Below are 115,343 nucleotides of genomic sequence, written 5' to 3' on the forward strand. Positions count from 1 at the left end.
CCGAGGCATTGGTGGAACGCTCGGAGGCGTCGTCGATGGCGGTCCTGCCGGACAGTCGCGGCCCGACGCGCAGATCCACCTGGGCGCTGGTGATCGGCTTCTTGCCCTGGTTGGTCACCGAGCCGGAGACGGTGAGGGTGTCGCCCTTCACCGGGGCGCTCGGGCTGAGTGTGTCGAGCGACACATCGACCGTACGGGGGCCGGATGCCTCCGGCGCGGCATGGGCCGCAGGGGCCGCCGTGCCGGCCAGCAGGCCTGCCAGGAGCGGCGCTCCGGCGATCAGGGAGGCTGTACGCCGCAGCCACCGGCGGGCAGGAGAATGACCCATCCCCTGGAAGTCTGCCGCCTCCGCCACGCGCTCGCCCGTCCCTCGTCATCGTTGGTTGCCGTTGGTGGTTGTCGATTGCTGCGTCCACGCATGGTAACGATGTGTGCTGTGGTGAAGTGCTGGGGACTGCTCCACATGATCAGAAGAATCTCATGCGTCACAGGAAACCCGTGAATCGGCGGCCGGGACCGAAACGGGGACGACCGCGTGAGTCTTGGCACGTAACCTTTTCTGTTGTGCCGAACGCCAATGAAGACAATCCCAGTGCCCTCAGCCAGGTGCAGCGCCGCGCGGTCAGTGAGCTGCTGCGGGTGTCCCCCGTCGCCGACGATCTCGCGCGCCGATTCCAGGAAGCCGGATTCAGTCTTGCCCTGGTCGGCGGCTCGGTCAGGGACGCCCTTCTTGGGCGTCTCGGCAATGACCTGGATTTCGCGACCGACGCCCGGCCCGAGGACGTTCTGAAGATCGTCAGGCCTTGGGCGGACTCGGTATGGGAGGTCGGGATCGCCTTCGGCACGGTCGGCTGTCAGAAGGACGCCCGAGTCGGAGACGCTGATCAGCGCTTCCTGGTCGAGGTGACGACGTACCGCTCGGAGGCGTACGACCGGACGTCACGCAAACCTGAGGTGTCTTACGGCGACTCGATCGAGGAAGACCTCGTGCGCCGTGACTTCACGGTGAACGCGATGGCCGTAGCCCTGCCGCAGAAGGAGTTCATCGATCCCCACGGCGGACTGGAGGACCTCTCGGCCCAAGTGCTGCGTACTCCCGGCACTCCCGAGGAGTCCTTCTCCGACGATCCGCTGCGAATGCTCCGGGCTGCTCGATTCGCCGCACAGCTGGATTTCGAGGTGGCTCCGGAGGTGGTCGCGGCCATGACGGCCATGGCCGACCGCATCGAGATCATCTCCGCCGAGCGAGTACGTGACGAACTGAACAAGCTGATCCTCTCCGCTCGGCCGCGCAAGGGACTGGCGCTGCTCGTGCACACCGGTCTCGCCGAGCGGATGCTCCCAGAGCTTCCTGCGCTGCATCTGGAGAGTGATGAGCACCACCGGCACAAGGATGTGTACGAGCACTCCCTGACCGTCCTGGAACAGGCCATCGACCTGGAGGAGGACGGTCCGGACCTGGTACTGCGGCTGGCCGCGCTGCTGCACGACATCGGCAAGCCCCGGACGCGACGCTTCGAGCAGGACGGCCGGGTCTCCTTCCACCACCACGAGGTGGTGGGCGCGAAGATGACCAAGAAGCGGATGATCGCGCTCAAGTACTCCAACGAGATGGTGAAGGACGTCTCGCGGCTGGTGGAGCTGCACCTGCGCTTTCACGGCTACGGGACGGGTGAGTGGACTGATTCGGCGGTACGGCGCTACGTGCGTGATGCCGGTCCGCTGCTGGAACGGCTCCATAAACTGACCCGCTCGGACTGCACCACACGCAACAAGCGCAAGGCGAACGCGCTCTCCCGGGCGTATGACGGCCTGGAAGCACGCATCGCCCAGCTCCAGGAGCAGGAGGAGCTGGATGCCATCAGGCCGGATCTGGACGGCAACGAGATCATGGAGATCCTGGGCGTCGGTCCCGGGCCGGTGATCGGCAAGGCGTACACCTTCCTGCTGGAGCTGCGGCTGGAGAACGGGCCGATGGAGCGTGACGCGGCCATCGCCGCGCTCAAGGAATGGTGGGCAACGCAGCACTGAGGGGCGCACGGGGTCATGTTTCACGTGAAACATGACCCCGTGCGTGGTCCTCCGGAGGGCGACGTTTCACGTGAAACGTCGCCCTCCGCGCGTGAGGGACGCGGATACGGCTGCGTAGAGCAGAGCGACCATCACTACGAGCGGTACCGACCGGCCGTCCGGCGGCAGCATCAGGGCGGCCGCTCCGGCGGCTCCGACGAAGGCGACGTTGAAGAGAACGTCGTAAAGGGAGAAGACCCGGCCGCGGAAGGCGTCATCGACGCCTGTCTGCACCACGGTGTCTGCGGCGATCTTCGAGCCTTGTGTGACCAACCCCAGAACGAACGCGGCGATCAGTATGGGTACGGGGGTGAAGGGAAGCCCCAGGGCTGGTTCCAGTACGGCCGCTGCCCCCGCGCACAGCGCCATCCATCCGTACGGCCCGAGCCGCCCCACCGCCCAGGGAGTGAGTACGGCGGCGGCGAAGAATCCTGCTCCGGAGATGGCGGCGGCCAGTCCGAGAAGCGCCAGTCCGTCGGATTCCCGCTCCGTCCAGGCGTACCTGCAGAGCATCAGCACCATCACCGTCAGCGCTCCGTAGCAGAAGCGCATCACCGTCATGGCGGCCAGCGCGCCGGCCGCCGCTCGCCGCTGTGCGAGGTGCCGGATCCCATCCGCGAGTCCGCTCGCGGTGGAGGCCAAGGCTGCCCCCAGTCGTAGTTGGTCCAACGCCCGCTCGGGGCCGAGCAGTTCGCGCGCCAGCAGGAGTGAGGTGAAGGCCGCACAGAGATAGAGGACGGCGCCCAGCAGCATCACGGCCGCGTCGGAGTCGGCGGCCGTCAGTCGGACGACGAAGGCGAGCCCACCTCCCGCGGTCGCGGCGAGTGTCCCGGCGGTCGGTGAGAGCGAGTTCGCGAGGACGAGACGGTCGTCGTCGACCACGTGGGGCAGGGCGGCCGAGAGGCCGGCGAGAACGAACCGGTTGACGGCGGTCACGGACAGCGCTGAAACGTAGAAGAGCCAGTCGGGCACGGAAGCGAGGATCAGTAGCGCCGTACAGCTCGCCAGCAGGGCCCGCAGCAGATTCCCGTACAGGAACACCTGGCGGCGCTGCCAGCGGTCCAGAAGCACACCGGCGAACGGACCGATCAGTGAATAGGGCAGCAGCAGTACCGCCATGGCGGAGGCGATCGCGGCGGGCGAGGTCTGTTTCTCGGGGGAGAAGACCACGTACGCGGCGAGCGCGACCTGGAAGACGCCGTCTGCCGCCTGGGAGAGCAGGCGGACCGCGAGCAGCCGGCGGAAATTGCTGAGGCGCAGGAGTACGCGCAGATCACGTACGACAGGCATGTGAGTCAGCGTCACATATGTACCGGTGAAGCACGCGAGAAGGGTCCCCGAACACTGGGGACCCTTCTCGTACGCGCGGGAAAACCGATCTCTGAGTCCCGCGACGGGGCGAACGTCGCCGAGAGAGGTACTGCGACCAACCGGCAAAGACCGGCTGACAGGGCCTAGCGCTCGACCTCACCGGCGATGAACTTCTCGACGTTGTCGCGGGCCTCGTTGTCGAAGTACTGAACCGGCGGCGACTTCATGAAGTACGAGGACGCGGAGAGAATCGGGCCACCGATGCCACGGTCCTTGGCGATCTTCGCGGCGCGCACGGCGTCGATGATGACACCCGCGGAGTTCGGGGAGTCCCAGACCTCGAGCTTGTACTCCAGGTTCAGCGGGACGTCACCGAAGGCGCGGCCCTCGAGACGGACGTACGCCCACTTGCGGTCGTCCAGCCACGCGACAAAGTCCGACGGGCCGATGTGGACGTTGTCGGCCCCCAGGTCGCGGTCGGGGATCTGGGAGGTGACGGCCTGCGTCTTCGAGATCTTCTTGGACTCCAGGCGCTCGCGCTCGAGCATGTTCTTGAAGTCCATGTTCCCGCCGACGTTCAGCTGCATCGTGCGGTCCAGGACGACGCCGCGGTCCTCGAAGAGCTTCGCCATGACGCGGTGTGTGATGGTGGCGCCGACCTGGGACTTGATGTCGTCGCCGACGATCGGGACACCGGCCTCGGTGAACTTGTCCGCCCACTCCTTCGTGCCGGCGATGAAGACCGGGAGGGCGTTGACGAAGGCGACCTTGGCGTCGATGGCGCACTGCGCGTAGTACTTCGCGGCGTCGTCGGACCCCACGGGCAGGTAGCAGACGAGGACGTCCACCTGCTTGTCCTTGAGGGTCTGGACGATGTCCGCCGGAGCCGCGGGGGACTCCTCGATCGTCTGGCGGTAGTACTTGCCCAGACCGTCGAGGGTGTGTCCGCGCTGGACACTGACGCCGGTGGACGGCACGTCACAGATCTTGATGGTGTTGTTCTCACTGGCTCCGATGGCGTCCGCGAGGTCGAGACCGACCTTCTTCGCGTCGACGTCGAAGGCGGCCACGAACTCGATGTCCCGCACGTGGTAATCGCCGAACTGAACATGCATCAGACCCGGGACCTTGCCCGCCGGGTCGGCGTCCTTGTAGTACTCGACGCCCTGCACCAGTGAGGCGGCGCAGTTGCCCACGCCGACGATGGCTACGCGAACCGAACCCATTCCGCTTGCTCCCTGTGTCTCTCAGTGTTCGTGATGAAACCCTGCGGAGGTGCAGGACCTCACTTGGCGGTGTCGGCGGACGGATCCGGCGGTCCGGGACGTTCCGGGGGCGTACCCCCGGGAGACGCGGCATCCCGGTGCCGGGGCAGGCCGTCCGCTTCCCCGGATGTGTCTCCTTGTGCGGCGGGCCCTTCGGGTGCGGACCGTCTCTGATCCCGCCCCGCCCGCTCGCTCTCGATGAGCTCGTTCAGCCAGCGCACCTCGCGCTCCACGGACTCCATTCCATGGCGCTGGAGCTCGAGCGTGTAGTCGTCGAGGCGCTCGCGCGTACGGGCCAGGGAGGCGCGCATCTTCTCCAGACGCTCCTCGAGGCGGCTGCGACGGCCCTCCAGCACACGCATCCGTACCTCGCGCTCCGTCTGTCCGAAGAAGGCGAACCGAGCAGCGAAGTGCTCGTCCTCCCAGGCGTCCGGGCCGGTGTGTGACAGGAGCTCCTCGAAGTGCTCCTTACCTTCCGCCGTCAGCCGATAGACGATCTTGGCTCGGCGCCCCGCGAGCGAAGCGGCGAGCGCGTCCTCGAGAGCGCTGCCCGGCTCTTCGATCAACCAGCCATGGGCGACCAGCGTCTTGAGACACGGGTAGAGCGTCCCGTAGCTGAACGCCCGGAAGATCCCCAGCGAAGTATTGAGCCGTTTCCGCAGCTCATAGCCGTGCATGGGGGACTCGCGGAGCAGGCCGAGAACGGCGAACTCAAGGATGCCCGAGCGCCTGCTCATCCATCGCCTCCTCCGCTGTGAGGGACTCTTCTATCGTGCTGATGTATCGACTCGATACATCAGCACGATAGAACGGAGATACTGATGGGGCAAGGGGGGCCTTGGTGAGCGGCATCACATCGGTAATTCTCAGGAAGCAACTTGCCTGATTTGGGGTGAACTTCAGCTCTAGGTAGGTTTTGGCCGTGCGTAGTCTGTGCGGCATGCAGACCACCGGGAACCCAGCGACGCTCTTGAGCGTCAAGACTGTCGGCTTACCGGCTGCATGCCGGATGAGCCCCAAGGGGGGCGCATCCGTATTCAGTTCGGGGGGACCGGAACTCAACTGCCGCTTCCAGGCGTACGCGCCTGCCCGAGGAGTAGTCGTTCGATGAGCGAGCACCGTCGCAAACCGCCACAGCCGCAGGGTGGCGGGCGTGCCGCGACCAGGCGTGCAGCCCAGCAGCCGTCAGGCCGCCGTGCTGCCCCTTCCCATGAGACAACTGCGGCGTCGGCCTCCGAGCCGCACGAGGACGAGCGCCCTTACAGCAGCCGTGCCGAAGCCAGACGTGCCGCTCAGAAGGGCGGCCGCAGGCGTGGGGCGGACGGCGGAGGCGCCGGCCGCGGCGGATCCGGCGGGGGCCGGCGCGGTGGCGGCGGGGGCCATGACGGTCCCGGCCGCGGCGGACAGCCGTCCAAGAAACGGCTGATCGACTACCCGCGCCACAACAAGCACGGATGGCGGCGCTGGGTGCCGTCCTGGAAGCAGACCACAGGTCTCTGTGTCGCTTTCGTCGGCTCGATTCTCGCCGCCAGCACCATCGCGTACGCCTTGGTGGAAGTACCCAACGACACCCTGGCTTCGAAGGCCGAGAACAACGTCTACTACTGGGACGACAACACCCCGATGGTCTCCACCGGTGGTGGTGCCAACCGGCAGATCCTCCCGATCGAGAACATCCCCGCGGCGATGCAGAACGCGGTGATCTCAGCGGAGAACAAGACCTTCAGGGACGACTCCGGCATCGACCCGATGGGTATCGCCCGGGCCCTCTTCAACATGGCCAAGGGCGGCGACACCCAGGGTGGCTCCACGATCACCCAGCAGTATGTGAAGAACGCGCGCCTGGGGGACCAGAGGCAGACGCTGGACCGTAAGTTCAAAGAGCTGTTCATCTCCATGAAGGTCGGCACCGACGTGGACAAGCCCGAGATCATGGCGGGCTACCTGAACACCTCGTACTACGGGCGTGGCGTGTACGGCATCCAGGCGGCCGCCCGTGCGTACTACAACAAGGACGCGAAGAAGCTGAACCCGAGCGAGTGCGCCTTTCTCGCCGCGGTACTCAAGGGCGCGACCTACTACGACCCGTACGGCGGCACGGACTACATCTCGTCGCGCACACCTGACAAGAACCTCGCGGCGGCCAAGGGCCGCTGGAGCTGGATCCTCGACGAGATGGTGAAGGACGGGCATCTCGACGCCGCCGAGCGTGCCAAGTACACCGAGTTCCCGATGCCCGTGCCTCCAGGGAAGAGCGACGAGCTGAGCGGACAGACCGGTTATCTGGTCGACCTCGCCAAGGCGTACTTCGTCAACAACAACGACAAGGGCGTCAAGGAGGAAAACCTCTCCAAGGGCGGCTACGAGATCCACACGACCTTCAACAAGAAGAAGGTCCAGAGCCTCACCAAGGCGGTCGACAAGGTCTACAAGGCCAATATCGACCCGAAGAAGCGCCCGGACACCGACAAGCACGTCCAGTTCGGTGGTGCCTCCGTCGATCCCTCCTCCGGAAAGATCGTCGCGATCTACGGCGGTTCTGACGCCACCAAGCACTTCACCAACAACGCCGACCAGACGGGTGCCCAGGTCGGATCGACCTTCAAGCCGTTCGTGCTGGCCGCGGCGATGGAGAGCGGTGTGCGCGACCCCAAGCTGCAACGGGTACAGAGCGCCGCCGAGAGAACGCCGGTGTCGCCGGACAAGTCCAAGTACAACGGTAACGACAGACTGAAGATCAAGAACTATGACGGTTCGGTCTGGCAGAACGAGGAAGGCAAGGAGTGGCTCCAGACCAACGACGGCGGCCACTCCTACGGTCAGATCGATCTGCGCTACGCCATGCAGGAATCCGCCAACTCCCCCTTCGTCCAGCTGGGTATGGATGTCGGCATTCCCGAGGTGAGGAACGCGGCCATGAAGGCCGGGCTCCTGGAGAGTTCCCTCGTCGGCGCCGACGTCCCGTCCTTCTCGATCGGTATCTCCGACCCCAGCGCCATCCGGATGGCGGGTGCCTACGCCACGTTCGCCGCCAGTGGTGAGCAGCGCGATCCGTACTCCGTCGACAAGGTGCTGAAGAACGGCGAGACCCTTTACGAGCACGAGGGCAAGGCGAGCACGGCGTTCCCCGCGAAGGTCGCGGACAACGTCACGGACGTACTGAAGACCGTGGTGGAGAAGGGAACCGGCAAGAACGCCCGGCTGGAGGGGCGCGAGGTGGCCGGTAAAACCGGTACCACCGACGGCAACAAGTCCGCCTGGTTCGTGGGCTACACCCCACAGCTGTCGACCGCCATCGACATGTACCGGATGGACGACAACGCGAAGAGCAAGAACCGCAAGTTCCTGGAGATGTTCGGCACCGGTAACCAGAAAAAGATCCACGGCGCCTCGTTCCCCTCCGACATCTGGCACGACTACATGGAGCAGGCGCTCAAGGGCACGAGCCCGGAGAAGTTCCCCAAGCCCGAGCCCATCGGTGAGGCCGTTCTCGGCGGCGGCGCGACTCCGTCCACGTCGCCGAGCAAGTCCGCGTCGGAGTCGGCGCCGGAGTCGCCGAGCACTTCGCCGAGCGAGTCGGCGCCGGCGTCGCCGTCGGCGTCGCCCTCGGCGAGTCCGTCCGAGACCTGCAACAACCCGTTCGGTTGTGGTGACCCCGGCACCGACGGGGGCAATGACAACGGTGGGCCCGGTGGTGGCGGCAGGCCGACCGAGTCGCCGTCCGACGAAGAGACCGACGACGACGGTGGAGGAATCTTCGGTTAGCGCCCGGCCTGGGGCATCCCGTCCCCAGGCCTGACGCGCCCGTCACGAGGGCCGTCGCACCGTACGTACACACTCGTTGTACGCACGGTGCGGCGGCCCTCGTCGCGTTCCCGGCCACGTACGGCAGGATGGTCGGCATGCCGAGCGCAGAAGAGACAACCGTGGACCAGGACCGGTCGGTGGTACCGCCCACGCGGCGGGACGAGATCGCCGCGGCCGGCAGCGAGCTGATCGGCGGCCCGGCCGGGCGCTGGGCCTGGTCCGGCAGCAGTCGGCTCACGCCCGTGCGGGTGGTGGCGCTGGTGGCGATCGGGATGTTCGCGCTGGGCATGGTGCAGAAGATGCCGTGCTACGACTGGGCGTGGTTCCAGGGCGCCAGCTCCCAGTACACGCACGCCTGCTACTCGGACATCCCGCACCTCTTCCTGGGACGCGGCTTCGCCGACAATCTGGTGCCGTACTTCGACCGGCTCAACGGCGACATGGAGTACCTGGAATATCCCGTGCTCACGGGCGTCTTCATGGAGGTCGCCTCCTGGCTCACGCCGGGGGGCTCCACGCAGTTCCGCGAGCAGATGTACTGGATGGTCAACGCGGGGATGCTGATGATCTGCGCCGCGGTCGTCGCGGTCTGTGTCACCCGTACCCACCGGCGCCGCCCCTGGGACGCCCTGCTGGTCGCTCTCGCGCCCGCCTTCGCGCTCACCGCCACCATCAACTGGGATCTGCTGGCCGTGGCGCTCACGGCCGCCTCGATGCTGATGTGGTCACGCGGCCGGTCGCTGGCCTTCGGCATCCTCCTCGGGCTCGCGACCGCCGCAAAGCTCTATCCCGTGCTGCTGCTCGGGCCGCTGCTGCTGCTGTGCTGGCGGGCGGGAAAGCTCAGGGAGTACGGGACGGCCGTGCTGGGCGCGGCCGGTGCCTGGTTGCTGGTGAATCTGCCGGTGATGGTGCTCGCGCCCGAGGGGTGGAAGAAGTTCTACACCTTCAGCCAGGAACGCCAGATCGACTTCGGCTCCTTCTGGCTGATCATCACGCAGCGCACGGGCGAGTCCATCGAGGTCGGCACCGTCAACAACGTGGCGATGCTGCTGATGCTGCTGGCCTGCGCCGGTATCGGGGCGCTGGCCCTGACAGCCCCGCGCCGGCCGCGCTTCGCACAGCTCGCTTTCCTGGTCGTCGCCGCGTTCATCCTCACGAACAAGGTCTATTCGCCGCAGTACGTACTGTGGCTGGTTCCGCTGGCCGCCCTCGCCAGGCCGCGCTGGCGGGACTTCCTGATCTGGCAGGCCTGCGAGGTCATGTACTACCTGGGCATCTGGATGTACCTCGCGTACACGACGAGCGGTGACGACCACAAGGGACTGCCGGCGGAGGGCTATCAGCTCGCCGTCGCCCTGCATCTGCTGGCGACGCTGTATCTGTGCGCGCTGGTCGTGCGGGACATCCTGATGCCGGAGCGGGACGGCGTACGGACGGACGGCTCGGACGATCCGTCGGGCGGCGTGCTGGACGGGGCGGAGGACGTGTTCGTCCTCGGGCAGACGGTCAGTGCCTCCCCGCACGAGACCCAGGAGGCGGAGGGACCACGGGTCAAGTGGGGAACGAAGCCGTCCGAGGCGCCCTGAGCGGCTCGCGGAGCCCCGGACCGCCCCCGGGAGGCCCGGTTGTGCTCCTGGGCGCTCTCCGGGCTCAGGAGCACGTCTGCGGGGCCGCCGTCGTCGTACGTCAGCGGTCGACGATGCGGTCGAACTGTGTTGTCGTGTGCCGCAGGTGGGCCACCAGTTCGTCGCCGACCCGGGGCTCCTCGGCGTCCGCCGGCACGAAGAGAATCGACACCTGCATGTGCGGTGGTTCGGCGAACCAGCGCTGCTTGCCGGCCCAGACGAACGGCGAGAGGTTGCGGTTGACCGTGGCCAGACCGGCCCGGGCGACGCCCTTGGCGCGGGGCGTCAGGCCGTGCAGTGCCTTGGGGGCCTCCAGACCGACGCCGTGCGACGTGCCTCCGGCGACGACCACCAGCCAGCCGTCGGAGGCGGCCTTCTGCTGGCGGTAGCCGAACCGGTCGCCCTTGGCGACCCTGGTGACGTCCAGGACGGAGCCGCGGTACTCGGTCGCGTCGTGATCGCCGAGCCACAGCCGCGTACCGATACGGGCGCGGAAGCGGGTCTGCGGGAACTGCTGCTGCAGCCGGGCCAGTTCCTCGGCGCGCAGATGGCTGACGAACATGGTGTGCAGGGGGAGCCGCGCCGCACGCAGCCGGTCCATCCAGCCGATCACTTCCTCGACCGCGTCGGAGCCGTCCGTACGGTCGAGCGGGAGATGCAGGGCGAAGCCCTCCAGGCGTACGTCTTCAATGGCCGAGTGCAGCTGGCCGAGCTCCTCCTCCTTGACGCCATGGCGCTTCATGGAACTCATGCACTCGATGACGACCCGGGCGCCCACCAGGGCGAACACGCCGTCGACGGACGAGACGGAGCGGATGACGCGGTCGGGCAGCGGAACCGGCTCCTCATTGCGCCGGAAGGGCGTGAGGACAAGCAGGTCGCCGCTGAACCAGTCCTTGATCCGGGCGGCCTCGTAGATCGTGCCGACAGCGAGAATGTCGGAGCCGAAGCGGGTGGTCTCGTCGGCGAGACGCTCGTGACTGAAGCCGTAGCCATTGCCTTTGCAGACCGGGACAAGTCCCGGGAACTGCTCGATGACCGACTTCTGGTGCGCCCGCCAGCGCGCGGTGTCGACGTAGAGGGAGAGCGCCATGCCGGTCCGGAACCTTTCTGGTGGCTGCGGTGTGTGAAGGATATGGGTGGTCTTGAGGATCTCGACGTCCTTATGAAGACATCTGCCGGAGGTTTCCCCGGGAATACTTCCGCACGCGTCCCCCGGAATGTCCGGAGGACGGCCCGTGGCCCGTCATCGTGGTCAGCGCCGCGACATGTAGATGTCGAGCGCCTTGTGGAGCAGTTTGTTGAGCGGGAAGTCCCATTCGCCGATGTACTCGACGGCCTCGCCACCTGTACCGACCTTGAACTGGATCAGGCCGAAGAGGTGATCGGTCTCGTCGAGCGAGTCGGAGATGCCGCGCAGGTCGTAGACGGTGGCGCCCATCGCGTACGCGTCGCGCAGCATCCGCCACTGCATCGCGTTCGAGGGCCGGACCTCGCGCTTGTGGTTGGCGGAGGCTCCGTAGGAGTACCAGACATGGCCGCCGACGATCAGCATCGTCGCCGCCGCGACGTTCTCACCCTCGTGCCGGGCGAAATAAAGACGCATGCGGTTGGGGTCCTCGGTGTTCAGGACGCTCCACATGCGCTGGAAGTACGAGAGCGGGCGCGGCCGGAAATGATCCCGCTCGGCCGTGATCTCGTACAGCCGCTGCCACTCGCCGAGGTCCTCGTAACTGCCCTGGACGACATCGACGCCGGCTTTCTCGGCCTTCTTGATATTGCGCCGCCACAGCTGGTTGAAGCCCTTGAGGACATCGTCCAGAGAGCGGTTGGCAAGCGGCACCTGGAAGACATAGCGCGGCTGTACGTCACCGAAGCCGGCGCCGCCGTCCTCGCCCTGCTGCCAGCCCATCTTGCGCAGCCGGTCCGACACCTCGAAGGCGCGGGGTTCGATCTCCGTGGCCTCGACGTCGCGCAGGCGCTTGACGTCCGGGTCCTGGATGCCGGACTTGATCGCACCCGCGTTCCAGCGGCGGATGACGACCGGCGGCCCCATCTTCACGGAGAAGGCGCCCTGGTGCTTGAGATGCGCCAGCATCGGCGTCATCCACTCGTCCAGATTGGGGGCGTACCAGTTGATCACCGGGCCCTCGGGCAGATACGCCAGATAGCGCTTGATCTTGGGCAGCTGACGGTAGAGCACCAGTCCGGCACCGACGAGCTGGTCGTTCTTGTCGAACCAGCCCAGGTTCTCGGAGCGCCACTCGGTTTTGACGTCAGCCCATGCCGGGACCTGGCAATGACTTGCCGCGGGCAGGCTCTGGATGTATGCCAGATGCTGCTCACGACTGATGGTCCTCAGGGTCAGGCTCATGCGGGGCGCTCCTCGGCAGGTGTGTCCCCATGGATACAGGGGCTCCGGCTCTCGCGCCGAAGCCTACTGCGCCGATGGGGCGCCCCGTTTGGCCGTACGGAAGAGTGTCCGGTCAGCCGATGAGCCCGCCGAACAGACCGCCGTGCGCCATTCCGAGGAAGAAACCGACCGCGGAGGCACCCAGCCCGAGGATGATCAGGAACCGTTCGCGGGTCGTCACGGAGATGAACTGCCCGTACGCGCCCGTCAGGATTCCCACCAGCCCGGACCACGAGCTGAGCAGGTGCAGGTTGTTGAAGAACGCGGAGACGAAGGCGAGAAGGCCCAGTACCAGCGTCACCGCTACCAGCGTGTCCTGGAGCGGATGAGCCTTGCCGTCCGTGGCGAGGAGTGAGGTGGCGGAGTTCGGTCGCATTGCCTGTGCCATCTGGCACCTCCTGGCTTTGCCGGAAGCGGCGCACTGTAGCGCCGCACACACCCGATGTGTACAGATTGCGGCCGAGGGCGGCCGGATTTCAACCCGAAGCCGCAGTGCGAGTAGTCTGTACCGTCTGCACCGGTGTCTGCCCTGGCACGCGATCCCTCGCTCGTCGAGCTGGATTGTCAGCGGCGGCCGATACCGTTGCGTACGCATCACGACCCTCCTGCCACGGAACGACCGTGGCCGCTGAGTCCAAAGGAGGTGGGTTCCACATGCGTCACTACGAAGTGATGGTCATCCTCGACCCCGATCTCGAGGAGCGCGCAGTCTCCCCGCTGATCGAGAACTTCCTCTCCGTCGTCCGTGAGGGCAACGGAAAGGTCGAGAAGGTCGACACCTGGGGCCGTCGTCGTCTCTCTTACGAGATCAAGAAGAAGCCCGAGGGCATCTACTCGGTCATCGACCTCCAGGCCGAGCCTGCGGTCGTCAAGGAGCTCGACCGACAGATGAACCTGAACGAGTCGGTCCTCCGGACCAAGGTCCTCCGTCCCGAGACCCACTGAGCTTCTAGCTCAGAGGTCATCGGGTCCGAGTAGCAGCAAGCAGCCAGAAGCAAATCCCGCCGAGAGGTTCACCCATGGCAGGCGAGACCGTCATCACGGTCGTCGGCAATCTCGTCGACGACCCCGAGCTGCGCTTCACCCCGTCCGGTGCGGCGGTCGCGAAGTTCCGCGTCGCGTCCACTCCCCGCACCTTCGACCGTCAGACCAATGAGTGGAAGGACGGCGAGAGCCTGTTCCTGACCTGCTCGGTCTGGCGTCAGGCGGCGGAGAACGTCGCCGAGTCGCTCCAGCGAGGCATGCGCGTTGTCGTGCAGGGCCGGCTGAAGCAGCGGTCCTACGAGGACCGCGAGGGCGTCAAGCGCACGGTCTACGAGCTGGATGTCGAGGAAGTCGGCCCCAGTCTCAAGAACGCCACGGCCAAGGTCACCAAGACCACCGGCCGCGGTGGCCAGGGTGGTTACGGCGGCGGCCAGCAGGGCGGCGGCAACTGGGGCGGCGGTCCCGGTGGCGGCGGTCCCGCTGGTGGTGGCCAGCAGGGTGGCGGCGGTGCTCCCGCCGACGACCCGTGGGCCACCAGCGCGCCGGCCGGAGGCGGCCAGCAGCCGCAGGGCGGCGGGGGCAATGGCGGCGGCTGGGGCGGAAGCTCCGGCGGCGGCGGTTACTCGGACGAGCCTCCCTTCTAAAGGGCGGGCTCGCACCCCACTTCTTGATCACACAGGAGAAACACCATGGCGAAGCCGCCTGTGCGCAAGCCTAAGAAGAAGGTCTGCGCGTTCTGCAAGGACAAGACCCAGTACGTGGACTACAAGGACACGAACATGCTGCGGAAGTTCATTTCCGACCGTGGCAAGATCCGTGCCCGCCGCGTCACCGGCAACTGCACGCAGCACCAGCGTGACGTCGCCACGGCCGTCAAGAACAGCCGTGAGATGGCGCTGCTGCCCTACACGTCCACCGCGCGATAAGGGGAGGGTGACCGAATCATGAAGATCATCCTCACTCACGAGGTCTCTGGCCTCGGTGCCGCAGGCGACGTCGTCGACGTCAAGGACGGCTACGCTCGCAACTACCTGGTTCCGCGTGGTTTCGCGATCCGCTGGACCAAGGGTGGCGAGAAGGACGTGGCGCAGATCCGCCGCGCCCGCAAGATCCACGAGATCGCGACCATCGAGCAGGCCAACGAGATCAAGGCCCGCCTCGAAGGCGTGAAGGTGCGTCTGGCCGTTCGCTCCGGCGACGCCGGCCGTCTCTTCGGCTCCGTCACCCCGGCTGACCTCGCTTCGGCGATCAAGACCGCCGGTGGTCCGGAGGTCGACAAGCGTCGCATCGAGCTCGGTTCGCCGATCAAGACCCTGGGCTCGCACCAGGTGTCTGTGCGTCTGCACCCCGAGGTTGCCGCGAAGCTCGGCATCGAGGTCGTCGCCGCGTAACCGCTGCGTTCGACAGAGCATGGAGAGGGCCGCATCCTCAGGGATGCGGCCCTCTCGTTGTTTCACGTGAAACGGGCGGGAAGCGGGCGCACGGGGCGTTTCACGTGAAACGGCGGTACGAGCCCTTGCCGTCCCGGTCAGCGGATGGCGCCTGTGACTAGCCAGTGGCCGGAGCGAGTGCGCAGCCAGAGCGTCAGCAGGCGGACCGTCATCATCAGGCCCATCGCCCACCAGAGGGCCGTCAGTCCGCCGCCGAGCATGGGGACGAGCAGGGCGACCGGCGCGAAGACCGCCAGTGTCACCAGCATGGCTCCGGCGAGATACGGACCGTCCCCTGCTCCCATCAGTACGCCGTCCAGTACGTAGACGATCCCCGCGATCGGCTGGGAGACCGCCACGACCAGCAGGGCTGGGAGCAGAGTGTCCTGGACCGTCTGGTCACCCGTGAACAGCGGAATGAAGAGCGGACGGGCCAGCACGATCAGAGTGCCGAGCAGCACACCGGAGACGATCCCCCACAGCACCATGCGTCGGCAGACCTCCCGGGCGCCATGGGTGTCACCGGCCCCGAGGTAGCGGCCGATGATCGCCTGTCCGGCGATGGCAATCGCGTCGAGTGCGAAGGACATCAGACTCCAGAGCGACAGAATGATCTGGTGAGCGGCGACATCGGCGTCACCGAGCCGGGCGGCGACCGCGGTGGCAATCATCAGGACGGCGCGCAGCGAGAGCGTACGGACCAGCAGGGGTACGCCTGCCTGGGCGCTCGCCCGTATCCCGGCGGCATCCGGACGCAGTGACGCGCCGTGCCGGCGTGCTCCTCGCACGACGACGACCAGATAGACGGCGGCCATGGCCCACTGGGCTATGGCCGTACCCCAGGCGGAGCCGGCGATGCCGAGTCCGGCGCCGTAGACAAGGCCGACGTTGAGAACCGCGTTGGCGCCGAACCCGCCGATGGCGACGTACAGCGGCGTCCGGGTGTCCTGGAGCCCGCGCAGTACACCGGTGGCGGCCAGCACGACCAGCATGGCGGGTATGCCGAGGCTGGAGATCCGCAGATAGGTGATGGCGTACGGGGCCGCGGTGTCGGATGCTCCGAACAGGCCGATGAGCCAGGGCGCCGTGGGCAGCGTGACGGCGATGACGGCAGCACCGAGCAGCAGTGCGAGCCAGATGCCGTCCATGCCTTGGCGGATGGCGGCCGGGAGGTCGCCCGCGCCGACTCGGCGGGCGACGGCCGCGGTGGTGGCGTAGGCGAGAAAGACGAAGATGCTCACCGCGGTGGTCAGCAGGGTCGCCGCGATGCCGAGCCCGGCGAGTTGAGAGGTGCCGAGGTGGCCGACGATCGCGCTGTCGACCATCACGAAGAGCGGCTCGGCGACGAGTGCGCCGAAGGCGGGAACGGCGAGCGCGACGATCTCGCGATCGTGGCGTCGCCGCCCTGTTCTGGAAGCCGCGGGAGCCTGTGTCATGCGCTCAACCTAATCTTCCACAGGTAAGTGATGCAATGCCCCTGTGATCCTTACTTTGGTCTCAGGTGAAGGCTCTTCCGCGCACCACTTGTTCCGATCTTGGTACAGGCGGGAAAGTTTTTCTCCCCCACAGTCGGTGGACGAAAAAATGCCTGGTCAGAGCATGTGAGTCGAAGTCGGTATGAGTTTGTCCACAGTGCTGTCCCCCGGTCCGTGCACAGGATCGCCCGGGTTCTCCACAGCATCTGGTCCGTCGTCCACATGGCCTGTGGATAACCAGATTGGCTGACGGTGCCGGCGGGCCTACCGTGGACCGGCGTCCGACGCGCCGGAACCGGAGTCAGGCCTCTCGTTTTGTCAGTGTCGTGCCGTAGAAAGAGTGGCACGGCGAGGTCCGTTGAGCGGACGTGAGGAGGTGGCCGGTGAGCATTCCCGAGCCGTTGGACGACCCCTGGACCGATGCCGGTCCCAGTGACCGTCTGCCGGCCTCTCGACAGCGCCGTAGCGAGGGCCGGGGCCGCGAGGACCAGCAGGAGCGCGGTCGTGACAACGGAGCCTGGGAGGGCGGGTCCTCGGGCTTCGAGCGGGTGCCCCCGCAGGACCTCGACGCCGAACAGTCCGTCCTCGGCGGCATGCTGCTGTCCAAGGACGCCATCGCCGATGTAGTGGAGATCATCAAGGGGCACGACTTCTACCGCCCCGCGCACGAGACCGTCTTCACGGCGATCCTCGACCTCTACGCCAAGGGGGAGCCGGCCGACCCCATCACGGTGGCGGCCGAGCTGACCAAGCGCGGTGAGATCACCCGCGTCGGCGGGGCCTCGTACCTGCACACCCTCGTCCAGTCGGTGCCCACCGCCGCCAACGCGTCGTACTACGCGGAGATCGTTCACGAGCGGGCGGTGCTGCGGCGCCTTGTCGAGGCCGGCACCAAGATCACGCAGATGGGATATGCCGCCGACGGGGACGTGGACGAGATCGTCAACTCGGCCCAGGCCGAGATCTACGCGGTCACCGAACAGCGGACCAGCGAGGACTACCTGCCGCTCGGCGACATCATGGAGGGTGCGCTCGACGAGATCGAGGCGATCGGTTCGCGCAGCGGAGAGATGACCGGTGTGCCGACCGGCTTCACGGACTTCGACTCCCTCACGAACGGCCTGCACCCCGGCCAGATGATTGTCATCGCCGCGCGTCCCGCCATGGGTAAGTCCACGCTCGCCCTGGACTTCGCGCGAGCCGCGTCGATCAAGAACAACCTGCCCAGCGTGATCTTCTCCCTCGAAATGGGCCGCAACGAGATCGCGATGCGTCTGCTGTCGGCGGAGGCGCGGGTGGCGCTGCACCACATGCGCTCGGGCACGATGACGGACGAGGACTGGACGCGGCTGGCCCGCCGTATGCCGGACGTCTCGCAGGCCCCGCTCTACATCGATGATTCGCCGAACCTCTCGATGATGGAGATCCGTGCGAAATGCCGTCGTCTCAAGCAGCGGAACGAACTCAGGCTGGTGATCATCGACTATCTCCAGCTGATGCAGTCCGGCGGTTCGAAGCGTGCCGAGAGCCGTCAGCAGGAGGTCTCGGACATGTCGCGAAACCTCAAGCTCCTGGCCAAGGAACTGGAGCTGCCGGTCATCGCGCTGTCACAGCTGAACCGTGGGCCCGAGCAGCGTACGGACAAGAAGCCGATGGTCTCCGACCTGCGTGAGTCGGGCTCCATCGAGCAGGACGCGGACATGGTGATCCTGCTGCACCGCGAGGACGCGTACGAGAAGGAGTCACCACGTGCGGGCGAGGCCGACCTGATCGTGGCCAAGCACCGTAACGGTCCGACGGCGACGATCACGGTGGCGTTCCAGGGCCACTACTCACGATTCGTCGACATGGCCCAGACCTGAGCCCGCCTTTTTGTGGGATCCCAGATCCCGTGTCCTTTTCCCACCGGCGATGTCCACCGCGTGGCCAATAGGACAGGGGGATGGGATCCATGCCTCGTGATCGAGCAGTTCCCCTCTTTGTGTACAGGACCGCCCCGGTTGTCGTCTGCGCGCATGGCTGGGGCAGGACCCCGGCGATCGGCGGCCGGTGGGGCCGCCTCGGGAAACTCGGGGTTGGTCCGATGGGTACAGCACTGGCTGCGCCGGTACGGCTGAGTGTCCGGCGTGGTGACGAGGCCGTAGTAGAGGATCTGGAGTGGTCATCGGTGCCGCTCGGGCTGCTGCGGGAGGCCCGGCCGTGGCGGACATTCCGCTGGTTCCAGGGGCAGCAGCACTACTCGGGCACGTACTGGTCAGCCACCGTGGGCGACCATGTGATCTACGAGTCGCGGCTGGAGCTGGGGCGGCTGCTGTTCGCCGACTTCGCTCGCGAGGTGCGGCACATCGTCGCCCAGCCTTTCCTGCTCAAGGCCGACGTTGACGGCAAGCTCCGCAAGCACATCCCGGACTATCTGCTGCTGACGGACGACGGTCCGGTGGTCGTGGACGTCAAGCCGCGCCGTCGGCTTCAGAAGCCGGAGGTCGCCTTCACGTTCGCCTGGACCCGGGAGGCTGTCACGTCACGCGGGTGGCAGTACGAGGTGTGGAGCGAGCCGGACCCACATGTGCTGGAGAACGTCCGTTTCCTGGCCGGCTACCGCCGCGGCTGGCTGTTCGACCCTGATCTGATGGCCGCGCTGAGGGCTGCGGATCTGGACGGGATGTCGCTGGGCGACGCCTTCCGGCTGCTGCCGGAGTGCCCCCGGCCGCTGGTGAAATCGGCGGTGCTGCACCTGCTGTGGTCCGGACACGTGACGACTTCGTTGGACCGGCCGCTGAGTGCGGGGCACGTGCTGCGGAGGGCCGCATGAGCGGGGCGGGGACAAAGCTCGGGGTCGGGACGCACTTCCGGCTGGACGGCGAGACGGTCGAGGTCGTGGAATTCGCCAGCCTGGCCACGGGCATGGAAGTCGTCCTCAAGGACGGGCGCGACCGGCTGGCCCGTATCTCGCTGCGTGAGTTGCTCACCTCGGACCGCGCCGAACTGCTCCACGACAGGTCGGGCCCGTCTCCCGCCGACGACGAGGACGTCGCGGCCGTCGTGCTGAACCGGCTGACCACGGAGGAGAAGAAGGAGGTCCTGGAGCGGGCCGGGCATATCCGGGAGATGTTGACGGGCTACCGCTCCGGCAGCGAGGACCTTCCGCGGCCGGATGAGCCCCGTTCCCATTACGCCCCTGGCCTGCCGTTGACAGACCGATATGAGGCCAAGGCCGCGGAACTGGGAGTGACCGAGCGAACGGTGCGCCGGTGGGCACGGGCCTTCCGCGATTTCGGCGAGGCCGGACTGGTGCCGAAGACCACGCAGGCGGACAGCGGGCTGGGCAACGCCGATCCGCGCTGGGTCGAGGCCGCGGAGGAGGTGCTGGCGGAGTACGAGGAGGAGTCGCGCCCCTCGGTGAAGGTGGTGCTGGAAGAAATCGAGGCCCGCGTCAAGACCAAGTTCAAGCTGGTCAAGATTCCGATGCCGCCGCGGACGACGGCCTACCGGTGGATGCAGGAGCTGGAACGTCGCCATCCGACGTTCCGGCTCAGTACCCAACGCAACCGGGACATCGCCGACCGGCCAAGAAAGGTCTACGGCAAGCTACGGCCCACACGGCCGGGCGAGTACGTGCTGATGGACACCACACGGCTGGATGTCTTCGCGCTCGACCCGGTGACGCTTCAGTGGATGCAGGCGGAACTGACCGTCGCGATGGACTGGTACACCCGCTGCATCATCGGTCTGCGGGTGACTCCGGTATCGACGAAGGCCATCGACGCCGCAGCCGTTCTCTATCAGGCATACCGTCCCCAGCCGGTTCCGGAAAGCTGGCCCAGGGAGGCCGCCTGGCCCGAGCATGGCATTCCGCGAGGGGTGCTGGTGGAGGCCGAGGCCGTGCACGGGCCCGTCACCGGGGTCTGGGGCCCGAAGGTGGTCCCGGAGACGTTGATCGTTGACCACGGAAAGATCTACCTGTCGGCGCACCTGACCAGCGTCTGCCGCCGGATGGGGATCTCGGTGCAGCCGGCGAGGCTGCGCACGGGCCGGGACAAGGGGCCGGTTGAGCGGTATTTCCGCACCCTGCGCGAAGACCTGCTGCAGCGGCTTCCCGGCTACAAGGGGCCGGACATCCACTCGCGTGGGCTGAACCCGGAGAAGGACGCCTTCTTCTTCCACCACGAGTTGGAGGCGATCATCCGTGAGTGGACCGCGGTGACGTATCACCGCAGGCCACACGCGGGGCTGATCGACCCGCACCTGCCGAAGGTGGAGTTGTCTCCGGCGGCGATGTTCGAGCACGGCCTCGCGCGGGCGGGCTACATCGAGGTGCCCCGCGACCCGCACCTGGCCTTCGAGTTTCTCGACGTCACGATGCGCACGGTCCAGCACTATGGCATCGAGATCAACGGCCGTCGCTTCAACGGTGATTGCCTCGATGGGCTGCGGGACATGGCCGGCTCCGACATCGACCTGAACAAGCGGCGGCTGGAGTTCTTCGCAGATCCCGACGACGCCACACGGATCCACTTCCGGGACCACGAACGCCTCTGGCACACCCTTGAGTGGGAGCATGCACCCGGTCTGGACATGCCGCTGAGCGAGGAAGCGCTGCAGTTCGCCCGACGCCTGGCGGCGAAGGAGTACACCTATCCCGACGACCGGCTCGCCATGGCCCTGCTGCTGAAGCGGTGGAACCTGGGCCTGGGCACCACCCTGGTCGAACGGCGGATGGCCTTGCGGCTCTCCCGCGAACAGGCCGCTCTGGAACTCCCGAAGCCGCAGGCTGACGCCGTCAGTTCGCTGCCGTCGGTCGCCCGCGTGCTGTCCCTTCCCGAGCAGTCGGCGCCTCCGGCGATCGAGACCGCCCAGGAGCCGGAGGCGGGCGACGACGACGCCGACGGCTTGGAGGAGCTGGACGAGGAACTCGACTTCTACGCCACCGCCTTGAAGGACATCGATGACGATGAGTAAGCCGACCCGAGCCCAGGCCGAGGACGATCTGCGCTCCCGGCTGGATCACCTCACGCTGTCCCGCAAGGAAGGCTTCGCTCGCCTTGCGGAAGCCCCGCGCCGGATCCGTCCGGAACTCCTGTCCCAGCGGCAGCTGAAGAAGCTGTGTGAGGAGGCTTTGGCCGAGTACAACCGGGCCCGCCGTCAATGGCATGCGAACCTCGGCCCGCTGGGAACCCCGCAGATGAAGGCCCTGCACGAAGACCTCTGGGACATCTTCGACAGCAACGACCAGGACAGCGACAAGGTCAAGGGCGGGATCGCTCTCGATGCCTTTCCAGGGCTGGGCAAGACCACGGCCGTGCTCGCCTTTGCTCACAAGCTCCACCGCCGCGTCATCCGAGAGGAAGGCAAGTTCACCGACGCCGGGCATGAGCGCTGGCCTGTCTGCCGAGTCGGGTTGACCAGTAACACCGGGATGCGTGACTTCAACCGGGCCATCCTGGAGTACTTCGGGCACCCCGGCCGTCACCGGGGGACGGCTGCCGACTTCGGCTATCGCGCGCTCGACTGCGTCTTGTCCGCGGAGACGAAGCTGCTGATCGTGGACGATCTGCACTTCCTGAGGTGGCGAAACATGAGTGGGATCGAGGTCAGCAACCACTTCAAGTACATCGCCAACGAATTCCCCGTGACCCTCTTGATGGTTGGCGTCGGCCTGGAAAAACGGGGCCTGTTCACCGAGGGATCAACCTACGAGGACGGGGTCCTTGCCCAGACCGGACGCCGCACGACCCGGCTGGGCATGGAACCGTTCGACATCAATACCGAGCAGGGGCGCCGCGGATGGCGCGACACCCTCCTCGCGATCGAGGAACGAGTCATCCTCGCGAACAAGTACCCCGGCATGATCGCGGACGACCTGTCCGACTATCTCTTCGCCCGCAGCACCGGACACATCGGCTCGCTCATGACTCTGATCAACCGCGGCTGTCAGAGAGCCGTACGCACCGGCGCCGAGCGGCTGGACGAAGACCTGCTGAGCAGCGTCAAGAACGATGCCGCTTCCGAGGAGGCCCGCCGGGAACTGGAGCTGGCCTTCGAGACCGGCAAACTGACCAGCCGCCTCAAGTCCCCTTCCAGGAAGGCCGCATGACAGACAGGCTGCGGACCCTGCCGATCCGGGTCGCGCCGCTTCCCGGCGAGGCCCTGGACTCTTGGCTGGAGGCACTCGCCCAGCGACTTCGGACACCGCTGGGCGAGGTGACGCGTGACATCGGCCTGCCGCCCAGGCATAAGGCCGGCAGGCGCCTGCCGGGCACCCCCGCGGACTGGACCGTCGTGCTGGGCCCGCAGCAGAAGGCGGCGATCTCGATGACGACGGGCTTGGATGAGGCCCGTCTCCAGGCGATGACACTGCAGCACTATGACCAACGGGCCCTGAAAATCGATCACGAGCATTACGCCGTCCAGCTCACTGCCCTGTGGGGCCGCGGCAGTGGGTCTCGCTTCTGCCCGGACTGCCTGGCCGAAAACGGCGGCCGCTGGATGCTGTTCTGGCGGCTGGGCTGGGCTTTCGCCTGCCTGAAGCATCGCCGGATGCTGGCGGACTGCTGCCCGAGCTGCGGGCGCGTCCCCCGTCGGCTCCCCCGAAGCCTGCGGTCTGTTCCCGACCCTCTCCGCTGCGGCAACACACCCTTCCGAACGGGCGGAGCCGTCACCGGCGGCTGCGGCTTCGACCTGACCGCAACCGAGCCTCTTCACCTCAGTCCCGACCATTCGGCGATCACCGCCCAGCGGCTGCTGACCGACGTGATCGAGAAGGACGCCGCGGATTTCGGCGTGTACGCCCTCGCGCCGCAGGCGGCGTCCTCGGCACTGACCGACATCCGAGTCATCAGCGGGCGTGTGCTGTCCCTCCTGCCTGATGACGCCCTTCCTCGATGGGCATCAGCCGATGTCGCCGACGCTCATCTCCACCCCGACCCTGACCACCTGCTCGCCACACGAGCCGAAACCAGACCGGGCCTCATGGCACCACCAAGGGCTGTCACCGCCGCAACCGCTGTCACCGCTGCCCTGCACGTGCTGAACCAGCCCGACGTTCACCGGGCCGGGGCCGCCCTACGTCCGCTGCTGGAGACACTCCGTGGAGACGATCCGCAGAACAGTGCAAGCACGATCAACGGCTGGGGGCGCCAGGGAAGCCAGGTCCTGGCGTCCGTCCACCTCGCCGGCCTCGCACCATCGAGCCGCCCCGGAACGCAGCTTCGACACCGTATGCCTACCGCGATTCCCCGATTTCCGGCGAAGACAGAGACAGACATCATGGCGCGCAGCCGGAAGATTCCCAGCGTCTTCTGGGGTTCTTGGGCTGTCCGTCTGATCTCGTCGCAGGACGCGATTGCTTCTCGGGTCCTGGCGCCTGCCTTTGCGGCCATCCTCCTGATCGTCGACAGCCGAGCCGAGTTCCACACTGCAACGCGCCACCTTGGCAGCGTAATCAACAAAATCGACATTTCCCGGGTTCTGCAACGACTGGACGACGACCCGAACTGGCCTGACATCGCCACCGCCTTGATCCGCTTGGCCGACCACCTTGATGCCGTCGACGCCCCCATCGACTACGCCCGTCGCCGCAGCCTGGACTACTCCCGGCTGCTGCCGGCCGAGCAGTGGGCTGCCATCTGCCGCCGCACTGGAACCCCATCAGGCCAAGGTCTTCGCGAGCGGATCATGCGCTGTCACCTGTTCCAGCGGATCAGCGGATTGCCGATCGAAGCCGCCCCTGGACATCCCGGCGCCAAGGACGCCGAGTTCCGTGGGGACTACGCCCACGACACTGCTCTGAGACCCCCAGAACTGGCCCAGGCACTGGACGAACACGCTCGGAACTTCCTCGCCGAGCACGGCATCCACGACGAGCCTGTCATCTGGCAGCCCCCCATCAGCTTGATGGACGGGCTCACCCTGCCGAGCCCCGACCTTGACCGCGTCGACATCGACCTCCTGCACCAACTCGTCCGCGAACGCGAACATCCTGTCCGGCACGCAGCTGAGACCCTCGGCATCAGCATCGAGGCTGTTCGCCAACTCCTGGACCAGCAACCAGCTCCGATGCTCTCCCTCACCGATGCCCAGTCCAAAGCCAGGGGGAAGATCTTCGTCAAGGCGATAGAGGTGCTGCCGAAGCCCGAACTGTCCCGGCTCTACCTGGAGGAACACCGCTCCTTTCAACACATCGCTGATCTCTCCGGCTTCTCCCGACCGACCTTGATCCGTCTTGCACGGACCTACGGCATCCCCCTGCGGGACGGCCCTCAGGACTACAACCGCCACGGGACCATCAACCGTGACTGGCTGTTCGAGCAGTACGTCGACCTTTGCCGAACCCTCCCCGATCTCGCCCGCGAGAAAGGAATGAGCGTCGCCAACATGACCAGATGGGCCCACCGTCACAGCATCCCGCTACGTCCTCGTGGGGGACGAAGTCACCGCAGCGCACTCCACTCAGCCGATGCGGCGGTCCGCCATCCCGAGATTTTGCGCAAGGCCTTCACCGGCCAGCACGCCGAACAACGGCTGCGGCGCTTCGCCCGATGCCTGGCTTATCCGACCCTCACCAAGGCAGCTCACAGCATGAGCATCCACCCACCCGTTCTCATCAACCAGGTCCGGCTCTTGGAACAAGACTTCGGAGAACCTCTCCTGAAGCGAGCTGAGTGCAACCGCCCCATGCGGGCCACGGAGTTCGGGCAACAGGTGGCCGACGCAGTCGAGGAAATGGACACGGCACCTGGGAAAACCCCAGTGGACAACTGATGGGACAGGGACGAACTCAATGGTCAGAGAGGTGGCAGTGGACAAGCCGGAACGGAACCTACACTTTTGCAGGGTCTCAAATCCAGCTTCATAATCTCAGCGCTCTCGACGTGCGTGCCGTGGCCGTCGCCCACCATCCGACCATCGCCGTCACCGGGCAACATGAAGGCGGCTCCTCCGCCCCCTGCACGGGGGCGGAGGAGCCGCCTTTCATGTTGCCCGGTGACGGAACGTCCGGTGCGGGTGCGGCGTCCGGTTCTCCGATGTGCGCGCAGCCAAGGAGACTGTGGCCTTGGTGGAGAGGGCCGGAGGTGACCCGCCTCGCGACTCAGCCCCGGTAGAAGACGAACATGCTGCCCGGGTTCTGGGGATCGCGTTCGCAGTGGACGATCGTGACGTGGCGACCCGCTCCCTGGTCCATCCCCCGCTGGGTCTCCTTGGTGAAGCAGTCCGTCGCAGCGTCGCCCTGCGTTTCAACATAGGGGAGGTCGGCGGCCTGGGCGGCTCCGACGGCCAGGCCGGAGAAGGCCAGGATGCCGGCGGCGGCGACTGCTGCGCGCTGGAACTTGCGCATGTTTTCTCTCCTTTACGTGCATACGTGCAGTGGTGCGTGTGCGCCTCTGCGGCGCACGGGCCCGCTACTCGCGGAGCGCGGCTGGCGGACCGGCCACGCAGTCGGCCGGAGTCGTGTCCGGCCGCGGCGAAGCGCCGCGTCGCGCTCCAAGATCTTTTCGGACACCTGAACCCCACCACACGCTCGAATGACGCTTCAAGGGCTCAAGATCCTTTGTTACGGGGTTATCACAAGCTGGCCGGAGCCCTTGCTCTGCCCGACCCCTCCCACTGGCACGACCCCGACCCCTACTGAGGAACTGACACGTCCCTGAGACAGCACCTCAGCGACGCGACCTGAGACAACCAGAAGAACCGCAGGCCACGGCCCGTGAGACCAGCGCATGGGTCCTGCTGCTCAGCGCCTCGTCTCGTACCTGGTCAGGACCACGCTGCCGGGAAACGTCCGCGTCTCCACCAGGGCCAGGTTCACCCAGCTGTCCAGCGCGGTGAAGAACGGCGTGCCGCCGCCCACCAGGACCGGATGGGCGGCGATCACGTACTCGTCGATCAGCCTGGCGCGCATGGCCGCCCCGGCGAGCGTCGCACCGCCGATGTTCATCGGGCCGCCGTCCTCGGCCTTGAGCCGGGTGATCTCGGAGATCGCGTCGCCGGTGACCAGGCGGGTGTTCCAGTCGACCTTGCCGATCGTCGAGGAGAACACCACCTTCGGCGTGTCCCGCCAGTTCCGCGCGAACTCGATCTCCGCCGGGGTGGCGCCCGGCTGCTGGTCGCCGGTCGGCCAGTAGGAACTCATCGTCTCCCACAGCTTCCGCCCGTACAGCGACAGGCCACTCGCCCGCTCGTGGTCGAGCCACCACTGGAACAGCTCGTCGCTCGGCGGTCCGCTCCAGCCGATGTCGTCGCCGGCCGCGGCGATGTAGCCGTCCAGGGTCAGGTTCATGCCGTAGATCAGTTTCCGCATGGCTCAGCCTTCTGTCCTTGGGGGTCCGGCGAATAGACCAGCGCGGCGCGGGAAACTCATCGGTGCGCGATCCGGGCTCGCCAGCAGCCCTCGTGCTCGGGGCTCAGCGTGGTGTGCTCGGCCGACACGCGCAAGCCACCTGATCTCGACCTCGCCCTCGCGAGGAAATGCCACGGTTTTGAGACTGGTCATGGGTGACAAGGCCGTGAGACAGCCAAGAACGCCCAGGTCACGCAAGATCGACATGTCACGAGCGGCGAGCCCCTACACCTTGTGCAGGGGCTCAGCGACCTTGTTCGGTTCGCACGCAGGGACAACATCACGTGAGACGGCTCAGGGATGGGCCTGGCGGGCCCGCCACGCTGCGAGAACCCGCTGCTAGATTCGTCGGCCATGCGATCACGTGAGTACGACCTCGATTTCCGCGACAGGGCCGGGCGAATACGCGCCTGGGGTATCGGTCTGTTGGCTGTGGCGACGCTCCAGTGGACATGGTGTGCCCTGTTGCTGCTCACGCCGTACACGGTCGATGAGGAGCCCGACGACCGCTACCCCGCGGAGTGCGAGTCACGGTTGTTGACCGAACGTGGTACGGCCAACGACGGTCTGCAAAGGGGAGATTGGTGTCAGGACGAACGTGACTGGCCTGAGGTCCTGGCTGTGCTCGCGCTGTCCGTGCCGGTGTCGGTCGTTGGTGTGGCGCTCTTCACGAGCGGCAGTGTGAGTATCCGGATGAGTGCCCACGCCGAAGCGATGCGCGAACTGGACAAGTACACCAATGCGGGGAACGCGTAGCGTTTACCCTCTTTCGTCGTCGAGTAGGAGGGCGCACGGCGGTTGCTCGCAAAGGTCCGTCAAGGCTTCATGGATCCGAAGCAAAAGGCGGCGTCGACCAGTGCGAGCATCGCTTCTCGCGCTCTCAGGTGTGTCAGGTGTGTCGGTGATAAGCCTTGTTGGCGATATGCCAGGTGTCGTCGGCCCGGACCAGCAGGAAGACGTCGGTGAACGTGTCCGGGCTGTGCGCGAGTGTCATGGTCGCGGTCGCGACGGTGCCGTGGACGTCGACGGCGTCGATGCGGCGGGAGCGGGTCGGTTCGTCCGGTGCCGGCCATCCGGGGAAGAGAGCGCAGTATTCGTCCAGGCGCCACGAGACGAATGCGCCGTTCCGGATTCCCTCGATGTGGGCAGTGGGCAGGAACGCGTCGCGGAAGTGGGTGGGGTCGCCGGTGGCGTGTCCGCGGATGTAGGCGCGAAGAGGTTCGAGCACAGCGTCTTCCACGGCGGGGGCCGTGGCGGCAACGGCGATGTCGGCTTCAGGGGCGGCAGGACTGTTGGCCAGATGAGCTGCGCTGCGCAGAGGGGTGTTGGATGCGTCGGCCAGCAGAGCCATGTCCTTGATCAGCGCGCCGATTGTGAATTCGGCCGTGCCAGTAGCCGATTGGCCGGTGAGGAAGGTTCGTTTTCGGGCCACGAGCCCGCCGAGCTGGCCGAGTTCGAGGATGTCCAGTACCTGGGCGCGGGGCAGGACGAGAGCGTCGGCTTGCTGCAGCGAGTCGCGCAGCGCGAGGAGGGCGCCGGCGAGGTTGTTGTTGGCGATCAGCTTGAGCGCAGCGGCGGTGGGGGCGTCATCCACGCGCCGCACGGTGCCCAGCGTTTCCAGAACCGGTCGGGCTCGATCGAGCACGTCCAGGTCAGCGGCGGCGAGAATCTGCAGCGCGCCGGCGACGGCAGCCGGCACAGAGCCGAGCACGGGCGCGTGGATGTAGCGGTGGCCGAGTTGCTGGGCCAGTTTCGATGCCTGGGCGGGGGCGATGGTGCTGGTATTCAGCACCATCGTGTCCGTTCGTAGCGAGTCGCGGACGTCGTCGAGGACCTGCTGGCAGGCCGCGCCGTCGAACAACGCCAGGAGCACGAGGTCAGCCTTCGCCACGGCATCGCTCGGATCGACGGTTGTCCTGACTGTGCCTGAAGTACGCCCGGAGCGGGTCCAGCCGACGACATCCCGGCCCTGGGCAGCCAGTCGTGTCGCGATCGCGTCGCCCATGCGCCCCAGGCCGAGGACGGCAATGGTGTGCGGTGTGGTCATGCGTGCCAGAGTCGTGCACCGCTATGACTGCGACAAGCGCATATCCCGCAGGACTGCCCTGCGGGATTCGCATACCTCGTGGCCATACTGGCGCCATGGAACTGGCTGTGTGGCGGACCTTCGTGACCGTGTGCCGACTCGGGTCGCTGTCGGCGGCGGCCGCCGAGCTTCATCACACGCAGTCGGCCGTTTCCCGTCAGATCGCCGGGCTGGAGCAGCAGCTCGGTGTGGCTCTGTTGGAGCGCCATGCGCGTGGAGTGCGCCCCACACCGGCCGGCGAGGTGTTCCATCGCCACGCCCTGGTCGTGCTTAACGAGGCCGACCGCGCCGTTCGCGCCGTACGCGACGTGCGTGACGGTGCGTTCGACCGGCCGTTGGCCATCGGTGCGACACCCTCGCTTGCCGCGGGAATCGTCCCTGCGGCCATCCGGGGTCTGCTGGAGCGGGCCGGGTCCGTCCGGTGGAGCCTGCTGCCCGGCCTGAGCGCCCAGCTGCACAGCCGCGTGGTCGCCGGCGATCTCGACATCGCTGTCGTCACTGATGCCCCACCAGGACTGCCCCAAGAACCACTGGTCGAAAGCCGGTTCCTCGGGCTGGACAAGATGGTTGTCGTTCTACCCCTCGGCCATCCGCAGGTCGGGCGCGGCCCGGTGCACATGGATGCGTTGGCCGACCAGATCTGGGTCGAGGACAACGACGGCTCCGCGGCGCTGCTGCGCCAGCACGCAGCCCGAGCCGGAGTCAGCGCCCGCATTGACCTGACCGCGGCCGATCTCCCCGGCAAGCTGGCCCTGGTTGCAACCGGTCATGCCATCGCGCTGATACCCGGGGCGCTGACGTGCGCGTTGCGGGCCGACGTCACCACCGTGGCCCTCGTCGATCCCCCGACCCGCGGCATCTACACGCTCGCACTACGCCGTGACCTCCACCCCTCCGCGGCGCCCTTGCTCGACCAGCTTGCGACAGCCTTCGCGTCGGTTGCTTGCGGGAGTCCGTGACAAGCCCTCTGATCGCATTGCCCCTCGCAGTTCGACGTACGGCACAGTCCCGTCCGCCACGGCTGTTCAGGCCCCCAACGTGCTCACGCCGCACGACTGGGCTCACTGCCACAGAAGCCGAAACGGCTGAGTCGGCGGACTCTTGGCCGTGTTGGGGCCGGCGCTTCGGCGCTCCGCGAAATGAAGTCGACTCGGCGGGGCGGCACCGGTAGATGTGATACATGACTTCGCCTTTGGAAGAACTGCTGCCCAGCACACGCCGCGCCTTGCTGCACCGCATCGCCCGCGCACAGACCGAAGGACGTACGCCGTCACTGGTCGCGGCGGTGGCACGCGAGGGGCGGTTGGTGTGGTCAGGCTCCCGGAGTTCCGCCGACGGGAATGCTCCGGACGCCGACACGCAGTACCGCATCGGGTCGATCACCAAGACCTTCACCGCCGTTCTGGTGATGCGGCTGCGCGACGAAGGGCTCCTCGACCTCAATGACCCTCTGGAGCGACACCTCCCGGGCACCGGGGTCGGTGACGTCACCATTTCCCAACTCCTCGACCACACGGGAGGTCTGAGCGCCGAGGCCCCCGCGCCCTGGTGGGAACGGACTCCGGGCACGCTCCGCCAGGGACTCGCCGATGTCCTCGGGGAGCGGCCCGTACCGCACCCCGCAGGACGGCGTCACCACTACTCCAACCCTGGCTACACCGTCCTCGGTTCGCTCATCGAGGCGGTACGCGGCAGCTCTTGGGGGGAGGTGCTACGGCGCGAGATTCTTGAGCCGCTGTCCATGGGCCGTACGACTCTGACGCCTGTCGCTCCATATGCCGAGGGCTGGGCCGTGCATCCCTGGGCCGATGTGCTCCTGCCCGAGCCTTCCGTGGATCTCGGGCTGATGGCGCCGGCCGGCCAGCTCTGGTCGACTGCCGCTGACCTCTGCCGCTTCGCCGTCTTTCTTGCGGAGGGCCATGACACGGTGCTGAGCGCCGCGTCCGTGGCGGAGTTGCGGACGCCGTCCGTGCCGCCGGAGGCCGGACAGTGGGACGGGGGCTACGGGCTCGGCGTGCAATTCGCCGCCCAGGGTGGCCGGATCTTGGCCGGGCATACGGGGTCGCTGCCCGGCTTTGTCGCCTGTCTGTGGGTGAGCGTGGAGGACGGGGTGGCCGCGGTGGCGCTCGCCAACGCCACTTCAGGACCACCGATCGGGGCGGTCGCCGCCGATCTCCTCGGCATCGTGGCGGATGCCGAACCGCGAATCCCCGCTCCATGGCGTCCTCTGCCCGACGTCGACCAAGCGCTGCTGGGCCTTACCGGGCCCTGGTACTGGGGCACGCATCCCTTCGGACTGAAGCTCGCTGCGGACCGAGGCTTGGAATTGCACCCGCTGCGCGGAAGCGGACGCGGATCCCGCTTTGTCGTTGAGCCGGATGACACCTGGACAGGCCTCGACGGCTACTACGCGGGGGAGACTTTGCGTGTGGTGCGCCGACCGGACGGCTCGGTGGACCATCTCGACCTCGGGTCGTTTGTATTTACCCGTGAGCCGTACGACCCGGAGGCAGATGTGCCCGGCGGTGTGGATGAGGGAGGCTGGCGCGGCTCGGCGTCGTGAGGCCGCCGGACGTTTCACGTGAAACAGGTGAGGCCGGGAACTCCCGCTCCAGCGAGGCACGGAAGCGAGGCGTGACCCGGGCTTCACCTGGTGCACGGCTGAATCCTCGGGTCAGAGCGACAGCTTGAAGCCCACATGGGAGGCGGTGAAGCCCAGCCGTTCGTAGAAGCGATGAGCGTCCGTACGGCTGGCGTCGGAGGTCAGCTGGACCAGTTGGCAACCCTGGCGCCGGGATTCATCGACCGCCCATTCGATGAGCGCGGTGCCGAGCCCACCACCGCGCTCATCGGCGTGGATGCGTACGGCCTCGATGATCGAGCGGGTGGCGCCGCGCCGCGACAGTCCGGGGATGACCGTCAGCTGGAGCGTGCCGACCACCCGGCCCGCGCGAACGCCCACCATTACATGCTGGTTCGGGTCGTGGGCCAGGCGCTCATATGCCGCCATGTACGGAGCGACGTCGTCCGGCGACTCCCTTTGCGCGCCCAGCGGGTCGTCCGCAAGCATCGCCACAATGGCCGGGATGTCACCGGGGGCCGCCGACCGTATCTCCAGATCGCTCATGATCCGCAGACTATGCCCGGAGTCGCGGCTTCGCGGGAGTGTGCTGGTCAGCCCGTCGCCAGGCTCAGTGGCGCGAAACTCCGGGTCCGGTCACCCGGCAGGTCCGGGATGCCATGGACCATCACCGTCGTGAGGACGTTCGTCTCCAGGCCGTGCTCCTTCACCCAGTTCAGCAGTTCCTTGTGGCGTGTGTCGATGTCCACCCGCGTCGGGCGGTCCGAGCACGTGGCCAGCGAAGAGAGCAGGGCTTTCGCGGTCTCCGTGTCCCGGGCGATCAGCGGGCCGACGGCTTCCGCTTCCGGAGTGGACCAGGCCGCCGCGAATCCGGTGATCGTGGAGCCTTCCTCCGCGACCCTGATGCGGTCTGTAGAGCTGGGAAGTCGCGCGATCATATGGGTGCGGTCCACTCCCAAGACTTCGGCATCCAGGCGTACAAGGGCCGGCAGGTCCTGTGCGGTCGCGGGCCGGGTCGTCACCCGCGGCGCGCGGTCCGGGGAGCGGAAGTGCCCCCGTACCCTCTCCACGCCGCCGGCGTCGGTGAATCCGAGCTGCTGGTAGAGCGGTCGGCCGTACGATGTGGCATAGAGAGCGAGCGGGGTGTCTCCCGCCTCATGCAGTACATGGGTCATCAGCCGTCGCCCGAGGCCCTGCCGGGCATGTCGCCCGGCGACGAGCAACATGCCGACGGCCACAAGGCCCCGGCCGCGCGGGGGACCGGGGCGGTCATCGCCGGTGGAGCTGGTGGAGCCGGCGGGGCCGTAAGAGGGCTCGTGGAGCGGTCCGTACGAACTGACCACGCAGGTGGCGGCCAGTCCTTCGCCTTCCGGTTCCGTGATGCCGTATCCGGCGCCGGCCGCCAGCAGGAAGCGCCACCTGGGCTCCTCGCGAGCCCAGCCTCGGTCCTCGGCGAGGTCCGCGCAGGATGCGACGTCTGCCATGGTCAGGCGCCGGATGGGGAGGGTGGTGTGTGGTGTCGGCATGCGGATCAGGCTGGCGGAGCCGACGGCCGTTCGTCCATTCCTTTCCGGTGAGCGGAGGAGATGGTCGGGGCACGGGTTGTTTCACGTGAAACGCGAGGTTTCACGTGAAACAAGGCTCACTCTTCGGTCGTCCGACGCCCTTCTGTCGACGGGGATCAGTCACACGTACTAATCTCCGCTTACATGGCGAGCGCACGCAGACTGCATCTCTTCGACCTCGACGGAACACTTATTCGCGGTTCCGCCGCTGCCGTGGAGATCTCTCGGCAGCTGGGACTGAGTGCCGAAATCGCCGAGCTGGAACGGGACTTCGCGGCCAGAGGGCTGGCTGCGGACGAGTTCGCAGTCCGTGCCCGGGAGTTGTGGGCGGAACTCACCACGGTGGAGGTATCGGCGGCCTTCGAGGGTGCGCCGTGGCTCACCGGCATCCGTGAGGTCTGGGCGGATATCCGGAAGCAAGGGGATTACTGTGCCGTTATCTCCCTCTCGCCCGACTTTTTTGTCTCGCGGCTGCTGGACTGGGGCGCGCATGCCGCCCACGGTTCCCGCTGGCCGGTTCTGCCTTTCACCGAGCCGATCGACCGGACGGGCATTCTCAACCCGGCAGCGAAGGTGAAGATCGCGAACCGGCTGTGTGCAGAGTTCGGGGTAGGTCTGGACGACTGTGTTGCCTATGGTGATTCCATGTCGGACGCGGAGATCTTCGCCGCGGTGCCCAGGGCGGTGGCAGTGAATGCGGATCACCATCTGGCGGGGCTGGCCACGCACGCGTACGCGGGAGGCGATCTGCGTGAGGCCTATGAACTGGTCTGCCTCCAGCAGTAATACGCTGACGCGAGGGTGTCGTGGGAAACGCGGTCGGAGTCGGCGGATGAGTGCGGGAGCAATGCAGCGTAACGGTAAATCCGGTGCCGATGGCCGGACTTCACGCTCTTTGTCCCATGCGACGACGTGCTCTGTCATGCTGCGACGGCCGGAACTGCGGACAATGTCACACTCCTCCACCTCATGCCCGAATTGGGGGTATGGCGGAGGTTAATGTGGACTGCCAACAGTCCTAGTCAGAGCGGGGAATTGCTAGCGCATTCCGGGTAGCGGAAGTGCGCAGACCGACCGAAAGATGTTCGAGGCGAGGCACACCATGGACGCTCCGACCACCACGTCGGCCGAGAACGGCACTTCCGGGGACGACAGCCCTTCCGGAAACAACCGCACTTCCAGCCGCTCTTCCAACGACACCGGAGGGGGTGGCTGGTTCGCTCCCCGCAAGGCGCCACGCACCGGGGGGCGTACGGAGCCCCAGCCGGACTCCGCGACGACCGACGATGCGGCGGACGCGCCGGACCGGGGGCGAATACCCGTCCCGAGCCGCTCGCTTGCCTCCATACGCCCGGTAGGTCGCTCCGTACCGACTCGGCACGAGGGCTCAGAAGGGCACGACGCGCGTCCTGGCGGCCTCCAGCAGCCGGCGCCGGTGGACGACGTCCCGGATGCCTTCCGGCCGCGCAACAAGGGCTTCCGTGACGGGGACGGGCCGGCTCCTCACCCGCTGGTTCACGACGGCCCCGACGGGATGACGGACGGCGCCGGCGGTCCGGTCTCCGGGGCCGCCACGGAGGCCGCTGTACGGTCCGCCGACGCGCGACCGGAGTCCGTACAGTCCGACTTCTTCACGCGGCCCGGCGCCGAACGATCCGAGCCCGCGGAGTCCGGCTTCGTACAGCCTCCTGCCGCCGCGTCGCTGCCGCCGGAGGCTCCGGTATCGGCCGCACTGCCCCCTGAAGCTCCGGCTTCCGCACTGCCTCCCGAAGCCCCGGCCCCGCCTCCCGCGGCTCCTGCTCCGCCTCCCGCGGCCGCAGCTCCTCCCGCCGGGTCTCCGGCCCCGCAGCCGTCCGCGGTCATTCCGCCCGCAGCCGCCGCCTCCGCCGAGGACCGCGACGCGTCCCCCGACGCGATCCTCGTCCGCCGCACGCTGGCCGAGATCGCCCCCGTCTCCGACCAGCTGACCTCCTACTTCTACGCGCTGCTCTTCGTCCGGCACCCCGATCTGCGCAGCCTCTTCCCCGTCGCCATGGACACCCAGCGCGACCGGCTCCTCAAGGCGCTGCTCACCGCGGCCGAGCACATGGACTCCCCGGCCGTCCTCACGGACTACCTCCGCCAGTTGGGCCGTGGACACCGTAAGTACGGCACCCAGGCCACGCACTACCCGGCCGTCGGAGAGGCCCTCATCGGCGCCCTGACCCGCTACGCCACCACGACCTGGGACGACGAGACGGAGGGCGCCTGGGTCAGGACGTACACGACCATCTCGCAGATCATGATCGACGCGGCGGCCGAGAACGAGCAGTACGCCCCGGCCTGGTGGCAGGCCGAGGTGGTCTCGCACGAACTGCGGACCCCCGACATCGCCGTGGTCACGGTCCGCCCGGACCAGCCGTACTCGTTCCTCGCCGGGCAGTACACGAGCGTGGAGACGCCGTGGTGGCCGCGCGTCTGGCGGCACTACTCCTTCGCCTCGGCGCCCCGCCCCGACGGTCTGCTGGCCTTCCACGTCAAGGCGGTTCCGGCCGGCTGGGTCTCCAACGCGCTGGTTCACCACGCCCGCCCCGGCGACATCCTGCGCCTCGGTCCTCCGGCCGGCTCCATGACCGTCGACCACAGTACGGACAGCGGCCTGCTCTGTCTGGGCGGAGGCACCGGCATCGCGCCGATCAAGGCGCTCGTCGAAGATGTCGCCGAGCACGGACACAGGCGCCGGGTGGAGGTCTTCTACGGCGCGCGCAGCGACCAGGACCTGTACGACATCGAGACCATGCTGCGGCTCCAGAGCGCGCATCCCTGGCTCTCGGTACGCTCGGTGGTCGCCGAGGGGCCCAGTCAGGGCCTCACGGGACAGCTTCCCGAGACAGTGCGCGACCACGGTCCCTGGCATGAGTTCGACGCGTATCTGTCCGGTCCACCCGGGATGATCCGCAACAGCCTCGACGCGCTCAAGGTCGCCGGTATCCCGCTCGAGCGGATCCGTCACGACTCCCTCGACGCCCTGGTGGCGGCCGACTAGAACCGGCCGTCCAGGCCCCGGCCCGGGTCCTGCCCGGTGCCGGTCGGTGCGGAACCGGCCAGGTCAGCCCAGGTCGGGCGCGTGCATGGCCCGTACACCCTCGATGTTGCCGTCCAGGTAATGCCGCAGCGACAGCGGTACGAGATGGACGGCGGCGATCCCGACCCGGCTGAACGGCACCCGGACGATCTCGTACTCGCCGCACGGCTCCTCGATCTCGGGGCCGTGCCGCAGCGAGGCGTCCATCGACTCCAGCCGGCAGACGAAGAAATGCTGCACCTTCACGCCGGTCACCCCGCCGTCGGCGATGTGCTCCACGGTGTCGACGAAGCAGGGCACCACATCGAGGATCTTGGCGCCGAGTTCCTCGTCCACTTCACGGTGGAGGGCGTCCACGACGGTGGCGTCCGACGACTCGACCCCGCCGCCCGGAGTGAGCCAGTAGGGATCCACTCCGGGTTTGGTGCGTTTGATCAGGATCAAGTCGTCGCCGTCGAGCAGGATGGCGCGTGCGGTGCGCTTGACCACGGGCCGTTCGGTCATGGGAAGAGGTTCGCCCGTGACAGCCGTTCTGAAACTACCGCCGGCCCTGCTGTCACCAGTCCACCGCAGCACGCAGCAGCCACTCGTGCGCCCGCGCGACCGGCGGCAGGGAGAGGGTTCCGGTGCGTACGACCAGGAAGTAGGTGCGCAACGGGGGCACCGGCGGATCGAGTAACGCGACCACTTCTCCGCGCTCCAGCGCCCCTTCACAGAGATAACGGGGCAGTACGGCCAGTCCGGCGCCCGCTGTCGCGCACTCCAGGACGGCCCGCAGATCGGGGGCGATGACGGTCCCGGCGGCGGCCGGACGGGAGTCGAAGACGGCGGACCAGTAGCGGGAGACGAGCGGCAGGGACTCGTGCACTTCCACCACCGGCAGTTGCTCCAGCACCACATGCCCCTCGCGCAGCACGTTGTGCCCCAGCCGCGCGGCCCAGCGGGGCGCCGCGACCAGTACGTGTTCCTCGTCGCAGAGCGGAGTCGCGGTCAGCAGTCCGCCGCGTGGCCGGGCCGTCGCGATGGCCAGATCATGATGTCCGGCGGCCAGTCCTTCCAGGGTTTCCTCGGCATTGCCGAAGAACGACGTGCGCAGCGCGAGCCCCTGGGCGATGAGCGGGGTGAGCGCGGGAAGCGCGCGCAGGGAGGTGAACTCCGGCGGCCCGGCCAGGTGGAGTGTCCGTACGCCGGAATCCTCGTCGAGCCCGGTCTCGGCGATCTCGATCAGCGCGTCGAGGTGGGGCGCGGCCCGGTGAGCCAGTTCGTCGCCGATCGTCGTGGGGGTGACGCCACGGGCCTGACGCAGGAAGAGCGGGCGGCCCAGCTGCCGCTCCAGGGTTCTGATCTGTCCGGTCACCGCGGGCTGGGAGAGGCCCAGCAGCGCCGCGGCGCGGGTGAAGGAGCCGGCACGGTGCACGGTGACGAAGGTACGCAGCAGAGCCAGGTCCACGTCCCGCTCTCCCGTCTCGAACCTTGCCCCCGAGGCAACTCCGGACCGTTAACTATAAATAAGTCGATAGGTTGCTGTCGCTACTGTGATTGGACACTGACGCAGAGTCAACTAGCCTTGGGCAAATGGTTCTCCGCGCGTGGAACCAGGGGCGGCCCGAGCCACGAGGGGGGAGGCTCGGACCGCCCGTATTCAGTTCAGCGAGCTGCCTCGTCCAAGGCGCGCAACACGTCCGCGACCAGGTCCTCGGGGTCCTCGGCTCCGACGGAGAACCGGATGAAGCCTTCCGGCACGGCGTCGCCGCCCCACCGTCCGCGCCGCTCCGCCGTGGACCGTACGCCGCCGAAGCTCGTCGCGTCGTCCACCAGCCGGAGCCCGTCCAGGAAACGCTCGGCCCGGTCCCGGTCGGGGAGTACGAAGGACACCACGGAGCCGAAGCGCCGCATCTGCCGCGAGGCGACGCGGTACGAAGGGTCGCCGGGCAGGCCGGGGTAGCGCAGCCCGCTCACCTCGTCGCGTTCCTCCAGCGCGCGGGCCAGCGTCAGGGCGGTCGCGCACTGCCGGTCGACGCGCAGTTGGAGCGTGGCCAGCGAGCGGTGCGCGAGCCAGGCCTCCATCGGCCCCGGAATCGCCCCGACGACCTTGCGCCAGCGCCGTACGCCCGCCGCCAGTTCGGGATCGCCGCTGGTCACATGGCCGAGCAGGATATCGCCGTGGCCCGTCATCCCCTTGGTGTCACTGGCCACGGAGAAGTCCGCGCCCAGCTCCAGCGGCCGCTGGCCGAGCGGCGTGGCGAGCGTGTTGTCGACAGCGACCAGGGCGCCGGCGGCATGTGCCTCGCGGACCAGACGCCGTACGTCACAGACATCGAGCCCGGGGTTGGACGGTGTCTCGATCCAGAGCAGCCGGGCCCCGTCCAGGACCCGCAGTTGGGCGTCGTCCCCGGTCGGCGCGGTCCGCACCTCCACGCCGTACGCCTCAAGACGCTCCCGCAGCAGCGGCAGGGCCTGGTACCCGTCGTTCGGGAGGACGACCGCGTCGCCGGCTCGCAGCTGGGAGAAGAGGACCGCGGAGATCGCGGCCATTCCGGAGGCGAAGGCAACGGTCTCGACCGGCTCCCCCGGTGATTCCAGCTCGCCGATGGCCCGTTCCAGATGGGTCCAGGTCGGGTTCTCGTCCCGGCCGTAGGTGTACGGGCCCGTCGGTTCGCCCGGCAGATGGAAGTGGGCGGCGAAGACCGGTCCGGGCAGGGTCGGTTCGTACTTCACCGGGTCGGGCAGCCCGGCCCGTACCGCTCGCGTGCCGTCTCCGATGGTCATGCGGCCTCCTCGATCGCGTCCCGTACGGTGGCGAGGAGCCCGTCGCTCGCCGCCTCCACCATCTCCAGGCACTCCTCGAATCCGGCCATACCGCCGTAATACGGATCGGGCACCCCGAGTTCGCCGGACCGGCCCGCGGGCCAGGCGCCGGACCGCGTGTCCGACGGGTCGTCGAGCGGCCGCACGGCGGGGTCGTAGGAGCGCAGCAGCCGTACTTTCGCGGCGGCCTCGGGCGTCGGCGCCAGTCGCCGCAGCTCCCGCAGATGGCCTTCGTCCAGCGCGATCACCAGGTCGAGGAGCGGAAACCATGAGGCGCGGAACCGCCGTGCGGAGTGGTCGCTCGAGTAGCCGTGCGCGTTCAGAACGGACAGGGCGCGCGGATCGGCGCCGTCCCCCTCGTGCCAGCCGTCGGTGCCGGCGCTGTCCACCTCGACCCGGCCGTCCAGCCCGGCCTCCGTCAGCCGTGCGCGGAAGACGGCCTCGGCGATGGGCGAGCGGCAGATGTTGCCCGTGCAGACGAAGCAGACGCGGTACGCGGAACTCATGCGGCGGTCAGTCCTTGTCGTCGGGGAGCACGACGTTCAGCGCCCACGACACGATCGAGATGATCAGGCCACCGAGCACCGCCGCCCAGAAGCCGTCCACGTGGAAGCTCAGATCCAGTGTGTCCGCGAGCCACGAGGTCAGCAGCAGCATCAGGGCGTTGACCACCAACGTGATCAGCCCGAGTGTGAGGATGAACAAGGGCAGCGTCAGCAGCTTCACGACCGGCTTGACGATGAAGTTCACCAGGCCGAAGATCAGGGCCACGAGCACCAGCGTGAGGGCCTTCTTGCCGGTGGTGCCGCCGGTCAGCGTGATGTCCGCGATCAGCCAGATCGCCACCGCCAGGGCTATCGCGTTGGCCAGTGTCTTGACTACGAAATTCTTCATGGTCTGATCGTGGCATGAAGGCATTCCGACTGGACGAGCTGGAGGCGGAGCGTGCCGCCAACAACGGTGCGTATCTGCAGTTTGTGCGGGAACACACCATGTCTGTGGGCCTGTACGCCCTCGACGCGGGCGAGACCGACCCGCAGCAGCCGCACCGGCAGGACGAGGTGTACTTCGTCGTGAGCGGCCGGGCCTCGATCACGGTCGGGATGGAGACGACGCAGGTCGGCAGGGGCAGCGTCGTCTACGTACCCGCCGGAGTGGCGCACAAGTTCCACCACATCACGGAGGATCTGCGGGTGATGGTCGTCTTCTCTCCGCCCGAGAGCTGACGGTGCCCCTCAGCTCCGTCTCAGGGTCGGATCAGGGGAGATCAAGGGATACGAGGCCCCCGTGGCCGCCGCCGCGCCTCTAGCATCGAGGGCGTACGGCAGATACGTGCGGCACTGGGCGAAGCGAGGTAACGACGATGGCGGTTCGGGAGATATTCACGGGGTTGCCCTGGTGGGTGAAGTGGATCGCGGTGCCCGCGATCGCCATCGTCCTGTTCGGCGGACTGATCATGAGCGTGCTGACGTTCCTGGTGGGAGTGGTGTTCAAGCTGCTGCTTCTGGTGGCTCTGGTCGGCGGACTGATCTACGTCGTACGGAAGTTCATGTCGTCCTCGTCCTCACGCGGTGACTGGTAGGGCAGACAGCCCGTACGCCTATTAGCCCGCCCGGGGGAAAGGTGAACGGGAAACCAACCCTGGCCCTGACCTGCCCCTAGAGTGGCAAATCTCTGCCGCACCCTGGGAAAGCAGCATCGACGATCGCCCGGACCATTGGTTTGTGCGATCTTTTTGGGCGGGACCTCAGGGTTCCTCGGGTCCGCTCAGGTTCCTCCGGTCCCTTGGTCCCCCAGGAGTGCGGTGGCGCGCGGGGGCGGCCCCCGCGGGCGGGCGTTCGCCCGTCAGCACGCCTGGGGGTGACCTTTGGCCACAGCTCCACCCACCGCGGCTCCTACCTTGATCGGTTCGGTGCAGCGGGCTCTGCGCCTGTTGGAGTCGGCGGGCTCCCATCCGGACGGAGCGCCCGCGAAACAGCTCGCGCGTGAGACCGGACTCCATCTCCCCACCGCCTACCACCTGCTGCGCACTCTGACGCATGAGGGCTATCTCCGCCGGGAGAGAGGCGTTTTCGTACTCGGTGACGAGGTGCAGCGACTCGCCCACTGTGAAATCGCACGCAACGGTCGCAACAAAATCGCCGACTCGATGGGCCGCTGGCGGGACGCGCTCGGAGCCCCCGTCTACTTCGCGGTCTACCGCGAGGGCGAGATCGAACTCATTTCCATGGCCGACAGCCCCGCGGCTCCCGCCGTCACCGAATGGGCCGACCTTCGGGAGACGGCCCACGCCCATGCCATCGGGCAGTGCCTGCTGAGCCAGCTCGACGAGGAAGCCCGCCGCGATCACCTGGACCGCCATCCCGTCCGCCCGCTCACGCCCTACTCCGTGCCGGACCGGAGCGCCCTGCTGGAGCGCATCGGCTCCCTGGGGCGGATAGAGCCGGTCGTGGAGCGTCAGGAGTATGTACTGGGCACGGTCTGCGCGGCCGTACCCATCACGGTCGGCTCCACGGCGGCCGCTATGGCCATTTCTGTACCCTTCCATCAGCAGGAGCGGCTACTTCCGGCGATCCATTGGTTACGCAGAGAGATTGGATCGCTCCTGAGCTCGCTAACCTTCTCTATCAGTATCTGAAAAACTACTCCTTGTGATCCGCTAGCGCGTACAGGACGATTGCGTCAAGAGGGTCAACGGGGATCATTCCCAGCCAATGCTTCATCTACTCCGGAGTGCACGATGCGCGAGTCGGTCCAGGCCGAGGTCCTGATGAGCTTCCTCGTCTCCGAGGAGCTCTCGTTCCGGATCCCGGTGGAACTCCACTATGAGATGGGGGATCCCTACGCCGTGCGGATGACCTTCCATCTGCCCGGCGACGCCCCTGTCACCTGGACCTTCGGGCGCGAGCTGCTGCTTGACGGCATCAATACGCCCAGCGGGGACGGCGATGTGCATATCGCCCCGACCGCGCCCGAAGATCTCTCCGATGTTCATATCCGGCTCCAGGTCGGCGACGATCACGCACTGTTCCGGGTGAGTGCCGCGCCGCTTGTGGCCTTCCTCGACCGTACGGACCGACTGGTCCCGCTCGGTCAGGAGCGCACCCTCGGAGACTTCGAGGGAAACCTGGAGGAGGAACTCGGTCGCATTCTCGCCGAGGAGAACGCCGGCTGAAACGAGAGATGCGGACGGGCCCGAGCGGTACATACCGCTCGGGCCCGTCCGCATGTCACCCCGACCGTTCCTGAGCCCGTACGGGACCTTCCGCCGTGGGCCGCCGGGCCGTGCGGGCTACTTCTTACGGCGTCGGCCGCTGCCGCCGAGCCCGCGTACCGGTGTGTTCTGCGTTGACGACGAGGAGACCGTCTCCGGCTCCGCCGGCCTCGGGCCTGGTGTCGGAGCCGCGGGCACTGGTCCAGCGGTCCCATGCCCTGCGGCACCATGCCCCGCGGTCCCATGTGTCGTGGTCCCCGGGCCTGCCGGCTCCGGGCCGGGGGACGGCACGGCCGGGGTCCGGCTTCCCGGCGCCGACCGGTCGGCGGAGACCACCAGTGCCGCCAGCGCCGTGGTCACCGGCACCGAAGCGACCAGGCCGATCGAGCCCACCAGCGTTCGGACGATCTCCTCCGCCACCAGCTCGCTGTTGGCGACGGTACCCATGCTCGACTGCGCGATCGAGAAGAGCAGCAACAGTGGCAGCGCCGCACCCGCGTAGGCGAGGACGAGCGTATTGACCACTGAGGCGATGTGGTCCCGGCCGATCCGGATGGCTGCCCGGTACAGAGCGCGCGAGCCCATCGACGGGTCCGCCTGGCGCAGCTCCCAGACCGCCGATGTCTGCGTCACCGTCACGTCGTCGAGGACGCCGAGCGAGCCGATGATGACTCCTGCCAGCAGCAGGCCGCTCATGTCGATCTCGGGATAGAGGCCATGGATCAGACCGGTGTTGTCATCGGTGTTGCCGCTCAGACTCGCCCAGCCGATGAAGAGCGACCCCAGCAGCCCGATCAGCAGCAGCGAGATCAGTGTGCCGAGAACCGCGACGGAGGTACGAGCCGTCAGACCGTGGCACATATAGAGCGCGATCAGCATGATCGCGCTGGCCCCGACCACCGCCACGATCAGCGGATTCGAGCCTTGCAGAATCGCGGGCAGGATGAACAGGGTCAGCACCGCGAACGAGACGGCGAGTGCGACGAGCGCCATGACACCGCGCATCCGTCCCACCACGACCACCGCGAGCGCGAAGATCCCGGCCAGCAGGGCCATGGGCAACTTACGGTTCACGTCAGTCACGGAGTACTGAAGATCACGGGGAGCGTCGGGGGCGTAGGCCACCACAACGCCTTGTTTCACGTGAAACTGCCGAGGCGCGTCCGGCTGGACGACCTCGAGGAAGGTCCGCCCCTTGTCCTTGCCGGTCGTGACCTCGATCGTCGCCTTCTTGCACTTCCCGGTCTCCGCCTGCTGTGCCTCACGTCCCTGAGGCGTCGAGGTGTCACCGGTCGACGGCACCTGGGACGCATTCACGTCCTTGCAGTCGACCTGTTCCAGCTGCACCACCCGTCCCTGCTCCGTCTGCCGGTCGAAGCCGACACCGGTGCGCTCGTGCGACGGCGCACCCCCCGGCCAGAGCACGGCGAGCCCGACCACCACGGCGACCGCGAAAGGAATCAGGATCGCCGCGATGACTTTGCGAAGGTGCTGGGAGACCGGGGCGGCGGGTCCATGGCTGTGCGAATGGCCATGCGGTTCGTGGGACTGCTGTGGTGGGGTCACCGACCGATCATCGCAAGAAAGCTCAGCAAAGAAGGCCCCCTCTGTTCAGCACGCCGGAACTGACGCTAGCGTGGGGGCACCTTTGCACACGCGGGAGCTCGGAGCACCGGGCTGAGAGGGCGCTGACTGTGTAGGCCCGGGAGCATCTCCTGGACTCCTGCGCTGCGCCGACCGCTGAACCTGTTACCGGGTAATGCCGGCGTAGGGAGTAGGTCTCATGACCCATCAGGACGCACACACGCCTGCCTCCGGCTCGGAGACTCCGAGCGAGGCCGGACGGCCCATCGGCTGGCACAAGGGATACATCGAGGGTTCGCGCCCGGATCTTCATGTGCCGGTCCGCCAAGTGCACCTCACCAACGGCAAGGACGTGACGCTGTACGACACGTCCGGTCCGTACACCGACCCCACTGTCGACACCGATGTACGCCACGGCCTCGAGCCGCTGCGGGAGAACTGGATCATCGGGCGCGGGGACACCGAGGAATACGCGGGCCGACCGGCCCGCCCGGAGGACGACGGGCTCAAGCACACGTCGCCGCGCGAGGGGCTTCTCCGGAGCGGAGCGACCGATCTGCGGGGTCTCGACGCCGTCTTTCCCGGCCGGCAGCGCCGGCCGCGCCGGGGCCGGAGCGGGCAGGCGGTGACCCAGCTCACGTATGCCCGCCGCGGGGAGATCACCTCCGAGATGGAGTACGTCGCCATCCGGGAGAACGTGTCCCCGGAGGTCGTCCGCGAGGAGATCGCCGCAGGCCGTGCCGTACTGCCGGCCAACGTCAATCACCCGGAGATCGAGCCGATGATCATCGGCAAGCGATTCCTGGTGAAGGTCAACGCCAATATCGGCAACTCGGCCGTGACGTCCTCCATCGAGGAGGAGGTGGAGAAGATGACGTGGGCGACCCGCTGGGGAGCCGACACGGTCATGGACCTCTCCACCGGCCGCAATATCCACACCACCCGCGAGTGGGTGCTGCGCAACTCCCCCGTGCCCATCGGTACCGTGCCGCTCTACCAGGCGCTCGAGAAGGTCGACGGCAAGGCCGAGGAGCTGACCTGGGACATCTACAAGGACACGGTCATCGAGCAGGCCGAGCAGGGCGTCGACTACATGACGGTCCATGCCGGTGTACTGCTGCGGTACGTGCCGCTGACGGCCCGCCGTAAGACCGGCATCGTCTCGCGCGGCGGCTCGATCATGGCCGCGTGGTGCCTCGCGCACCACAAGGAGTCGTTCCTGTACGAGAACTTCGAAGAGCTGTGCGAGATCCTCGCGGCGTACGACGTGACGTACTCCCTGGGGGACGGCCTGCGGCCGGGCTCCATCGCGGACGCCAACGACGAGGCGCAGTTCGCCGAGCTGCGCACGCTGGGGGAGTTGAACTCGACCGCCAAGCGGCTGGGCGTACAGACGATGATCGAAGGCCCGGGACATGTCCCGATGCACAAGATCAAGGAGAACATCGACCTTCAGCAGGAGATCTGCGAGGAGGCACCGTTCTACACGCTCGGCCCGCTGACCACGGATGTGGCTCCGGCGTACGACCACATCACCTCCGGCATCGGGGCAGCGATGATCGCGTGGTGGGGCACGGCGATGCTCTGCTACGTCACCCCCAAGGAACACCTCGGCCTGCCGGACCGCGACGACGTCAAGACGGGTGTCATCACCTACAAGATCGCGGCCCATGCGGCGGACCTCGCCAAGGGGCACCCGGGGGCACAGGACTGGGACGACGCGCTCTCGGACGCGCGGTTCGAGTTCCGCTGGGAAGACCAGTTCAATCTGGCTCTCGACCCGGACACAGCGCGGGAGTTCCACGACGAGACCCTGCCGGCCGAACCGGCGAAGACCGCGCACTTCTGCTCGATGTGCGGGCCCAAGTTCTGTTCGATGAAGATCTCTCAGGACATCAGGCGCCGGCACGGCGGCGACATGGGGGCAGCCGGGGTCTCCGACGGTGAGGCGGCGGACGCGGCGGAGATCGAGGCCGGAATGGCGGAGAAGTCCCAGGAGTTCGCCGCGGCCGGTAACCGGGTCTATCTGCCGCTGGCGGACTGAGAGCCCGGCAGCGGGCGCCGCAGCACGGGCTGGGAGCCGCCTGGAGCCCCTCCGCGGGGGACTGAGTCGCTCAGGCGGGGCTCCTCCTGCCTCCGGGCTCCTCCAGGGCCGCAGGGCGCGGGACGCCACGGATCGGAGCACGGGTCGCTACGGATCCGAGTACGGGGCTCTACGGATCGGAGCACGGGCCGGGGCTATTCCGGCTTGTGCTCCGGTCCGCCGAAGTCGGGGCTGGTGAAGTCCGGGCTGGAGAAGGTCGGGCGCCGGCCGGCGGTGGAGCCTTCGCCGGGGCTGGAGTAGTTCGGGCGGCTGTAGCCGATCGTGGGGAGGGTCTTCACCGAGCGGGGCGGCCCCGGCGCGGCCGGGTCGGAGCTGGGGTCGGCCAGGGCGGCCCGGAGGAAGGGCAGGATGCCCCGCTCCAGCAGGGCGTGGCGCCAGGCTTCTCGTGCGCGGCCCACCTCGTCCGACAGCTCCCCGCCGCCCGTTTCCTCGGCCGGGAGCTGGGTCGCTCCGTTGCGCAGGGCCGTGATCAGCAGGCCGACCGCGGCGGCCAGGATGCCGACCACGGTGATGGCGCCGAAGAACCAGCCGACGGCCAGCATGCTGTTGGCGAAGGCGGGCGCCGGATCGAGTGCTTTGAGGAGGTAGCCGACGAGCAGGAAGATCGCCGCCGCGGTACCTCCGAGGACAGGCACCAGCACGGTGATGACGGCTGTGAACCCCGCGCCGGAATCCGTCTCTTCGCTCTCGTCCGGGGCCAGGACGGAATCGCGGACGGAGCCGGAGGCGACGGAGGCCGGCGAGCGGGATTCCTCGCGGATCGTCGCGTAATGCTCGTACTCGGCGGCGGCGGCCGTGGTGATCAGCGCTGTGGCGTTCAGGGCCATGGTGCGCAGTTGCTCGGCGTTGAGCCGCTTCCCGACCTCGGCGAGGTCGGGACGGTCATGCGCATTACGAAGTGCGTCGTCGAGGATCCGCTCGAAATCCGCGCGATCCTCGCTCAGCAGGTGCGGAGCGCTGTTCATGTGCATCCCCCGATACTCCGTAAGGCCTGGTTGCCCGTGTGGAACGGGCAGTTGGCGGAAACGGAGGAGAGCCTGCTACGGATAAGCCGATGGTAGAGCTGTTTCGGCTCAAGGTGACAGGGGGTTTGCGTAAATCACACGTCCGCGTGGATTCACTTATCCAGCGGAAGCTGTACCACCAGCAGCTTTCCCGCCATGGTGACGCCACCGTCCATGGCGATGGCAAGTCCATCGGCATATACGTGCGGCCCTTCCACCACTGGGTCCGTGTCGCCTTCGTCGTCCGACGCGTCTTCTGTGCCGACTTCGCCGAGGAGATAGGGAATCGGGCTGTGGCCGTGGACGACGCGGTGGCCGCCGTACTGGGAGAGCAGTTCCTGAACAGCCTGCGGGCCGCCCTCGTCACGGAACGCGAAGCGTTTGGTGAGCTTGCGGAACAAATCCCAGCATTCGTCGGCGTCATTGCGGGTGAGGATCTGATGAACGGTCTCGTTCACGTCCTCGATGGTGGATCCGTAGTCCAGATAAGCCGTGGTGTCGGAGTGCATCAGCAGATGCCCGTCCTGCTCGACGACCGCGTCGAGCCGGGACATCCACTGGAGATGGACGTCCTGGAGGCGCTCCATGTCGGTGCGCTGGCCGCCGTTGAGAAGCCACGCCGCCTGGAAGGTGGCGGTGCCCGCACCGGAGTTGACGTGGGTGTCGCCGAACCGCTTCGCGCCGATGAGCAGCAGTTCGTGATTGCCCATCAGGGCCTTGCAGTAGCCGCCGGCGGCGGCCGCTTCGGCGGAGAGCCGCATGACGAGGTCGATGACGCCGATGCCGTCGGGGCCGCGGTCGGTGAAGTCGCCGAGGAACCAGAGGCGGGCGTTGCCCGCCGACCAGTGGCCGTCCGCGTCGATGAGGTTCTGCTCGGACAGTGCGGCGACGAGTTCGTCGAGGTAGCCGTGCACGTCGCCGACGACATAGAGCGGGCCGTGGCCGTCGGGCCCGCTCGTCTCGGCAGCGGCCACGGGCACCTGGAGCGTGTCCCCGCGGTTGATCACCGGAAGATCGCGTGCGGTGGGCGTGTAGCCCTCCGGCGGCTCGTTGCTCGGGACCGCGTTGCCGGGATGCCCGGACGGGCCACCGGTAACGGGGCCCGTCTCCCCGGGCTCTCCTGACTGCACGGGAACCTGGGCGTAAGGCGGTACGCGGAAGTCGCGCAACGTCGCCGTACGCACCACAGGTCCCTGGCCGGCCCCCTGTGTCATCGACCCCTCCACCACCGTCGTGCCGCCGTACACCTCTCGGTCCTCGCCCGGTCCGGTGGGGGTGAGCCCACCGGCGATAGGACAAGGTCCGTGGTGTCGTGCGCCCATCATAGGAATGCCGCTCGCCCTCTGTGACGCACCAGGGGTGGTGAATCCGATTGCACCGCCGGATCTACGACCGTTTTCGCATGGGTCATCCGAAATGCGAATGGTCTGGTCCTTCGGTGATCCCCTGGGCGACTCGGTCAATCGCCCGTGGGGGACCGGGGCGCGCTCACCGTGGTGCGTGGCGGACGCCTTTGTGACGAGGTCCGGACGATCAGTTCGGTCGGTATGACCTGCTCGACCGGCCGGCCGGTGTCGAGACCTTCGATGGCGTCGATGAGGAGCTGGATGACGGCGGTGCCGATACGGCGTGGTTTGAGCGAGAGCGTCGTGATGGGCGGTTCGGTGGAGGCGTACACGGTGGACTCGCTGCAGCAGACCAGCAGCAGGTCCTCGGGTACGCGCAGCCCGTACCGCCGGGCGGCGGCGAGCAGATCGGTGCCGTTGGGGTCGAAGAGCCCGTAGACGGCGTCGGGGCGGTCGGGGCGGGCCAGCAGCCGGTCGGCGGCGACGGCCCCGGCGCACGGGTCGTGGGCGGGGTAGGACTCGTAGACCGGGTCCTGGCCGACGCGCTCGCACCACTGCAGATACGCGGTGGTGGAGAGCCGGGTGTAGGTGTCCGTGGTGGTGCCGGTGAGGAGGCCGATACGGCGGGCTCCGGCGTCGGCGAGATGGTCGAGGAGGCCGAGGACGGCTTCCTCGTGGTCGTTGTCGACCCAGGCGGTGACGGGGAGGGTGCCCGCGGGCCGGCCGTCGGAGACGACGGGAAGGCCCTGGCGGACGAGTTCGGTGACGACCGGATCGTGGTCGGAGGGGTCGATGACGACGGTGCCGTCGAGGGCGACGTTCGACCAGACGTCATGGCGGGATGTGGCGGGGAGGATGACGAGGGCGTAGCCGCGGGCGAGCGCGGCGGAGGTCGCGGCCCTGGCCATCTCGGCGAAGTAGGCGAACTCGGTAAAGGTGAAAGGTTCATCCCCGTACGTCGTCACGGTCAGGCCGATCAGGCCCGATTTGCCGGTACGGAGGGTTCGGGCCGCGGCGGACGGCCGGTAGCCGAGGCGCTCTGCGACTTCTCGGACATGGCGTCGTGTGGCGTCGGGTAAGCGGCCCTTGCCGTTGAGCGCGTCCGAGACAGTCGTGATGGAGACACCGGCTGCGGCGGCCACGTCCCGGATGCCCGCCCGACCTTGCCGGCTGCCCCGGCGGGTTGTGTCCGTCCGGCTCACCTGGTGTTTCCCTGCTGCTGTCATGGCGAGCCGATAGTAGGGCTCGGGCGGGCGGTAGGGCCGGTCGCATATTCACCCGTACGCAGTCACGTTTCTGCATGGTCGAAAATACCCAACGGCCATGGATGGACAGGAGGTTGGGGGGTGTAGCTACGTTCTTCCATGCAACGAGCGGGATGGACCTGTCGATGGGCCCATGTTTCGAAGAGGTCTCAACTCACCACTACGGGCGACGCGCGCCACGGCGCGAGCCACCGGCGCGCGTCAGGGCGTCAAGTGCTCCCCCTCGCCGCGGCCGTCTCCCGACGTGTCCACGCTTTCACGATGCCCGCCATTCGCAGCGGCCACGAATCCTCATAGGGTGAGCAGTATTGAAGCGGTGGTGTGAGCAGTATTGAAGCCGTATGGATCAGTGAACGGCCGAGGAGGACCTGCGGTGAGCGAGAAGAGCCCCAAGCTGCGAGCCGAGCTGGACGGCGTTCCCACGTACAAGCCGGGCAAGCCGGCGGCGTCCGGCGGGCCCGCCGCGTACAAGCTGTCCTCCAACGAGAACCCGTATCCGCCGCTTCCCGGGGTGATGGAGCAGGCGATCTCGGCCGCCGGGGTCTTCAACCGCTACCCGGACCTGGCCTGTACCGGCCTGACGAACGAGCTGGCCGACCGCTTCGGAGTGCCCGCCTCGCACCTGGCGACCGGCACGGGCTCGGTGGGCGTCGCCCAGCAGCTGCTTCAGGCCACCGCGGGCCCCGGTGACGAGGTCATCTACGCCTGGCGCTCCTTCGAGGCGTACCCGATCATCACCCAGATCTCCGGCGCGGCCTCCATACAGGTGCCGCTGACCGCCGGTGAGGTGCACGACCTGGACGCGATGGCCGACGCGATCACCGAGCGGACCCGGCTGATCTTCGTCTGCAACCCCAACAACCCGACCGGCACGGTGGTGCGCAGGGCCGAGCTGGAACGGTTCCTCGACCGGGTGCCGGGCGATGTGCTGGTGGTGCTGGACGAGGCGTACCGCGAGTTCATCCGGGACGCCGAGGTGCCGGACGGGGTCGACCTCTACCGTGACCGCCCGAATGTGGCCGTGCTGCGTACCTTCTCCAAGGCGTACGGTCTGGCCGGTCTGCGGGTCGGTTTCGCGATCGCGCACGAGCCGGTGGCCGCCGCGCTGCGGAAGACCGCGGTCCCCTTCGGTGTGAGCCAGATCGCACAGGAGGCGGCGGTCGCCTCGCTGCGGGCCGAGGACGAACTGATGGGGCGGGTCGGCGCGCTGGTCGCCGAGCGTGCGCGGGTGTACCGGGGGCTGGTCGGCCAGGGCTGGACCGTACCCGGGACACAGGCCAATTTCGTCTGGCTGCGGCTCGGCGGGCGCACGCTCGACTTCGCGGCGGCGTGTGAGGCGGCGGGCGTGGTCGTACGGCCCTTCGCGGGCGAGGGAGTACGGGTCACGATCGGCGAACCCGAGGCGAACGACCTGTTCCTGCGGTCGGCCGAGGCGTTCCGCAAGGAGCTGTAGCCGGGCCGGATGGCGGTCGGGCGGTGGGCGGGGGACGGTCCGGTTTCCGGTGAGGGACGGTCGTTCTCCGGTAGGGGACGGTCATTTCAGGCCGTCCCCTTGTTCGCGCTCTTGACGCGGGACGGTCCTCCGTCCTTCGGGGACCCCCCCCACGAAGATCCGGAAGGGCGTGCGACATAATGCTTGTGAATGTGAACGCGTTCACAAGCGTGTCCCGGTTCCCGCCCTTACGTCCAGGGCGAAAGGGGCAAGCTGCCGTCTGATCACGGCGATGCAAGGAGAAAGGAGAAGCGACGTGGAGCTCGCACTGGCGCCGGAGACCCTGGCGCGCTGGCAGTTCGGCATCACCACCGTCTACCACTTCCTCTTCGTCCCCCTGACGATCTCGCTCGCCGCGCTCACGGCGGGACTGGAGACCGCCTGGGTCCGTACGGAGAATCCCAAGTACCTCAGGGCGACCAAGTTCTGGGGCAAGCTGTTCCTGATCAACATCGCGATGGGTGTCGTCACCGGCATCGTCCAGGAGTTCCAGTTCGGGATGAACTGGTCCGACTACTCGCGGTTCGTCGGTGACGTCTTCGGCGCTCCGCTCGCCTTCGAGGCGCTCATCGCCTTCTTCTTCGAGTCCACCTTCATCGGACTGTGGATCTTCGGCTGGGACAAGCTCCCGAAGAAGATCCACCTGGCCTGTATGTGGATGGTCTCGATCGGCACGATCCTCTCCGCGTACTTCATCCTGGCGGCCAACTCCTGGATGCAGCACCCGGTCGGCTACCGGATCAACAAGGAATCGGGGCGGGCCGAGCTCACCGACTTCTGGAAGGTGCTCACCCAGGACACCGCGCTCACCCAGTTCTTCCACACCCTGACGGCCGCCTTCCTTGTCGGCGGCGCCTTCATGGTCGGTATCGCGGCCTTCCACCTGGCCCGTAAGAAGCACATACCGGTGATGCGGACCTCGCTGCGGCTCGGCCTGATCACCGTCGTGATCGCCGGAATGTTCACCGCCATCAGCGGCGACACCCTCGGCAAGGTCATGTTCAAGCAGCAGCCGATGAAGATGGCCGCAGCCGAGGCTCTCTGGGAGGGCGAGGCGCCCGCTCCGTTCTCCGTGTTCGCCTACGGGGACGTCGAGAAGGGGCGCAACGACGTCGCCATCGAGATCCCCGGGCTGCTCTCCTTCCTCGCCAACAACGACTTCACCTCGCATGTCCCCGGCATCAACGACGTCAACAAGGCCGAACAGGAGAAGTACGGGCCCGGTGACTACCGGCCCAACATCCCCGTCGCCTACTGGGGCTTCCGCTGGATGATCGGGTTCGGAATGGCGTCCTTCGCCATCGGCCTGCTCGGCCTCTGGCTGACCCGTAAGAGGTTCCTGCTGCCACCCGCGCTGCGAACGGGGGAGGACGAAGTGCCGAATCTGGTGCTCTTCCACAACAAGGCGCTCAGTCCGAAGTTCGCCAAGTGGTACTGGATCACCGCCCTCTGGACGCTGCTCTTCCCGCTGATCGCCAACTCCTGGGGCTGGATCTTCACCGAGACGGGACGCCAGCCATGGGTCGTGTACGGAGTGCTGCGTACGTCCGACGCGGTCTCCCCCGGCGTCTCCCAGATCGAGGTGCTCATCTCGATGATCGTCTTCACCCTGCTGTACGCGGTCCTCGCGGTCATCGAGGTCAAGCTGATGCTGAAGTACGTCAAGGCCGGGCCGCCCGAACTCACGGACGACGACCTCAACCCGCCCACCAAGATCGGCGGCGACCATGCGGACGCCGACCGGCCGATGGCCTTCTCGTACTGAGGAGTTGAGGAGCTATGGAACTCCACGACGTCTGGTTCGTCCTGATCGCCGTCCTCTGGATCGGCTACTTCTTCCTTGAAGGATTCGACTTCGGTATCGGGGTCCTGACCAAGCTGCTGGCCCGCGACCGCAAGGAGCGACGGGTCCTCATCAACACCATCGGGCCCGTCTGGGACGGCAACGAGGTCTGGCTGCTCAGCGCCGTGGGCGGCACCTTCGCCGCCTTCCCCGACTGGTACGCCACGCTCTTCTCGGGCTTCTACCTGCCGACGCTGCTCATCCTGATCTGTCTGATCCTGCGCGGTGTCGCCTTCGAGTACCGGGCCAAGAGGACCGAGGAGAAGTGGCAGCGCAACTGGGAGCACACGATCTTCTGGACCTCGCTGATCCCCGCCGTGCTGTGGGGGGTCGTGTTCGGCAACATCGTGCACGGCATGAAGATCGACGCGCACAAGGAGTACGTCGGGAGCCTCGGGGATCTGTTCAGCCCGTACGCGATCCTGGGCGGGCTGGTGACCCTGACCCTCTTCACCTTCCACGGCGCGGTGTTCGCCGCGCTCAAGACGCTGGGGGACATCCGGGACCGGGCGAGGAAGCTCGCGCTCGTCCTGGGAGCGGTCACCGCCGTTGTGACGCTCGGCTTCCTGCTCTGGACCCAGGCCGACAACGGTGACGGCAAGAGCCTCGTCGCGATGATCGTCGCCATGGCCGCGCTGGTCGTCGCGATCGGGGCCATCGCGGCGGGTCGCGAGGGGTGGTCGTTCGCGTTCTCCGGGGTGACGATCGTGGCGGCGGTCTCGATGCTCTTCCTGACGCTGTTCCCGAACGTCCTGGCGTCCTCGCTGAACGAGACGTGGAGCCTCACGGTCACGAACGCCTCGTCCAGCCCGTACACGCTGAAGATCATGACCTGGTGCGCGGGGATCGCGACGCCGATCGTGCTGCTCTACCAGGGCTGGACGTACTGGGTGTTCCGCAAGCGGATCGGTACCCAGCACATCGCTGACGCGTAGCAGATACCGGTGACGCGCGGCAGACATCGCTGACGCGTAGAGCCGGAGCCGTAGGAGCGGGGCGGAACCCGTAGGACCGTAGGAGCGGGGCGGACCCGTAGGAGTGCGGCAGAGCCGTAGGAGTAGGTGTTTCACGTGAAACCAATCGACCCGCGTCTGCTCCGGTATGCCCGGGCCACCCGATTCTTCCTGGCAGCCGTGGTGGTTCTCGGGCTGGCCGGTGCGGGGCTGGTCGTCGCCCAGGCGATGCTGATCGCCGAGGTGGTGGTGGGCGCCTTCGAGCGTGGATCCGACGGCTCCGGTCTGCGCACTCCGCTGCTTCTGCTGGCGGCGGTCGCCGTCGGGCGCGGTCTGGTCTCCTGGCTGACCGAGCTGGCCGCCCATCGGGCCGGCGCCGCCGTCAAGTCCGAACTGCGCGGGCGGCTGCTGGACCGGGCGGCCGAACTGGGGCCCGGTTGGCTGACAGGACAGCGCACCGGCTCGCTGGTCGCGCTCGCCACGCGCGGCATCGACGCCCTGGACGACTACTTCTCGCGCTATCTGCCGCAGCTGGGGCTCGCGGTGGTGGTACCGGTCGCGGTCCTGGCGCGGATCGTCACCGAGGACTGGGTCTCGGCGGCCGTCATCGTGGTGACCCTGCCGCTGATCCCGATGTTCATGGTGCTCATCGGCTGGGCCACCCAGGCCCGGATGGACCGTCAGTGGCGGCTGCTGTCCCGGCTGTCGGGCCACTTCCTGGACGTGGTCGCCGGACTGCCGACCCTCAAGGTGTTCGGCCGGGCCAAGGCGCAGGCCGAGTCCATCCGCGCGATCACCTCGGAGTACCGGCAGGCCACCCTGCGCACGCTGCGGATCGCCTTCCTGTCGTCATTCGCGCTGGAACTGCTCTCCACGCTGTCGGTCGCGCTGGTCGCGGTCGGCATCGGCATGCGGCTCGTCCACGGGGACCTCGATCTGTACACCGGCCTGGTGGTGCTCATCCTGGCGCCCGAGGCGTATCTGCCGATCCGGCAGGTGGGGGCGCAGTACCACGCGGCGGCCGAGGGGCTTTCGGCCGCCGAGGAGATCTTCGCGGTCCTGGAGACGGAGCCTCCGGCGGGAGGTACGGGAGAGGTGCCCGAGGCGCCGCGGCTGGAGCTGGACGGTGTGACGGTCCGCCATCACGGGCGTACGGAGCCCTCGCTGGACGCGGCCACACTGACCGTCGAGCCGGGGGAGACGGTCGCCCTGGTCGGTCCGAGCGGTGTCGGGAAGACCACGCTGCTCAATGTGCTGCTCGGGTTCGCCGTACCCGACGAGGGCCATGTCCGGGTGGACGGCCGGGAGTTGTCGTCCCTCGACCTGGACCGCTGGCGGGAACGGATCGCATGGGTCCCGCAGCAGCCGTATCTCTTCGCGGGGACGATCGCGGAGAACGTACGCCTGGCCCGGCCGGACGCGGACGACACGGAGGTACGGGACGCGCTGCGGGACGCGGGGGCGGACGCCTTCGTGGCGGCGCTCCCCCAGGGCCTGGAGACGGTGCTCGGCGAGGACGGGGCGGGGCTCTCGGCCGGTCAGCGCCAACGGCTCGCGCTGGCACGGGCGTTTCTCGCCGACCGGCCGCTGCTGCTGCTGGACGAGCCCACGGCGGCGCTCGACGGTGAGACCGAAGCGGGGATCGTGGACGCGGTGCGGCGGCTGGCGGCGGGCCGTACGGTGCTGCTGGTCGTCCACCGGCCGGCGCTGCTCGCGGTGGCGGACCGGGTGATCCCGCTGGCGGAGATGCCTGCTGGGGAAGCCGGCTTCGGCGAGGGGGCGGCAGCGCTTCGGCGCGTGGAGGCGGGCATGGTCACGGGGACCGCCGGGGCCATGGGGTCCGCTGCCGGTGAACGCGCCGCACCTATCACCTCCTTCGACGCGGCCGACGAGTCCGCCACGTCGTCCCGGGATCCGCTCGCGCGGATGCGGGCCGCCGCCGGGACGCTCCGCGGCCGCTTCGCGCTCGCGCTGCTCCTCGGGAGCTGCGCACTCGGTTCCGCCGTCGGGCTCATGGCGGTGTCCGGGTGGCTCATCTCGCGTGCTTCCGAGCAGCCCCCCGTTCTCTACCTGATGGTCGCGGTCACGGCGACCCGCGCCTTCGGAATCGGCCGGGCCGTCTTCCGGTACGCCGAGCGGATCGTGTCGCACGACGCGGTACTCAGAATGCTCGCCGACCTCAGGGTCTCCGTCTACCGGCGGCTGGAGCGCATCGCGCCCGCCGGGCTGCGCACGGCCCGGCGCGGGGATCTGCTGTCCCGGCTCGTCGCCGATGTGGACGAACTCCAGGACTACTGGTTGCGGTGGCTGCTCCCGGTCGGCACCGCCCTGCTCGTCGGTGCGGGCGCCGTCGGGTTCACCGCGTGGCTGCTGCCGGAGGCGGGTGCCGTACTGGCCGTCGGGCTGCTCGTCGCCGGTGTGGGCGTGCCGCTCCTGAGCGGTGCCAGTGCCCGCCGAGCGGAGCGTCGACTGGCCCCGGCACGCGGCCTGCTGGCCACCCGGGTCACCGATCTGCTCAGGGGCACCGCGGAGTTGACCGTCGCGGGCGCGCTCAAGCGCCGTATGCGCCAGGTGCGCGAGGCCGACGGGACGCTGACGGCCATCGCCTCGCGGGGCGCCACCGCCCTCGCGCTCGGCGGCGGGCTCTCCGCCCTGGCCTGCGGGCTGACCGTGGCAGCAGCCTCGGTCGTGGGTGTCCGGGCCGTACACGACGGACGGCTCGCGGGCGTCGAACTGGCCGTGATCGTCCTGACCCCGCTCGCCGCGTTCGAGGCGGTCACCGGCCTGCCCCTCGCCGTGCGCTACCGGCAGCGGTCCAGGCGGGGAGCGGAGCGGGTGTGCGAGGTGCTGGACGCCCCCGTGCCCGTACACGAGCCGGAGCGGCCCGCCCCCGTGCCCGTATCGCCGTTCCCGCTGGAGGTACGGGGGCTGTCAGCGCGGTACGCGGGGCAGCGGCGGGACGCGCTCAGCGGCCTCGACCTGACGCTGACCGCCGGGAAGCGTGTCGCCGTCGTCGGGCCCTCGGGTTCGGGCAAGACCACGCTCGCCCAGGTGCTGCTGCGCTTCCTGGACGCGCGTGAGGGGACGTGCAGCCTCGGCGGTACGGACGCGGCCACGCTCGACGGGGACACCGTCCGGCGCTTCGTCGGGCTGTGCGCCCAGGACGCGCACCTCTTCGACAGTTCCGTACGGGAGAACCTCCGGCTCGCGCGTACGGACGCGACCGAGGACGAACTGCGCGACGCCCTGCGGCGGGCCCGGCTGCTCGACTGGGTCGACGCCCTGCCCGCCGGCCTCGACACGCATGTCGGTGAGTACGGCGCCCAGCTGTCCGGCGGCCAGCGGCAGCGGCTCGCGCTGGCCCGCGCGCTGCTGGCCGACTTCCCCGTGCTGGTCCTGGACGAACCCGCGGAGCATCTGGACCTGGCCACGGCGGACGCGTTGACGGCCGATCTGCTGGCGGCGACCGAGGGGCGGACGACGCTGCTCATCACGCACCGGCTTCAGGGGCTCGACACGGTCGACGAGGTGATCGTGCTCGACGGAGGCCGTTCCGTACAGCGCGGTCCGTACGCCGAACTGGCCGCCGACGAGGGGCCGCTGCGGCGGATGCTGGAGCGCGAGCGTGCCGGTGACCTGCTCGATGCCCAGGACGGAGCCAGGACCGGTACGTAAAGCGGCGCACATACCTGGGCGCGGGGTGGTGCGCGGGCCTCGCCATGGGACGGTACTCGGGGCGATGCCCGGACAGATGCGAAGGCCGGTATTCGGGACGGTGTACAGAAGTCAACTTTCCCTATCAAATAGGACTTACTAGGCTCAGGTCATGGAAGCGCCCGAATCCATGGACCCCCTCGAAGCGGCCGCCCGCGCGGCCGGCAGCCTTGAGGGCCTGTCCGCCGAAACCACCGCGCGCGTGCCACAACTCCTGGAAGCGATGTGTTCCGCCGGCGAGGGCCAGGGGCTGCACGCCACCCTCGACCGGATCTGCGGGACCGCGGCCGAACTCGTCGGCGCCCGGTACGCCGCGATCGGTGTCGTCGACGAGACCGGTGAGGGCCTCTCCGACTTTGTGACGTACGGAGTCGACGAGGACGTGGCCCGGCGGATCGGGCACGGGCCGGATGGGCGCAGCGGGCTCCTCGGTGCTCTGATCCGGCGTCCGGGGCCCATCCGGCTCGCCGATCTGACGGCCGATCCGCGCGCTGCCGGATTCCCTCCGGGCCATCCGCCGATGAAGTCATTCCTCGGTGTCCCCATCCGGGTACGGGACGAGGTCTTCGGCAATCTCTATCTGGCCGAGAAGTCGGGTGGTGCCGAATTCAGCGGCGCCGACCTGCACATGGTGCGCGTGCTCGCCACCGAGGCCGGGATCGCCATCAGCAATGCCCGGCTGTCCGAGGCGGCCCGGCAGCGTGAGCGGTGGATCGACGGCTCGGTGGCCGTCACCACCGCGCTGCTCTCCAGCGGCGATGCCGACGACGCCCTCGCCGTCGTCGCGGAACAGGCCTGCCGGCTTTCGGAGTCCGCCGTGGGCGTGGTGCTGCTGCGCACGGAGGACGGCAGTCTGGAGATCGTGGCCGTCTCCCCCGACCACCCCACCGTCCGGCTCGGCTACCTCTTCCCAAGCCGGAGTCCGGTCACCACGGCCCTGCTGGCCGGCGAATCGCTCTTCGTGGACGACGCGGCCACCGATCCGCGGCTGACGTCGCGGCTGACGGCCGGTTTCGGCCCGATCATGCTGCTGCCGCTGCGTACCGACGGCCGGGTGCTCGGCGCGCTCGTCATGCCCCGCGACCGGGGCGCTCGCCGTTTCGGTGAGACGGAACGGGGCCTGGCCGGCCGGTTCGCCTCGCAGGCGGCGCTGGCGCTGATGATGGCCGAGGCGCAGCGCGACCGGGAGCGGCTGGCCGTCCTGGAGGACCGCGACCGGATCGCGCGCGATCTGCACGACCTTGTCATCCAGCGGCTGTTCGCCACCGGGATGACGCTGGCGAGCGCCCAGCGCGGGCCCGTCGCGCCCGAGGTGCACCAGGGCATCGACAAGGCGGTCGACGAACTGGACGTGACGATTCAGGAGATCCGTACGGCCATCTTCGCGTTGCAGCGTGGACCGGCCGAGGCGCCGTCAGGGGTGCGGACCCGCGTCCTGCGGGAGATCACCATGGCGGCCGTGCCCCTGGGCTTCCGGCCCGCCCACCGCTTCGTCGGCCAGATCGACGGCGTGGTCGGTGAACTCGCCGGGAAGAATCTGATCGCCGCCCTCCGTGAGGCTCTCTCCAACGCGTTCCGGCACGCGCACGCGACCCGCGTCGAGGTCGTCGTCGACGCCACCGTACGGCTGCCCGACGGCCGGGGCGCGGTCCGGCTGACGGTCACGGACGACGGGGTGGGCATCCCGGCGGGTGGGCGGCGCAGCGGACTGCGCAATCTGCGGCGGCGGGCCGAGTCGCTGGGCGGTACGAGCACATGCGAACGGGGGCTCGGGGAGGCCGGTACGACGGTGACCTGGGAGGCGCCGCTGTGATCAGGAGGGGCGGAAGGACACGGGTGGCGGGCGCCGGTCGTACTACACCCTCGCCAGGATCTGCTCGATCACGACCGCGACGCCGTCCTCGTTGTTGGCGGCCGTCCGTCCGGAGGCGGTCGCCAGCACGTCCGGGTGCGCGTTTCCCATCGCGTACGACATCCCGGCCCAGGTCAGCATCTCCAGGTCGTTCGGCATGTCGCCGAAGGCGACGACCTCGTCGGAGGAGATGCCGCGCTCGGCGCAGCAGAGCGCGAGCGTGCTCGCCTTGCTCACGCCCAGGTCGCTTATCTCCAGCAGGGCCGTGGGGCTGGAGCGGGTGATGGAGACGCGGTCGCCCGCCGCCGTACGGGCCAGTGCGAGGAAGGCGTCGGGGGTCAGGTCGGGGTGGTGCGCGAGCAGCTTGACCATGGGGGCGGCGGCGTTCGGGTCCGTCTCGTGGAGGAGCTTCTCCGCGGTGGCGACGGTGGCGCCCGGGTCCTGGTGGAAGGGCGGATACGCCGGTTCGTAGTGGATACCGGTGGTCAGCTCGATCGCGAAGGTCGTCCCCGGGGCGGCGTCGCGCAGGCTCCGTACGACATCCAGGGCGGTCTCGCGGTGCAGGGGGCGGACCTTCAGCAGCTCCCCGCCGGCGCGCAGATCGACGACCGCGGCGCCGTTGGCGCAGATCGCCAGTCCGTGGCCGTGCACATGGTCGCTGACGACATCCATCCAGCGGGCCGGGCGGCCGGTGACGAAGAAGACCTCGATGCCCGCCTTCTCGGCTGCGGCGAGCGCGGCGATCGTACGTTCCGAGACGGACTTGTCGTCGTGCAGCAGGGTGCCGTCCAGGTCGGTGGCGATCAGCCGGGGCCGGGCGGGGAGAGGGGAGTCGGTAGGCGAGGTCACGGGGTCATTCTCGCGTACCGGCGTGCACGGTCGGGCGGAGGGGCGCACATCTGAGAGGGCGTGGGACGGCGCTGTCACGGGCGCCGGGCTCCGTACGGTCCTCCGGGACCGTACTCGGCCCGCACGGTCTTCCGGGACGGTCCTCCGGGACGGTTCTCTGCGCGGGTGGGGCTCAAGAGGGACGCCTCCGACGCGACGAACCCGCATAGGGTCGCAACATGCGTCTGAGTACTGTGATCCTTCCTGTCCGCCGCTGGCACGACGGTGGCCGCGACGAGTGGCAGCGCGCCGAGCGGCTCGGTTTCGACACCGCCTACACGTACGACCATCTCTCCTGGCGGACCTTCCGCGACGGCCCGTGGTTCGGTGCGGTCCCCACGCTGACGGCCGCTGCCGCCGCCACCTCGCGCATCCGCCTCGGGACGCTGGTGACCTCGCCGAACTTCAGGCATCCGGTGACGCTCGCCAAGGAGCTGATCTCGCTGGACGATGTCTCCGGCGGGCGCGTCACACTGGGCATCGGCGCGGGCGGTACGGGCTTCGACGCCACGGCGCTGGGTCAGGAGGCGTGGACGCCGAGGGAGCGGGCCGACCGGTTCGCGGAGTTCGTAGAGCTGCTCGACCGGCTGCTGACCGAGGATTCGGTGACGTACGACGGGACCTTCTACTCGGCCGTCGAGGCTCGTGACATCCCGGGATGCGTGCAGCGGCCCCGGCTGCCCTTCGCGGTCGCGGCCACCGGTCCGCGCGGGCTGAAGCTGGCCGCCGGTCATGGCCGGGCCTGGGTGACGACGGGCGATCCGAAGCTGTTCGAGTCGGGTACGCCGGAGCAGTCCCGCGCGGCCATCCGCGGGCAGATCGAGCGGCTCGGCAAGGCCTGTGCGGAGATCGGGAGGGACGTGTCGGGGATCGAGAAGATCCTGCTCACCGGCTTCACCCCGGAACGGAGCGGACCGATGGAGTCCCTCGACGCGTTCGTGGACTTCGCGGGCAGGCACTTCGAGCTGGGGATCACCGAGATCGCGGTGCACGCGCCGATCCCTGATTCGGATTTCGCCGCCGATCAGCGGGTCTTCGAGAGGATCGCCACGGAGGCACTGGCACAGCTCCGGACATAGTCCGTCGTACGCGGCCGTGGTACGTCGCCGTGGTGCGCGACCGTCGTACGCGGTGTCCTGGGCGGCGGGGCGGGGCCCGTCAGCCGGGGAATCGCAGGTACCGCGGCGGCACGGATTCGGTGAGCCAGACTCCGTTGGCGCTCATGTGGAACACCAGGCCGCGGCGGTGCATCGCTCCCGCGTCCACCGGCAGCACGACGGGCCGGCCGCGGCGGGCGCCGACCCGGGTCGCGGTGTCGCGGTCGGGCGAGAGATGTACGTGGTGGCGGGCCATGGGGCGCAGCCCTTCGGCCCGTATCGCGTTCAGGTTGCGGGCGACGGTGCCGTGGTAGAGGTACGCCGGCGGCTCGGCCGGTGCCAGTTCCAGGTCGACCGCGACGGTGTGCCCCTGGTTGGCGCGGATCCGGTCGCCGTCGATCATGAAGCGCTGTTTGTCATTGACGGCGACCGCGTGGTCGAGTTCGGCGCGGCACATCCGGAAGCCGTGTTCGGCGGCCGCGCGGATCAGTTCGTCGACCGCCACCCAGCCGTTCGCGTCGAGAGCGATACCGATCCGCTCGGGCTGATGGCGCAGATGCTTTGAAAGGTACTTGGACACCTTCACGGTGCGTCGTTCGTCGGATATTCCGGTCATACGGACAGAGTGCCGGGTGGTGTCGGCGCTCGGCCAACCATTTTTGAAATGGTCGTGGTCCATAGGTTTGATCCACAACCAACTCCGCTTATCCACAGGCGATTTGGCGATTCTGTGGACAACGGACCTGGTCTTTTAGCCTATTTAGTCAATATCGCTGCTTTGTCTGTGTGTTGTGGTGAGTCCGTCCAAGGTCCTTGCCTGAAGCTCTCGTTCTGTTGCGGCGGTGACGAAGGCCGCGATGTTCTCCTGGCCAACCAGCCTCTGTACGGACCGAATCGTGTCGGCGGGCAGCGCCACCGTGACGGCCTCGGCGTCCGGGAGAGGGGCGGTGTGCTCGATCTGTGCGCGAAGCTCCATGTCGGTGCGGGGCCCGTGCACCTCGACCAGACCGAGCACCCCGCCCAGACCGCGCCCTGTGTTCCAGGCCTCCAGCAGGTCCTTGACGGAGGCCAGGGAGTAGCCTCGGCCCAGCAGACCGGCGATCTGCCGCAGCCGGGCGAGATGGACGTCGCCGTACACATTGGCCCGCCCGCGCCGCTCCGGGCGGGGCAGCAGGCCGCGGTCCTGGTAGGCGCGGATCGTACGGACCGTGGCGCCGCTCGCCTGCGCCAGTCCCTCGATCCGGTACTCGGTGCCGGACGAGGACGCTGCCCCGATCCCGTCCGACGGCGCCGATCGCCGGGTCCGCCCGGTCTGCCCGGTCTCCGGTCCCGGCACGTTCACCGCCCGTGTCCCCGAGCCGCGCGGCCCGCCGCGCCCGAGGCCTCTCCGGCCGCCGCACGGGCCGCCGGGGAGTGCGCCAGATACTCGACGGCCCGGCGCAGCGAGCCCTCCCGCGAAGGGTGGTACGACCGCCGGAAGTAGCGGGGTATCGCCGCGCCCAGGTCGCGCCAGGCCGGCAACAGGCCTTTGCCGACAGCCTTGTTGTGCTCACGCAGGGAGTAGCGCGTCCGGCCGGCGAGCCGGGGGTCGTGCCGGATCAGGTGGGCGGCGCCCCGGCCCCACATCCACAGCAGCACGGGCACGGTGACGCACATGGTCCCGACCCGGCGGGCGTATCGCAGGGGATCCGGGCCGCCGCAGTGCTCGTACAGGTCGAACGCCACGGCCCGGTGCTCCACCTCTTCCGCACCGTGCCAGCGCAGCAGGTCGAGCATGACCTCGTCCGATCCCGCCCCGTCCAGCGCCTCCGCGCGCAGCACCCAGTCGCCGAGGACGGCCGTGAACTGCTCGATCGCGGCGACGAACGCCAGCCGGTACAGCAGCCACCTCCCGGCCGGCAGCGGGATCCACCACGGCGGCTTCTCGCCGAGCAGCCGCTCGAAGAGGAAGTCCACGTGCCGTGTGTACGGCTCGGTGTCCAGCTTCTGCTTCGCCAGGTGGTCCAGTACGGAGGAGTGCTGCACGCTGTGCGTGGCCTCCTGCCCCATGAACCCCTTGACGTCCCTGAGCAGTTCGGGGTCCGTGACCAGCGGCAGGCTCTCCTTGAAGACCTTCACGAACCACCGCTCGCCCGCGGGCAGCAGCAGGTGCAGCACATTGATGACATGGGTGGCGGTGGGCTCGTCCGGTATCCAGTGCAGGGGCGTCTCGCGCCAGTCGAACGAGACCCGGCGCGGCACGATGGCGTACTGCCCCGCCCGCCGATCCCTGTCCCCGGCGCTCACAGCGGAGGCTCCACCCGGGCGATCGCGCGCAGCACCCTGGGCGCGATCCTGGACAGCAGCCGCGCACCGCGGGCCTCCGGGGTGACGGGCACGACGGCCTGGTCGCACACGACAGCGCGCAGTACGGCGTCGGCGACCTTCTCCGGCGGATAGTTGCGCAGCGCGTACAGCCGCGATGTCTTCTTCCTGCGCTTCTCCTCGTCCTCCGCGGAGGCGCCGGCGAAGCGGGACGTGGAGGTGATGCCGGTGTTGACGATGCCGGGGCAGATCGCGGACACGCCGATGCCCTGGCCGGCCAACTCGGCCCGCAGGCACTCGCTGAGCATCAGCACCGCCGCCTTGGACGTGCTGTACGCGGGCAGCAGCCTCGACGGCTGAAAGGCCGCGGCGGAGGCGGTGTTGACGATATGGCCGCCTTGGCCACGCTCCGCCATCTGTTTGCCGAAGAGCCGGCAGCCGTGGATGACGCCCCACAGATTGACGTCCAGGACCTGCTTCCAGTCGTCGGTGGTGGTGTCGAGGAACGCTCCCGACAGCCCGATGCCCGCGTTGTTGACCAGGACATCGACGGTGCCGTACTCCGACGCGACCTTTTCGGCGAGGTTCTCCATCGCCTGTCCGTCCCCGACGTCGGTCTGTTCGCTCCAGGCCTCCGGGGCGCCGATCAGCCGGGCCAGTTCCGCGGTCCGGGCAGCCCCCTCCGCGTCCCGGTCGACCGCCACGATCCGGGCGCCCGCCTCGGCGAACGCGAAGGCGGTGGCACGGCCGATGCCGGAGGCCGCGCCGGTGACCAGGACGAGCTGCCCGCCGAACCGCTCGGCGTACGGGCCGCTCGGTCCCGTGACCCCGACCGGGTCTCCGCCCTCCTCGTGGGCGGTGACGAAATCGCCGATCCACGAGGCCAGTTGGTCGGGGCGAGTCCGCGGGATCCAGTGCTTGGCGGGCAGCGAGCGACGTACCAGCCCCGGTGCCCACTCCTCCAGACCGTCGTAGAGCCGTTCCGACAGGAAGGCGTCCTCGGTCGGCGTGATCAGCTGGACGGGCGCGTGCGCGTAGGCGTCGGTACGCGGCCTGCGCAGCCGGGGACGGATGTTGTCCCGGTAGAGCCAGGCGCCGTGCGCCGCGTCCCGCGGCAGGGACGAGGTCGGATACGCCCCGCCGGGGATCTTCTCCATCCGCCGGAGGATCTTCGGCCACTGCTTGCCGAGGGGGCCGCGCCAGGCCAGCTCGGGCAGGACGGGTGTATGCAGCAGGTAGATGTACCAGGACTTGGCGCTCTGCCCGAGGAGTTGGCCCGTCCGGCGCGGAGTGGGACGCCGCGCACGACGCTTGATCCAGAGCCCCAGGTGGTCGAGGGACGGTCCCGACATCGAGGTGAACGAGGCGATCCGGCCCTCCGTCCGCGCGACCGTGACGAATTCCCAGGACTGGACGGAACCCCAGTCGTGGCCGACCAGATGGACCGGCCGGTCCGGGCTCACCGCGTCGGCGACCGCCAGGAAGTCGTCCGTGAGCTTCTCCAGCGTGAAGCCGCCGCGCAGCGGCTCCGGCGCCGTCGACCTGCCATGTCCCCGTACGTCGTACAGCACCACGTGGAAGCGCTCGGCGAGCCGTCCCGCGACCTCCGACCAGACCTCCTTGCTGTCCGGATAGCCGTGCACGAACAGCACGGTCGGCCGCGCCGGATCGCCCAGCTCGGCGACGCACAGCTCGATTCCGCCCGTCCGCACCCAGCGCTCCCGCGCCCCTGTCGGCCCGAGGCCCGTACCGCCGCTCCCACGGCCACCCGTGCGCCCGCCCGTCTGCCCACCGGCGCCTTCGCCCGCACATCCACTCGTACTCATACGGCGGCCTCCGCCCAGCGCCGCACATGCGGCAGATCGTCATCCAGCCAGAACGCGCCCTGTTCCGGGTCCCGGGAGTCCGTGACCACGAGAATCTCCTCGAACTTCGCGCCCGTACCCCGGAATCCGAGATGCGGCTCGACCGCCCACAGCCCCGGCGCGGGCGGGTGGTCGGAGAATCTGTACGGGCTCCACAGTGGCGACCAGCCGTCACGGTGACCACGCAGCGCGTCACTCGCCAGCCCCTTGAGCGACTGTGCGCCGAAGCCGAACACATGTGGTGACCAGCGGCGCTCCTTCACGCGGTCGACCTTGTGGGCGATGACGCCGAACGGATAGGCCCGATGCCGGTTGGCGTACCCCTGCCGGACCATCAGCCGGTCCACGTCCTCGTAGATCTCCCGGAGCGAGCGCCGCTCGCGCACCTCGCGCAGGATCAGCTCGCGGTGCGCCTCCAGGTCGGCGAGAAGCCTGCCGTGCAAGGGCGGGGGATGCGGGCCGAGACAGCCCGAATATCCGACATCGGCCGTAAAGCCGCGGTACACCGGCGCCAGGTCGAGGATGAACGGCATTCCCGCTTCCAGCCTGCGATCGGTGGGGAAGAACTGGAGCGGTATCCGGAAGCCGGTGAAGGCCGTACGGTCCCCGAACCACGCGAAGGGCAGATGGAACCAGTCACGCACGCCCCGGGCGCGCAGCCACTCGCGCTGCATCCGCGCCGCTTCGCGCTCGGTCACTCCCGGCCTCAGCCGCGCGGCGACCGCCTCCGCGCACGCGTACGCCAAGCGCTGCACCTCTCTGAACCCGCGCAACTCCGCGGTCGGTCCGTCCGTCACCGTCGCGCGTCCCACCGTCGCCGCGCGTCCCACCACTGGATCGCGTCCTGCCACTGCCTCAACTCCCGTCACCGCCTTGCCCTCCACCGGTCACTCCCGCGCCCATCCCGGACACGCTCTGTGTTCGTAATGTGACACTGATGAATGTGACAATGCCTGACGGCTGCGTCAAGGGCCGGGTGTTACCTGTGGATAACCGGGTGGCGACGCGGCCCCTTACGGGCCCGTACGCCTGAAGGCTGACATGGATACAGCCGTCTGGTCTGACGTTCCCCATGGCGTACGCGCCTACCTTCGTACCGTGACTGTCATCGCGACCGAAAGCCTGAGCAAGCGGTTCCCCCGGGTGACCGCGCTTGACCGGCTCTCCCTGGACATCGGACCCGGTGTGACCGGCCTGGTGGGCGCCAACGGAGCCGGCAAGTCCACCATGATCAAGATCCTGCTGGGGTTGTCCCCCGCCACGGAGGGCCGGGCCTCGGTGCTCGGGCTCGATGTCGCCACCAGCGGCGGCGCCATCCGTGAGCGCGTCGGATACATGCCCGAGCACGACTGTCTGCCACCGGACGTCTCGGCCACCGAGTTCGTCGTACATATGGCGCGCATGTCCGGGCTCCCCCCGACCGCGGCCCGCGAGCGAACCGCCGACACCCTGCGCCATGTCGGCCTCTACGAGGAGCGATATCGCCCCATCGGCGGCTACTCGACCGGGATGAAGCAGCGCGTCAAGCTCGCGCAGGCGCTGGTCCACGACCCTCAGCTGGTGCTCCTCGACGAGCCGACCAATGGCCTGGACCCGGTCGGCCGCGACGAGATGCTCGGCCTGATCCGTCGCGTCCACACCGACTTCGGCATCTCCGTCCTGGTCACGTCGCACCTCCTGGGCGAACTCGAACGCACCTGTGACCACGTCGTCGTCATCGACGGCGGAAAGCTGCTGCGCTCCAGCTCCACCAGTGACTTCACCCGGATCACCACGACGCTCGCGGTCGAGGTCACCGACACGGACACGCACCCCGACGGCACGCGCGTCCTGCGCGAATCCCTCGCCGCGGCCGGGATCACGCTCCACCCCGGCATGGAGGAGGGGCTGCCCGGAGCGGGGCACATCCTGCTGGTCGAGGCCACGGGCGAGGAGACGTACGACATCGTCCGCGACACCGTGGCCGAACTCGGCCTGGGGCTCGTACGGATGGAACAGCGGCGCCACCACATAGCGGAGGTCTTCAGCTCGCAGCAGACCGCCGAGGCGGCCCACGGAGCCCACGCACCGCGCGAGAGCCACGCCGCCGGTCCGGCGGGCACGGACTCGGCGGCCACGCACGCGGCAGCCCCGGACTCGGCGCCGTACGCAACGCAGAAGGGAGGCGCCCGCGATGAACACTGAAGCTGAGCTCGGAGCCGGAACCACGGGCGGAGCCGGAAACCCCGCAGCCGCCGGAAACGGTACAGCCGCCGGAAACGGTGCAGGCGCCGGAAGTGGTACGGGCGCCGGAAACGGTACGGGCGCCGGGAGCGACACCACCCGGATCCACAACATCGGTTACCGCAACTACGACGGCCTGCGGCTCGGCCGGGCCTACGCCCGCCGGTCCCTCTACTCGCAGTCGCTGCGCGGCGCGTACGGACTCGGCCGCTCGGCCAAGTCCAAGGTCCTGCCGATGATCCTCTTCGCGGTGATGTGCCTGCCCGCCGCGATTGTCGTCGCGGTCGCCGTCGCCACCGACCTCAAGAGCCTGCCCCTCGAATACACGCGCTACGCGATCTTCACGCAGGCCGTCGTCGGTCTCTATCTCGCCGCGCAGGCCCCGCAGTCGGTCTCGCGCGATCTACGCTTCAAGACCGTGCCGCTCTACTTCTCGCGCCCGATCGAGTGCGTCGACTACGTGCTCGCGAAGTACGGCGCGATGGCGTCCGCCCTGTTCGTGCTGACCGGGGTGCCGCTCGTCATCCTCTACGTCGGCGCCCTGCTCGCCAAGATGGACTTCGTCGACCAGACCAAGGGATTCGCACAGGGGATGGTGTCGGTGGCGCTGCTCTCTCTTCTCTTCGGCGGGCTCGGCCTCGTGATGGCGGCCCTGACCCCGCGCCGCGGCTTCGGCGTCGCGGCCGTGATCGCCACGCTGACCATCTCGTACGGCGCGGTCTCCACCCTCCAGGGGATCGCCTGGGCTTCCGACAGGATCGGTGCCGTCCAGTGGATCGGTCTCTTCTCGCCGGTCACGCTCATCGACGGCGTACAGACCGCCTTCCTGGGCGCCTCCTCGTCCTTCCCGGGCGAGGCCGGGCCCTCGGCCGGCGTGGGCGTCGTCTATCTGCTGGTCGTTCTCGCGCTCGTCCTCGGCTCGTACGCCGTTCTCATGCGCCGTTACCGGAAGGTCGGGCTGTGACCATCATCAATATCGACCACACCTCGCGCTGGTTCGGCAATGTGGTCGCCGTCAACGACGTCACGATGACGATCGGCCCCGGCGTCACCGGCCTGCTCGGTCCCAACGGCGCGGGCAAGTCCACTCTCATCAACATGATGGCCGGCTTCCTCGCCCCCTCCACGGGCACCGTCACCCTCGACGGGCAGCGGATCTGGCGCAACGAGTCCGTCTACCGGCAGATCGGCATCGTGCCGGAACGGGAGGCGATGTACGACTTTCTCACCGGTCTCGACTTCGTCGTGGCCAACGCCGAACTGCACGGACTCGGCGCCAAGGCGGCTCACGAGGCCCTGGCCACGGTCGAGATGGAGTACGCGCAGGACCGCAAGATCGCGACGTACAGCAAGGGCATGCGCCAGCGCGTGAAGATGGCGTCCGCGCTGGTCCACGAACCGTCCGTGCTGCTCCTGGACGAGCCCTTCAACGGTATGGACCCGCGTCAGCGGATGCAGTTGATGGAACTGCTGCGGCGTATGGGCGCCACGGGCCGCACCGTCCTGTTCTCCTCGCATATCTTGGAGGAGGTCGAGCAACTCGCCTCGCACATCGAGGTGATCGTGGCCGGCCGCCATGCCGCCTCCGGTGACTTCCGCAAGATCCGCCGTCTGATGACCGACCGTCCGCACCGCTATCTCGTCCGGTCCAGCGACGACCGCGCGCTCGCCGCCGCGCTGATCGCCGACCCGTCGACGGCCGGTATCGAAGTGGATCTCGCCGAGGGCGCGTTGCGCATCCAGGCGGTCGACTTCGGCCGCTTCACCGAACTGCTGCCGCGGGTCGCCCGTGAGCACTCCATCCGGCTGCTCACGGTCTCGCCCTCGGACGAGTCCCTCGAGTCGGTTTTCTCCTATCTCGTAGCGGCCTGAGCGGCCTGAAAGGAGCTGTGACGTCATGTACAACCCCACAGTCGCCCGGCTCACCTACCGGGCCCTGCTCGGCCGGCGCCGGGCCGCGATCCTCTTCGTACTGCCCGCTCTGCTGATCCTCATCTCGGCCGCCGTCCGCATCCTCAACGGGGCGGACGACCAGGTCGCGGCGGATGTGCTGGGGGGCTTCGCCCTTGCCACGATGGTGCCGCTGATCGGCGTCATCGCGGGTACGGGCGCGATCGGGCCCGAGATCGACGACGGCTCGATCGTCTATCTGCTGTCCAAGCCGGTGAAGCGGCCGACCATCGTCTTCACCAAACTGATCGTGGCGATCGCCGTGACCATGGCGTTCTCCGCGATTCCGACCTTCGTCGCCGGATACATACTCAACGGCAACGGCCAGCAGATCGCGATCGCCTACACCGTCGCGGCGCTCGTCGCCTCGATCGCGTACAGCGCGCTCTTCCTGCTGCTCGGCACGGTCAGCCGTCACGCGGTGGTCATCGGGCTCGTCTACGCGCTGGTCTGGGAGACGCTCTTCGGCAGCCTGGTATCGGGCGCTCGGACGCTCAGCGTCCAGCAGTGGGCGCTGGCGCTCGCGGAGAGGATCGGCGACGGGAGCACGATCACCTCCGATGTGGGACTGCCCCTGGCGGTGTGCCTGCTGGTGGGTGTCTCGGCGGTCGCGACCTGGTACGCGGGCCAGAAGCTCAAGACGCTGACGCTCGCGGGCGAGGAGTGAGCGGTCAGCCTGCGCATGGGCCGTTACGGCGTCAACCCCTGCCCGGTGGGCGGGGGTTGACGCGTAACTGTACGTTTATCGGCTCGTTGTTCAGGGCGCGTGGAGGCAACTGGAATTCGTGACGTCGAGCGTTCGTGAAACTGGGGATTGCCGGTGCCGGCTCGAATAGCCGCACCGGTCATTGAGTGAGTAGCCACCGTGAGCCGACCTCCACCCCTGAAGCCCGGGGAGAGGGCCGACCATCATCGGTTCACAAGTGGAAGGAACAGCCATGCCACCAGAAGGTGCTCTGCTCGAATCGCGCACCCTGCGTGTCGAACATCTCGGGCGCATCGACGCCCTCGACAAGATCAAGGCTCTGGTCATGCTCCCGGACGGCATCCATGTCCGGACAGAGGACGTGTCCCGGTACTTCGAAGTATCCACAGGCGTCATCAGGCAGTTGACCGTACGGCATCGAGCTGAGCTCGCAGAGAACGGGATGCGCGTGCTACGGGGCTCTGACCTGCGGCGCTTTCATAGTGACATGGTGTCACTATGTTCTGCCGACGGGAGGGAAAGTTATCCACAGGCAGTCACTCAGCTCACGCTCTACACCCGACGAGCAGTGCTCAACATCGCGATGCTTCTTCGGGACAGCGACATCGCGCGCTGTGTCCGTACGTACCTCCTCGACGCCGAGGACGAACTCCGCAAGGGGTACGCGGACCTCGACCGGCGCGTGACCAATGTCGAGTCCTGCCTGGGTGCGGTCGGGGCCGCGCTTCAGGAACTGGGGCCGGTCCTGCACCGGATGTCGTGCCGGCTCGACAGCCTGGACCGGCGGCTCGACGCCACCAACAAGGTGGTCGCTGCCATGGGCAACCGGCTCTGCGAGATGTCGGCCGACATCAACCGTCTGGACGCCAGGGTGGACGATGTCGTGCATCAGCTGAGGGACCTGCGCCGCGGTCGTAAGCGCCGCTGAGCTGCTTCCGTTCCCGTTCCCGTACCCGTTTCCCTTTCCCGCTCCTGCGGGCAGGGACGGGGACGGGTCGGATATAAGCCGGTGCGGTCCGTGCCGCGAATAATCGGTGGCACCGAACTGCTGTCCCGGGCAGAGTAGTTGTGTCAGGGGGCACACCACGGGACCGGGAGCGGAGCGCGGCGATGACCGGGATTCCGAGTCCGTCGAGTTCCCAGCAGGGCAGCACCGAGCAGGCTCCGGAGTAGCCACCAACTACTCCGCGCGGCCTCCGGGGCACCGCCCGGGGGCGGCCGCTTCGAGCGCGCGTCAGCGCGGGCCGCCCCTCCCGCCCTCCCTGTTTGAAGGACGCTCAATACCAGTACGAGTCCCGGACGCAGGACCAGTTACCAGGCCCCACACGGCTAGCTAGCCGAGGAGCAGCTTCTCCAGCACCACCGCGATGCCGTCGTCCTCGTTCGACGTGGTGATCTCGTCCGCCACGGCCTTCAGTTCCTCGTGCGCGTTCGCCATCGCCACACCGTGCCGTACCCAGCCGAACATCGGGATGTCGTTCGGCATATCGCCGAACGCGATCGTGTCCGCCGCCTTGACGCCGAGTCGCCGCGCGGCCAGCGAGAGCCCGGTGGCCTTGCTCAGGCCCAGCGGAAGGATCTCCACGACCCCGGCTCCGGCCATCACCACATCCACCAGGCTGCCGACTGTCGCCCGTGCCACCCGCGCCAACGCGTCGTCGTCCAGCTCGGGGTGCTGGATGTACACCTTGTTGAGCGGGGCCGACCACAACTCCGTCGGATCCTTGACCGCCACCGTCGGGAGCGGACCCTCCAGCAGCCGGTAGCCGGGGCCGACCATCACCTGGCCGTCGAGGCCGTCCCGGCTCGCGGCCATCGCCAGCGGCCCGGCCTCCGCCTCGATCTTGGCGAGCGCCAGTCCGGCCAGCTGCCGGTCCAGCGTCACCGACGTCAGCAGCTTGTGCTCGCCGGCGTGATAGACCTGCGCGCCCTGGCCGCACACCGCGAGACCCTCGTACCCCAGGTCGTCCAGTATGTGCCGGGTCCAGGGCACGGCACGTCCGGTGACGATGATATGAGCGGCGCCCGCCGCGGTGACCGCGGCGAGAGCCTCACGCGTGCGCGTGGAGACCGTGTGGTCGTCACGGAGCAGCGTGCCGTCGAGGTCGGTCGCGACGAGCTTGTACGGGAACGAGCCCGCGGAGGACGGCTCGGCCGAGCCAGCGGGCGCGGGCGCCGACGGTGTCGCGGTTGACGACGCGGAAGCGGGACCCGTACTCACTTGGCGATCGGCTCCAGCACCTCACGGCCGCCGAGATACGGGCGGAGCATCTCGGGGACCCGCACCGAACCGTCGGCCTGCTGGTGGTTCTCCAGGATCGCCACGATCGTGCGCGGTACGGCGCAGAGCGTGCCGTTCAGCGTCGCGAGGGGCTTGACCTGCTTGCCGTCCCGCATACGAGTGGAGAGCCGACGGGCCTGGAAGCCGTCGCAGTTGGACGCGGAGGTCAGCTCGCGGTACTTGCCCTGCGTGGGGATCCACGCCTCACAGTCGAACTTCCGCGAGGCCGAGGCGCCCAGGTCGCCCGTGGCCACGTCGATCACCTGGAAGGGCAGCCCGAGGCCGGTCAGCCACTGCTTCTCCCAGTCCAGCAGCCGCTGGTGCTCGGACTGGGCCTCCGCCGGGTCGACGTACGAGAACATCTCGACCTTGTCGAACTGGTGGACCCGGAAGATGCCCCGGGTGTCCTTGCCGTACGTACCGGCCTCGCGGCGGAAGCACGGCGAGAAGCCCGCGTACCGCAGGGGCAGCTTGTCGGCGTCGATGATCTCGTCCATGTGGTACGCGGCGAGGGGTACCTCTGACGTGCCGACCAGGTAGTAGTCGTCCTTCTCCAGGTGGTACACGTTCTCCGCGGCCTGGCCGAGGAAGCCCGTGCCTTCCATGGCGCGCGGGCGGACCAGCGCCGGCGTCAGCATGGGGATGAAGCCGGCCTCGGTCGCCTGCGCGATCGCCGCGTTGACGAGAGCGAGCTCCAGCAGGGCGCCGACGCCCGTCAGGTAGTAGAAGCGCGAGCCGGACACCTTGGCGCCGCGCTCGACGTCGATGGCGCCCAGGGACTCGCCGAGCTCCAGGTGGTCCTTGGGCTCGAAGCCCTCCGCCGCGAAGTCGCGGATCACGCCATGCGTCTCCAGGACGACGAAGTCCTCCTCGCCGCCGACCGGGACGTCAGGGTGGACGACATTGCCGAGCTGGAGGAGGAGCTGCCTGGCCTCCTCGTCGGCCTCGTGCTGCTCGGCGTCCGCCGCCTTGACGTCGGCCTTCAGCTGCTCCGCCTTCTTGAGCAGCTCGGCCTTCTCCTCGGGGGAAGCCTTGGGGATCAGCTTGCCGAGCGATTTCTGTTCGGAACGCAGCTCGTCGAAGCGGACTCCGGACGCCCTGCGCCGCTCGTCGGCGGAGAGCAGGGCGTCGACGAGGGCGACGTCCTCTCCACGGGCGCGCTGGGAGGCGCGAACACGGTCGGGGTCCTCACGGAGCTGGCGAAGGTCAATCACCCCACCAGGCTACCGGTGCGCGCTGACAGCGCCCCACTCGATATCAACAAGCGTGTCTCTTTGTCTGAATTGCCTTGATTGGGAAACTTGTCGTGAAATCCCTCGTCGGTCGTTCGCTGTTCGTCAATAAAGGGGATTCCATTCCCCGGAACGAGTCATTCTGCTGCTACCGCGTTGACCCACTTCCCTTGTGTGGAACGGGACTTGGGCCGGGTCGGGCGCGCGCCTTGTCCACAGGAATGCACAGGGGCACTCAAGTTATCCACAGGCTGTGTGGGAAATCTGTGGATCGCCGGATTGATCGATCCGAGGTGGTGTGCGAGCGGGAAGGCGCCCCTCTCAAACCCACTCCAGTTACTCATTTGGGTGGGAATTACTCCCTCCAACGAGTTGATCACTGGAATTGAGCTGACACGGGGCGGCCTAGCGCCCTGTGGATGGAAGTGGGGCACCTGGGGGGATTTGTCGACTGTGTCGGATTGCGTTGTCGACTTGTCCCCAGGTCGAGAAGGGCTCCTGTGGATAACTCTGCCCTACATCCACAGGCATCGGACGGCAGGCCTCGAACATGCCCGAGGCGTGAGGCGTCGTGGGCGTGAGGCGTCGTGCGGGACCCGGTGGCGAAGCGCCGGGCGTCAGACGCGGCCGTCCTGGCTGCGCCCGAGCCAGTCCGCCGCCTCGATGAACGCCGTGTCCGACGTACCGGGCCGCAGCGTCCCCACATCCGCCGCCGAGACCCCCGCCCGCGGATACGAGCCGAGGAATCGCACCTTGGGGCAGATCCGCTTCAGTCCCATCAGCGCCTCGCCCACCCGCCGGTCCGCGATGTGACCCTCGGCGTCCACGGCGAAGCAGTAATTACCGATGCCCGCTCCGGTCGGCCGCGACTGGATCAGCATCAGGTTGACCCCGCGCACGGCGAACTCCTGGAGCAGTTCGAGCAGCGCGCCCGGGTGGTCGTCGCCCAGCCAGATGACCACCGACGTCTTGTCCGCGCCCGTCGGCGCCGCCGGGCGCGCGGGGCGCCCCACCAGCACGAAGCGCGTCTCCGCGTTCTCGGCGTCGTGGATCTCGCTGACCAGGGGCTCGAGACCGTACGTGGCCGCCGCGAACTCGCCCGCGAAGGCCGCGTCGAAGCGGCCCTCCTGCACCAGCCGCGCCCCGTCCGCGTTCGACGCGGCGGACTCCCACAGCGCGTGCGGCAGATGGGTCCGCAGCCAGTTGCGTACCTGCGGCTGGGCGACCGGGTGACCGGTCACCGTCTTCACGTCGGAGAGCTTCGTCCCGGGCCGTACGAGCAGGGCGAAGGTGATCGGCAGCAGCACCTCGCGGTAGATCGTCAGCGGCTCACCGGAGGCGAGTTCGTCGAGCGTCGAGGTGACCCCGCCCTCCACCGAGTTCTCGATCGGTACGAGCGCGGCCGCGGCCTCCCCGTTCCGTACGGCGTCGAGAGCCGCCGGTACGGACACCATCGGAACGAGTTCCCGGGTGGCGGCCTCCGGGAGCGTACGGAGGGCGGCTTCCGTGAAGGTGCCCTCAGGACCGAGATACGTGTAGCGCATGGCCGACATACGGTCACCTTAATGGGCCGACCGAGTTCATGATTCCGGGCTCCGGAACCCCCAGGTCGTAGGGCTGCCGCAGACGGATGCCCGACGCGCGGCCACGGCTGTCGCAGCGGGACGCGGGACGCGCGCGGCTCAGGATTCCAGCAGCCGCTGGCCCACGTACTCCCCTTCCCGCGCGCCACCCGGCACCGCGAACAGCCCGCTCGCCTCGTGCCGGATGAACACCGACAGCGCGTCCCCCCGGTCGAGCTTGCGCTGCACCGGTACGAATCCCTTGAGCGGATCGGCCTGCCAGCAGATGAAGAGCAGCCCCGCGTCCGGCGTCCCGTCCGCCGCGATCCCGTCGTGGAAGGAGAAAGGGCGGCGCAGCATGGCGGCGCCGCCGTTCTGCTCCGGTGCCGAGATCCGGGCGTGCGCGTTGGCGGGGATGACCGGCTTGCCGTCGGGGTCCGTACGGTCGAGATCCAGATCGGTCATCTCCGTGCCCCCCGTAAGGGGGGCGCCGTCCGACTTGCGCCGTCCGATGACCTTCTCCTGCTTGCCGACGCTGAGTGCCTCCCAGTCGTCCAGGAGCATGCGGATACGTCGTACGACGGCGTAGGAGCCGCCCGCCATCCAGGCCGGGGTGCCGGCCGCCGGGGTCGCCGGTACGAAGATCCGCCGGTCGAAGTCGGGCTCGGCCGGTTTTGGGTTGCCGGAGCCGTCGATCTGGCCCATCAGATTGCGGCTGGTCATGGGGTGCGCGGTGGCGCCCGGTGACCGGTTGAAGCCGTTCATCTGCCAGCGCACCCTCGCTGCCGCTCCCGCGTCCTTCTGGAGCGTACGCAGGGCGTGGAAGGCGACCAGCGCGTCGTCGGAGCCGATCTGGATCCAGAGGTCTCCGTTGCTGCGGCCGGCGTCGAGATGATCGGCGGAGAAGGCGGGCAGCGGGTCCAGGGCGGCGGGCCGGTGCCCGGCCAGGTCCGTACGGTCGAAGAACGTACGGCCGAAACCGAAGGTCACGGTGAGGGACGAAGGGCCCGCGTCCAGGGCGATACCGGTGTCGTGACTGCCGCTGACCCCGCCTCCCGCGTGGTTCCCGGCCGGCTCTCCGGCCATCATGGTGCGTGCCGAGGCCGACCAGCGGCGCAGCAGCGCGGCGGCTTCCTTCCGTCCCGCGCCCGGGGCCAGGTCGAAGGCGATCAGATGGCCACGGGCGTGCATCGGGGTGGTGATGCCCGGCTGGTGTGCGCCGTGGAAGGGGACGGAGCCCGTACCGACGGTGGTCAGCGCGGTCGCTTCCTCCGGACGGCCGGCCGCGTAACCGGTGGCTCCGCCCACCGCGCCGAGTGCCAGCCCGGTGGCGCCCGCCGCGCCCGCGGTGCCGAGCAGCCGCCGCCTGGAGATACGGGCGACGGGGGCGTGGCCGCCCTCGCCCTGGTCCTGGTTGTCCTGATCCTGGCCACGGAGGTCGCGGCCGTGCTGGTCCTGCCGGGTGTCGCTCACGATGGGTCAGCCGATCTTCACGTTCTTGTCGACGGTTGTCTGGTCGATGTCGGAGGTCCGTACGGTCAGCCGAAGCCGCCAGTCGCCCGGCATCGGGAGCAGTACGGGGTCCGCGGTCCAGCGCCCGGGGGCGGCGCGCTGGGGAACGATCGGCAGCGGGCCGATCTTCTCGGCCACGAGGGTGAAGGAGGCCTTCACCTCGGGCACATCCAGCGGCTTGTCGTCGGGGCCGTAGATATTGACCCGCATCAGATTGGCGCCGGAGCGGGCCGGGTCGAGGGTCAGCCGCGCGGTGCCCTTGCCGTTCCGGCCGCCGGTGTCGAAGGGCAGGCTGAGGCTGACGGGCTCGTCCTTCGCGGGGGTGGTGGCGGCCGTGCCGCCGGTCCGGTTGGCTTCCTGCTCGGCGGTACGGCCCGGCTCGGTGGAGGTCAGCGCGGTCGTGACGGCGAGGAGTACGACGGCGATGCCGGCCTCGGCCAGTACGGAGCGGCGCAGTCCGGTACGGGTCGGGTCGGCGTCCCGTATCCGCTTTTGGCGTGCGGACGCCAGTGCGGCTTTCTGGCGGGCGAGTTGGGTAACCCTTTTACTGTCACCGACGACGGTTGTCGCGGCGGCGGCGGTCTCGGACCCGGCCCCCTTCCCGGTCTCCGACTCCGTCGCCTCCCTGGCTCCGGACCCGGTTCCGCCCGTGCCCCTGGCTCCGGATTCGACTGCTGCCCCGGCCTTCGTTCCGGTCTCCGCTCCCGCCATGACCTCCACTCCGGCCATGACCTCCGTTTCCCTGCCCGTATCGCCGAGTGCACCGGATTCCGACTCCCCGTCAGCCCGCTGCCCCAGCCGACCTGTCCACCGCCGAGAGAACCACGCGACCCCGACCAGCACAGCGACCAGCCCGACCTTGACCAGCAGGAGCTGCCCGTATGACGTGCCCCAGAGCGCCGACCACGATCCGACCTGACGCCAGGACTGGTAGAGCCCGGTCGCGGCGAGGACCACGACGCTGACGAAAGCGACGCGGGAGAACCGCAGTACCGCCGCGCTTTCGATGAACGGCGCCCGGTAGAGGGCGACGAGCAGCGCGGTGAGCCCGCCGAGCCAGGTCGCCACCGCGAGCAGGTGCAGGACGTCCACCGGCATGGCGATACCGGGCTGGATCCCGGTCGAGGCGTGCTCGGCGAGTGCCCAGGTGCCCGCGATCCCGGCCGCTACGACCGTGCCGCCCAGGGCGAGTCCGAAGGTGAGGTCCTGCTTCTCCTCGTCCCGCTCCTCGTCCTTCCCGTCCTCCTTTTTGTTCCCCTCCTCGTTCTTCCTCTCGTCGCCCTCCCCGTCCAGGGATGTCCTCTGCTTGGCGTACGCGCCGAAGAGGACGGCGATGAAGAGCGCGGCGGCGCCGAGGAGCAGCAGCCGGGAGACGAGTGCCGCTCCGGTCTTGGTGGCGAGGACGTCCTGGAGTCCGCCGAGATCGAAGGCGTCGCCCAGCTTGCCCGAGCCGGTGTACGGATTGCGCAGGAGCAGCAGGGCGAAGGTGGCGGCGGTGAGGGTGAGCCAGCCCTGGACGACCAGCCGTTGCAGGGGGCGTACGGACGCGCCGCGCTGCCAGCAGCCGAGGACGAAGGCCGCGCCGCCCACGAGCAGGATGAAGCCGGCGTACGAGATGTAGCGCGCGATGTCGTACAGGGTGCCGACCAGTCCGCCGCCGGCCTCCTCGTCGGACACGGCGGCGGCGGTCTTCGACGGTGCTCCGACGGAGAAGGTGAAGGCGCCGGAGATGGGGTGGCTGTCGGCGGAAACGGCCTGCCAGGCAACGGTGTACGTGCCGTCGGGCAGCCCGGATCGCAGGTCGACGGCGTACCGGACGGTGGAGCCGTCGCTCAGGTTGCGGACCTTCTGGGCGTCGACCCGCTTGTTGTCAGGATCGAGAACTCGGATCGAATTGTCGCTCAGGGCGATCTGTTCGGAGAAGGTGAGGGTGATGTCCTTGGGAGCTGTGGCGACCACCGCCCCATCCTCGGGAGTGCTACCGGTCAGCGCGGCATGCGCCGACGCCGTGCCGGAGAGCACGGTGAGAACGGTGCCGAGCAGCACCGTGGTGACGAGCAGCAGCCGCACCAGGGGCGCGGTTCCCAAGCGTGGGGCGATGGCTCTCATGACGTGTCAGTCCCTCGGTTCAGTCCCTTTGGTGCGGGGCTAGTGCTGGGCGGGGTTGTAGTTGGTCGCCTTCACGGGAAGCTCGACCTTGATGGGGTCGGTCTTCTCGAAGTGCAGCTCGATGCCGACCTTCTGACCCTGCTTGGGCTGCTGCTTGAGATTCATGAACATGATGTGGTTGCCACCGCGTTCGAGATCCAGTTCGCCGCCGGCCGGGATGTCGAAGGACTTCACCTCGCGCATCTTCTGGTTCTCGGTCTGGTGGATGGTGATGTCGTCGGAGAGGCCGCTGGTGACGGAGGTGAGCTTGTCGTCGGCGCCACCGTGGTTGGCGACGACGAGGAAGCCGGCCGCGAGGTCGCCGACAGGCTGCGGCATATAGCCGCCCTCGGCCTTCAGTTCGGGCGAATCGGAGGAGCAGCCGGCCAGCGTCAGTGCCAGCGTGGCCGCGAGGCCGACGGCGAGTGCGGGAACGGGAAAGGGGCGGCGGTTCACGGGTTCTCGCCCTTGATGAGCTTGGGGAGGTCCTTGGCGTAGTCGTCCGAGGTGGTGTCCTCGCCGTACAGGACGTAACCCGCGTCGGTCTTCGGGGAGAAGGCGATGACCTGGGCGCCGTGCATGGAGGTGATGCTGCCGTCCTTCTCCTTCTTGGGTGCCTCGATGCCGATGCCGAGCTGGCGGGCGCCCGCCTTGATGGTGTCGAAGTCGCCGGTGAGCCCGGTGAAGGACGCGTCGCCGGCGCTGGGCAGCCACTTGGCGAGTTCGGCGGAGGTGTCGCGCTCGGGGTCGGTGGTGACGAAGACGACCCGGAGCTTGTCCTGATCGGCCTTGGGGAGCGCCTTCTTGGCGATGGCGATGTTGCTCATCGTCAGCGGGCAGACGTCCGGGCAGTTGGTGTAGCCGAAGTAGATCAGCGTCGGCTTGCCCTTGGTCTCCTCGCGGAGGTCGTAGCTCTTCCCCTCGGTGTCCTTGAGGACGAGGTTCGGCTTCTTGAAGGGGGCGTCGAGCACGGTCGCCGCTTTGGTCTTGCCCTGGGCGGACACATCGGCGACCGGGCTCTTCGAGGGGTCGTCGCCGCTGTCGCCGCCACAGGCGGTCAGAGTGAGTGCCGCCGCCGCGGCGAGCGCGGCGGCTACGGTCAGGGTCTTCTTGCGCATGGGGATATTTCCTGGTCGTTCCGGTGGTGGGGTACGGGCACCGGGCACGCGGGGCCGGCCGGGGGCCGGGGTGTCCCGGCCCTGTGTTCCAGCCTCGCGTGCCACGGGCGCGCGGTGGGTCAGGCGGTGCGGCGGCGTCCGGCCAGGATGCCGAAGGTCACCCCGGCGGCGCCGACGACGATGCCGGCGATGCCGAGGACCCGGGCCGTGGTGTCGCTGCCGGAGGCGGAGGCCGTCTCGGACTTCGTGTCTCCGCTCTTCGCTCCGTCCTGCGCTCCGTCCTGCTTCGAGGCGGCTCCGGCGGCTCCGGCGGTGGCCGAGTCGGCCGCTCCGCCGTGTTCGTCGTCGGTGGCCGCGGTGAGCTTCAGGACGGGCGCCGGGCTCTCGGGCTCCTCCTCGCCCTCCTTGGGCGCCTCGATCCAGCGGACGACGTCCTTGTTGTCGTACGTCTGGAGGGTCTTGAACAGCAACTGGTCGGTGTCCTCCGGGAGTTGTCCGACGGAGAGGGGGAACTGCTGGAACTCACCCGATGCGATGCCCGGCCCGGTCCTGCCGCCGGTCGCGGTCCAGGTGACCTTGGAGACGGCCTCGGTGATGGTGCTGCCGTGCATCTTCAGTGGCTCGGCGAGCTTGCTCTTGGTGACGTCGACCTTCCAGCCGGACACGGGCTGGGGCATCACGGAGGCCAGCGGGTGCTCGGCCGGGAAGTTCACCTCGACCTTGGTGGTGGAGGCGTCGTCGCGCTCGTTGGGGACCTTGAAATTGATCGTGGCGTAGCCGCCCTTGGCGGCCTCGCCCTGCGGCTGCACGCTGACATGCGCGGACGCCGGCCCGGCCAGCAGGAGAAGGGTGGTCGCGGCGATACCACCGGCGACGGAGACACGGGCGACGTTCTTGGCCGCGAACGCCGGGAACGCCGAGAACGCTGACAACGATGACAACGCTGGGAACACAGCACACTCCACGGTGTGAGGGAGAGAAAGTGATCAGACAGGGGTCGCGACGGCGCGAACGCGCGGCGGCAGCGCGACATCACCCCCGTCCGTGCGGAGTGTGTCGCGTCAGGCGGCGAGCGCGAGTACGCGTGCGGAAGCGGGAGCGGGGACGGCCGGAGGGCCGCGTCTGCTCACTGTGTGCTGGAGCGCTTCCCCGGCCGGTGTCGGGGGAGCGTGGTACGAGGTGCGCGGGGCGCGCGGTTCCTGCGCCGGTACGCCGGGCAGTCCGGCGCACAGGGCCCGTACGAGCGCGAGCGCGGCGCGCAGGGCGCGCAGCGGCGCGCTGTCGGTGACATCGCTGATGCCGTGCGCCGAGAGATCGGCGATCCGCAGAAGCGCGAGATCTCCGCGGCGCAGCAGCCAGCCCGTCGCGAGCGCGGCCAGCAGGTGCCCGAGAATCATCGGGAGGGACGGCAGCAGCCCGTCGGCGGAGGCAGAGACCGAGGCAGAGACCGAGTCGGAGACCGAGGCCGACACAGAGCCGGATCCCGATACGGATCCGGACGCGGAAGCCGGGACCGATGCGGCGGATCCGAGTGCGGGCGCCATGTGGTGATGGAGGCTGCCCATTCCCGTGCCGCCCGCCGAACCCGCCGGGTTGATCCCCGCGTTGGCGAGGATCCGCTGCGCGTCGACATGGCTGAGTGACGTGGGGCCGGCTCCACAGACCAGTTTCGCGGCCATCCTGATCAGCGCGTCGTCGGTGCCCGCCGGGACCGTGAGGTGCCGCTGGCCGAGGCCGAACACCGTATGCAGGGCGAGCTGTCCGCCCGTCAGGGCGGCGACGATGGTCGCTGTCGACCGTGCGCGTCCCGCCAGCGGAGCGGCGACCGCGAACACGGACAGGAAGCCGAGCACCAGGCTCCACCAGGGGACGGCGGCGCAGGCGGCCAGCGCGTGTCCTGTCGCCGACAACACGACACAGACCGCGGTGAAGACCGCGGCCCTCAGCAGCCGCGGAGCGGCTCCGGCGCGTGCGAAAGGCTCGGACATGGCCGAGCCATCATCGCACTGAGGGTCCCGGCCCCGTAGGGCAGGTCCGGAAGATGACCCTCTGTCCTATACAGCGCCATGCGCCGCATACGCGTCCGCCGAATGAGGGCTATCACAACAATCGCGTGCTTACGACCCGAGATGGAGGGCAATACGTATCGGTACGTCGAGCCGCAGACAGGAGGCTGGAGCATGAGCATCTGGTGGTCTCTCCACTTGCGGCGCGAAGCCGCGAGCGTTCCGCTCGCCCGGCGCCTTCTGCTCGGCGCCATGGAAACCGCGGGAGTCGACCCCGACATCTCCTTCGATCTGTCGGTGGCGCTCAGTGAAGCCTGTGCGAACGCCGTCGAGCACGGCGGGGACGCCCGTACGGGTGAGCCGCTCGGTGCGTTCCGGGTGACCGCGTATCTGGACGGCGAGCGATGTCGTATCGAAGTGGCCGATTCGGGGCCGGGTTTCCCCTCCCGGCGGGTGGTGCGGCGCACCGCGCCCGCGCCGGTGCCCGCCCCGACGTCCGAGAACGGCAGGGGGCTGTGTCTGATCGAGCAGCTCGCCGATCATGTGCATTTCCGTAACCGGCCGGGGCACGGCGCGGTGGTCAGCTTCGACAAGATCCTGAAATGGCGGGAGGACGCCCTGCTCAGAGCCATGTGAGCTCGGAGCGAAGCGTCCTCCGCCGTGCGCGGTTCCCCGCGGGCCTCCGTCGTACGGCGCGCTCCCGCCCGTACGGGATTCCCCCCAGCTACCCCCCAGGTTCCCCCGGGTTTTCCCCGTTCGGATTTCGCCCGTACGGCCTCGGCCATATGAGGTCGGGCCGGGTCAGCCGGGTCAGGCCTGCTTGAGGCCCGCCATCCAGGCCTCGACCTCGTCGGCCCGGCGCGGCAGTGCGGCGGACAGGTTCCGGTTGCCGTCCTCCGTGACGAGGATGTCGTCCTCGATCCGGACACCGATGCCGCGGTACTCCTCCGGCACGGTCAGGTCGTCGGCCTGGAAGTAGAGCCCCGGCTCCACCGTCAGGCACATACCGGGCTCCAGCGTCCCGTCCACGTACGCCTCCCTCCGGGCGGCCGCGCAGTCGTGGACATCCAGGCCGAGCATGTGGCCGGTGCCGTGCAGGGTCCAGCGGCGCTGGAGACCGAGCTCCAGGACCTTCTCGACCGGGCCTTCCAGCAGCCCCCACTCGACGAGCTTCTCGGCGAGGACGCGCTGCGAGGCGTCGTGGAAGTCGCGGTACTTCGCGCCCGGCTTCACCGCCGCGATTCCGGCTTCCTGGGACGCGTACACCGCGTCGTAGATCTTCCGCTGGATCTCGTCGTAGCGGCCGTTGATCGGCAGTGTGCGCGTGACGTCGGCGGTGTAGAGGGTGTGGGTCTCCACGCCGGCGTCGAGCAGCAGCAGGTCGCCGGAGCGTACGTCGCCGTCGTTGCGCACCCAGTGCAGGGTGGTGGCGTGCGGGCCGGCCGCGCAGATCGAGCCGTAACCGATGTCGTTGCCCTCGACGCGGGCACGCAGGAAGAACGTGCCCTCGATGTAGCGCTCGCTGGTCGCCTCGGCCTTGTCGAGGATCCGTACGACGTCCTCGAAGCCGTGCACGGTGGCGTCGACGGCCTTCTGGAGTTCGCCGATCTCGAACGCGTCCTTCACCGCGCGCGCCTCGGACAGATGGACGCGCAGCTCATCGTCGCGCTCGGCGGTGACCTTGTCGGTCAGCGCGGCCTCGATGCCGGCGTCGTGCCCGCGGACATTACGGACCGGTCCCGTGGCGTCCTTGAGGGCGGCGGGCAGTTCCCGAACGTCCTTGGCGGGGAGGCCCAGCACCTGCTCGGCCTCGGCGAGGGAGTGCCGGCGGCCGACCCACAGCTCGCCCTGGCCGTCGAGCCAGAACTCGCCGTTCTCCCGGTTGGAGCGCGGCAGCAGATAGACCGTCGCCTCGTGCCCGCCGGTCTTCGGTTCCAGTACGAGGACGCCGTCCTGGGTCTGGTCGCCGGTGAGGTACGCGTACTCGGTGGAGGCGCGGAAGGCGTACTCGGTGTCGTTGGACCGGGTCTTGAGGTTGCCGGCGGGGATCACCAGGCGCTCGCCGGGGAAGCGCGCGGAGAGCGCGGCGCGGCGGGCGGCGGTGTGGGCCGTCTGCGGGATCGGCTCCAGGCCGTGCAGCTCGGTGTCGGCCCAGCCGGACTTCATGTTCTCTGCGAGCTCATCGGACACGCCGGGGTACAGACCGTTCTTCCTCGTCTTGATCGGCTCTTCTTCCGTCTCCGGGGTTTCCGTCTCCGGGGTTTCCGGTGGGAGCTCCTCAGCCACGTCTTCTCCTTGTGGGACCTCGTGGTACTTCGACACAGGACCGGACTGGACCGGTCTTTTTCCATCGTATGTGCGAGGGATGACAAGGCCGGGGTGCCTGTGAGGAAACCGTCGGGTCAGCCGAACCGGACGGCGAGCAGCACGATGTCATCGGCCGAATTGTCCGATGTGTCGAGTGTGTTGTCCGTGCCGTGCGTCGCATGCGTTCCGTGCGCCGCGTGGGTCTCGTGCGCTGTATGAGTCTTGTGTGGTGCATGGGGCTCGTACGTGTCCGGCAGTACGGTCCGCAGCACGTGGTCGGCGACCGCGCCAGGATCGTGCCGGGCGGACGCGGGCACGCTCGCCGCCGCCGCGTGCAGCCGCGCGAAGGCCCGGTCCATGGGGTCGCCGGTACGCCGCAGCAGCCCGTCCGTGTAGAACAGCACCGTTTCGCCCGGCGCCGGCCACAGCTCGACGCTCGGCGCCTCCCAGCACGCGAGCATGCCGAGCGGCGCGGACACGGTGGTCTCGACGAATTCGGTGCGCCGGTCCCCGACGATCAGCGGGGGCGCGTGACCGGCCCCGGCCAGCAGGATCTTGCACTGGGTCTGGGTGGGTTCGGCGTATGCGAAGAGAGTGGTGGCCGTACGCGCGGGTTCGGTCAGCCGGAGCAGGAGCTCCAGATCGGAGAGTACGGCGACGGGGTCCTCGCCCTCCATCACGGCGTACGCGCGCAGAGAGGCACGCAGCCGGCCCATCGCGGCCACCGCGCTGGGCCCGCTGCCGCTGACCGAGCCGACGGCCAGGCCCAGGGCGCCCTCGGGCAGGGGCAGCGCGTCGTACCAGTCCCCGCCGCCGCGCGATCCCGCGCGATGACGGACGGCGAGCTGTACGCCGGGAACCCGGGGCAGCCGGCCGGGCAGCAGTTCCTCGGTGAGGGTGGCCACGTGGGTACGGGCCCGTTCCAGCTCCAGCAGCCGGGCGAGGTGCTCGCTCGCGTACCGGGTGTAGAGGCCGATCAGATGGCGCTGCCGTTCACCCGGTTCGGCGGGTTCGTCGTACAGCCAGACGGCGGCGCCGAGTTTCCCGGGAGCGGCATAGGGGCCGGCGCCCCTCGCGGCAGCGGAAGCGGCGCCGGGAGGGCTGCCGGGGGGAGCGCTCGGCGCGGGATCGGCGGCAGCCGGGGTGCCGGTCGTGCCGATGCCGTCAGAGGTAACGGCTGTACCAGCGGTAACTGTTGTACCGGTGGTGACGTCGTCGGCATCGATTGCGGTGAGCGGTACGGCGAAGCTGGCGCCGTAGCCGAGCCGGACCGCGACCTCTCGCTCGCGCGGGTCCAGTTCCGTATCGCCACCCGAACGACGATCCGAGCCCGGGCCCGGCCTCGCGTCTCCGTCCCCGTTCCCGTTCCCGTCTCCGTCCGCGTCCCCGAGCAGATCGGGGTCGGCCACCGGCTCGGTCCGCCCGAAGGGGCTGTCGAGGAGCCGGCCGTACGAGGTGGCGTGGCGCGGCACGGTCTCCAGCTGGCCGAGTTCGGAGTGCGTGAGCCCCAGGCCGAGGGTGGTGACGGGGCCCAGGCCGTCGGCCGGTTCGAACACGACCAGGCCGCGGCGGGCGCCGACCAGGGCCGCTCCGGCGCGCAGCAGTTCATTGAGCGCGCCGTCCAGGGAGCTGGTCCTGGCCAGGCGCTCGGTGAGTTCATGGAGGGTGGTCAGATCGGAGACCCAGCCGGCGAGCCGGTCCTGGATCAGTGCGCCCGGCGCGGTGGGAAGGGTGTCCAGGGGCGCGGCAGTCTGAGCGGGAGTGGGGGGACTGGAATCGATTCCAGCCACTTTCGGCATGTTCGGGGCGCTCATGACGGCCGACTTTCAGAATGGTGCATTTTGCTCAATAGCATCGCAAACCCCCATGTCATTCTGCGCGGCTATCAATGCGTCCACATGTACACGCACAACTAAGGCAATGTCCAGCGTTGTCCTGGCGGAACAATGGGTGTCTGTGAGACGCTGAAGTTGGCTAAAAAATTACCCCCCTGGCTGGGTTTTACGATCGACTGAGTGCGCTCAACCAGGGGTCCTCAAGGGGCTGCGTTCCACTACAGCCCGGGTCGAGCGTCATTCCGAACGTGGTGGGTACGTAAACGGTGACGGACAGGGGCAGTTGGGACCGCCCCCGGAACCTCCGGAACCCGACGGCGGACTTGGGCGTCTTAACCGCCGAAGGCCATACCTCATCCCCCCGGACTGGCGAGAACAGCACAGCGGGACAACAAGCGCCATGCGCACGCCACCCCTCGCCACGCGTTCAATGAAGACAGTCCGTAAGGCAGTCCGCACTCGGCTCACTCAGGGACGGCGTCACACGCCGCCGGGCCGAGAAGGTCTGTTCGTGCCCTGGGCTCCGCGCCTCGGGATCGGGCTGCGGCAAGGGGCGGCCAAGCGTCGAAATGTACGCACGGTGAAGTGATGCACACACATGGTCTACGTGCCATGTGGACTCGGCGTTCAACGGAAAGGAACGAGCGCTCATGCGCGAGATCCTCGGAAGGCGACGCAAGCTCCGGTTCCGGCGTAAGGGGAGGCCCGCACAGCTCGACGTGGCGCTCACCTGTGCCACCGAGTGGAGATGGCCCGTACTCCCGGGTGCCGGTCTCAAGTCGGCCGGCGGCCGCGGGACCCGCGGTAACGGCTGCAGCTGCCCCGACCCCGAGTGTGCCGTACCCGGCGCGCACCCCTTCGACCCGGAGCTGCTCGCGGCGTCCACCGACGAGCGCCTGGTGCGCTGGTGGTGGAACAACCGGCCCACGGCCCCGATCATCCTCGCCACCGGCGGCAGCGCCCCGTGCGCGGTGAGTCTGCCGGCCGTGGCCGGCGCTCGCGCGCTGGCGGAGCTGGACCGGATGGGCATGCGGCTGGGGCCGGTCGTCGCGACGCCCACCCGCTGGTCGCTGCTGGTGGCTCCGTACACCCTCGAACAGCTCGGTGAGCTGCTCTACACGATGGACTGGGTGCCCAGTTCGCTCCGGTTCCACGGCGAGGGCGGTTATCTCGTACTGCCGCCGTCCGAGGCCCCCGGCGGACAGGTCCGCTGGGAGCGGGCACCGCTGCCCGGCTCGGCGGCGCCCTGGCTGCCGGATGTGGAGGCCGTCGTGGACGCGCTCGTAGAGGCGAGCACCAGTGCGCCGGACGGTGGCAGCAGGCTCGCCTACTGACCGCGTACGGGTCGCGTGCCCTGTCCCGCCCCCGGTCCGGTTCGATCCGGAACGGGGGCGCGTCGCGTTCCGTGCCGTGTCGCGTCTCCGCGTTTTCTCTGTGCTTCCTGCCGCTATGCCTACGGACTGTCAGGCGCTTTGCCTGGTTCGCTCTGGTCCGCGTCACTCGTACGGGTGTGAGCTGAACCGAGTTGTCGGGGAATTGGGCGTGCGGCGGCTCCGGGTGTCCCATTCCGTCGATATCTTCGGCCCTCCGTCAGAAATTCCCCAGCAGCGGCAGGTGGGCCCTCCATGAATCTCCGCATGATCGGGCTCGCGGCCGTCGTGGTGTGTACCGCGCTGCTGCCGCTGGCCGCTTCCGCCGGCCCTGTCGGCGGATCCGGCCCCGGCTCCGGACCGGCCGGTGGCGCCGGCGGTGGTTCCGGGAGTGATGCGGCAGCAGAGTCGGCAGAGGAGCCGGTGGCGGAGTCGGTGGCGCTGCTCGCCGGAGCGCAAGCGAAGGCGGGACGTCGGCCGCTGTCCGGAATCGACGGGTCCGCGGCGCCGGCCGGGGGCACCGCGAACACCACGGACGCCGAGGGCGGTGTGGACGCTCTGGTGCGTACGGTCGAGCGATGTGGGCCTGAAGTCGCCGCTCCCGAAGGGGTCGAGGCGCAGACCTGCGTCCTGACCGAGGGGCGGGACACCTGGGCGCGTGCCTACTACCGCAACGCGACGGACGGTGAACTCCTCGCCGTACTCAGCCTGATGGGCCCGCGCGGGCGAACCGTCCAGACGCACTGCCGCGTCGGGGCCGCGGACGAGCCGACGACCTGTGAGACGCCGCGTGCGCCGTCCCGGGGGGAACCTGCGGAATACGTGGCGATGGCGGAGTTCGCGGCCCCCGTGAACGGCGGGAGGGACGAATACGGCGGCAACCGCGGGAACACGGCGGACGGCGAGGAGATCGGGCCGCTGTTGCTGCGGTCGGGGAGCAACACCCGGGGCCCGGCGGCCCGTTGACGTACGGGCGGCACCTGTAAAAGCGAACGCCCGGTCGCTGGCGACGGGGGATGCACCAGCGACCGGGCTTCTAGAACCGTAACAAGAGATCGGCGGTTAGCAAATTCGATCCGGCGTATTCGGACAATGAATTATCGGTCGGTTGAGCGACGTGTGACAGGCCTCACCGGACTTCGGGGAACCCTTTGCCACGCTTGTCCCTCTCGCGCCCCTTCGCTGTCCCCGCTGCCGGTCGTCTGTCCGCCCTCGCTGTCCGCCGCCTCACTGCCTGTCACCTTGCCGCCTGTCACCTCGCCGCTGTCAGCTGAGCGTCACCTGGCGGTTGGTGAGTCCGCCGCGTGCCCGGCGTTCTTCTCCGGTCAGCGGCGCGTCGGCGGCGAGTGCCGCGGTGAGTCGCTCGGCGAACTCCGCGGCCGGCTTCTCGCACTCCTCCGCACCCATCGCGCTCGGCAGGTCCCACACCGGCACGGTGAGCCCGTGTGCCCGGAAGGAGCCCACCAGCCGGGTGTCCGCGCCGAGGCTCGACGTACCGGCGGCATGCAGCCGGGCGAGTGCGTCCAGCAGCTTCTCCTCGGGGTACGGCATGACCCAGCGGAGATGGTTCTTCTCCGGCGTCTCGCACCAGTACGCGGCATCCGTGCTGCTGAGCAGGGTGGTGGGGATCGCGGCGGCGTTGGCACGCTCCAGGGAGGCGGCCACCTCGGGTGTGGTGTTCTCCGAGTCCGGTACCCAGAACTCGAATCCGGAGTGGACGACCGGCGTGAAGTCGGCCTCGGGGGCGAGCAGATCCTGAAGGCGCGGGCCGTCGGCGGGCACGCGCTGCGCGGCCACCGGGTTACCGGGCTCCGCGCTCAGCGCGCGCAGGAGCGTGTCGGCGAGATCGCGGCTCAGGTCCCCGGACGAGGTGTCGTTCTGGAGAGCGAGCAGTACGGAGCCGTCGTCGCGGCGCAGCGCCGGCCAGGCCATCGGCAGAACGGTCGCGAGCGTGACGGACGGTACGCCCTCGGGCAGCCCGTCCTTGAGGGTCAGTTCGGCGGTCGCGGCGGGCACCAGCTCGCGCAGCGCGACCCAGTCGCACTCGCCGGCCAGGCCCTCGAAGGGGCGCTGGACCAACTCGGTCACGGCGTGCGCGGCTTCCCGGCCATGACAGGCCTTGTAGCGACGGCCCGAACCGCACGGGCAGGGCTCGCGCGCCCCCACCACCGGAATCGGTCCGTCCTTGAGCTGAGCCTTCGCGGCCTTCGTCTGGGGGCGCTTCTTCGCCATGGTGTGGCTTTCTCCCGTGAGCGGCGGTGCGGTGTCCGCGCGAGCCTAGCGGCTCGCGTCCTGGAGAGCCCTGGGGACGCGGAGCGCCGCGTGTACGGCCGGGCGGGCCGGGCGGCCGGGCGTGCGACCGTACGTGGGCCCAGGGTGCGTCCGTGCGTCCGTACGTCGGCCACGCGCGTCGCCGCGGGTGCGGAACCGCGCACCGAGCCGCGCACCTGATCGTGCGACGAACCGTGTGCGGAGCCCGCGTGCTCAACTGCCCACGGAGCGGCGGTCCGTACGGCCCGGCATGTGCTGAAGCGTGCGCGTGCGGGAGGTCGCGGGCTCTCGGGCGACCCGGGCTTTCGGGCGCCCCGGGGCTCAGGCGACCCGGGCTCTCAGGCGACGCCGTCGAAAGGGTCCGCGAAGCCCAACCCGTCCAGGCTCTCCAGCCCCTCCAGTCCGTCGAGTCCCTCCAGCCCGTCCAGCGTCCCCAGTCCGGTCATCGCGGGGCCTGTGACGCGCGTAGCGAAATCGTCGCGGCGGTGCCCTTCGGTAACGATGGCCCACACCGTGACTTCTCCGGTCGCGCTGTCCCGTACCCCCCACTCCTGGGCGAGGGCCGTGATGATGTTGAGCCCGCGGCCACCGCGCGCCGTGACCGAGGGGGTGGACGGAATGGGCCGCGTCGGGCCACCGCCGTCCGTGACCTCGACGGTCAGCCGGCCCGCCTTGTCGACGCGCCAGGCCGCCCGGATGTCGCCGTCGCCGATCTCCGCACGGCCCAGCGGCCTGCCATGACGGCAGGCGTTGCTGAGCAGTTCGGAAAGGATCAGTACGGCGTCGTCGACGACCGAGCCGGACACCCCGCTGCGGTTCAACTGCTCACGCATCCGGTGCCGCGCCTTCCCCACGCCCGCAGGGCCATGAGGAACGGCCATGCACGACGACGTGGGCACTTCTTGTGCCACCACAAATGCCACCCCCGAGACCTCCTTTGCCCCCACGCCACGGTGTGAATGCCCCACCGGCCCGGACCGGAAACCGGCCAGGGGAGGGCCTTTGACGCACTCGTGCCTGTCGAACGCGGAACGAACGCGCCGGTGCACTCCCTGTTACCGTCCGGGCAGCCTGGCGGTTGGGTGAGGGTCTGGGGCGGGGCGGTGTCAGGCCGGGCGGCCCAGTTGGGACAGCACCAGCTTGGGGCGGTTGGTGATGATCGCCTCGACTCCGAGCCGTACGCAGAGGTCGACGTCCTCCGGCTCGTTCACCGTCCACACGTGGACTCGGTGGCCCGCCTTCTGCAGGCGCTCGATGTAGCCCGGGTGGTTACGGACGATCCGCATCCCGGGCCCGGCGATCCGGGCTCCCGCGGGCAGCCGCCCGTCGCGCAGCAGGGGCGAGACGAACCGCATCAGATAGACGGTCGGCAGTTCGGGCGCGGCGGACGCGATCCGGTGCAGTGAGCGTGCCGAGAAACTCATGATCCGTACGGCGGATTCGCCCGGTCCGGATTCCTGGCCCGGGACGGGTCGGTCCAGGCCGAAGCGGGTCAGCAGGTGGAGCAGCCGCTCCTCCACCTGGCCGGCCCAGCGGGTCGGGTGTTTGGTCTCGATGGCCAGCTGGACGGGGCGCCCGGCGTCCACGACCAGTTCGAGCAGGCGCTCCAGCGTCAGTACGGAGGTGAGTTCGCGGTCCCGCCAGTCCGGGCTCTCCTCGCTGTCCTTCCAGGAACCGAAGTCGAGTGTGGCGAGATCGGCGAGCTCCAGGGCGGAGACCGCGCCGCGTCCGTTGGAGGTGCGGTTCACACGACGGTCGTGGACACAGACGAGATGGCCGTCGGCGGTGAGCCGTACATCGCATTCGAGGGCGTCCGCGCCGTCCTCGATGGCTTTCGTGTACGCGGCCAGGGTGTGCTCGGGTGCGTCCTCGGAGGCTCCGCGGTGGGCGACGACCTGGATGCTTTGCTGTCGTGCTTGAGTCACCGCGTCATGGTGTCATCGTGAGGGGGTAGGTGGGTGAACGGTCAGGGTTCTCCGGCCCGTCGACTCCGGATGCGTTCTTTATGTCCGGAATAAAGGATGGCGAGCAGACACACAGGTCCTGCTTACAGTGGCCTGACGCGTTGTGGGAAAAGCTGACCGCAGACACTTGCGCAAGCGCAAGACAACCGCAAATGCCAGCATAGGCACACAAAAACAGACAAGCGGACAGCGGGCTGTGGACGACCGCGCAGCGGGCCTCTTGCCGAAGACCGATGTGGAACCGAGGAGAACGAGCTGTGAGCACCGAGAACGAGGGCAACGAGGGCAACGCGGCTCCCGCTGTCCCGCCCGTACCTCCCGTGCCGGGCGCCGCTCCCGAGGGCACTCCCGCGTCCGGTCCGCGGGAGGGCGCGTATGAGCGGGCGGGCGCGGCGCCGGAGCCGCCCGCGCACTCTCCCCAGCCCGCGCAGGCCCCTCCGGCGGGAGATCCCGCAGGGGTCCCCGCGACGTCGCACGCCGCCGGTGCCGGCTGGCCGCCGCCCCCGCCCGTACTGCCCTCCTACGGAGGCGGTTCCCACGGAGGCGGTTCCTACGAGGGCGGTGCCTACGGCGGAGCAGATGGTCACGGCCCCCAGCCGTGGGGTGCTCCGGTCGCCGACCCCCAGCCGCGGTCCCCGCGCGGGCGCCGGGGCGGGCTGATCACCGCCGTGCTCGCGGCCGCGCTGGTCGCGGGCGGTGTCGGTGGTGGCATCGGTTACTGGGCGGCCGAGAGCAACGGCGGTTCGATCGGTTCGACGACCGTCTCCGCTGCGGAGGCCCCGAAGGACGTCAAGCGCGCCTCCGGCACGGTCGCCGCGGTGGCCGGCAAGTCGCTGCCGAGCGTGGTCACCATCGAGGCGCAGGGCGGTAACGGCGAAGGCGGTACGGGCACCGGCTTCGTCTACGACAAGGAAGGCCACATCCTCACCAACAACCACGTGGTGGCGTCCGCGGCCAACGGGGGCGACCTCACCGCGACCTTCTCCGACGGCAAGAAGTACGCCGCCGAGGTGGTCGGCCGGGCCGAGGGCTACGACGTGGCGGTGGTCAAGCTGAAGAAGGCCCCCTCCGGCCTGTCCCCGCTGCCGCTCGCCAACTCGGACCAGGTCGCGGTCGGCGACTCGACGATCGCGATCGGCGCACCCTTCGGCCTCTCCAACACCGTCACCACGGGCATCATCAGCGCCAAGAACCGCCCGGTCGCCTCCGGTGACGGTTCCGGCTCCAGCAACTCGTACATGAGCGCCCTCCAGACCGACGCCTCCATCAACCCCGGTAACTCCGGCGGCCCGCTGCTGGACTCCAGGGGCGCGGTCATCGGCATCAACTCGGCCATCCAGTCGGCGGGCAGCGGCGGTCTGGGGCAGTCCCAGGCGGGCTCCATCGGCCTCGGCTTCGCCATCCCGATCAACCAGGCGAAGAACGTCGCCGAGCAGCTGATCAGGACCGGCCAGCCGGTCTACCCGCTGATCGGCGCCACGGTCTCGATGGCGGAGGGCGGCGAGGGCGCCACGATCTCCCCCCAGGGCGAGGGCGGCGCCGCGGCGATCACTCCGAACGGACCGGCCGCGAAGGCCGGTCTCAAGTCGGGCGACGTCATCACGAAGTTCAACAACACCCCGATCGACAGCGGCCCGACCCTGATCGGCCAGATCTGGACCCACAAGCCGGGCGACAAGGTGAAGCTCACCTACAAGCGCGACGGCAAGGAGTCGACGGTCCAGGTCACCCTCGGCGAGCGCAAGGGCGAGAGCTGAGCGCGGCGGTGGGCCGGGACGCAGAGGCCGGGGCGCAGAAGTAGGCGCAGGCGTACGCGTGTTGTGGCGCCGTGGCGTCCGGGCCGCCGAGCCCGAGCTTCCTGAGGTGGGGTGCCGGAGTCGATCCGGCACCCCACCTTTGTCGTGTGCGGGCCCGGTGGCTGCCCGCGCACGGGTGGCACTGCCGTACTGATGTGCGCGTTTCCCCGGATCAGCAGGGTGCGGGGTGGCGTAAAAGCCTGGCGAGGAGTAGCGGCTCCTGACGGAACTTCGCGGCTGTCAGCGGAAGTTGAGGCCCGTGGCGGTGGCCAGGTCCCGCAGGTCGACGTACTTGTAGTTCGAGCCCTCGCGCGGCTCTCCGTCGGGGCCGGCCACCTCAGGGGTGTCGATGCCGTCCTGGAACACGGCGAGTCCCTGCGGATACCGGTTGCCGAACGGCTTGTTGACGATTTCCAGGCTGTCGGTGCCGTCGGCGCCGTCGATCGCGTTCTCTCCGCTGCCCGCCCCGACCCGGAAGCCGGCGGTGAACTTGTTGCCCTTGGCGGGATCACGGTCGTACATGGCGAATGTGCTGTCACCCTGGCTGGAGACCACGAGGTGGCCGCTGCCGTCCGGCCGTTCGATCAGCGTGATGCCCTCGACGTCCGCGACGAGGTGCTTCCCGCCGAAGCCGGGGTCCTCGCCCGGGACGCACTCGCCGGTCGCCGGGTCCTGGGTGTACGGAACGCCGTAGTCCCGGACCTTGTCGATCAGGGTGGGCCTGCCGGTGAGATCCGCGTTGATCCGCCAGACGCCCACGTTCTCCTGGCCCGCGTACAGCACGCCGTTGGCCGGGTCGACGCGCATGCCTTCGAGGTAGGGCTGCTCGCCCGGCTCCTCGCAGGGCGTCCACGTCGTGTGGTCGGGCAGCTCGAACGTGGTGGGGAAGCCGACGGTGCGTATCTTGCGGTAGCCGATCGTGCCGTCGGCGGCCGGTTTCGTCAGCTCCAGCAGCGCCACCCGGTTCGTCAACTCCTGGGTGACGACGGCGTACACGCGGCCGGTCCTCCTGTCCTTCCAGGAGGCCAGACCGTATGCCGTGGCCTGCTTGTTCACCTCGTCCTGGTCGGCGGAGAAGATGTACGGCGAGGCGTCGTCGGCGGTGATGTCGGTGACGGGGCCCGGCTTACGGTGCGGATCGACGCGGTAGATGACCAGTTTGTCCCGGCCGCGGTCCGCCGCGAGGGCCAGATCCGTGCCGTCGATGACGTCCACGTTGTTCAGGCGACCGGGCTCGTCGTCGGTGCTCGGTGGCTTCGGCGACGGAAGCGACTGCACCTCGCGCCCCGCGAGGTCGTACACACGCAGGCCGCCCACCTTGGCGGTGCCCAGGACCAGACTGTGCGCCGGGTTCTTCGGATCGCGCCAGATCGCGGGGTCGTCGGCGCTCGCGTTCCCGCCGTCCTCGTCGTCGAAGAGGGGCGGTGTCTCGGCCCTGGCCGTGACCTCGGGGACCGTCGGGCCGGCGTGCGCCGGGGCGACGACGACCGCGACCAGCGCCGCCGATGTCACCGCCCCGGCGATCGTCGCGTAACGCCGGTGGAGTCTGCTGCCTGCGCTGTGCATGCGAAACCTTCCTGCGGAGAGGGGAAACGCTGGGATGCCGGAAAGAGCTGGGATGCGAGAAACACCGGAACACCGGAACACCGGGATGCCGGAGCCGAATGCTGGACAGAGGATGTAACGCGTCCGTGTGCGAGCGACAGCCGTCGTGGACAACACGGCGTGAACAGCTGCGGTCGCGGCGGTTTTCACGGGGTTGTGCGGCCTGTTGGGGCGGGGCGCCGGATCGGTCGGGCCGCCCCCGATGAGAGAGCCCGACCGCTGGCGACGGGGGATGCGCCAGCGATCGGGCTCTACTTAAGAGTAACAAGGCTGCTTACTTGCGGGTGCCGACTGCTCGGCGGCGATGCGGAGTTGTGATCGGGATCACGTGACGTGACGTGCGCAGGGGAATGGCCTGTTTTGATCGGTCCGGCTGGACGAGTCTTCCGGAGAGGGGCTCGTCAGGCTCCATCCGTGAACTCGCCGCGTACAGCGCGCCGTTGGGCCGACTCGTGCGCCCCTACTTCAGTGCCCGTACCCGCCTCCGTCAGCGATCGCACGGAGGCGCGTACGAGAGACGGGGCAGATACTCGTGCCATTTGTCCGGCGTCAGTACGCTCCGGGTCATCGAACAGATGCGACGGACGGCCTCGTCGACGTCCAGGTTCCACAGCCGGACCGTATCGGCGCCGCTCGACACCCCGAGCAGGCGGCTGTTGGGACTGAACGACAGGAAATTGCCGGTCTTGGCGTTGGGGCTCATCGACTGACCGATCGGAGCGGCCCGGGAGGGGACGGTGACGTTCCAGAGCCGGACCGTGTCGTCGTTGCCGCCGCTCGCCAGGGTGCGGCCGTCCCGGCTGAACGTCAGCGACACGACCGCTTCGGTGTGGCCGGTGAGGGCGGAGCCCGGCCGGGTGGCCCTGAGGGGATCGGCGACGTCCGAGAGCCGGACCGTACCGTCGTCGCTGCCGCTGGCCAGGGTGTCGCCGTCCGGACTGTAGGCGAGCGCGTTGATGGGGCCCAGGTGCCCCTTGAGCGGTGCGCCGAGGCGGGCGGTGTGGCGTGGGTCGGCCACGTTCCAGAGCCGGATGGTGCTGTCGGCGCTGCCGCTGGCGAGCGTGCGGCCGTCCGGGCTGAAGACGAGGGCGTTGACGTAGCCCGTGTGGCCGGTGAGCGGTGCGCCGAGCGGACGAAGGCGCGACGGGTCGCTGACGTCCCACACCTGGATGGTGCGGTCGTCATGGGCCGTTGCCAGCGTGCGCCCGTCCGGGCTGAACGCCAGCGCACCGGGGCCCGCGAACCGTGTCCGCAGCGCGACGGGCGGCCCGTAGGGGACAGGCCGGGCGGGGTCGGTGACGTTCCAGAGCTGCACCGCGCGGTTTCCCGTCAGCACCGCGAGGGCGCGGCCGTCGGGGGAGAACGCCAGCGAACGTACGTCGCCCTCCCCCGGCATGAACGGTTCGCCCAGCGATACGGGCCGGCTGGGAGCCGTCACGTTCCACAGCCGGACCCTTTCGTCGCGCGCGGCCGTGGCGAGCACCCGCCCGTCCGGGCGGAACGCCCCGATGCGGCCGATCATGTCCGACGTCGGTATCGACCACAGGCGGACCGTGTTGTCGCCGCTCCCGGTGGCGAGGGTCCGTCCGTCGGGGCTGAAGCCCAGGGCGTACATCTCGCCGCTGCTGCCCGCGAGAGGCTCACCGACCTGCGAGGGGTAGGCCGGGTTGCTGACGTTCCACAGGCTCGCCGTGCTGTCCGCGCTGGCCGCGGCGAGCATGGCCCCGTCGGGGCTGAAGGCCACGGACCACACGGCTCCGGTGTGGCCGGTGAGCGGTGCGCCGAGCGGTTTCGGGCGACGTGGGTCGGCCACGTTCCAGAGCCGGATGGTGTCGTCCTTGCTGCCGCTGGCGAGGGTGCGTCCGTCGGGGCTGAAGGCCACGGAGTGCACCGTGGCCTCGTGGCCGGTCAGCACCGTGTCGACCGGCCTGGGACGGCGCGGATCGGCCATGTCCCACAGCCTGATCGCGCCGCTGTCGCTCCCGGTGGCGAGGGTGCGTCCGTCGGGGCTGAACGCCACGGAGCGTACGGCGGCGGTGTGGCCGGTCAGCGCGCCGAGCGTCCTGGGCCGGCGCGGGTCGCGTACGTCCCACAGGCGCACGGTGTGGTCTTCGGTGGCGGCGGCCAGCGTGTGTCCGTCCGGGCTGAAGGTGAGCAGGTAGATCGTGCCGTCATGGCCGGACAGGGGCGTACCGAGCGGGCGCGGGTGGCTGGGGTCCCGTACGTCCCACAGCCGAACCGTGCCGTCGTCCCCCGCGCCGGCGAGCGTGCGGCCGTCCGGGCTGAAGACCGCGCTGCTCACCCAACTCGTGTGGCCGGTGAGGGGTTTGCCCAGGGGTTTGGGCCGGGTCGGGTCCGTCACGTTCCACAGCCGTACGGTCCGGTCGTAGCTGGCGGTGGCCAGGAGGCGTCCGTTCGGGCTGAACGTGGTGAGGTAGACGGCGCCGGTGTGGCCATGGAGCGGCGTGGCCAGCGGCGCGTTCACTATCGAGATCAACCGGTTGTTCGTGCCCTCGTCGTCCGGCCGCAGGCGGTGTGCCACCAGGTCGAGTTGAGCGGACAACGACGGATCCGTGTACTGGACGCGATCAGCCTCGGCGAGTACCTGCTGGAACACCGCCTCGTCCCGCTGCTGCCATGCGACCACCGCCGAACCGACAGCGAGCACCGCCAGTACGACCAGAGCCGACACCGCACTTCGGCTGATCAGGACCGTACGTGTGCGCAGCCTGACCGAAGCGGTCAGGAATTCCGCCGCGCTCCGGGTCAGAAACGTTTGACCGGCGGACTTCGCCCAGGTGCGGGCCTGTTCCAGCCGGGAGCCGCGGTAGAGCAGTGACGAGTCGCGGTTCGAGCCCTCCCAGGCCCTGCCGTCCTCCTCCAGCCGCTGGCGCAGCAGGTGGTCGTTCCTGTCCTCGTCGATCCATTCGCGCAGGCGTGGCCAGGCGTGCAGCAGCGCTTCATGGGTGATCTCCACGGTCTCCGCGTCGAGTGTCACCAACCGGGCGCGGACCAGGGCTTCGAGTGATTCCTCCGTTCTGCCGGGGTCGGTCGACTCCTCCGCCAACTGGCGCCGCGTCCCCCGCCTGCGGGTGGCCTGGGTGTCCTCGCCGAGCCGGACCAGCCTCAGCAGGAGCAGTCTCGCGGCCGTGCGCGCGGCGGGGCCGAGGCCGGACCAGGCCCGCTCGGCGGTCGCCGCCACCGCTCCCTGGATTCCGCCCGCCGCCCGGTAACCGGCCAGCGTGAGACGTCCCGCCTTCCGCCGCTGCCAGGTGGCGAGCAGGGCGTGGGAGAGGAGCGGCAGCACTCCCGCGCCGGGCGTCCCGCGCGGGCCGTCGGCGCTCACCTCCCGGACGATCAGCTCCGCCAGTCCCGGTTCGAGCTCCAGCCCCACGGCCCTGGCCGGGCCGGTCACCGCTTCGCGCAGTTCCGCGGTGGTCAGCGGTCCGAGCACCATGTGCCGGTGTTGCAGCGCGTCGGCCAGTTCGGGATACGCCAGGCACTGCTCGTAGAAGTCGGCGCGTATGCCGAGGACGACGAGTACGGGGGCGGGCGCGGAGCCGGCGGAGCCGGTGGTGGTGTTACTGGAGCCGATGGTGTTGCCGGAGTCAGCCGCGGTGTCGCCGGAATCGGCTGCGGTGCCGCCGGAGCCGGCCGCGGTGTCGCCGGATTCGGTGGTGTCGCCGGAGTCGGCGGGCGAGCATCCGGCGTGGAGGAGCTGGATGAAAGTGCGCCGGTTCGCCTCGTCGGAGCCGAGGGCGAACGCCTCCTCGAACTGGTCCACGATGACGACCGGACGGGCGGCGGAGGACGTCCCGCGTCGCGCCCACGCGGTGACGGCCTCTCGCGCGGCGTCGGCGAATCGGGGCGTGCCGGGCTCCTGCCCCGCCGGTTCTTCCGCCGCCGGTTTTTCCGCCGCCGGTTCCTCCACGGTGGAGACGACGTCCGCGAGTTCGGGGATCCGGCGGGTCAGCTCCGCGAGGGGATCGCTTCCCGGCACGAGGTGCAGAACCTCCCTCGGGCGGCTCTTCTCGTCACCCAGTGCGCCGTTGCGCAGCGCGGGCACCAACCCGGCGCTCAGCAAGGAGGACTTTCCCGCCCCCGATGCGCCCACGAGCATGACCAGGCCACCCGTATCCTCCGCCGCGCGCAGCTGGGCGACGAGGGCATCCGTGCTCCGTTCCCGGCCGAAGAACCACCGGGCGTCCTGCGGACGGTACGAGGCCAGCCCCCGGTAGGGGCATACGCCACCGGGGACGGTCGGGGCTTCGGCCGAGGGGCGTTCCTCCTCTTCCGCGGATGCCGCGGGGCGCTCGCCGACCGGGTCGGCCACCGCACGCGCCCACAGGCGCTGCCACTGGGCCATGTCGTACAGCCCCGCGGACACCGGCGCGGGCCGCAGGCGTCGTGCCTGGGGAATCAGGACGTACAACACCGCCGCGAGGGCGGCGAACTGGGCGGGCACGTTCTTCGCTCGCCGCCAGTCGCTGATCCGCTGGGCGGACACCCGCACGGGCCGCCCTCGCTCGTCGACCCGCTGAAGCCGGACGACCGCCTCGGACACACTCTTGAGCGGAGGGTTGCCGGCCTCCCGGTAAAGCAGCGCGAGACGTTCCGCGAAGGCGGTGCGTGCCCCTGAGTCGGAACTCAAGGTCTCCACTCCTTACTTCCCCCGCGCATGGACGTCCGGACCGGATAACTCACTTTATATGGCTGACCTGGGGTGAAGTCGGTAGTCCGATGCCGGGAACCTCCACGGCGGGAGACACAGCTGACAGGATCACGACGCAGCAGCGCTTCAACCGCGCGTCACCGGGCCAGGCCACCAGTTCGGCGCACGGAGAGACAACCCATCGCACCATCGCACCGCTTGTTCTCGGTCAGCTTTCGCAGCTTTCGCCGTCAGCCGCACCAGTACGGCGCGGGTCGACATCGCCCCGCCGTTCGGTGCCGGTCCCCACGAGGGGAGGGACCGGCACCGAACGGCGGGGCGTGTTGCCGAACGGGGCAGGTGCCGGGGTGGCAGGTGGCGGAGCAGGTCGTACACGGCCAAGGGGCTTGCGGCCATGACGTGCTCTCCGTGACGTGCCCTCCCGGCCATGACGTGCCCTTCCCGGCCATGACCTGGCTCTTCGTGACGCGCTCCTCCTCCGGTCGTCAAGACCTCTTGAGGAGTCATATGCTGGCACCGTTACGCGACAGAACGGTGGGCAGCCATGGCGAAGGTGTACGAGCGGATCGCGGCGGAACTCCGCCAGTCCATCCGCGCGGGTGAACTCAAGCCCGGCGACCGCCTGCCCTCGGAGACGAAGCTCGCGCAGGACCACCGGCGGAGTGTCCCGACGATCCGCGACGCGCTCCGGCTTCTCCAGGACGAGGGGCTGATCGAGAAGCAGCACGGCCGGGGCAACTTCGTCCGCAGAGCCCGTACGAAGGTGCTGCGCACCAACGAGCGGCATCAGTGGGAGAAGAACCGGACACGGGAGCCGGAGGAGAAGCGGCTCAAGACCGGTTCCACCGAGCATGCCACCGGGCTCGATGTGAACGACCTGGTCTTCCACGCGGCCTATCGCGAGGCCAAGGCGGACACTCAGCTTGCCGAGGCCCTCGGTGTCCCTGAGGGAACCGCCCTCGTGGAGCGCACGTACCGGACGCGGTACGCCGCCGAGAACGCGCCGTTCGCGCTGGTGACCTCGTATCTCGTCCGCGCCCTGGTCGAGGGGAATCCGGACCTGCTGGACGCGGCCAGGGAACCGTTTCCGGGGGGCACCCAGAGCCAACTCCTCTCGGTGGGGATCGAACTCGACCGCATCGAGGAACGCGTCATCGCCCGTCCGCCGACCCCCGAAGAGGCGGATGAGCTCGAACTACCGCCCGGGACCTCGGTCCTGGTGCTCCGCAAGACCTCGTTCGACACCCATGAGCGCGTCGTGGAGATGTCCGACGTCACGCTTCCCGGTGACCGTACGCAACTGCACTTCACCACTCCCCTGGAAAGGTGGTGAGTGCCGTGAGCCGGCGCGTCGTCGTCATCACCGCCGTTCACGCGCCGTCCGCGCACTTCCTGCCCGACGCGTACACGTCGCTGCGCGAGCAGGAGTTGCCCGACGGGTGGGACTGGCACTGGCTGATCCAGGAGGACGGCAAGAGCGACGAGGTCGCTCCGTACGTACCCGACGACCCGCGTGTGACCTTCAGGCAGGGCCGCCCCGGCGGCCCGGGCACCGCCCGTACGCTGGCGCTCGCGCACGCGGACGGCGAGTACATCAAGGTCCTGGACGCCGACGACCAACTCCCGGCGGGCGCGCTGGCCCGCGACCTGGCCGCCCTCGAAGGCGACCCCACCCTCGGCTGGGCGACCTCGCGCGCGCTGGACCTGCTGCCCGACGGCTCGACGGCCGGCTTCGACGGCGACCCCGCGCAGGGGCCGGTCGAGCGCGGTGCCGTACGGGAATTCTGGTCGGCCAACGACTACCGCGCGCAGGTCCACCCGGCGACCCTCTTCGCCCGCCGCGATCTGGTGCTGGCGCTCGGCGGGTGGATGGCACTGCCGGCTTCTGAGGACACGGGGCTGCTGCTCGCGCTGGACTCCGTCAGCCGCGGTTGGTTCACCGCCGAGGTGGGACTCCTGTACCGCAAATGGCCGGGCCAGGCCACCGGCCAGGCCGCACATGTCGACCCGGCGGAGCGGGATGCCCGGATGGCGGTGGTGGAGGCGAGGGCGAGGGCGCTGGCGGATCTGCGGTGGGGCTCCCCGGCCGTCGGCTGAGTCCGTCGTACTCCTGGCCGATGCGCCCCGGGGTTGGATCCGCGAGCCAGATCGAAAATCCAGTTTCGAAAATCCCAGTTTCGAAAATAGCCGTTTCGAAAACTTGATTTTCGCTTTTCTGGATGGCTACAGTTCTGGTGTCAGCTACGGACCGGATCAGGAGCAGTCATGGCCGAGGCACCCGCGGCGTCGCGCCGCCGCAAGCTCACCGCGGAGCGGGAGCATGAGCTGCTGCGAGTGACGGCCGAGCTCGTCGGTGAGGTCGGCTACGAGCAGGTGACCATGGCGGCGGTCGCGCAGCGGGCGAAGTGCAGCACGGCGACGCTCTACCGGCAGTGGGAGAGCAAGCCGCGTCTGGTGATCTCGGCGTGGAAGGCCCTCAGCACGGAGGCCGGGAAGGACCTGTCCGGTATCGACACCGGCAGTCTGCGCGGCGACCTGATGGCCGTGATGCGGTATCTGGTGGCGGACGACCCGGCCAAGAAGACCTTCACCTCGATGCCGGCCGCCATCGTCCAGGACGAGGGCCTCATGGAGATCGTGCGCGAGATCCTGATCCATCCGATCCTGCGCGACCTGGCCCAGCTGTTCGAGCGTGCGGTGACCAGGGGAGAGATCGAAGCCGGAAACCCGGTCATCGACCTCGCGGATCAGATCCTGTTCGGCCCGTTGTTCGCACAGACCATCCTCCACGGGACACCGGCGACCCCGGAGCTCATGGAAACCGTCGTCGAGCTGGTGCTTCTGCCCGTCCTCACCGCGCGGCCCGCCGCGGTCTGACCCGACCCCGACCCCGACTGCCTTCCGGCGGCGCCATCCGGTCGCGCCGGCGACCCCGCACACCCTGACAACGGCGTAACGCCGCTCGTCCATCTCCGCATGCCCTCTTCAGGCCCGCGCCGGTCACCTGCCGGGCTCAGGGCACCGCACGTCCAAAAACACCATCGATCCGGAGCGTCTCCCTCATGGCCACCTTCCTCCACAAGATCGGCAGGGCCGCGTTCACACGGCGCCGGCTGGTCGTCCTCCTCTGGGCGCTCGTCCTCGGCGCCGTGGGCATCGGCGCCTCCACCGGCTCGGGCCCCGCCAGTTCCAGCATCAGCCTGCCCGGCACGGAGGCGCAGCGCGCCTTCGACCTCCTGGGCGAGAAGTTCCCGGCGGCCAACGCCGACGGAGCCACCGCCCGCGTCGTGCTGCGCGCACCCGACGGCGAGAAGATCGGCAGCGCGGAGAACAAGGCCGCCCTCGAAGCGGCACTGGCCGACATCAAGGACTCCTCCGCCCGCATCGGGCAGGTCAGCGACCCCTTCACCGCCAAAGCACTGAGCGCGGACGGCACCACCGCCTACGCCCAGGTCACCTACACCACCCCGGACTCCGACCTCACCGACGGCGACCACACGGGCCTGGACGAGGCCCTCGAATCGGGGCGGGACCAGGGGCTGACGGTGGAAGCCTCCGGCAACGCACTGGCCGCCCCCGAGGAAAGCCACACGGCCGAGGCCGTCGGCTTCGCCCTGGCAGCCGTCATCCTCCTCATCACCTTCGGCTCCCTCATCGCCGCCGGCCTGCCCCTGCTCACCGCGCTCGTCGGAGTGGGCGTGAGCATGGCCGCCATCACCGCCCTCAGCGGCCCGCTCGACCTCAACAGCAATGTCTCCGCTCTCGCCACGATGCTGGGCATCGCCGTCGGCATCGACTACGCCCTGTTCATCGTCTCCCGCTACCGCTCCGAACGCGCCGACGGCCACGACGCCCGCGAGGCCGCCGCTCGCGCCAACGGCACCGCGGGATCCGCCGTCGTCTTCGCGGGACTGACCGTCGTCATCGCCCTCGCGGGCCTCGCGGTGGTGAACCTGCCCATCCTGACCGCGATGGGCCTCGCCGCCGCCGGCGCCGTCGTCATCGCCGTCCTCGTCGCGACCACCCTGGTGCCCGCCCTCCTCGGCTTCGCCGGCGAACGCGTCCGCGGCAAGACCCGTAAGAAGGCCCCCGCGGCAGACAGCACCAAGCCCGACAGCACCAAGCCCGGCAGCACCAAGCCCGGCAGCACCAAGCCCGGCAGGCCGGGAATGGGACAGCGCTGGATCTCCTACGTCCTGCGCAAGCCGGCCCAGATGCTCGTCCTGGCCGTGATCGCCCTCGGTGTGGTCGCGCTCCCGGTCACCCAGCTCGAACTCGGGCTGCCGGACGACGGTTCCAAGGCCGCCTCGTCCACCCAGCGCAAGGCGTACGACATGCTGTCCGAGTCCTTCGGGCCCGGCTTCAACGGTCCCCTCACCGTGACTGTCGACGACCAGGACCCGGCCGTCGCCCGCAGCGGCGCCCAGGACATGGGCAAGTCCCTCGCCGGCCTCCCGGACGTGGCCGCCGTGACCCCGGCCGCCTTCAACGAGAGCGGCGACACCGGGATCATCACCGTCATCCCCAAGAGCGCACCGGGCAGCGACGCCACCAAGAACCTCGTCGACGACATCCGCACCCTGGCCGGTGACCTCCGGTCCGACACCGGCGCCCGTTCCCTCGTGACCGGCACCACGGCCCTCAACATCGACATCTCCGACAAGTTCAGCGCGGCGATCGTGCCCTATCTGGCCGTCGTCGTCGGCCTCGCCGTACTCGTACTGATACTCGTCTTCCGATCCATCCTGGTCCCCGTCAAGGCGGCCCTCGGATTCCTGCTCTCCGTACTGGCCTCCCTCGGCGTCCTCGTCGCCGTCTTCCAGTGGGGCTGGCTGAAGGACCTCATCGGCCTCGAACAGACCGGCCCCATCATGAGCCTGATGCCCGTCCTCATGGTCGGCATCGTCTTCGGCCTCGCGATGGACTACCAGGTGTTCCTGGTGACCCGCATGCGCGAGGCATACGTCCACGGAGCCGACGCCCGCACCGCGGTCGAGACGGGCTTCAAGCACAGCGCCACCGTCGTCACCGCCGCGGCCCTCATCATGATCAGCGTCTTCGCCGGCTTCGTCGGCTCCCACGACGCCATGATCAAATCACTCGGCTTCGGTCTGGCCGTCGCCGTCGTCTTCGACGCGTTCGTCGTCCGCATGACGATCGTCCCGGCAGCCCTCGCACTCCTCGGCAAGCGCGCCTGGTCCCTGCCCACCTGGATCGACCGCATCCTGCCCAACGTCGACATCGAAGGCGAAAAACTCGCCAAGCACACCCCTGTGGCTCCCACACCCCGCGAACCCAGCTACGCCGGCTCCACAGACCACAACCACTGACAACCCCCGTCCCACGGGCCCGCGGTCGCCATGGCGCCGCGGGCCCGTGCCCTGCCCGAAGGACGCCGATGCACCGTGTACTCCTCGCGGGCGGCCCCACTCTCGTCCGAGACGCTTACGCGCACGTCATCGCCGCGTCCCCCGCCTTCGTGATTCAGGCCCAGACCGCGACCCTCGCCGAGGCCCTGACCGTCCTGACCCCCACGACCTGCGACCTCCTGCTCATCGAGGCCCGCGAACTCGCCCGCGCCACATCGGCAGCGGCTCAGATATCGCTGCGCCACGCCGCCGCCTGCACCCGAACCGTCGTACTCGGCACGATCCCGCCGGCCGAACTCCCGCTCCTCACGGAGGCGGGCGTGACCGGCGTGCTCGGCCCCTACCTCGAACCCGACGAATTCTTCACGGCACTCGATGTGGTCTGCCGCGGCGCCATGGTCATCTCGCCGGCGCCCTCCCACGCACCCCCCGCACCGGCTGCCCAAGGGGCTCTGGCACCACTCACCCAGCGGGAACGTGAAGTACTCGCTCTCATCGCCGCCCTGCCCGACAACACCGCCATCGCCCTCGCACTCGGCCTGAGCCCCTTCACGGTCAAGTCACACATCAACCGGATCATGCACAAACTCGGAGTGTCCAGCAGATCCCAACTCGTCGCCCTCGCCTACGAGAACCGACTGATCGTCCCGGGCCCTCGGATCACCTCCGGTGCGGCACTGAGCGAGCACCGTACTGTCCTTGGGGCTCCTCCGGGACTCGGTGTCTGAAACGAACGAGAGGTTCTGGTGTCCCGTGATCCCGTTCCGTGCCACCGGACGCGCCCGGCAGGACGACGGTCCCTCAGCCGGCCTGGATCCAGGTGATGACCGTGAGGACGGTGGGTACGGGGCATGCCAGGACGCCGATGAGGAGCAGGCGGATCTCCATCGTGAGTCGGCGGATGCCGGGTGCGAAGGCCAGCGCGGTGAGCGCGGCAGCCGCGCCGACGGCGGGCAGGACGTATCGAAGAAGGATGTCTCCGACGGGCACACCCGCGGCCAGGCCCCAGACCACGGTGATGCCGACCAGGCTCACGAGCCAGTTGAGCGACAGCAAGGTGACCGCCCACAGCACGCCTGCGAGCACGGCGGGGCCAGTCCGCGTGCGGGAAGCCGATGTCGGCTGCCATGGTCCGTAAAGAGTGGCGTACGTCTCGGGGTTCACCGGCGATGCCTTCCGTGGGAGGGGATGTGCATGATCCTCACGCCACGGGCGCTGCCGCGGGATGGGCGCGGATGCTCACCTCGGCGCGGGCTCGTACTCACGTGTCACCTGAATACGGAGAGTGGCTGCCTGTAGCCACGGCGGCCGGTGGGTCTGGCTACCCTAGATGTGGTCCCGCCAACGGGTCGTTTCCGGATCCTGTGGGCCAGGGACGGGCCAACGGCTTCGGGGACGGGCGACGGCCGGTAGGCTGTAGTCGCTCCGTCGCAGGTGGGCGGGGCGTGGGTGGGTTGCCCGAGCGGCCTAAGGGAACGGTCTTGAAAACCGTCGTGGCGCGAGTCACCGTGGGTTCAAATCCCACACCCACCGCAGCAGGTCAGCGTATGCGCAGGCCAGAAGGGGCGCCCCGAATTGGGGGCGCCCCTTTCGTCTGTGCTCTGTCTCGCCCGTATCCCGAGAGCCGGGTCTTCTGCATCGCCCCATGTGACGAGGGCTGGACGAGGGCGGAGGGGGACCGGCCTACGGTTCGACGATGTGCCGCAGATAGGTGTGCGGGTCGGCGAGATAGCGGCGCCAGTGATCCACGACGCCGAGCTCCCGCCAGGCGACCCTCCGCATACCGTGCTCACCGACCTCGATGATGTCCGCGCCCGGCAGTGCGGTCAGCAACGGGGAGTGCGTGGCACAGATGACCTGGCCGCCCTCCCTGGCCAACCGGTCGATGTGCCCGATCAGTTCGAGGCACGAAGAGAAGGAGAGCGCTGCCTCCGGCTCGTCGAGAACATAGAGCCCGGCGTGAAGGAACTTCCCGCGGAACGCCGCGAGAAAGCCCTCGCCATGGCTGACATGGTCCGGCGAGAACCCCTCCCTGCCCAGCGCGTCCAGCGCGGTCTCGGCACGCAGGAAGAAGCCCTTGCGGGCTGACCAGCTGGTGACCATACGGCGCCCGCGCCCCGAGGCGGCGTCGAATTTCATACGCTCGCCGAGGGGCGACTTGCCGCGCGGGGAAGCGTAGCGCCAGTCGTGGGAGCCGCCGTAGGAGTCCAGGCCGAACCCCTCCGCCAACGCCTCGACCAGGGTCGACTTCCCCGAGCCGTTCTCACCGACCAGAAAGGTCACCGGTGCGGTGAACCGCAGCCCTTCGCTCAGCAGCTGTCGGACGCAGGGCACCGACCAAGGCCAGGTTTCCTCGTCGTGCGAGGAGAGGTGGGCGTATGCACGTTCGATAATCACGCAACCAGTGTCGCCTGGAGTCGGAAAACGTACGTGCACCGTGTAGCCGGCGTCAGTACCTCGCGCTCGTTGCCGCCCGGGCTCCGATCGGTCAAGCAGCCGTTCCCATGCGTTGCGAGGCGGTGAGTGGTCCAACGACCTCTCGACACCTCGGACGGTCCGATCAAAGCCGTGGGTGGGGTGTCATTCCGCCCCCGTGGCTCCCGGCCGGCCCTCCTGCGCTCGGGAGCGCCTGGCGATCTCGTAGGCGATGCCCGGCAGGGGCAGGAGGACCGAGGCCCAGAGAGCGACATGGAAGAGTGGCTCGTCGCCGACCAGCCACTCGGTGAGGATCGTGACCGGCAGGCCGGCGCACGCCGCGATCAGCAATCCCTTGCCCACGCCCACGCTCCCGCGCCGTACCTCCACCGCGACGGTGATCGTGATGACGGTGAGCCAGAAGGCAAGGCGGCCTGGGGTGACGGGAATTGATCCGGACCAGCTGATGAGGTGCGAGAACAGCAGGAGTCCGCCTATCGCCGACGGCACCAGCATCGCCATCCGCAGCAGCCGGGGGCGCAGCGGCGACCTCGCCCGTGCCCAGGAGGCGGCGAACGCCTTGACGTCGTCGCCCACGACGTCTCGCGGTGCACGTCCTGCGGCCGCCGCGTCCTCAAGGTGCGCGGAGAGCTCGGCCAGCATGTCCTGGATGGCAGCGTCATCGACGCCCCGGAACGACCAGTTGCTGCGGCATATCGCGAGGATTCGTTCGGTCGTCATGGTTTTGTGTTCCCCCCCGTGGGTGGCTCGGTGGTGGTCAGGATCTCGTTCACCTGGGCCGTGAAGTCCAGCCAGGCGGTGCGGCCGCGTGTCAGTTCCACTCCGCCCGCCCGGGTCATCCGGTAGTACTTGCGCGGTGGCCCACCGCTGGACGACGGCGCGCGATAGGACTCGACGAGCCCGGCCCGCTCCATCCGGGCGAGCAGTGGATAGATGCTGCCCTCGCTGACGAGCTCCAGCCCGCAGTCGGTGAGCGCTTCGACGAACTCGTATCCATAGCGAGGACGTTCGGCGATCAGGGCGAGCAGACAGATGTCGAGCGCTCCGCGCAGGAGCTGGCTCCGCCGTTGGTCACCGGACGTCCGCAGCTCCTCTGTCATGCGGTACATGGTAGTCAGGAACTACCTTGCACCGCAAGGTAAAGGCCCGGCGTTCCCGAGGCCGGAGTCCCGGAGCGCCGCAACGAGGATGAGGTCGAGTTCGCGAGCGAGAGCTACTGGCCACTGCCGTGCCGACACGTGGAGATCACTGCCGGGGCAGATCGTGCGGGACTGGCAGCGGAAGGGGGGGCTGCCAGGACTCGGGAGTTTCCAGGCTTCCCTCTGCTCCCAGGGGGCTCCCGCATGCCCGACCGTCAGACGCCCTTGCGGTGGTCGTGCCAGGTAGCGGCAGCAGTCGCCAGGCGCAGCGTCCATGGGTCGGGGTCGGCGGCGCTGATTTCGTCCCATACGTTGCGGTTGGCGGCGGCGAGGGCGGTGATGCCCTCGGTCGGAGCGGTACCCCAGGTCGGGCCTGGCGAGAAGACGTAGGAGCCGGGGCTACAGTCAGGAGAAGTTGGCCGAGTTACTCGGAGTGGACCGCACAACGGTCGGGCGCTGGGAAAGTGGCAGGATCGTCCCTCAGCCGCCTCAGCGACGAGGCTTGGCGAATGCCCTCGATATCAGCCTCCAAGAGCTGGACGTCCTCCTGACGCCACCACAAGGCGCAGGCCAGGACGCCACAGGGCATCAGCCCAGTGACCCTTTGAAGGCGGGAGACCCTGACGAAATGATCCGTCGCGAATTCCTCCGCATACTGACCGTCAGCGGGGCCTTGACGGCTCTGCCGCTTGAGGAGGCAGAGGCTCTCACTGAAAGCGTCCGTCGGGGGTTGCCCGTCGACTTCGCACGCATGAACAGCCACCTCTGGCAGGTCTACAAGCTCGCCCGCTCCAAGGGCTCCGTCTACCCCGTCATCCGTGATCAGTTGACGGCACTGAACGAGTCTTTGGCAGGTAGCCGTGGCAGCACCCGCCCCCTGCTGAGCGCGGCAGCCGACCTCTTCCAGTTGGCCGGTGAAGTGGCGTTCGACGCCAACCGGTACTCCGATGCCACCGCCTCGTACGCGCTCGCAGCGTCGGTCAGCAAGGATGCCGACGCGTACGACCTGTGGGCCTGTGCGCTCGTCCGGCACGCCTACGTGGACATGGCCGAGCAGCGCTACCGCCAAGCCGCCCAGATGCTCGGCGCGGCCGAGCGACTGGCCGGGCGGGGTGATGACAACCTCTCGACCCGGCATTGGGTCGCATCGGTCCAAGCCGAGGCATACGCCGGTCTCGGCGACTTGGACGCGTGCGAACACGCGATGGATCGCGCCGAGACCGTCCGCGACCTCACCGCAGACAGCGTCAACGGCGGATGGCTCCGGTTCGACGGTGCGCGTCTGGCCGAGGAGCGGGGAGCGCGCTACGTGCAACTTGGGCGCCTCGATTTGGCGGAGGAAACTCTGAAGGGCGCTCTGGGGCAGGCAGATCTGGCGTCCGGGCAGTCCTACCGGCGACGAGGCTCAGTCCTCACAGACCTGGCTGCCATCGGCGCGAAGCGGCGTGACGTCGAACAGGTCGTGGCGTACGGCAGGGAGGCCATCAGCCTGGCCCGAGCCTCAGCATCCGGGTACGTCGCCCGTAAACTCCAGACTCTGTGCGACGAGTTCGGTCCCTTGAGCCGAGACCACCGCGTGGCCGAGCTAGGGGCGGAGATCGCCACGCTGAGCGCGCCGTGACAAGACGAGATGAGACGTGACGAGAGGGGTAGGCATGTCGCAGATCGAAGGTGCACGACTGTTCCGGGAGACCTGGATCGCGGGAGTGCGCCAGCACTTCCCCGGGGAGCCGAAGGCCGGCTACGTCACCCCGTGGGACGACACCCCGCAGTGGGAGCGGGAGGCCGCCGGGTCGGTGTACGACCAGGTCCGGCAGTTCATCGAGCTCAGCGACGGCCACACGGCGAGGCTGTCCCGTGAGCAGAAGGGCCGGTTCGTCGCGACCTGCTGGACGGCCCAGATGTTCAAGCACTTCGAGGACCCGAAGCCGGGTTACGTGGCCGACTGGCCCGACCTCCCGTCCTGGCAGCGGGAGACCGACGCCGACATCTTCGAGGCCATCGAGAAGGCGCTGAGCTGACCGCCCGCATGTGTACCGGCGGCCGGTCGGCCGGAAAACCGTTCGCTCCCCTCTGCGGCGGACCGTACTGTCGCCGCTGTGAAGCTGCTCTCCGTCAATATCGGCAGACCCCGTCCCAACCCGTGGAAGGGCCTGAGCCTGACGGGCATCGACAAGCGGCCTGTTGACGGTCCGGTCGCCGTCGTCGTCCCCGGTTCCGAGGGCACCGGCGCGGTCGGTCTCGTCGGTGACCGGGCCTACGACGTGAAGCATCACGGTGGCTCCGACCAGGCCGTCTACGCCTATGCGCGCGAAGATCTCGACGCGTGGGAAGCCGAGTTCGACAGGCCGCTCGCCAACGGGGTCTTCGGCGAGAACCTCACGACCCTCGGAGTGGACGTCAACAGCGCCCTGATCGGGGAGCGTTGGCGGGTCGGGCGGGACGTCGTGCTGGAGGTGTCGTGTCCGCGGGTTCCGTGCGCGACGTTCCAGGGCTGGCTGGAGCGGGCCGGCTGGATCAAGCGGTTCACCCGGGCCGTGCGGCCCGGTGCGTATCTGCGCGTCGTCGAGACCGGTGAGATCCGTGCCACCGACACCGTCGAGATCGTGCACCGGCCCGGCCACGACGTGACCGTCGCCGTCGTCTTCCGGGCGATGACGCTGGAACCGGAACTGCTGCCCCGGCTACGCGTCGCCGACGCGCTGCCGGAGGAGATCAAGGCGCAGGTCCGCCGGCGCACCACCGCGTAGGCGCGGCACGGGCGCCGGGGCGTTGTCCGTATCCCGGACGGGAATGCTGTTGTACCTCTGTTGTATCTAAGCTGTGCGCATGCCTTCAGCGCCTGCCGCTCCCGTCAAGCAGCCACCTGCCGCCGACCGCGTCTACAGCCACATCAAGGAAGCCGTACTCGACCGTCGCTACGAGGGCGGCACCCTGCTGACCGAAGGGGAGCTGGCCGAGGCGGTAGGGGTGTCCCGTACGCCCGTACGGGAAGCCTTGCTGAAGCTTGAGGTGGAAGGGCTGATCAAGCTCTATCCGAAGAAGGGCGCGCTCGTGCTCGCCGTGTCCGCGCAGGAGATCGCGGACGTGGTCGAGACCCGGCTGCTGGTCGAGGAGTTCGCCGTACGGAAGGCAGTGCCGGCGTCCGAGCGGCTGATCGGGCGGCTGGAGGAGCTGCTGGAGGAGCAGCGGCAGCGTGCCGTGGACGGGGATCTCGCGGCCGTCGCCGTGACCGACCGGACCTTCCACGCCGAGATCGTGCGCCACGCCGGCAACGACATCCTCTCCAAGCTGTACGACCAGCTCAGGGACCGGCAGCTGCGGATGGGCGTCGCCGTGATGGAGGCGCACCCCGACCGGATCGCCAAGAACATCATCGAGCACGCCGAGCTGCTCGAAGCCATCAGATCGGGCGACGCCGACGGCGCCGCGCAGGTTCTGCGCCGGCATGTCAGCCGGGTCAAGGTGCTGGTCCGGGGTGAGGAGCGGTGAGCGCGGTCTCCCTCACACTGCCTGGTGATCCGCCCGGCGGCCGTCGTGCCGCGTGGGTCTGGGGCATCGGCGTCGCCGTCTACTTCGTCGCCGTCATCTTCCGTACGAGCCTGGGTGTGGCCGGCCTCGACGCCGCCGACCGGTTCGACGTCAACGCCTCGGCCCTGTCGACCTTCTCCATACTCCAGCTGCTCGTCTACGCGGGCATGCAGATACCCGTCGGCCTTCTGGTCGACCGGCTCGGCACCAAGAAGGTGCTGACCCTCGGCGTGGTGCTGTTCACCGTCGGGCAGCTGGGCTTCGCGTTCTCGCCCTCGTACGGAACCGCCCTCGCCTCCCGCGCCCTGCTCGGCTGCGGTGACGCGATGACCTTCATCAGCGTGCTGCGGCTCGGCACCCGCTGGTTCCCGGCCCGGCGCGCACCGATGATCGGGCAGTTCGCCGGGCTCATCGGCATGGCGGGCAACCTCGTCTCCACCATCTTCATCTCCCGCACCCTGCACGGCCTCGGCTGGACCGCCACCTTCGCGGGCAGCGCCCTGGCGGGTGTCGTCGTCCTCGTGCTGCTGCTGCTCTTCCTCAAGGACCACCCGGAGGGTTACGAGCCGCCGCCCGCCGAGCACGCGGGCGCCGCGTACATACGCAGGCAGATCGCCGCGTCGTGGCGCGAGCCCGGTACCCGGCTGGGGATGTGGGTGCACTTCACGACCCAGTTCCCCGCGATGTTCTTCCTGCTGCTCTGGGGCATGCCCTTCCTCGTCGAGGCGCAGGGCCTGTCCCGCGCCGTCGCGGGTGAACTCCTCACGCTCGTCGTCCTCTCCAACATGGCCATCGGGCTGGTGTACGGGCAGATCATCGCCCGCCACCACGCGGCCCGGATCCCGCTGGCCCTCGGCACGGTCGGGACGACGGCGCTGGCCTGGGCGACGACGCTCGCGTACCCCGGCGACCATGCCCCGATGGGGCTGCTGATCGCCCTCTGCGCGGTCCTCGGCGCCTGCGGACCCGCATCGATGATCGGCTTCGACTTCGCCAGGCCCGCGAATCCGCCGGAGCGTCAGGGCACGGCCTCCGGAATCGTCAACATGGGCGGTTTCACGGCCTCGATGACGACACTCCTGGCGGTCGGCGTCCTGCTCGACGCGAGCGGCGACAACTACCGGATCGCCTTCTCGTCCGTCTTCGTCCTCGAAGCCGTCGGCATCATGCAGATCCTGCGCCTGCGGGCGCGCACGGCCCGGCGGGAGCGGGAGCGGCTGGTCGCCAGCCGGGTGGAGGCCGTGCACGTGCCCGCATGAGGCATGAGGCATGAGGCGCGCGGGGCGCCGTGGGGCGTGAGGCTGAGGCTGGATGGCCCGTGGTGCGCGTGCGCCCGCGCGCCCGTGGCGTCGCGCGCTCCCTCCCCCTCGGCCACTGAGCTACGGAGCCACGGAGCCACGGAGCCACGGGGCTACGGCGTCACCGCGAACTTCCGCACGATCGCCTCGGCCAGCTCCTGATCTCCATCGATCTTGATCCGGTCCGCCACCGCCGACGGCCGCACGCGTCCGCACGCCAGCCGGAAGTACGTCTCCCAGTCCGTCATCAGCGTCACCACCGGACCGAGCGAGGGCGAGCCGTCCACCGAGCCCTTGCCCTCCGCGTCCACCCTGACCGTACGCAGGAACTCCAGCGGGCCGCTCACATCGATGACCACCGCCGAATTCGGCGGCGCCCCCGCGTCCTTGGCGACGACCTTCGGCAACGCGGACAGCAGCACGTCGCGGGTCACCACGGCGCCGGCCGAGTCCAGGTTGCCCGGCTTGTTCAGCGCCGTACGCAGGTCCTGCTCATGCACCCAGATGTCGAACGCCCGCATCCGCATGGCGGTTTCCAGGGTCTGCTCCGTACCGAGCGGGGCGCGGACCATGGTGTCGGGGGAGCGGTTCTCGTTCCGCAACTGCCGGTTGCGGCGGATGATCGTGTACTCAAGTTCGGAGGTCATCTCCGGCGCCGTGTGATGCCGGCGCACATCGACCTGCATCTCCATATAGCGGGTCATGTCGTCCCGTACGTGGTAGAGATCGCGCGGCAGCGAGTGGATCGGCCGTGGGTCTCCGAGCATTTCGCATTCCAGGCCGATGACATGCGAGACGATGTCCCGCACGGACCAACCTGGGCACGGTGTGCGCCAGTTCCATTCGCCTTCGACGAGCGGCTGTACCAACTCGGCTATGGCTTCGACGGATTGGGTCCAGGCATCGGCGTAGTTTTGAAGGCTGGGATGGACGGTCACGGGACCCCTCGGCGGTTCTGCGGTACGCGGGCTGGTTTGACGGCGGGCGGGCTGCGGGCTGCTGTGGGCTACGTGGGTGGTTCGGCAGCTAAGTTACGCTGCCCGGTGGCACCCCGGCAGTGCTTTCGTGTGACGATCGTAGGCCCGTGTTGACGGCTCGAATGCCAGGACGGTGGTACTGTGCGCGCCTCTCTGCTCCAGATCGCAGTAGACCCGGACGAATCGGTGGATTCCCGAAGGTGCCGAGTCGCCGAGCTGGTACGGCGGCAACAGGGCGCCGATCTGGTGGTCTTGCCGGAGCTCTGGCCGGTCGGTGCCTTCGCGTACGACTCCTTCGCCGACGAAGCGGAAGCACTGGACGGGCCCACGTTCGAAGCGATGTCGGGCGCGGCGCGCGACGCGGGAGTCTGGCTGCATGCCGGGTCCCTCGTGGAACGGGACCCGGCGGGACACCTTTTCAACACCTCGCTCGTCCTCTCTCCCGCCGGTGACCTGGTCCGTACGTACCGCAAGATCCACCGTTTCGGTTTCGACCGGGGCGAGGCGACGCTGATGAGCGCGGGCGCCGAACTCGTCACCGTACGGCTGCCGGAGACCACCCTCGGCCTCGCCACCTGCTACGACCTGCGCTTCCCGGAGCTCTTCCGGGGCCTGATCGACGCGGGCGCCGAGCTGCTCGTCGTCCCGGCCGGCTGGCCGGCCCGCCGGCGCGCGCACTGGACGCTGCTC

98 protein-coding genes, 1 tRNA gene and 1 riboswitch (2 of these 100 cut by a window edge) are annotated in these 115,343 nt (G+C 68.8%); of the genes, 49 read left to right on the forward strand and 50 right to left on the reverse strand.

Translation table 11 applies throughout. The annotated features are described in order from the left end of the window. On the reverse strand, positions 1-355 hold the start of the coding sequence (locus ACIQD6_RS15465) for a DUF6049 family protein (RefSeq protein WP_401882373.1). 2,036 nt of this gene lie to the left of the window's left edge; 355 of the gene's 2,391 nt are visible here — the first part of the coding sequence; its start codon is at positions 353-355; its stop codon lies beyond the left edge, outside the window. A 209-nt stretch (positions 356-564) separates the two neighbouring features. Between ACIQD6_RS15465 and ACIQD6_RS15470 the strand changes: the two genes are divergently transcribed. Next, a complete protein-coding gene (locus tag ACIQD6_RS15470; protein WP_401882375.1) occupies positions 565-2,031 on the forward strand; it encodes a CCA tRNA nucleotidyltransferase in 1,467 nt (488 codons plus the stop codon). A 66-nt stretch (positions 2,032-2,097) separates the two neighbouring features. On the opposite strand, the gene ACIQD6_RS15475 is transcribed toward ACIQD6_RS15470, so the two are convergent. From ACIQD6_RS15475 to ACIQD6_RS15490, 4 genes are all read right to left on the reverse strand, one after another. Continuing rightward, positions 2,098-3,360, reverse strand: coding sequence for an MFS transporter (locus ACIQD6_RS15475; RefSeq protein WP_401882378.1), 1,263 nt, complete (start codon positions 3,358-3,360; stop codon positions 2,098-2,100). A gap of 164 nt (positions 3,361-3,524) precedes the next feature. Further along, positions 3,525-4,607, reverse strand: coding sequence for an inositol-3-phosphate synthase (locus ACIQD6_RS15480; RefSeq protein WP_401882380.1), 1,083 nt, complete (start codon positions 4,605-4,607; stop codon positions 3,525-3,527). Positions 4,608-4,666: 59 nt separating this feature from the next. Then, the gene (locus ACIQD6_RS15485) at positions 4,667-5,383 is read right to left on the reverse strand and encodes a helix-turn-helix transcriptional regulator (RefSeq protein WP_401882383.1); all 717 of its coding nucleotides are present in this window, start codon (positions 5,381-5,383) and stop codon (positions 4,667-4,669) included. Continuing rightward, complete coding sequence (locus ACIQD6_RS15490; protein ID WP_401882386.1) at positions 5,358-5,627, reverse strand: hypothetical protein; 270 nt, start codon at positions 5,625-5,627, stop codon at positions 5,358-5,360. Before ACIQD6_RS15490 ends, ACIQD6_RS15485 begins: the two co-directional genes overlap by 26 nt. 126 nt (positions 5,628-5,753) lie before the next feature. Here ACIQD6_RS15490 and ACIQD6_RS15495 point away from each other — a divergent pair, with 126 nt between their 5' ends. Continuing rightward, on the forward strand, positions 5,754-8,411 hold the full coding sequence (locus tag ACIQD6_RS15495; RefSeq protein WP_401882389.1) for a transglycosylase domain-containing protein: 2,658 nt from the start codon (positions 5,754-5,756) through the stop codon (positions 8,409-8,411). A 137-nt stretch (positions 8,412-8,548) separates the two neighbouring features. Further along, positions 8,549-10,039, forward strand: coding sequence for a glycosyltransferase family 87 protein (locus ACIQD6_RS15500; protein ID WP_401882392.1), 1,491 nt, complete (start codon positions 8,549-8,551; stop codon positions 10,037-10,039). 100 nt (positions 10,040-10,139) lie between these two features. Here the strand turns inward: ACIQD6_RS15500 and ACIQD6_RS15505 are convergent, their stop codons facing one another. The 3 genes from ACIQD6_RS15505 to ACIQD6_RS15515 all read right to left on the reverse strand — a co-directional run bounded on the left by ACIQD6_RS15505 (position 10,140) and on the right by ACIQD6_RS15515 (position 12,879). Next, positions 10,140-11,171 carry an alanine racemase gene (locus tag ACIQD6_RS15505; RefSeq protein WP_401882395.1) on the reverse strand — a complete coding sequence of 344 codons (1,032 nt, stop codon included), beginning with the start codon at positions 11,169-11,171 and terminating at the stop codon, positions 10,140-10,142. Positions 11,172-11,333: 162 nt separating this feature from the next. Further along, the gene (locus ACIQD6_RS15510) at positions 11,334-12,452 is read right to left on the reverse strand and encodes a lipid II:glycine glycyltransferase FemX (RefSeq protein ID WP_401882396.1); all 1,119 of its coding nucleotides are present in this window, start codon (positions 12,450-12,452) and stop codon (positions 11,334-11,336) included. A gap of 112 nt (positions 12,453-12,564) precedes the next feature. Then, the gene (locus ACIQD6_RS15515; RefSeq protein ID WP_401882399.1) at positions 12,565-12,879 is read right to left on the reverse strand and encodes a hypothetical protein; all 315 of its coding nucleotides are present in this window, start codon (positions 12,877-12,879) and stop codon (positions 12,565-12,567) included. Between the two features lie 266 nt (positions 12,880-13,145). On the opposite strand from ACIQD6_RS15515, the gene rpsF reads away from it, so the two are divergent. From rpsF to rplI, 4 genes are all read left to right on the forward strand, one after another. Then, positions 13,146-13,436, forward strand: a complete 291-nt coding sequence (rpsF, locus tag ACIQD6_RS15520) for a 30S ribosomal protein S6 (protein ID WP_006604399.1) — start codon at positions 13,146-13,148, stop codon at positions 13,434-13,436. Between the two features lie 74 nt (positions 13,437-13,510). Next, positions 13,511-14,119: a single-stranded DNA-binding protein gene (locus ACIQD6_RS15525; protein ID WP_401882402.1), complete on the forward strand. Its 609-nt coding sequence runs from the start codon at positions 13,511-13,513 to the stop codon at positions 14,117-14,119. Positions 14,120-14,164: 45 nt separating this feature from the next. Next, the gene (gene rpsR, locus ACIQD6_RS15530) at positions 14,165-14,401 is read left to right on the forward strand and encodes a 30S ribosomal protein S18 (RefSeq protein ID WP_003967857.1); all 237 of its coding nucleotides are present in this window, start codon (positions 14,165-14,167) and stop codon (positions 14,399-14,401) included. A gap of 18 nt (positions 14,402-14,419) precedes the next feature. After that, positions 14,420-14,866, forward strand: a complete 447-nt coding sequence (gene rplI / locus ACIQD6_RS15535) for a 50S ribosomal protein L9 (protein ID WP_401882404.1) — start codon at positions 14,420-14,422, stop codon at positions 14,864-14,866. A gap of 137 nt (positions 14,867-15,003) precedes the next feature. On the opposite strand, the gene ACIQD6_RS15540 is transcribed toward rplI, so the two are convergent. Beyond that, positions 15,004-16,341, reverse strand: coding sequence for an MATE family efflux transporter (locus ACIQD6_RS15540; RefSeq protein WP_401882407.1), 1,338 nt, complete (start codon positions 16,339-16,341; stop codon positions 15,004-15,006). Between the two features lie 440 nt (positions 16,342-16,781). Between ACIQD6_RS15540 and dnaB the strand changes: the two genes are divergently transcribed. The 5 genes from dnaB to ACIQD6_RS15565 all read left to right on the forward strand — a co-directional run bounded on the left by dnaB (position 16,782) and on the right by ACIQD6_RS15565 (position 25,140). Continuing rightward, complete coding sequence (gene dnaB, locus ACIQD6_RS15545; protein WP_401882890.1) at positions 16,782-18,242, forward strand: replicative DNA helicase; 1,461 nt, start codon at positions 16,782-16,784, stop codon at positions 18,240-18,242. A 221-nt stretch (positions 18,243-18,463) separates the two neighbouring features. Then, the gene (locus ACIQD6_RS15550; RefSeq protein WP_401882409.1) at positions 18,464-19,192 is read left to right on the forward strand and encodes a TnsA-like heteromeric transposase endonuclease subunit; all 729 of its coding nucleotides are present in this window, start codon (positions 18,464-18,466) and stop codon (positions 19,190-19,192) included. Beyond that, a complete protein-coding gene (locus tag ACIQD6_RS15555) occupies positions 19,189-21,339 on the forward strand; it encodes a helix-turn-helix domain-containing protein (RefSeq protein WP_401882412.1) in 2,151 nt (716 codons plus the stop codon). The genes ACIQD6_RS15550 and ACIQD6_RS15555 overlap by 4 nt, the downstream gene beginning before the upstream one ends. Continuing rightward, positions 21,332-22,474, forward strand: coding sequence for an ATP-binding protein (locus tag ACIQD6_RS15560; RefSeq protein WP_401882415.1), 1,143 nt, complete (start codon positions 21,332-21,334; stop codon positions 22,472-22,474). The genes ACIQD6_RS15555 and ACIQD6_RS15560 overlap by 8 nt, the downstream gene beginning before the upstream one ends. Then, positions 22,471-25,140, forward strand: a complete 2,670-nt coding sequence (locus tag ACIQD6_RS15565; protein ID WP_401882418.1) for a TniQ family protein — start codon at positions 22,471-22,473, stop codon at positions 25,138-25,140. Before ACIQD6_RS15560 ends, ACIQD6_RS15565 begins: the two co-directional genes overlap by 4 nt. 328 nt (positions 25,141-25,468) lie before the next feature. On the opposite strand, the gene ACIQD6_RS15570 is transcribed toward ACIQD6_RS15565, so the two are convergent. Continuing rightward, positions 25,469-25,714 carry a hypothetical protein gene (locus ACIQD6_RS15570; protein ID WP_401882420.1) on the reverse strand — a complete coding sequence of 82 codons (246 nt, stop codon included), beginning with the start codon at positions 25,712-25,714 and terminating at the stop codon, positions 25,469-25,471. A gap of 396 nt (positions 25,715-26,110) precedes the next feature. Next, a complete protein-coding gene (locus ACIQD6_RS15575; RefSeq protein WP_401882423.1) occupies positions 26,111-26,677 on the reverse strand; it encodes a dihydrofolate reductase family protein in 567 nt (188 codons plus the stop codon). A gap of 393 nt (positions 26,678-27,070) precedes the next feature. Here ACIQD6_RS15575 and ACIQD6_RS15580 point away from each other — a divergent pair, with 393 nt between their 5' ends. Next, a complete protein-coding gene (locus tag ACIQD6_RS15580) occupies positions 27,071-27,472 on the forward strand; it encodes a hypothetical protein (RefSeq protein ID WP_401882426.1) in 402 nt (133 codons plus the stop codon). 133 nt (positions 27,473-27,605) lie between these two features. Here ACIQD6_RS15580 and ACIQD6_RS15585 read toward each other — a convergent pair whose 3' ends face one another. After that, complete coding sequence (locus tag ACIQD6_RS15585) at positions 27,606-28,763, reverse strand: nuclear transport factor 2 family protein (protein ID WP_401882429.1); 1,158 nt, start codon at positions 28,761-28,763, stop codon at positions 27,606-27,608. 95 nt (positions 28,764-28,858) lie between these two features. Between ACIQD6_RS15585 and ACIQD6_RS15590 the strand changes: the two genes are divergently transcribed. Together ACIQD6_RS15590 and ACIQD6_RS15595 are read left to right on the forward strand one after the other, a co-directional pair. After that, complete coding sequence (locus tag ACIQD6_RS15590) at positions 28,859-29,761, forward strand: LysR family transcriptional regulator (protein WP_401882432.1); 903 nt, start codon at positions 28,859-28,861, stop codon at positions 29,759-29,761. Between the two features lie 221 nt (positions 29,762-29,982). After that, positions 29,983-31,365, forward strand: a complete 1,383-nt coding sequence (locus ACIQD6_RS15595; protein ID WP_401882433.1) for a serine hydrolase domain-containing protein — start codon at positions 29,983-29,985, stop codon at positions 31,363-31,365. 111 nt (positions 31,366-31,476) lie between these two features. Here ACIQD6_RS15595 and ACIQD6_RS15600 read toward each other — a convergent pair whose 3' ends face one another. Together ACIQD6_RS15600 and ACIQD6_RS15605 are read right to left on the reverse strand one after the other, a co-directional pair. After that, entirely contained in the window at positions 31,477-31,929 is a 453-nt protein-coding gene (locus tag ACIQD6_RS15600) for a GNAT family N-acetyltransferase (RefSeq protein WP_401882435.1), read from the reverse strand. Between the two features lie 47 nt (positions 31,930-31,976). Next, positions 31,977-32,909, reverse strand: coding sequence for a GNAT family N-acetyltransferase (locus ACIQD6_RS15605; RefSeq protein WP_401882438.1), 933 nt, complete (start codon positions 32,907-32,909; stop codon positions 31,977-31,979). A gap of 183 nt (positions 32,910-33,092) precedes the next feature. On the opposite strand from ACIQD6_RS15605, the gene ACIQD6_RS15610 reads away from it, so the two are divergent. Both ACIQD6_RS15610 and ACIQD6_RS15615 read left to right on the forward strand, forming a co-directional pair. Then, a complete protein-coding gene (locus ACIQD6_RS15610) occupies positions 33,093-33,734 on the forward strand; it encodes an HAD family hydrolase (RefSeq protein WP_401882441.1) in 642 nt (213 codons plus the stop codon). 295 nt (positions 33,735-34,029) lie between these two features. Continuing rightward, positions 34,030-35,973, forward strand: coding sequence for a globin domain-containing protein (locus tag ACIQD6_RS15615; protein ID WP_401882444.1), 1,944 nt, complete (start codon positions 34,030-34,032; stop codon positions 35,971-35,973). Between the two features lie 63 nt (positions 35,974-36,036). On the opposite strand, the gene ACIQD6_RS15620 is transcribed toward ACIQD6_RS15615, so the two are convergent. From ACIQD6_RS15620 to ACIQD6_RS15640, 5 genes are all read right to left on the reverse strand, one after another. Continuing rightward, positions 36,037-36,516, reverse strand: coding sequence for an NUDIX domain-containing protein (locus ACIQD6_RS15620; RefSeq protein ID WP_401882447.1), 480 nt, complete (start codon positions 36,514-36,516; stop codon positions 36,037-36,039). A gap of 52 nt (positions 36,517-36,568) precedes the next feature. Continuing rightward, positions 36,569-37,462, reverse strand: a complete 894-nt coding sequence (locus ACIQD6_RS15625; RefSeq protein ID WP_401882450.1) for a LysR family transcriptional regulator — start codon at positions 37,460-37,462, stop codon at positions 36,569-36,571. Positions 37,463-37,659: 197 nt separating this feature from the next. Beyond that, positions 37,660-38,781: a cystathionine gamma-lyase gene (locus ACIQD6_RS15630; RefSeq protein ID WP_401882453.1), complete on the reverse strand. Its 1,122-nt coding sequence runs from the start codon at positions 38,779-38,781 to the stop codon at positions 37,660-37,662. Continuing rightward, entirely contained in the window at positions 38,778-39,326 is a 549-nt protein-coding gene (locus ACIQD6_RS15635) for a low molecular weight protein-tyrosine-phosphatase (RefSeq protein WP_401882456.1), read from the reverse strand. Before ACIQD6_RS15635 ends, ACIQD6_RS15630 begins: the two co-directional genes overlap by 4 nt. Positions 39,327-39,333: 7 nt before the next feature. Next, positions 39,334-39,714, reverse strand: a complete 381-nt coding sequence (locus ACIQD6_RS15640) for a phage holin family protein (protein ID WP_401882459.1) — start codon at positions 39,712-39,714, stop codon at positions 39,334-39,336. Positions 39,715-39,728: 14 nt separating this feature from the next. On the opposite strand from ACIQD6_RS15640, the gene ACIQD6_RS15645 reads away from it, so the two are divergent. The 4 genes from ACIQD6_RS15645 to ACIQD6_RS15660 all read left to right on the forward strand — a co-directional run bounded on the left by ACIQD6_RS15645 (position 39,729) and on the right by ACIQD6_RS15660 (position 41,995). Further along, positions 39,729-40,046, forward strand: coding sequence for a cupin domain-containing protein (locus tag ACIQD6_RS15645; protein ID WP_401882462.1), 318 nt, complete (start codon positions 39,729-39,731; stop codon positions 40,044-40,046). A gap of 137 nt (positions 40,047-40,183) precedes the next feature. Beyond that, a complete protein-coding gene (locus ACIQD6_RS15650; RefSeq protein ID WP_401882465.1) occupies positions 40,184-40,402 on the forward strand; it encodes a DUF5326 family protein in 219 nt (72 codons plus the stop codon). 318 nt (positions 40,403-40,720) lie between these two features. Further along, positions 40,721-41,458: an IclR family transcriptional regulator gene (locus ACIQD6_RS15655; RefSeq protein ID WP_401882468.1), complete on the forward strand. Its 738-nt coding sequence runs from the start codon at positions 40,721-40,723 to the stop codon at positions 41,456-41,458. A 102-nt stretch (positions 41,459-41,560) separates the two neighbouring features. Continuing rightward, entirely contained in the window at positions 41,561-41,995 is a 435-nt protein-coding gene (locus ACIQD6_RS15660; RefSeq protein WP_401882471.1) for an SsgA family sporulation/cell division regulator, read from the forward strand. A 117-nt stretch (positions 41,996-42,112) separates the two neighbouring features. Here the strand turns inward: ACIQD6_RS15660 and ACIQD6_RS15665 are convergent, their stop codons facing one another. Next, a complete protein-coding gene (locus tag ACIQD6_RS15665; RefSeq protein WP_401882474.1) occupies positions 42,113-43,600 on the reverse strand; it encodes a YibE/F family protein in 1,488 nt (495 codons plus the stop codon). Between the two features lie 80 nt (positions 43,601-43,680). Then, a riboswitch (TPP riboswitch) is annotated at positions 43,681-43,825 on the forward strand. Here ACIQD6_RS15665 and thiC point away from each other — a divergent pair. Next, positions 43,818-45,662 carry a phosphomethylpyrimidine synthase ThiC gene (gene thiC, locus ACIQD6_RS15670; protein WP_401882476.1) on the forward strand — a complete coding sequence of 615 codons (1,845 nt, stop codon included), beginning with the start codon at positions 43,818-43,820 and terminating at the stop codon, positions 45,660-45,662. (Overlaps the previous riboswitch by 8 nt.) 194 nt (positions 45,663-45,856) lie before the next feature. Here the strand turns inward: thiC and ACIQD6_RS15675 are convergent, their stop codons facing one another. The 3 genes from ACIQD6_RS15675 to ACIQD6_RS15685 form a co-directional block, all read right to left on the reverse strand. Further along, complete coding sequence (locus tag ACIQD6_RS15675; protein ID WP_401882479.1) at positions 45,857-46,693, reverse strand: hypothetical protein; 837 nt, start codon at positions 46,691-46,693, stop codon at positions 45,857-45,859. Between the two features lie 146 nt (positions 46,694-46,839). After that, complete coding sequence (locus ACIQD6_RS15680; protein ID WP_401882481.1) at positions 46,840-47,940, reverse strand: metallophosphoesterase; 1,101 nt, start codon at positions 47,938-47,940, stop codon at positions 46,840-46,842. 245 nt (positions 47,941-48,185) lie between these two features. Further along, on the reverse strand, positions 48,186-49,298 hold the full coding sequence (locus ACIQD6_RS15685) for a LacI family DNA-binding transcriptional regulator (RefSeq protein WP_401882484.1): 1,113 nt from the start codon (positions 49,296-49,298) through the stop codon (positions 48,186-48,188). A gap of 412 nt (positions 49,299-49,710) precedes the next feature. On the opposite strand from ACIQD6_RS15685, the gene hisC reads away from it, so the two are divergent. From hisC to ACIQD6_RS15710, 5 genes are all read left to right on the forward strand, one after another. After that, a complete protein-coding gene (gene hisC / locus ACIQD6_RS15690; protein ID WP_401882487.1) occupies positions 49,711-50,790 on the forward strand; it encodes a histidinol-phosphate transaminase in 1,080 nt (359 codons plus the stop codon). Positions 50,791-51,085: 295 nt separating this feature from the next. Then, positions 51,086-52,594: a cytochrome ubiquinol oxidase subunit I gene (locus ACIQD6_RS15695; protein WP_401882490.1), complete on the forward strand. Its 1,509-nt coding sequence runs from the start codon at positions 51,086-51,088 to the stop codon at positions 52,592-52,594. Positions 52,595-52,608: 14 nt separating this feature from the next. Beyond that, positions 52,609-53,607, forward strand: a complete 999-nt coding sequence (gene cydB, locus ACIQD6_RS15700) for a cytochrome d ubiquinol oxidase subunit II (RefSeq protein ID WP_401882493.1) — start codon at positions 52,609-52,611, stop codon at positions 53,605-53,607. Positions 53,608-53,742: 135 nt separating this feature from the next. Continuing rightward, entirely contained in the window at positions 53,743-57,300 is a 3,558-nt protein-coding gene (gene cydD / locus ACIQD6_RS15705) for a thiol reductant ABC exporter subunit CydD (protein ID WP_401882496.1), read from the forward strand. A gap of 151 nt (positions 57,301-57,451) precedes the next feature. Beyond that, a complete protein-coding gene (locus ACIQD6_RS15710) occupies positions 57,452-59,152 on the forward strand; it encodes a GAF domain-containing sensor histidine kinase (protein ID WP_401882499.1) in 1,701 nt (566 codons plus the stop codon). Positions 59,153-59,194: 42 nt separating this feature from the next. Here the strand turns inward: ACIQD6_RS15710 and ACIQD6_RS15715 are convergent, their stop codons facing one another. Further along, entirely contained in the window at positions 59,195-60,040 is an 846-nt protein-coding gene (locus tag ACIQD6_RS15715; protein ID WP_401882502.1) for a Cof-type HAD-IIB family hydrolase, read from the reverse strand. A gap of 218 nt (positions 60,041-60,258) precedes the next feature. Between ACIQD6_RS15715 and ACIQD6_RS15720 the strand changes: the two genes are divergently transcribed. Further along, positions 60,259-61,158 (forward strand): LLM class flavin-dependent oxidoreductase, encoded by a 900-nt coding sequence (locus ACIQD6_RS15720; protein ID WP_401882505.1) that lies wholly within the window; start codon positions 60,259-60,261, stop codon positions 61,156-61,158. A gap of 79 nt (positions 61,159-61,237) precedes the next feature. On the opposite strand, the gene ACIQD6_RS15725 is transcribed toward ACIQD6_RS15720, so the two are convergent. From ACIQD6_RS15725 to ACIQD6_RS15745, 5 genes are all read right to left on the reverse strand, one after another. Then, entirely contained in the window at positions 61,238-61,792 is a 555-nt protein-coding gene (locus tag ACIQD6_RS15725; protein ID WP_401882508.1) for an RNA 2'-phosphotransferase, read from the reverse strand. Positions 61,793-61,936: 144 nt separating this feature from the next. Beyond that, complete coding sequence (locus ACIQD6_RS15730; RefSeq protein WP_401882893.1) at positions 61,937-62,452, reverse strand: MerR family transcriptional regulator; 516 nt, start codon at positions 62,450-62,452, stop codon at positions 61,937-61,939. 62 nt (positions 62,453-62,514) lie between these two features. Further along, positions 62,515-63,462 carry a metal-dependent hydrolase gene (locus ACIQD6_RS15735; protein WP_401882511.1) on the reverse strand — a complete coding sequence of 316 codons (948 nt, stop codon included), beginning with the start codon at positions 63,460-63,462 and terminating at the stop codon, positions 62,515-62,517. After that, on the reverse strand, positions 63,459-65,306 hold the full coding sequence (locus tag ACIQD6_RS15740; protein WP_401882513.1) for an SDR family oxidoreductase: 1,848 nt from the start codon (positions 65,304-65,306) through the stop codon (positions 63,459-63,461). The genes ACIQD6_RS15735 and ACIQD6_RS15740 overlap by 4 nt, the downstream gene beginning before the upstream one ends. Continuing rightward, positions 65,303-66,142, reverse strand: a complete 840-nt coding sequence (locus tag ACIQD6_RS15745) for a M24 family metallopeptidase (protein ID WP_401882895.1) — start codon at positions 66,140-66,142, stop codon at positions 65,303-65,305. The genes ACIQD6_RS15740 and ACIQD6_RS15745 overlap by 4 nt, the downstream gene beginning before the upstream one ends. Positions 66,143-66,386: 244 nt before the next feature. Here ACIQD6_RS15745 and ACIQD6_RS15750 point away from each other — a divergent pair, with 244 nt between their 5' ends. The 5 genes from ACIQD6_RS15750 (at position 66,387) to ACIQD6_RS15770 (ending at position 71,152) form a co-directional block, all read left to right on the forward strand. Continuing rightward, entirely contained in the window at positions 66,387-67,529 is a 1,143-nt protein-coding gene (locus ACIQD6_RS15750; RefSeq protein WP_401882516.1) for an ABC transporter ATP-binding protein, read from the forward strand. Then, positions 67,519-68,532: an ABC transporter permease gene (locus ACIQD6_RS15755; RefSeq protein WP_401882518.1), complete on the forward strand. Its 1,014-nt coding sequence runs from the start codon at positions 67,519-67,521 to the stop codon at positions 68,530-68,532. The genes ACIQD6_RS15750 and ACIQD6_RS15755 overlap by 11 nt, the downstream gene beginning before the upstream one ends. Continuing rightward, positions 68,529-69,440 carry an ABC transporter ATP-binding protein gene (locus ACIQD6_RS15760; RefSeq protein WP_401882521.1) on the forward strand — a complete coding sequence of 304 codons (912 nt, stop codon included), beginning with the start codon at positions 68,529-68,531 and terminating at the stop codon, positions 69,438-69,440. Before ACIQD6_RS15755 ends, ACIQD6_RS15760 begins: the two co-directional genes overlap by 4 nt. Before the next feature lie 25 nt (positions 69,441-69,465). Then, positions 69,466-70,185: an ABC transporter permease gene (locus ACIQD6_RS15765; RefSeq protein ID WP_401882524.1), complete on the forward strand. Its 720-nt coding sequence runs from the start codon at positions 69,466-69,468 to the stop codon at positions 70,183-70,185. A 271-nt stretch (positions 70,186-70,456) separates the two neighbouring features. Then, on the forward strand, positions 70,457-71,152 hold the full coding sequence (locus ACIQD6_RS15770) for a hypothetical protein (RefSeq protein WP_401882527.1): 696 nt from the start codon (positions 70,457-70,459) through the stop codon (positions 71,150-71,152). A gap of 405 nt (positions 71,153-71,557) precedes the next feature. Here the strand turns inward: ACIQD6_RS15770 and ACIQD6_RS15775 are convergent, their stop codons facing one another. From ACIQD6_RS15775 to ACIQD6_RS15815, 9 genes are all read right to left on the reverse strand, one after another. Next, the gene (locus ACIQD6_RS15775; protein WP_401882530.1) at positions 71,558-72,445 is read right to left on the reverse strand and encodes an HAD family hydrolase; all 888 of its coding nucleotides are present in this window, start codon (positions 72,443-72,445) and stop codon (positions 71,558-71,560) included. After that, positions 72,442-73,719: a serine--tRNA ligase gene (gene serS / locus ACIQD6_RS15780; RefSeq protein WP_401882532.1), complete on the reverse strand. Its 1,278-nt coding sequence runs from the start codon at positions 73,717-73,719 to the stop codon at positions 72,442-72,444. The genes ACIQD6_RS15775 and serS overlap by 4 nt, the downstream gene beginning before the upstream one ends. A gap of 635 nt (positions 73,720-74,354) precedes the next feature. Further along, a complete protein-coding gene (gene pheA, locus ACIQD6_RS15785) occupies positions 74,355-75,290 on the reverse strand; it encodes a prephenate dehydratase (RefSeq protein WP_401882533.1) in 936 nt (311 codons plus the stop codon). 129 nt (positions 75,291-75,419) lie between these two features. Next, positions 75,420-76,673: an iron uptake transporter deferrochelatase/peroxidase subunit gene (gene efeB / locus ACIQD6_RS15790; RefSeq protein WP_401882898.1), complete on the reverse strand. Its 1,254-nt coding sequence runs from the start codon at positions 76,671-76,673 to the stop codon at positions 75,420-75,422. A gap of 105 nt (positions 76,674-76,778) precedes the next feature. Then, positions 76,779-78,920 (reverse strand): copper resistance CopC/CopD family protein, encoded by a 2,142-nt coding sequence (locus ACIQD6_RS15795; RefSeq protein WP_401882535.1) that lies wholly within the window; start codon positions 78,918-78,920, stop codon positions 76,779-76,781. 39 nt (positions 78,921-78,959) lie between these two features. After that, positions 78,960-79,415: a copper chaperone PCu(A)C gene (locus ACIQD6_RS15800; protein ID WP_401882537.1), complete on the reverse strand. Its 456-nt coding sequence runs from the start codon at positions 79,413-79,415 to the stop codon at positions 78,960-78,962. Then, the gene (locus ACIQD6_RS15805) at positions 79,412-80,077 is read right to left on the reverse strand and encodes an SCO family protein (RefSeq protein ID WP_401882538.1); all 666 of its coding nucleotides are present in this window, start codon (positions 80,075-80,077) and stop codon (positions 79,412-79,414) included. Before ACIQD6_RS15805 ends, ACIQD6_RS15800 begins: the two co-directional genes overlap by 4 nt. 119 nt (positions 80,078-80,196) lie before the next feature. Next, entirely contained in the window at positions 80,197-81,009 is an 813-nt protein-coding gene (locus tag ACIQD6_RS15810; RefSeq protein WP_401882540.1) for a YcnI family protein, read from the reverse strand. A 129-nt stretch (positions 81,010-81,138) separates the two neighbouring features. Further along, on the reverse strand, positions 81,139-82,065 hold the full coding sequence (locus ACIQD6_RS15815) for a hypothetical protein (RefSeq protein WP_401882543.1): 927 nt from the start codon (positions 82,063-82,065) through the stop codon (positions 81,139-81,141). Between the two features lie 192 nt (positions 82,066-82,257). Between ACIQD6_RS15815 and ACIQD6_RS15820 the strand changes: the two genes are divergently transcribed. After that, a complete protein-coding gene (locus tag ACIQD6_RS15820; RefSeq protein WP_401882545.1) occupies positions 82,258-82,719 on the forward strand; it encodes an ATP-binding protein in 462 nt (153 codons plus the stop codon). A 174-nt stretch (positions 82,720-82,893) separates the two neighbouring features. Here ACIQD6_RS15820 and ACIQD6_RS15825 read toward each other — a convergent pair whose 3' ends face one another. Then, positions 82,894-84,369, reverse strand: coding sequence for an aminopeptidase P family protein (locus ACIQD6_RS15825; protein ID WP_401882548.1), 1,476 nt, complete (start codon positions 84,367-84,369; stop codon positions 82,894-82,896). 116 nt (positions 84,370-84,485) lie between these two features. Further along, positions 84,486-86,204: a PP2C family protein-serine/threonine phosphatase gene (locus ACIQD6_RS15830; RefSeq protein WP_401882550.1), complete on the reverse strand. Its 1,719-nt coding sequence runs from the start codon at positions 86,202-86,204 to the stop codon at positions 84,486-84,488. 671 nt (positions 86,205-86,875) lie between these two features. Here ACIQD6_RS15830 and ACIQD6_RS15835 point away from each other — a divergent pair. Together ACIQD6_RS15835 and ACIQD6_RS15840 are read left to right on the forward strand one after the other, a co-directional pair. Further along, on the forward strand, positions 86,876-87,559 hold the full coding sequence (locus tag ACIQD6_RS15835) for a bifunctional DNA primase/polymerase (protein ID WP_401882554.1): 684 nt from the start codon (positions 86,876-86,878) through the stop codon (positions 87,557-87,559). A gap of 291 nt (positions 87,560-87,850) precedes the next feature. Then, positions 87,851-88,561, forward strand: a complete 711-nt coding sequence (locus tag ACIQD6_RS15840) for a hypothetical protein (protein ID WP_401882557.1) — start codon at positions 87,851-87,853, stop codon at positions 88,559-88,561. A gap of 300 nt (positions 88,562-88,861) precedes the next feature. Here ACIQD6_RS15840 and ACIQD6_RS15845 read toward each other — a convergent pair whose 3' ends face one another. From ACIQD6_RS15845 to ACIQD6_RS15855, 3 genes are all read right to left on the reverse strand, one after another. Continuing rightward, entirely contained in the window at positions 88,862-89,827 is a 966-nt protein-coding gene (locus ACIQD6_RS15845; protein ID WP_401882559.1) for a DUF5926 family protein, read from the reverse strand. Positions 89,828-90,204: 377 nt separating this feature from the next. Continuing rightward, complete coding sequence (locus tag ACIQD6_RS15850) at positions 90,205-90,699, reverse strand: ATP-binding protein (RefSeq protein WP_401882562.1); 495 nt, start codon at positions 90,697-90,699, stop codon at positions 90,205-90,207. A gap of 273 nt (positions 90,700-90,972) precedes the next feature. Beyond that, positions 90,973-91,791: a glycerophosphodiester phosphodiesterase gene (locus tag ACIQD6_RS15855; RefSeq protein WP_401882565.1), complete on the reverse strand. Its 819-nt coding sequence runs from the start codon at positions 91,789-91,791 to the stop codon at positions 90,973-90,975. Positions 91,792-92,087: 296 nt separating this feature from the next. On the opposite strand from ACIQD6_RS15855, the gene ACIQD6_RS15860 reads away from it, so the two are divergent. Further along, a complete protein-coding gene (locus ACIQD6_RS15860) occupies positions 92,088-93,587 on the forward strand; it encodes a trypsin-like peptidase domain-containing protein (RefSeq protein WP_401882568.1) in 1,500 nt (499 codons plus the stop codon). Positions 93,588-93,866: 279 nt separating this feature from the next. Here ACIQD6_RS15860 and ACIQD6_RS15865 read toward each other — a convergent pair whose 3' ends face one another. Together ACIQD6_RS15865 and ACIQD6_RS15870 are read right to left on the reverse strand one after the other, a co-directional pair. Beyond that, positions 93,867-95,192 (reverse strand): phytase, encoded by a 1,326-nt coding sequence (locus tag ACIQD6_RS15865; protein WP_401882570.1) that lies wholly within the window; start codon positions 95,190-95,192, stop codon positions 93,867-93,869. Between the two features lie 526 nt (positions 95,193-95,718). Further along, the gene (locus ACIQD6_RS15870; RefSeq protein ID WP_401882573.1) at positions 95,719-99,891 is read right to left on the reverse strand and encodes an AAA family ATPase; all 4,173 of its coding nucleotides are present in this window, start codon (positions 99,889-99,891) and stop codon (positions 95,719-95,721) included. 556 nt (positions 99,892-100,447) lie between these two features. Here ACIQD6_RS15870 and ACIQD6_RS15875 point away from each other — a divergent pair. From ACIQD6_RS15875 to ACIQD6_RS15895, 5 genes are all read left to right on the forward strand, one after another. Continuing rightward, positions 100,448-101,236 carry a GntR family transcriptional regulator gene (locus tag ACIQD6_RS15875; RefSeq protein ID WP_401882575.1) on the forward strand — a complete coding sequence of 263 codons (789 nt, stop codon included), beginning with the start codon at positions 100,448-100,450 and terminating at the stop codon, positions 101,234-101,236. 5 nt (positions 101,237-101,241) lie between these two features. Further along, on the forward strand, positions 101,242-102,000 hold the full coding sequence (locus ACIQD6_RS15880; protein WP_401882577.1) for a glycosyltransferase family 2 protein: 759 nt from the start codon (positions 101,242-101,244) through the stop codon (positions 101,998-102,000). 168 nt (positions 102,001-102,168) lie between these two features. Beyond that, positions 102,169-102,780, forward strand: coding sequence for a TetR/AcrR family transcriptional regulator (locus ACIQD6_RS15885; protein ID WP_401882580.1), 612 nt, complete (start codon positions 102,169-102,171; stop codon positions 102,778-102,780). 185 nt (positions 102,781-102,965) lie between these two features. Further along, positions 102,966-105,233, forward strand: coding sequence for an MMPL family transporter (locus ACIQD6_RS15890; protein ID WP_401882582.1), 2,268 nt, complete (start codon positions 102,966-102,968; stop codon positions 105,231-105,233). A gap of 68 nt (positions 105,234-105,301) precedes the next feature. Then, positions 105,302-106,000, forward strand: coding sequence for a response regulator transcription factor (locus tag ACIQD6_RS15895; RefSeq protein ID WP_401882585.1), 699 nt, complete (start codon positions 105,302-105,304; stop codon positions 105,998-106,000). A 73-nt stretch (positions 106,001-106,073) separates the two neighbouring features. On the opposite strand, the gene ACIQD6_RS15900 is transcribed toward ACIQD6_RS15895, so the two are convergent. Continuing rightward, positions 106,074-106,358 (reverse strand): hypothetical protein, encoded by a 285-nt coding sequence (locus ACIQD6_RS15900; protein ID WP_401882587.1) that lies wholly within the window; start codon positions 106,356-106,358, stop codon positions 106,074-106,076. 362 nt (positions 106,359-106,720) lie between these two features. On the opposite strand from ACIQD6_RS15900, the gene ACIQD6_RS15905 reads away from it, so the two are divergent. Beyond that, positions 106,721-106,805: transfer RNA gene (locus tag ACIQD6_RS15905), tRNA-Ser, on the forward strand. A 150-nt stretch (positions 106,806-106,955) separates the two neighbouring features. On the opposite strand, the gene ACIQD6_RS15910 is transcribed toward ACIQD6_RS15905, so the two are convergent. From ACIQD6_RS15910 to ACIQD6_RS15920, 3 genes are all read right to left on the reverse strand, one after another. Next, complete coding sequence (locus tag ACIQD6_RS15910) at positions 106,956-107,669, reverse strand: AAA family ATPase (RefSeq protein WP_401882590.1); 714 nt, start codon at positions 107,667-107,669, stop codon at positions 106,956-106,958. A gap of 183 nt (positions 107,670-107,852) precedes the next feature. Then, complete coding sequence (locus ACIQD6_RS15915; RefSeq protein WP_401882592.1) at positions 107,853-108,428, reverse strand: hypothetical protein; 576 nt, start codon at positions 108,426-108,428, stop codon at positions 107,853-107,855. Continuing rightward, entirely contained in the window at positions 108,425-108,808 is a 384-nt protein-coding gene (locus tag ACIQD6_RS15920) for a PadR family transcriptional regulator (RefSeq protein ID WP_401882594.1), read from the reverse strand. The genes ACIQD6_RS15915 and ACIQD6_RS15920 overlap by 4 nt, the downstream gene beginning before the upstream one ends. Before the next feature lie 454 nt (positions 108,809-109,262). Between ACIQD6_RS15920 and ACIQD6_RS15925 the strand changes: the two genes are divergently transcribed. The 5 genes from ACIQD6_RS15925 to ACIQD6_RS15945 all read left to right on the forward strand — a co-directional run bounded on the left by ACIQD6_RS15925 (position 109,263) and on the right by ACIQD6_RS15945 (position 113,637). Beyond that, positions 109,263-110,468, forward strand: coding sequence for a multiprotein-bridging factor 1 family protein (locus tag ACIQD6_RS15925; RefSeq protein ID WP_401882597.1), 1,206 nt, complete (start codon positions 109,263-109,265; stop codon positions 110,466-110,468). Between the two features lie 34 nt (positions 110,469-110,502). After that, positions 110,503-110,868 (forward strand): hypothetical protein, encoded by a 366-nt coding sequence (locus tag ACIQD6_RS15930; protein WP_401882600.1) that lies wholly within the window; start codon positions 110,503-110,505, stop codon positions 110,866-110,868. Between the two features lie 78 nt (positions 110,869-110,946). Continuing rightward, a complete protein-coding gene (locus ACIQD6_RS15935) occupies positions 110,947-111,597 on the forward strand; it encodes an MOSC domain-containing protein (protein WP_401882603.1) in 651 nt (216 codons plus the stop codon). A 79-nt stretch (positions 111,598-111,676) separates the two neighbouring features. After that, a complete protein-coding gene (locus ACIQD6_RS15940; RefSeq protein WP_401882606.1) occupies positions 111,677-112,339 on the forward strand; it encodes a GntR family transcriptional regulator in 663 nt (220 codons plus the stop codon). After that, the gene (locus ACIQD6_RS15945; RefSeq protein ID WP_401882609.1) at positions 112,336-113,637 is read left to right on the forward strand and encodes a nitrate/nitrite transporter; all 1,302 of its coding nucleotides are present in this window, start codon (positions 112,336-112,338) and stop codon (positions 113,635-113,637) included. Before ACIQD6_RS15940 ends, ACIQD6_RS15945 begins: the two co-directional genes overlap by 4 nt. A gap of 152 nt (positions 113,638-113,789) precedes the next feature. Here the strand turns inward: ACIQD6_RS15945 and ACIQD6_RS15950 are convergent, their stop codons facing one another. Then, entirely contained in the window at positions 113,790-114,614 is an 825-nt protein-coding gene (locus ACIQD6_RS15950) for a maleylpyruvate isomerase family mycothiol-dependent enzyme (RefSeq protein WP_401882611.1), read from the reverse strand. Between the two features lie 180 nt (positions 114,615-114,794). Here ACIQD6_RS15950 and ACIQD6_RS15955 point away from each other — a divergent pair, with 180 nt between their 5' ends. Next, positions 114,795-115,343: the 5' portion of a carbon-nitrogen family hydrolase gene (locus ACIQD6_RS15955; RefSeq protein ID WP_401882614.1), read on the forward strand. Its footprint extends 249 nt past the window's final position; the window shows 549 of its 798 coding nt (coding positions 1-549); its start codon is at positions 114,795-114,797; its stop codon lies off the right edge, out of view.

The sequence above is a fragment of the Streptomyces sp. NPDC088400 genome (assembly GCF_044753355.1).
GTDB lineage: Bacteria > Actinomycetota > Actinomycetes > Streptomycetales > Streptomycetaceae > Streptomyces.

Coding starts and splice junctions, on each gene's coding strand:
- ACIQD6_RS15680 (WP_401882481.1), bottom strand. CDS start 47,940: ATGACACAGGGGGCCGGCCAGGGACCTGTGGTGCGTACGGCGACGTTG.
- ACIQD6_RS15755 (WP_401882518.1), top strand. CDS start 67,519: ATGAACACTGAAGCTGAGCTCGGAGCCGGAACCACGGGCGGAGCCGGA.
- ACIQD6_RS15875 (WP_401882575.1), top strand. CDS start 100,448: ATGGCGAAGGTGTACGAGCGGATCGCGGCGGAACTCCGCCAGTCCATC.
- ACIQD6_RS15475 (WP_401882378.1), bottom strand. CDS start 3,360: ATGCCTGTCGTACGTGATCTGCGCGTACTCCTGCGCCTCAGCAATTTC.
- ACIQD6_RS15515 (WP_401882399.1), bottom strand. CDS start 12,879: ATGGCACAGGCAATGCGACCGAACTCCGCCACCTCACTCCTCGCCACG.
- ACIQD6_RS15725 (WP_401882508.1), bottom strand. CDS start 61,792: ATGACCGGAATATCCGACGAACGACGCACCGTGAAGGTGTCCAAGTAC.
- ACIQD6_RS15485 (WP_401882383.1), bottom strand. CDS start 5,383: ATGAGCAGGCGCTCGGGCATCCTTGAGTTCGCCGTTCTCGGCCTGCTC.
- rpsF (WP_006604399.1), top strand. CDS start 13,146: ATGCGTCACTACGAAGTGATGGTCATCCTCGACCCCGATCTCGAGGAG.
- ACIQD6_RS15740 (WP_401882513.1), bottom strand. CDS start 65,306: ATGAGTACGAGTGGATGTGCGGGCGAAGGCGCCGGTGGGCAGACGGGC.
- ACIQD6_RS15495 (WP_401882389.1), top strand. CDS start 5,754: ATGAGCGAGCACCGTCGCAAACCGCCACAGCCGCAGGGTGGCGGGCGT.
- rplI (WP_401882404.1), top strand. CDS start 14,420: ATGAAGATCATCCTCACTCACGAGGTCTCTGGCCTCGGTGCCGCAGGC.
- ACIQD6_RS15805 (WP_401882538.1), bottom strand. CDS start 80,077: ATGCGCAAGAAGACCCTGACCGTAGCCGCCGCGCTCGCCGCGGCGGCG.
- ACIQD6_RS15840 (WP_401882557.1), top strand. CDS start 87,851: ATGAATCTCCGCATGATCGGGCTCGCGGCCGTCGTGGTGTGTACCGCG.
- ACIQD6_RS15710 (WP_401882499.1), top strand. CDS start 57,452: ATGGAAGCGCCCGAATCCATGGACCCCCTCGAAGCGGCCGCCCGCGCG.
- ACIQD6_RS15500 (WP_401882392.1), top strand. CDS start 8,549: ATGCCGAGCGCAGAAGAGACAACCGTGGACCAGGACCGGTCGGTGGTA.
- ACIQD6_RS15585 (WP_401882429.1), bottom strand. CDS start 28,763: ATGACCACACCGCACACCATTGCCGTCCTCGGCCTGGGGCGCATGGGC.
- ACIQD6_RS15720 (WP_401882505.1), top strand. CDS start 60,259: ATGCGTCTGAGTACTGTGATCCTTCCTGTCCGCCGCTGGCACGACGGT.
- ACIQD6_RS15795 (WP_401882535.1), bottom strand. CDS start 78,920: ATGAGAGCCATCGCCCCACGCTTGGGAACCGCGCCCCTGGTGCGGCTG.
- ACIQD6_RS15525 (WP_401882402.1), top strand. CDS start 13,511: ATGGCAGGCGAGACCGTCATCACGGTCGTCGGCAATCTCGTCGACGAC.
- ACIQD6_RS15615 (WP_401882444.1), top strand. CDS start 34,030: ATGTTCGAGGCGAGGCACACCATGGACGCTCCGACCACCACGTCGGCC.
- ACIQD6_RS15940 (WP_401882606.1), top strand. CDS start 111,677: ATGCCTTCAGCGCCTGCCGCTCCCGTCAAGCAGCCACCTGCCGCCGAC.
- ACIQD6_RS15510 (WP_401882396.1), bottom strand. CDS start 12,452: ATGAGCCTGACCCTGAGGACCATCAGTCGTGAGCAGCATCTGGCATAC.
- ACIQD6_RS15565 (WP_401882418.1), top strand. CDS start 22,471: ATGACAGACAGGCTGCGGACCCTGCCGATCCGGGTCGCGCCGCTTCCC.
- ACIQD6_RS15600 (WP_401882435.1), bottom strand. CDS start 31,929: ATGAGCGATCTGGAGATACGGTCGGCGGCCCCCGGTGACATCCCGGCC.
- ACIQD6_RS15895 (WP_401882585.1), top strand. CDS start 105,302: ATGCACCGTGTACTCCTCGCGGGCGGCCCCACTCTCGTCCGAGACGCT.
- ACIQD6_RS15915 (WP_401882592.1), bottom strand. CDS start 108,428: ATGACGACCGAACGAATCCTCGCGATATGCCGCAGCAACTGGTCGTTC.
- ACIQD6_RS15750 (WP_401882516.1), top strand. CDS start 66,387: ATGGATACAGCCGTCTGGTCTGACGTTCCCCATGGCGTACGCGCCTAC.
- ACIQD6_RS15845 (WP_401882559.1), bottom strand. CDS start 89,827: ATGGCGAAGAAGCGCCCCCAGACGAAGGCCGCGAAGGCTCAGCTCAAG.
- ACIQD6_RS15885 (WP_401882580.1), top strand. CDS start 102,169: ATGGCCGAGGCACCCGCGGCGTCGCGCCGCCGCAAGCTCACCGCGGAG.
- ACIQD6_RS15560 (WP_401882415.1), top strand. CDS start 21,332: ATGAGTAAGCCGACCCGAGCCCAGGCCGAGGACGATCTGCGCTCCCGG.
- pheA (WP_401882533.1), bottom strand. CDS start 75,290: ATGTCGGCCATGCGCTACACGTATCTCGGTCCTGAGGGCACCTTCACG.
- ACIQD6_RS15770 (WP_401882527.1), top strand. CDS start 70,457: ATGCCACCAGAAGGTGCTCTGCTCGAATCGCGCACCCTGCGTGTCGAA.
- ACIQD6_RS15920 (WP_401882594.1), bottom strand. CDS start 108,808: ATGACAGAGGAGCTGCGGACGTCCGGTGACCAACGGCGGAGCCAGCTC.
- ACIQD6_RS15580 (WP_401882426.1), top strand. CDS start 27,071: ATGCGATCACGTGAGTACGACCTCGATTTCCGCGACAGGGCCGGGCGA.
- ACIQD6_RS15595 (WP_401882433.1), top strand. CDS start 29,983: ATGACTTCGCCTTTGGAAGAACTGCTGCCCAGCACACGCCGCGCCTTG.
- ACIQD6_RS15590 (WP_401882432.1), top strand. CDS start 28,859: ATGGAACTGGCTGTGTGGCGGACCTTCGTGACCGTGTGCCGACTCGGG.
- ACIQD6_RS15650 (WP_401882465.1), top strand. CDS start 40,184: ATGGCGGTTCGGGAGATATTCACGGGGTTGCCCTGGTGGGTGAAGTGG.
- ACIQD6_RS15555 (WP_401882412.1), top strand. CDS start 19,189: ATGAGCGGGGCGGGGACAAAGCTCGGGGTCGGGACGCACTTCCGGCTG.
- rpsR (WP_003967857.1), top strand. CDS start 14,165: ATGGCGAAGCCGCCTGTGCGCAAGCCTAAGAAGAAGGTCTGCGCGTTC.
- ACIQD6_RS15815 (WP_401882543.1), bottom strand. CDS start 82,065: ATGTCCGAGCCTTTCGCACGCGCCGGAGCCGCTCCGCGGCTGCTGAGG.
- ACIQD6_RS15540 (WP_401882407.1), bottom strand. CDS start 16,341: ATGACACAGGCTCCCGCGGCTTCCAGAACAGGGCGGCGACGCCACGAT.
- ACIQD6_RS15835 (WP_401882554.1), top strand. CDS start 86,876: ATGCGCGAGATCCTCGGAAGGCGACGCAAGCTCCGGTTCCGGCGTAAG.
- ACIQD6_RS15765 (WP_401882524.1), top strand. CDS start 69,466: ATGTACAACCCCACAGTCGCCCGGCTCACCTACCGGGCCCTGCTCGGC.
- ACIQD6_RS15635 (WP_401882456.1), bottom strand. CDS start 39,326: ATGAGTTCCGCGTACCGCGTCTGCTTCGTCTGCACGGGCAACATCTGC.
- ACIQD6_RS15930 (WP_401882600.1), top strand. CDS start 110,503: ATGTCGCAGATCGAAGGTGCACGACTGTTCCGGGAGACCTGGATCGCG.
- ACIQD6_RS15820 (WP_401882545.1), top strand. CDS start 82,258: ATGAGCATCTGGTGGTCTCTCCACTTGCGGCGCGAAGCCGCGAGCGTT.
- ACIQD6_RS15575 (WP_401882423.1), bottom strand. CDS start 26,677: ATGCGGAAACTGATCTACGGCATGAACCTGACCCTGGACGGCTACATC.
- ACIQD6_RS15645 (WP_401882462.1), top strand. CDS start 39,729: ATGAAGGCATTCCGACTGGACGAGCTGGAGGCGGAGCGTGCCGCCAAC.
- ACIQD6_RS15865 (WP_401882570.1), bottom strand. CDS start 95,192: ATGCACAGCGCAGGCAGCAGACTCCACCGGCGTTACGCGACGATCGCC.
- ACIQD6_RS15850 (WP_401882562.1), bottom strand. CDS start 90,699: ATGCGTGAGCAGTTGAACCGCAGCGGGGTGTCCGGCTCGGTCGTCGAC.
- ACIQD6_RS15640 (WP_401882459.1), bottom strand. CDS start 39,714: ATGAAGAATTTCGTAGTCAAGACACTGGCCAACGCGATAGCCCTGGCG.
- ACIQD6_RS15550 (WP_401882409.1), top strand. CDS start 18,464: ATGGGTACAGCACTGGCTGCGCCGGTACGGCTGAGTGTCCGGCGTGGT.
- ACIQD6_RS15620 (WP_401882447.1), bottom strand. CDS start 36,516: ATGACCGAACGGCCCGTGGTCAAGCGCACCGCACGCGCCATCCTGCTC.
- ACIQD6_RS15630 (WP_401882453.1), bottom strand. CDS start 38,781: ATGACCATCGGAGACGGCACGCGAGCGGTACGGGCCGGGCTGCCCGAC.
- ACIQD6_RS15660 (WP_401882471.1), top strand. CDS start 41,561: ATGCGCGAGTCGGTCCAGGCCGAGGTCCTGATGAGCTTCCTCGTCTCC.
- ACIQD6_RS15685 (WP_401882484.1), bottom strand. CDS start 49,298: ATGACAGCAGCAGGGAAACACCAGGTGAGCCGGACGGACACAACCCGC.
- ACIQD6_RS15570 (WP_401882420.1), bottom strand. CDS start 25,714: ATGCGCAAGTTCCAGCGCGCAGCAGTCGCCGCCGCCGGCATCCTGGCC.
- ACIQD6_RS15890 (WP_401882582.1), top strand. CDS start 102,966: ATGGCCACCTTCCTCCACAAGATCGGCAGGGCCGCGTTCACACGGCGC.
- ACIQD6_RS15605 (WP_401882438.1), bottom strand. CDS start 32,909: ATGCCGACACCACACACCACCCTCCCCATCCGGCGCCTGACCATGGCA.
- thiC (WP_401882476.1), top strand. CDS start 43,818: ATGACCCATCAGGACGCACACACGCCTGCCTCCGGCTCGGAGACTCCG.
- ACIQD6_RS15480 (WP_401882380.1), bottom strand. CDS start 4,607: ATGGGTTCGGTTCGCGTAGCCATCGTCGGCGTGGGCAACTGCGCCGCC.
- ACIQD6_RS15675 (WP_401882479.1), bottom strand. CDS start 46,693: ATGCACATGAACAGCGCTCCGCACCTGCTGAGCGAGGATCGCGCGGAT.
- ACIQD6_RS15830 (WP_401882550.1), bottom strand. CDS start 86,204: ATGAGCGCCCCGAACATGCCGAAAGTGGCTGGAATCGATTCCAGTCCC.
- cydB (WP_401882493.1), top strand. CDS start 52,609: ATGGAACTCCACGACGTCTGGTTCGTCCTGATCGCCGTCCTCTGGATC.
- ACIQD6_RS15610 (WP_401882441.1), top strand. CDS start 33,093: ATGGCGAGCGCACGCAGACTGCATCTCTTCGACCTCGACGGAACACTT.
- ACIQD6_RS15505 (WP_401882395.1), bottom strand. CDS start 11,171: ATGGCGCTCTCCCTCTACGTCGACACCGCGCGCTGGCGGGCGCACCAG.